105 protein-coding genes (1 of these 105 only partly in view) are annotated in these 115343 nt (G+C 56.0%); 55 read left to right on the forward strand and 50 right to left on the reverse strand.

All coding sequences use genetic code 11. The features are described from left to right. The 4 genes from B3X29_RS13660 to uxaC form a co-directional block, all read right to left on the reverse strand. On the reverse strand, positions 1–436 hold the beginning of the coding sequence (locus B3X29_RS13660) for an FAD binding domain-containing protein (RefSeq protein ID WP_156653962.1). 521 nt of this gene lie to the left of the window's left edge; 436 of the gene's 957 nt are visible here — the first part of the coding sequence; the start codon lies at positions 434–436; its stop codon lies off the left edge, out of view. Next, a complete protein-coding gene (gene paoA / locus B3X29_RS13665; protein WP_159339683.1) occupies positions 433–1122 on the reverse strand; it encodes an aldehyde dehydrogenase iron-sulfur subunit PaoA in 690 nt (229 codons plus the stop codon). Before paoA ends, B3X29_RS13660 begins: the two co-directional genes overlap by 4 nt. 180 nt (positions 1123–1302) lie before the next feature. Next, a complete protein-coding gene (locus B3X29_RS13670) occupies positions 1303–2850 on the reverse strand; it encodes an MFS transporter (RefSeq protein ID WP_159339684.1) in 1548 nt (515 codons plus the stop codon). A 14-nt stretch (positions 2851–2864) separates the two neighbouring features. Beyond that, positions 2865–4280 carry a glucuronate isomerase gene (uxaC, locus tag B3X29_RS13675; protein ID WP_159339685.1) on the reverse strand — a complete coding sequence of 472 codons (1416 nt, stop codon included), beginning with the start codon at positions 4278–4280 and terminating at the stop codon, positions 2865–2867. A 464-nt stretch (positions 4281–4744) separates the two neighbouring features. Between uxaC and uxuA the strand changes: the two genes are divergently transcribed. Further along, the gene (uxuA, locus tag B3X29_RS13680) at positions 4745–5818 is read left to right on the forward strand and encodes a mannonate dehydratase (protein ID WP_159339686.1); all 1074 of its coding nucleotides are present in this window, start codon (positions 4745–4747) and stop codon (positions 5816–5818) included. 110 nt (positions 5819–5928) lie between these two features. Here uxuA and B3X29_RS13685 read toward each other — a convergent pair whose 3' ends face one another. Both B3X29_RS13685 and B3X29_RS13690 read right to left on the reverse strand, forming a co-directional pair. Next, positions 5929–7752: a glycoside hydrolase family 15 protein gene (locus tag B3X29_RS13685; RefSeq protein WP_409454953.1), complete on the reverse strand. Its 1824-nt coding sequence runs from the start codon at positions 7750–7752 to the stop codon at positions 5929–5931. Positions 7753–7902: 150 nt separating this feature from the next. Further along, positions 7903–8241, reverse strand: a complete 339-nt coding sequence (locus tag B3X29_RS13690; protein WP_290554714.1) for a DUF1294 domain-containing protein — start codon at positions 8239–8241, stop codon at positions 7903–7905. 446 nt (positions 8242–8687) lie between these two features. On the opposite strand from B3X29_RS13690, the gene B3X29_RS13695 reads away from it, so the two are divergent. Further along, the gene (locus tag B3X29_RS13695) at positions 8688–8960 is read left to right on the forward strand and encodes a hypothetical protein (protein ID WP_103181033.1); all 273 of its coding nucleotides are present in this window, start codon (positions 8688–8690) and stop codon (positions 8958–8960) included. A gap of 110 nt (positions 8961–9070) precedes the next feature. Here the strand turns inward: B3X29_RS13695 and B3X29_RS13700 are convergent, their stop codons facing one another. From B3X29_RS13700 to B3X29_RS13710, 3 genes are all read right to left on the reverse strand, one after another. Beyond that, positions 9071–10756, reverse strand: coding sequence for a DUF262 domain-containing protein (locus B3X29_RS13700; RefSeq protein WP_156653967.1), 1686 nt, complete (start codon positions 10754–10756; stop codon positions 9071–9073). Between the two features lie 171 nt (positions 10757–10927). Then, positions 10928–12712, reverse strand: coding sequence for a diguanylate cyclase (locus B3X29_RS13705; protein WP_159339688.1), 1785 nt, complete (start codon positions 12710–12712; stop codon positions 10928–10930). 14 nt (positions 12713–12726) lie between these two features. After that, the gene (locus tag B3X29_RS13710) at positions 12727–13836 is read right to left on the reverse strand and encodes an AI-2E family transporter (RefSeq protein ID WP_103178409.1); all 1110 of its coding nucleotides are present in this window, start codon (positions 13834–13836) and stop codon (positions 12727–12729) included. 476 nt (positions 13837–14312) lie between these two features. Here B3X29_RS13710 and mmuP point away from each other — a divergent pair, with 476 nt between their 5' ends. Beyond that, the gene (mmuP, locus tag B3X29_RS13715; RefSeq protein WP_159339689.1) at positions 14313–15710 is read left to right on the forward strand and encodes an S-methylmethionine permease; all 1398 of its coding nucleotides are present in this window, start codon (positions 14313–14315) and stop codon (positions 15708–15710) included. Continuing rightward, a complete protein-coding gene (gene mmuM, locus B3X29_RS13720; RefSeq protein WP_290554719.1) occupies positions 15697–16629 on the forward strand; it encodes a homocysteine S-methyltransferase in 933 nt (310 codons plus the stop codon). Before mmuP ends, mmuM begins: the two co-directional genes overlap by 14 nt. A 274-nt stretch (positions 16630–16903) precedes the next feature. On the opposite strand, the gene B3X29_RS13725 is transcribed toward mmuM, so the two are convergent. The 10 genes from B3X29_RS13725 to B3X29_RS13770 all read right to left on the reverse strand — a co-directional run bounded on the left by B3X29_RS13725 (position 16904) and on the right by B3X29_RS13770 (position 26587). Then, positions 16904–17404: an Hcp family type VI secretion system effector gene (locus B3X29_RS13725; RefSeq protein ID WP_103178412.1), complete on the reverse strand. Its 501-nt coding sequence runs from the start codon at positions 17402–17404 to the stop codon at positions 16904–16906. 2 nt (positions 17405–17406) lie between these two features. Further along, positions 17407–17739, reverse strand: a complete 333-nt coding sequence (locus B3X29_RS13730) for a putative T6SS immunity periplasmic lipoprotein (RefSeq protein ID WP_159339691.1) — start codon at positions 17737–17739, stop codon at positions 17407–17409. Then, positions 17736–18299, reverse strand: a complete 564-nt coding sequence (locus B3X29_RS13735) for a type IV secretion protein Rhs (RefSeq protein ID WP_103178413.1) — start codon at positions 18297–18299, stop codon at positions 17736–17738. The genes B3X29_RS13730 and B3X29_RS13735 overlap by 4 nt, the downstream gene beginning before the upstream one ends. A gap of 166 nt (positions 18300–18465) precedes the next feature. Next, a complete protein-coding gene (locus B3X29_RS13740; protein WP_139156320.1) occupies positions 18466–18780 on the reverse strand; it encodes a hypothetical protein in 315 nt (104 codons plus the stop codon). 11 nt (positions 18781–18791) lie between these two features. Beyond that, positions 18792–19838 carry a ferric ABC transporter ATP-binding protein gene (gene fbpC, locus B3X29_RS13745; protein WP_159339692.1) on the reverse strand — a complete coding sequence of 349 codons (1047 nt, stop codon included), beginning with the start codon at positions 19836–19838 and terminating at the stop codon, positions 18792–18794. A 4-nt stretch (positions 19839–19842) separates the two neighbouring features. Beyond that, complete coding sequence (locus tag B3X29_RS13750) at positions 19843–21921, reverse strand: ABC transporter permease (protein ID WP_159339693.1); 2079 nt, start codon at positions 21919–21921, stop codon at positions 19843–19845. A gap of 63 nt (positions 21922–21984) precedes the next feature. Continuing rightward, the gene (locus B3X29_RS13755) at positions 21985–23016 is read right to left on the reverse strand and encodes an ABC transporter substrate-binding protein (protein ID WP_032616757.1); all 1032 of its coding nucleotides are present in this window, start codon (positions 23014–23016) and stop codon (positions 21985–21987) included. A 13-nt stretch (positions 23017–23029) separates the two neighbouring features. Next, complete coding sequence (gene uhpC / locus B3X29_RS13760) at positions 23030–24331, reverse strand: MFS transporter family glucose-6-phosphate receptor UhpC (RefSeq protein ID WP_156653971.1); 1302 nt, start codon at positions 24329–24331, stop codon at positions 23030–23032. Positions 24332–24416: 85 nt separating this feature from the next. Continuing rightward, positions 24417–25958 (reverse strand): MASE1 domain-containing sensor histidine kinase, encoded by a 1542-nt coding sequence (locus B3X29_RS13765; protein WP_159339694.1) that lies wholly within the window; start codon positions 25956–25958, stop codon positions 24417–24419. Continuing rightward, positions 25958–26587 (reverse strand): response regulator transcription factor, encoded by a 630-nt coding sequence (locus B3X29_RS13770; RefSeq protein ID WP_156653973.1) that lies wholly within the window; start codon positions 26585–26587, stop codon positions 25958–25960. Before B3X29_RS13770 ends, B3X29_RS13765 begins: the two co-directional genes overlap by 1 nt. Positions 26588–26984: 397 nt before the next feature. On the opposite strand from B3X29_RS13770, the gene tauA reads away from it, so the two are divergent. From tauA to tauD, 4 genes are read left to right on the forward strand one after another with little or no spacing between them, the layout of a single operon-like run. Then, complete coding sequence (gene tauA, locus B3X29_RS13775) at positions 26985–27947, forward strand: taurine ABC transporter substrate-binding protein (protein ID WP_159339695.1); 963 nt, start codon at positions 26985–26987, stop codon at positions 27945–27947. 10 nt (positions 27948–27957) lie between these two features. Next, positions 27958–28725 (forward strand): taurine ABC transporter ATP-binding subunit, encoded by a 768-nt coding sequence (gene tauB, locus B3X29_RS13780; RefSeq protein ID WP_159339696.1) that lies wholly within the window; start codon positions 27958–27960, stop codon positions 28723–28725. Then, positions 28722–29549 carry a taurine ABC transporter permease TauC gene (gene tauC / locus B3X29_RS13785; RefSeq protein ID WP_156653976.1) on the forward strand — a complete coding sequence of 276 codons (828 nt, stop codon included), beginning with the start codon at positions 28722–28724 and terminating at the stop codon, positions 29547–29549. Before tauB ends, tauC begins: the two co-directional genes overlap by 4 nt. Then, positions 29546–30397 (forward strand): taurine dioxygenase, encoded by an 852-nt coding sequence (gene tauD / locus B3X29_RS13790; protein ID WP_159339697.1) that lies wholly within the window; start codon positions 29546–29548, stop codon positions 30395–30397. The genes tauC and tauD overlap by 4 nt, the downstream gene beginning before the upstream one ends. A 44-nt stretch (positions 30398–30441) precedes the next feature. Here tauD and B3X29_RS13795 read toward each other — a convergent pair whose 3' ends face one another. Beyond that, a complete protein-coding gene (locus tag B3X29_RS13795) occupies positions 30442–32130 on the reverse strand; it encodes a lysophospholipid acyltransferase family protein (protein ID WP_159339698.1) in 1689 nt (562 codons plus the stop codon). Positions 32131–32257: 127 nt separating this feature from the next. Next, positions 32258–33232, reverse strand: a complete 975-nt coding sequence (hemB, locus tag B3X29_RS13800) for a porphobilinogen synthase (protein ID WP_103178425.1) — start codon at positions 33230–33232, stop codon at positions 32258–32260. 525 nt (positions 33233–33757) lie between these two features. Between hemB and B3X29_RS13805 the strand changes: the two genes are divergently transcribed. Continuing rightward, the gene (locus B3X29_RS13805) at positions 33758–36532 is read left to right on the forward strand and encodes an autotransporter outer membrane beta-barrel domain-containing protein (protein WP_290554732.1); all 2775 of its coding nucleotides are present in this window, start codon (positions 33758–33760) and stop codon (positions 36530–36532) included. 67 nt (positions 36533–36599) lie between these two features. Then, complete coding sequence (locus B3X29_RS13810; RefSeq protein WP_156653979.1) at positions 36600–37226, forward strand: helix-turn-helix domain-containing protein; 627 nt, start codon at positions 36600–36602, stop codon at positions 37224–37226. Between the two features lie 2 nt (positions 37227–37228). Here B3X29_RS13810 and ampH read toward each other — a convergent pair whose 3' ends face one another. Then, positions 37229–38386 (reverse strand): D-alanyl-D-alanine-carboxypeptidase/endopeptidase AmpH, encoded by a 1158-nt coding sequence (gene ampH / locus B3X29_RS13815; protein ID WP_103178428.1) that lies wholly within the window; start codon positions 38384–38386, stop codon positions 37229–37231. A 286-nt stretch (positions 38387–38672) separates the two neighbouring features. Here ampH and sbmA point away from each other — a divergent pair, with 286 nt between their 5' ends. Beyond that, positions 38673–39893 (forward strand): peptide antibiotic transporter SbmA, encoded by a 1221-nt coding sequence (gene sbmA / locus B3X29_RS13820; protein WP_159339700.1) that lies wholly within the window; start codon positions 38673–38675, stop codon positions 39891–39893. A 14-nt stretch (positions 39894–39907) separates the two neighbouring features. After that, complete coding sequence (locus tag B3X29_RS13825) at positions 39908–41008, forward strand: DUF1615 domain-containing protein (RefSeq protein ID WP_103178430.1); 1101 nt, start codon at positions 39908–39910, stop codon at positions 41006–41008. On the opposite strand, the gene B3X29_RS13830 is transcribed toward B3X29_RS13825, so the two are convergent. Beyond that, entirely contained in the window at positions 41005–41307 is a 303-nt protein-coding gene (locus tag B3X29_RS13830; protein ID WP_103178431.1) for a DUF2755 family protein, read from the reverse strand. The two genes, B3X29_RS13825 and B3X29_RS13830, sit on opposite strands and share 4 nt — an antisense overlap. Positions 41308–41553: 246 nt before the next feature. Here B3X29_RS13830 and B3X29_RS13835 point away from each other — a divergent pair, with 246 nt between their 5' ends. Continuing rightward, positions 41554–41772 carry a DUF2754 domain-containing protein gene (locus B3X29_RS13835; protein WP_039031465.1) on the forward strand — a complete coding sequence of 73 codons (219 nt, stop codon included), beginning with the start codon at positions 41554–41556 and terminating at the stop codon, positions 41770–41772. On the opposite strand, the gene ddlA is transcribed toward B3X29_RS13835, so the two are convergent. After that, positions 41769–42869, reverse strand: a complete 1101-nt coding sequence (gene ddlA, locus B3X29_RS13840; RefSeq protein ID WP_156655435.1) for a D-alanine--D-alanine ligase — start codon at positions 42867–42869, stop codon at positions 41769–41771. The two genes, B3X29_RS13835 and ddlA, sit on opposite strands and share 4 nt — an antisense overlap. Before the next feature lie 106 nt (positions 42870–42975). Here ddlA and B3X29_RS13845 point away from each other — a divergent pair, with 106 nt between their 5' ends. The 5 genes from B3X29_RS13845 (at position 42976) to adrA (ending at position 47415) form a co-directional block, all read left to right on the forward strand. Beyond that, positions 42976–43695 carry an extensin family protein gene (locus tag B3X29_RS13845; RefSeq protein ID WP_159339701.1) on the forward strand — a complete coding sequence of 240 codons (720 nt, stop codon included), beginning with the start codon at positions 42976–42978 and terminating at the stop codon, positions 43693–43695. A gap of 133 nt (positions 43696–43828) precedes the next feature. Beyond that, a complete protein-coding gene (locus B3X29_RS13850; RefSeq protein ID WP_103178434.1) occupies positions 43829–45037 on the forward strand; it encodes a multidrug efflux MFS transporter in 1209 nt (402 codons plus the stop codon). A gap of 243 nt (positions 45038–45280) precedes the next feature. Next, positions 45281–45541 carry an anti-adapter protein IraP gene (gene iraP, locus B3X29_RS13855; RefSeq protein ID WP_103178435.1) on the forward strand — a complete coding sequence of 87 codons (261 nt, stop codon included), beginning with the start codon at positions 45281–45283 and terminating at the stop codon, positions 45539–45541. Between the two features lie 347 nt (positions 45542–45888). Beyond that, positions 45889–46209 (forward strand): phosphate starvation-inducible protein PsiF, encoded by a 321-nt coding sequence (gene psiF, locus B3X29_RS13865; protein WP_103178436.1) that lies wholly within the window; start codon positions 45889–45891, stop codon positions 46207–46209. Positions 46210–46299: 90 nt separating this feature from the next. After that, on the forward strand, positions 46300–47415 hold the full coding sequence (gene adrA, locus B3X29_RS13870) for a diguanylate cyclase AdrA (RefSeq protein WP_290554741.1): 1116 nt from the start codon (positions 46300–46302) through the stop codon (positions 47413–47415). 14 nt (positions 47416–47429) lie between these two features. On the opposite strand, the gene proC is transcribed toward adrA, so the two are convergent. Beyond that, positions 47430–48239 (reverse strand): pyrroline-5-carboxylate reductase, encoded by an 810-nt coding sequence (gene proC / locus B3X29_RS13875; protein ID WP_159339702.1) that lies wholly within the window; start codon positions 48237–48239, stop codon positions 47430–47432. Between the two features lie 86 nt (positions 48240–48325). On the opposite strand from proC, the gene B3X29_RS13880 reads away from it, so the two are divergent. The 5 genes from B3X29_RS13880 to ppnP all read left to right on the forward strand — a co-directional run bounded on the left by B3X29_RS13880 (position 48326) and on the right by ppnP (position 51098). Continuing rightward, positions 48326–48784 carry a YaiI/YqxD family protein gene (locus B3X29_RS13880; protein ID WP_103178438.1) on the forward strand — a complete coding sequence of 153 codons (459 nt, stop codon included), beginning with the start codon at positions 48326–48328 and terminating at the stop codon, positions 48782–48784. Between the two features lie 273 nt (positions 48785–49057). After that, positions 49058–49582, forward strand: coding sequence for a shikimate kinase AroL (gene aroL / locus B3X29_RS13885; protein ID WP_103178439.1), 525 nt, complete (start codon positions 49058–49060; stop codon positions 49580–49582). A 51-nt stretch (positions 49583–49633) separates the two neighbouring features. After that, positions 49634–49825, forward strand: a complete 192-nt coding sequence (gene yaiA / locus B3X29_RS13890; RefSeq protein ID WP_103178440.1) for a protein YaiA — start codon at positions 49634–49636, stop codon at positions 49823–49825. 238 nt (positions 49826–50063) lie between these two features. Next, positions 50064–50741: an AroM family protein gene (locus tag B3X29_RS13895; protein ID WP_103178441.1), complete on the forward strand. Its 678-nt coding sequence runs from the start codon at positions 50064–50066 to the stop codon at positions 50739–50741. A gap of 72 nt (positions 50742–50813) precedes the next feature. Continuing rightward, a complete protein-coding gene (ppnP, locus tag B3X29_RS13900; protein WP_103178442.1) occupies positions 50814–51098 on the forward strand; it encodes a pyrimidine/purine nucleoside phosphorylase in 285 nt (94 codons plus the stop codon). A gap of 45 nt (positions 51099–51143) precedes the next feature. Here the strand turns inward: ppnP and rdgC are convergent, their stop codons facing one another. Continuing rightward, a complete protein-coding gene (gene rdgC, locus B3X29_RS13905) occupies positions 51144–52055 on the reverse strand; it encodes a recombination-associated protein RdgC (RefSeq protein ID WP_039031486.1) in 912 nt (303 codons plus the stop codon). Positions 52056–52179: 124 nt separating this feature from the next. Between rdgC and mak the strand changes: the two genes are divergently transcribed. Continuing rightward, positions 52180–53085, forward strand: coding sequence for a fructokinase (gene mak / locus B3X29_RS13910; protein ID WP_201304741.1), 906 nt, complete (start codon positions 52180–52182; stop codon positions 53083–53085). 36 nt (positions 53086–53121) lie between these two features. Here the strand turns inward: mak and sbcC are convergent, their stop codons facing one another. Then, entirely contained in the window at positions 53122–56253 is a 3132-nt protein-coding gene (gene sbcC / locus B3X29_RS13915; RefSeq protein WP_159339704.1) for an exonuclease subunit SbcC, read from the reverse strand. Further along, on the reverse strand, positions 56250–57455 hold the full coding sequence (gene sbcD / locus B3X29_RS13920; protein WP_159339705.1) for an exonuclease subunit SbcD: 1206 nt from the start codon (positions 57453–57455) through the stop codon (positions 56250–56252). Before sbcD ends, sbcC begins: the two co-directional genes overlap by 4 nt. 194 nt (positions 57456–57649) lie before the next feature. On the opposite strand from sbcD, the gene phoB reads away from it, so the two are divergent. The 7 genes from phoB to B3X29_RS13955 all read left to right on the forward strand — a co-directional run bounded on the left by phoB (position 57650) and on the right by B3X29_RS13955 (position 68881). Beyond that, positions 57650–58339: a phosphate response regulator transcription factor PhoB gene (phoB, locus tag B3X29_RS13925; RefSeq protein WP_039031479.1), complete on the forward strand. Its 690-nt coding sequence runs from the start codon at positions 57650–57652 to the stop codon at positions 58337–58339. Positions 58340–58360: 21 nt separating this feature from the next. Then, positions 58361–59656 carry a phosphate regulon sensor histidine kinase PhoR gene (phoR, locus tag B3X29_RS13930; protein WP_159339706.1) on the forward strand — a complete coding sequence of 432 codons (1296 nt, stop codon included), beginning with the start codon at positions 58361–58363 and terminating at the stop codon, positions 59654–59656. Positions 59657–60065: 409 nt separating this feature from the next. Further along, the gene (gene brnQ, locus B3X29_RS13935; protein WP_103178447.1) at positions 60066–61385 is read left to right on the forward strand and encodes a branched-chain amino acid transporter carrier protein BrnQ; all 1320 of its coding nucleotides are present in this window, start codon (positions 60066–60068) and stop codon (positions 61383–61385) included. A 78-nt stretch (positions 61386–61463) separates the two neighbouring features. Continuing rightward, the gene (gene proY / locus B3X29_RS13940) at positions 61464–62837 is read left to right on the forward strand and encodes a proline-specific permease ProY (RefSeq protein ID WP_103178448.1); all 1374 of its coding nucleotides are present in this window, start codon (positions 61464–61466) and stop codon (positions 62835–62837) included. Between the two features lie 131 nt (positions 62838–62968). Further along, the gene (malZ, locus tag B3X29_RS13945) at positions 62969–64786 is read left to right on the forward strand and encodes a maltodextrin glucosidase (RefSeq protein WP_103178449.1); all 1818 of its coding nucleotides are present in this window, start codon (positions 62969–62971) and stop codon (positions 64784–64786) included. Between the two features lie 91 nt (positions 64787–64877). Continuing rightward, complete coding sequence (locus B3X29_RS13950) at positions 64878–67499, forward strand: DUF2339 domain-containing protein (protein WP_159339707.1); 2622 nt, start codon at positions 64878–64880, stop codon at positions 67497–67499. After that, positions 67496–68881: a DUF3999 domain-containing protein gene (locus tag B3X29_RS13955; protein ID WP_263951283.1), complete on the forward strand. Its 1386-nt coding sequence runs from the start codon at positions 67496–67498 to the stop codon at positions 68879–68881. Before B3X29_RS13950 ends, B3X29_RS13955 begins: the two co-directional genes overlap by 4 nt. A 43-nt stretch (positions 68882–68924) precedes the next feature. On the opposite strand, the gene B3X29_RS13960 is transcribed toward B3X29_RS13955, so the two are convergent. Together B3X29_RS13960 and acpH are read right to left on the reverse strand one after the other, a co-directional pair. Beyond that, a complete protein-coding gene (locus B3X29_RS13960) occupies positions 68925–69527 on the reverse strand; it encodes a peroxiredoxin (RefSeq protein WP_040076949.1) in 603 nt (200 codons plus the stop codon). Between the two features lie 127 nt (positions 69528–69654). Beyond that, positions 69655–70236, reverse strand: a complete 582-nt coding sequence (gene acpH, locus B3X29_RS13965; RefSeq protein WP_103178453.1) for an ACP phosphodiesterase — start codon at positions 70234–70236, stop codon at positions 69655–69657. Positions 70237–70328: 92 nt separating this feature from the next. Between acpH and queA the strand changes: the two genes are divergently transcribed. From queA to B3X29_RS14000, 7 genes are all read left to right on the forward strand, one after another. Further along, entirely contained in the window at positions 70329–71399 is a 1071-nt protein-coding gene (gene queA, locus B3X29_RS13970; protein WP_156653987.1) for a tRNA preQ1(34) S-adenosylmethionine ribosyltransferase-isomerase QueA, read from the forward strand. Positions 71400–71452: 53 nt separating this feature from the next. Beyond that, on the forward strand, positions 71453–72580 hold the full coding sequence (tgt, locus tag B3X29_RS13975) for a tRNA guanosine(34) transglycosylase Tgt (protein ID WP_103178455.1): 1128 nt from the start codon (positions 71453–71455) through the stop codon (positions 72578–72580). A 22-nt stretch (positions 72581–72602) separates the two neighbouring features. Then, positions 72603–72935 (forward strand): preprotein translocase subunit YajC, encoded by a 333-nt coding sequence (gene yajC / locus B3X29_RS13980; RefSeq protein WP_032616800.1) that lies wholly within the window; start codon positions 72603–72605, stop codon positions 72933–72935. Between the two features lie 25 nt (positions 72936–72960). After that, positions 72961–74808 (forward strand): protein translocase subunit SecD, encoded by a 1848-nt coding sequence (gene secD, locus B3X29_RS13985; protein WP_103178456.1) that lies wholly within the window; start codon positions 72961–72963, stop codon positions 74806–74808. 10 nt (positions 74809–74818) lie between these two features. Beyond that, positions 74819–75790, forward strand: coding sequence for a protein translocase subunit SecF (gene secF / locus B3X29_RS13990; protein ID WP_156653988.1), 972 nt, complete (start codon positions 74819–74821; stop codon positions 75788–75790). Between the two features lie 142 nt (positions 75791–75932). Beyond that, positions 75933–76298 (forward strand): VOC family protein, encoded by a 366-nt coding sequence (locus B3X29_RS13995; protein WP_156653989.1) that lies wholly within the window; start codon positions 75933–75935, stop codon positions 76296–76298. 14 nt (positions 76299–76312) lie between these two features. Continuing rightward, complete coding sequence (locus B3X29_RS14000; RefSeq protein ID WP_156653990.1) at positions 76313–76993, forward strand: helix-turn-helix transcriptional regulator; 681 nt, start codon at positions 76313–76315, stop codon at positions 76991–76993. Between the two features lie 123 nt (positions 76994–77116). Here B3X29_RS14000 and B3X29_RS14005 read toward each other — a convergent pair whose 3' ends face one another. Both B3X29_RS14005 and B3X29_RS14010 read right to left on the reverse strand, forming a co-directional pair. Then, complete coding sequence (locus B3X29_RS14005) at positions 77117–78001, reverse strand: nucleoside-specific channel-forming protein Tsx (RefSeq protein WP_103178460.1); 885 nt, start codon at positions 77999–78001, stop codon at positions 77117–77119. A gap of 261 nt (positions 78002–78262) precedes the next feature. Continuing rightward, complete coding sequence (locus B3X29_RS14010; RefSeq protein ID WP_103178461.1) at positions 78263–78802, reverse strand: DUF3251 domain-containing protein; 540 nt, start codon at positions 78800–78802, stop codon at positions 78263–78265. 153 nt (positions 78803–78955) lie between these two features. Here B3X29_RS14010 and nrdR point away from each other — a divergent pair, with 153 nt between their 5' ends. From nrdR to thiL, 5 genes are all read left to right on the forward strand, one after another. Further along, on the forward strand, positions 78956–79405 hold the full coding sequence (gene nrdR, locus B3X29_RS14015; protein ID WP_103178462.1) for a transcriptional regulator NrdR: 450 nt from the start codon (positions 78956–78958) through the stop codon (positions 79403–79405). A gap of 4 nt (positions 79406–79409) precedes the next feature. Beyond that, complete coding sequence (ribD, locus tag B3X29_RS14020) at positions 79410–80513, forward strand: bifunctional diaminohydroxyphosphoribosylaminopyrimidine deaminase/5-amino-6-(5-phosphoribosylamino)uracil reductase RibD (RefSeq protein WP_159339709.1); 1104 nt, start codon at positions 79410–79412, stop codon at positions 80511–80513. 90 nt (positions 80514–80603) lie between these two features. Beyond that, the gene (gene ribE / locus B3X29_RS14025) at positions 80604–81074 is read left to right on the forward strand and encodes a 6,7-dimethyl-8-ribityllumazine synthase (protein WP_039032362.1); all 471 of its coding nucleotides are present in this window, start codon (positions 80604–80606) and stop codon (positions 81072–81074) included. A gap of 21 nt (positions 81075–81095) precedes the next feature. Continuing rightward, positions 81096–81515: a transcription antitermination factor NusB gene (gene nusB, locus B3X29_RS14030; RefSeq protein ID WP_032616814.1), complete on the forward strand. Its 420-nt coding sequence runs from the start codon at positions 81096–81098 to the stop codon at positions 81513–81515. 78 nt (positions 81516–81593) lie between these two features. After that, positions 81594–82565, forward strand: a complete 972-nt coding sequence (gene thiL / locus B3X29_RS14035; RefSeq protein ID WP_103178464.1) for a thiamine-phosphate kinase — start codon at positions 81594–81596, stop codon at positions 82563–82565. A 62-nt stretch (positions 82566–82627) separates the two neighbouring features. On the opposite strand, the gene B3X29_RS14040 is transcribed toward thiL, so the two are convergent. From B3X29_RS14040 to xseB, 4 genes are all read right to left on the reverse strand, one after another. After that, positions 82628–83602 (reverse strand): aldo/keto reductase, encoded by a 975-nt coding sequence (locus B3X29_RS14040; RefSeq protein WP_156653993.1) that lies wholly within the window; start codon positions 83600–83602, stop codon positions 82628–82630. Positions 83603–83667: 65 nt separating this feature from the next. Further along, complete coding sequence (gene dxs / locus B3X29_RS14045; protein WP_156653994.1) at positions 83668–85530, reverse strand: 1-deoxy-D-xylulose-5-phosphate synthase; 1863 nt, start codon at positions 85528–85530, stop codon at positions 83668–83670. Between the two features lie 24 nt (positions 85531–85554). Next, positions 85555–86454 carry a (2E,6E)-farnesyl diphosphate synthase gene (gene ispA / locus B3X29_RS14050; RefSeq protein WP_103178467.1) on the reverse strand — a complete coding sequence of 300 codons (900 nt, stop codon included), beginning with the start codon at positions 86452–86454 and terminating at the stop codon, positions 85555–85557. Next, the gene (gene xseB / locus B3X29_RS14055; protein WP_032616819.1) at positions 86455–86697 is read right to left on the reverse strand and encodes an exodeoxyribonuclease VII small subunit; all 243 of its coding nucleotides are present in this window, start codon (positions 86695–86697) and stop codon (positions 86455–86457) included. Positions 86698–86890: 193 nt separating this feature from the next. Here xseB and thiI point away from each other — a divergent pair, with 193 nt between their 5' ends. Beyond that, on the forward strand, positions 86891–88339 hold the full coding sequence (gene thiI, locus B3X29_RS14060) for a tRNA uracil 4-sulfurtransferase ThiI (protein ID WP_159339710.1): 1449 nt from the start codon (positions 86891–86893) through the stop codon (positions 88337–88339). An 83-nt stretch (positions 88340–88422) separates the two neighbouring features. On the opposite strand, the gene yajL is transcribed toward thiI, so the two are convergent. After that, positions 88423–89016, reverse strand: a complete 594-nt coding sequence (gene yajL / locus B3X29_RS14065) for a protein deglycase YajL (protein ID WP_103178469.1) — start codon at positions 89014–89016, stop codon at positions 88423–88425. Then, positions 88979–89890: a 2-dehydropantoate 2-reductase gene (gene panE / locus B3X29_RS14070; protein WP_103178470.1), complete on the reverse strand. Its 912-nt coding sequence runs from the start codon at positions 89888–89890 to the stop codon at positions 88979–88981. Before panE ends, yajL begins: the two co-directional genes overlap by 38 nt. 129 nt (positions 89891–90019) lie before the next feature. Between panE and B3X29_RS14075 the strand changes: the two genes are divergently transcribed. Next, on the forward strand, positions 90020–90511 hold the full coding sequence (locus B3X29_RS14075; protein ID WP_103178471.1) for a YajQ family cyclic di-GMP-binding protein: 492 nt from the start codon (positions 90020–90022) through the stop codon (positions 90509–90511). Between the two features lie 29 nt (positions 90512–90540). Here the strand turns inward: B3X29_RS14075 and B3X29_RS14080 are convergent, their stop codons facing one another. From B3X29_RS14080 to B3X29_RS14120, 9 genes are all read right to left on the reverse strand, one after another. Continuing rightward, a complete protein-coding gene (locus tag B3X29_RS14080) occupies positions 90541–91902 on the reverse strand; it encodes an MFS transporter (RefSeq protein WP_103178472.1) in 1362 nt (453 codons plus the stop codon). A 226-nt stretch (positions 91903–92128) separates the two neighbouring features. Next, positions 92129–92461: a hypothetical protein gene (locus tag B3X29_RS14085; RefSeq protein ID WP_156653997.1), complete on the reverse strand. Its 333-nt coding sequence runs from the start codon at positions 92459–92461 to the stop codon at positions 92129–92131. A 241-nt stretch (positions 92462–92702) separates the two neighbouring features. Further along, complete coding sequence (cyoE, locus tag B3X29_RS14090) at positions 92703–93590, reverse strand: heme o synthase (protein ID WP_103178474.1); 888 nt, start codon at positions 93588–93590, stop codon at positions 92703–92705. Positions 93591–93601: 11 nt separating this feature from the next. Then, positions 93602–93928, reverse strand: coding sequence for a cytochrome o ubiquinol oxidase subunit IV (locus B3X29_RS14095; RefSeq protein ID WP_103178475.1), 327 nt, complete (start codon positions 93926–93928; stop codon positions 93602–93604). Further along, positions 93928–94542 (reverse strand): cytochrome o ubiquinol oxidase subunit III, encoded by a 615-nt coding sequence (locus B3X29_RS14100; protein WP_103178476.1) that lies wholly within the window; start codon positions 94540–94542, stop codon positions 93928–93930. The genes B3X29_RS14095 and B3X29_RS14100 overlap by 1 nt, the downstream gene beginning before the upstream one ends. Further along, positions 94532–96523: a cytochrome o ubiquinol oxidase subunit I gene (cyoB, locus tag B3X29_RS14105; RefSeq protein ID WP_156653998.1), complete on the reverse strand. Its 1992-nt coding sequence runs from the start codon at positions 96521–96523 to the stop codon at positions 94532–94534. Before cyoB ends, B3X29_RS14100 begins: the two co-directional genes overlap by 11 nt. A 16-nt stretch (positions 96524–96539) precedes the next feature. Continuing rightward, positions 96540–97487, reverse strand: a complete 948-nt coding sequence (gene cyoA, locus B3X29_RS14110) for a cytochrome o ubiquinol oxidase subunit II (RefSeq protein WP_103178478.1) — start codon at positions 97485–97487, stop codon at positions 96540–96542. Between the two features lie 477 nt (positions 97488–97964). Beyond that, a complete protein-coding gene (gene ampG, locus B3X29_RS14115; protein WP_159339711.1) occupies positions 97965–99440 on the reverse strand; it encodes a muropeptide MFS transporter AmpG in 1476 nt (491 codons plus the stop codon). 43 nt (positions 99441–99483) lie between these two features. Then, a complete protein-coding gene (locus B3X29_RS14120; protein ID WP_103178480.1) occupies positions 99484–100062 on the reverse strand; it encodes a lipoprotein in 579 nt (192 codons plus the stop codon). Between the two features lie 304 nt (positions 100063–100366). On the opposite strand from B3X29_RS14120, the gene bolA reads away from it, so the two are divergent. From bolA to fadM, 9 genes are all read left to right on the forward strand, one after another. Beyond that, positions 100367–100684 (forward strand): transcriptional regulator BolA, encoded by a 318-nt coding sequence (bolA, locus tag B3X29_RS14125; protein ID WP_039032378.1) that lies wholly within the window; start codon positions 100367–100369, stop codon positions 100682–100684. A gap of 331 nt (positions 100685–101015) precedes the next feature. Continuing rightward, positions 101016–102314: a trigger factor gene (gene tig / locus B3X29_RS14130; protein WP_103178481.1), complete on the forward strand. Its 1299-nt coding sequence runs from the start codon at positions 101016–101018 to the stop codon at positions 102312–102314. 260 nt (positions 102315–102574) lie between these two features. Then, on the forward strand, positions 102575–103198 hold the full coding sequence (clpP, locus tag B3X29_RS14135) for an ATP-dependent Clp endopeptidase proteolytic subunit ClpP (RefSeq protein ID WP_032616835.1): 624 nt from the start codon (positions 102575–102577) through the stop codon (positions 103196–103198). A gap of 127 nt (positions 103199–103325) precedes the next feature. Continuing rightward, on the forward strand, positions 103326–104600 hold the full coding sequence (clpX, locus tag B3X29_RS14140; RefSeq protein ID WP_103178482.1) for an ATP-dependent protease ATP-binding subunit ClpX: 1275 nt from the start codon (positions 103326–103328) through the stop codon (positions 104598–104600). 184 nt (positions 104601–104784) lie between these two features. After that, positions 104785–107139 carry an endopeptidase La gene (gene lon / locus B3X29_RS14145; protein ID WP_103178483.1) on the forward strand — a complete coding sequence of 785 codons (2355 nt, stop codon included), beginning with the start codon at positions 104785–104787 and terminating at the stop codon, positions 107137–107139. A gap of 210 nt (positions 107140–107349) precedes the next feature. Continuing rightward, positions 107350–107622: a nucleoid-associated protein HU-beta gene (gene hupB / locus B3X29_RS14150; protein ID WP_002444653.1), complete on the forward strand. Its 273-nt coding sequence runs from the start codon at positions 107350–107352 to the stop codon at positions 107620–107622. Positions 107623–107832: 210 nt separating this feature from the next. After that, on the forward strand, positions 107833–109704 hold the full coding sequence (gene ppiD, locus B3X29_RS14155) for a peptidylprolyl isomerase (protein WP_159339712.1): 1872 nt from the start codon (positions 107833–107835) through the stop codon (positions 109702–109704). Positions 109705–109852: 148 nt separating this feature from the next. Then, positions 109853–110239, forward strand: a complete 387-nt coding sequence (locus B3X29_RS14160; RefSeq protein WP_103178485.1) for a helix-hairpin-helix domain-containing protein — start codon at positions 109853–109855, stop codon at positions 110237–110239. A gap of 96 nt (positions 110240–110335) precedes the next feature. Continuing rightward, positions 110336–110734, forward strand: a complete 399-nt coding sequence (gene fadM, locus B3X29_RS14165; protein WP_103178486.1) for a long-chain acyl-CoA thioesterase FadM — start codon at positions 110336–110338, stop codon at positions 110732–110734. A 52-nt stretch (positions 110735–110786) separates the two neighbouring features. Here the strand turns inward: fadM and queC are convergent, their stop codons facing one another. Both queC and B3X29_RS14175 read right to left on the reverse strand, forming a co-directional pair. After that, complete coding sequence (gene queC / locus B3X29_RS14170; RefSeq protein WP_103178487.1) at positions 110787–111482, reverse strand: 7-cyano-7-deazaguanine synthase QueC; 696 nt, start codon at positions 111480–111482, stop codon at positions 110787–110789. Between the two features lie 66 nt (positions 111483–111548). Continuing rightward, positions 111549–113249, reverse strand: a complete 1701-nt coding sequence (locus tag B3X29_RS14175) for an SgrR family transcriptional regulator (RefSeq protein ID WP_159339713.1) — start codon at positions 113247–113249, stop codon at positions 111549–111551. A 100-nt stretch (positions 113250–113349) separates the two neighbouring features. On the opposite strand from B3X29_RS14175, the gene cof reads away from it, so the two are divergent. Continuing rightward, entirely contained in the window at positions 113350–114168 is an 819-nt protein-coding gene (gene cof / locus B3X29_RS14180) for an HMP-PP phosphatase (RefSeq protein ID WP_159339714.1), read from the forward strand. A gap of 40 nt (positions 114169–114208) precedes the next feature. Here cof and B3X29_RS14185 read toward each other — a convergent pair whose 3' ends face one another. Then, complete coding sequence (locus B3X29_RS14185) at positions 114209–115255, reverse strand: PLP-dependent cysteine synthase family protein (RefSeq protein WP_114387777.1); 1047 nt, start codon at positions 115253–115255, stop codon at positions 114209–114211. Positions 115256–115343: the final 88 nt, after the last annotated feature.

The following is a 115343-nucleotide window of genomic DNA, read 5'->3' on the forward strand; positions in this document are numbered from 1 at the left end:
GACTAAAACCTTCCAGCGCCGCGCAACCGCTGCCGGGAAGGCGTTTATTGCAGGGTTGGTTCGTATCGTAAAAGTAGGGGCATCGCGTGCGCTGCAGAAGATTGCCCGCCGTGGTGGCCTGGTTGCGCAACTGACCAGATGCCCCGGCCAGCAGCGCTCTGGAGAGCACGGCATAGTCGCGGCGCACGCGCTCATCTGCAGCCAGATCGGTGTTACGCACCAGGGCGCCGATGCGCAGCCCCCCCTCGTCAGTGGCATCAATCTTATCCAGCCCCAGGCCGTTTACGTCGATCAGATGCCCAGGGGTCTCGATTTCCAGCTTCATCAGATCCAGCAGATTGGTGCCGCCCGCGATAAATTTGGCGCCAGGTGTGCGCTGGGCGCTGGCGGCGGCTTCAGCTGGGGTTTTTACCCGCTCATAGGTGAAGGCTTTCATGATTTTTCCCCTCCGGCGACATCCTCAATGGCAGCGAGTATGTTGGCGTATGCGCCGCAGCGGCAGATGTTGCCGCTCATGCGCTCGCGGATCTCCTGGGCATTCATTTCGGGAGGAGAGACCAGATCGAGGGTCACATGGCTGGGGATGCCCTCTTCAATCTCTTTCAGCACCGCCACCGAAGAGCAAATTTGCCCCGGCGTACAGTAGCCGCACTGATAGCTATCGTGTTTAACAAACGCCGCCTGCATAGGGTGCAGATTGTCAGGAGTGCCCAGCCCCTCGATGGTAGTGATATCGGCGTTCTGGTGCATCACGGCCAGGGTGAGGCAGGAATTGATCCTGCGCCCGTCAACGATGACGGTGCAGGCGCCGCACTGTCCGTGATCGCAGCCTTTTTTGGTGCCGGTCAGGTGCAGGTTCTCGCGCAGGGCATCCAGCAGGGTGGTGCGGGTATCCACCTCCAGCTGCTGCGCCTCGCCATTGACGCGAAACGTTACCGGCATTTTCTCCGGTGCGGGTGTGACGGCGGGTTCGCCCTCGGCCAGGGCGGAACAGGGATAGACCGCCGCGGTCGCCGCTGCTGCGGCGCTGGCTTTTAAAAGGTCCCGTCGGGACAGGCTAAAATCGTGTTGTTCGTGCTTCCCGAACTCACCATCTTCGGGGTATTCGCCTTGGTTGCTCATGCCAGGCCTCCGGTATGCAAAGGGGAAATAACGGTCAAAGAGGGCGCGACGTTGTCGTCTTTTTTTAAACGTTAAGCATAGACGGCGATGTTGGTGGGATTATTCTTAAATCCAGCAGGGGGTTAAACAGGGCAGGAAAGGGTCGGCAGCGGGCGGGGCAAAGCCTGCTGCCGACGGGGGTTAGCCGTTCAGCGCGGAACCGGGCGTCGCAGGGGCTACATACTCTGCGGACACGGGATTCCACAGCTCGTCATAGGAATAGCCCGTGAGGTCTTCCACGACATGGCGAGCCTCGGGCGTGACATCCTGTTTGCGGCCATGTGCCTTCAGGCGTTCAATTTCATCTACAAAGATCTTGTGCGTGCGCTTGTTCAGATGGAAGGTGAGCGCCTGCCACAGGGCAATAATCAGCAGACCGGCGGTACCCACAAACAGCAGCAGGGCGATGGTATTGATGGCTTCCTGTGGCTGAACCTGGCTCCCTTTCACGAAGCCGCCGCTCTGCAGGAACAGACCCACCGCAAAGGTCGCAATGGCGACCGTAGTCTTACGGGAGAAGGTCATTACCGCCGCAAACAGCCCTTCACGACGCTGACGCGTGATCATTTCGTCGATATCCGGAATAAACGGGAAGACGTTCCACGGGGTAAATTCCAGCACGCAGCGGCCCACCTGATAAACCCCGGCGAGGATCACCAGCAGCATCACTTTGTGGTCTGTCGGGAACTGATAGACCAGAAAGAACCCGCCGAGACAGAGCAGCATGACAGAGTAAGCAAAGACATAAAGACGTGACGGGCCATATTTGATGATTGCCACGCCTGCCGCCAGCGTAACCGGCAACCCGACGATGCTCATGGAGAGCAGGGAGCCCGCCAGCGAGGAGGAAACGCTCAGACAGTATACGCAGAAGAAGACGAAAACCGTGTTGTAAACATCCTTGGCGGTAAAGGAGAAAAGATAGATGGCGAGGTGTTTACGGAACGCGCGAACCTTCAGCGTTGAAGCGTACTCCTTAAACAGGTTGCCTACGGCGGCGAGTTGCTCAGCGGCTGTTTTTGCCTGTGGCGCTTTTTCCATTTCTGCCAGCATTTCTGGGGTTAATTCTCGTTCCCATGTAACTTTCCAGGAGATAAACACGCAGACGGTGAACAGCACGGCAAACACCACGCCGTTGATCAGATAAGCATCGGCATTGTGATCGCCCAGCCAGCCAATCAGCAGGCCTGGAATAAAGGTCGCGAGGAACGTTCCGGAGGCTGACAGGAACATACGGCAGGTGGAAAGTTTGGTACGGTCGTTGAAGTCTTTAGTCATTTCCGACGGCAGCGTTTCCCATGGGATCAGCACCATTGCAGCAATGATTTCAAAGGCCAGATAGACGGCGAGATAGAACCAGAAATTCATCCCGTTCAGCCAGAGCAGAATATAAACCAGCATCAGCGGCGCACCGATCAGCAGAAAGAACCGCCGGCGACCAAATTTTTTGCCCAGGTAATTTTTATAAAAATGATCCGTAAAACTGCCCATAAACAGGCTGACGATCGCGTCGACAATACGGGCGATAGCGACGATAGAGGCTGCTTCAATCGGCGACAGACCGACAAAGGTGGTATAGAAGAAAAGCAGCCAGGCACCAATAACGGTAAAAGCCCCGCCACCCATGATATCTGTCAGACCATAGCCGATACTGACAGGAATAGTGACTTTTCTCTTCTTAAGCGACATAGGTTATTCCTGCCTCAGGCTTGAGCAAAACAAAAATAGCGGCGTGCGTTTTCAACACAGATGCCGCGAATCATGGAAGCAAGGATCGCTTCATCTTTCGGGACTTCCCCTCTCTCTACCCAGCCGCCAATCAGATTGCAGAGGATCCGGCGGAAGTAATCGTGACGGGTATAGGAGACGAAGCTGCGGGAGTCGGTGAGCATGCCGATAAAATTGGCCAGTAAACCCTGATCGGCCAGGGTGTTAAGCTGGCTAACCATGCCGCGGCGCGTATCGTTAAACCACCAGCCGGAACCAAATTGCAGCGGGGACTTCACGCCCTCTTCACCGCTCTGGAAATTGGCGAGGGTGGAGGCGACCACGTCGTTGTAGCTGGCGTTAAGGTTATAGAGGATCGTTTTTGGCAGACCGTCGTTTTCAGCCATGGCATTGAGCAGGGCGTTCAGGCTCCCGGCGAGATGGGGCTGATCGCCAATTGAATCAAAACCGCTGTTAATGCCGACTTTGCGGAACATCGGCATGTTGTTGTTACGGATCGCACCGAAGTGAATCTGCATCGCCCAGCCGCGCTGTTTGTACATTCTGGCAAGCGCGACAAAAATGAGGCTATCCCACGCCTGGCGTTCATTTTCCGTCAGCGTTTCACCCGCCAGTCGGCGTTGGAACAGCGCGGCTTGCGCGGTTTCATCGAGACAGCAATAGTGCACTGCCAGCGGCCCGTGATCGGAAATTCGGCAGCCCACGGAGTGGAAGAAATCAATGCGTGACGCCAGTGCAGCCAGGAAGTGTTCGAGTGACGCGATCGATATGTCTGTTTTCTGCGCCAGCCGTTCGACAAAGGTCAGGAAGCGATCCGGGTCCGTATCGAACAGTTCATCCGGGCGGAAGGTAGGCAGGACGAGAGTGGCAAAATCGCTCTGCGCTGCCAGTTGCTGATGGTAGTGCAGATCGTCAAGCGGGCCATCGGTAGTGCACAGCGCTTCAACGTTAGAGCGGCGAATTAATGCCTGGGGTAAAAAATCACTGCCACGTAACTGTTCATTACAGCGGCGCATAATTTCACGCCAGTTTTTGCTGTTGAGGGTGTCGTCGATATTAAAATAGTGCTTCAGTTCGAGATGGGGCCAGTGGTAAAGCGGATTGCCAAAACTGGCTTCAACGGTTTGCGCCCAGGCTTCGAATTTTTCTTCCGCACTGGCATTACCGGTAATTTTCCGTTCAGGGATCCCATTCGCGCGCATGGCACGCCATTTGTAATGATCGCCCTCCAGCCATAGCTGAGTCATATCGGTAAAGGGTTTATTTTCCCATATCGCTTTTGCATCAAGATGACAATGATAATCAATAATGGGTAGCGATTTTGCCAGTTCAGAATATAGCTTCTGCCCTGTGATGTTTTTGATCATAAAGCTATTATTAATCAGTGACATAAAGTCTCCGTGAGCGCAGTTTTTTATAACCTAAACACCGCCCCTTTTTGGCCGAAGCAGGCCAACGGCGCATGTTTTATGCCATAAACATTAAACCTCTCACGGATTACAAGTCTACTACCATACAAGTATAAATAAAAAAGTGTGACTCATATCATAGTCATCAAATGTTATTTATTTGTTCTTTTTGGAGAGGGTTGTGTTTATTTGTGCATTTCTGAATGTAAATGGCAGAATATATATTACATAATGCTTTTCTTATTAAAATCTTTCACAAAATAACAACCTTTCCTGAAAGGGTTATTTCTTCTAACGGGGGAGGCAGGCTTCCACCGCGTTGCAGGGTAAAAGAGACGTTATTTTTCCGGCGAGGCTTGATCTCATAAAAATTACTGAATATGCTTTTTAATACTAGTATGGTACTTATTCAAACGCGAAAACGTAACGACAAAGGTGGAAGCAAAATGCAGATGACAATGCGCTGGTTTGGGCCTCAGGAGGATAAAATTCCCCTTGAGTATATTCGACAGGTGCCCGGGGTTGAGGGTGTCGTGGGGGCATTGTATGACGTTGCGCCCGGAGAGATCTGGCCGGTGGAAAAAATTAAGGCTCTGGTAGAGCAGGCTCATGCCGCAGGGTTAACGATGGAGGTGATCGAAAGCGTCAACATCCACGATGACATCAAAATCGGCACCCCCGAGCGCGACCGTTACATTGAGAACTACAAACAAACCATCAGTAATCTGGCGGGTTTTGGCGTAAAGGTTATCTGTTATAACTTCATGCCGGTCTTTGACTGGATGAAAACAGACATGAACTACCGCCTTCCGGATGGCTCCCTGACCATGGCATTCGAAAAACAGGGGATAGATAAGACCCTGGAGGAGGTGGTGAAGGAGGTTCTGGATAATTCGAATGGTTTCGCGTTGCCAGGATGGGAACCGGAGCGTCTGGCAAAAGTGCAGGAATTATTTGCTCGCTATAACGGCGTGGATGACGACAAGCTGCGTGAAAACCTGTTTTACTTTCTGCGTGAAATTATTCCTGTTTGTGAAGAAGTTGGCGTGAAAATGGCGATCCATCCCGATGATCCTCCGTACTCTATTTTCGGACTGCCGCGAGTGGTGAAAAATTACACCGATCTGGCAATGATTTGCGATGCGGTTGACTCCCCCTCTAATGGGATAACGCTGTGTACCGGCTCTATTGCTGAAGATCCGGACAATGACGTGTACGAAATTCTGGCCGAATTCACCCGCCGTAAGCGTCTCCATTTTGCCCATGTGCGTAATATTAAGTTAATTAAGGATAAAGACTTCTACGAGTCTGCTCATCCTTCCCGGTATGGTTCACTGGATATGTATCGCGTTATGCAGGCTCTGCATGATAACGGTTTCGATGGCTATATCCGTCCGGATCATGGCCGCTTTATCTGGGGTGAAGAGGGCCGCCCGGGCTACGGTCTGTACGATCGTGCATTGGGTGTCACTTACCTGATGGGGCTGTGGGAAGCGCTGGAAAAGAAAAACAAAAATTAACTGAAAAGCGTGCTCACCTGGTGACGGCATTTCATGCTTGTCTGTTTTTGAACAGACAAGCATGATGACAGACTGTTATCCAGCGCGCTGGCGTACCACTTCCGCTCTCGCTATTTATCCTTCCGGTGATCGCTGATGGCCTGCGCCGCGCAGATCAGCGCCAGATGGCTTAACCCCTGGGGCATGTTGCCAACCCATTCGCCGGTGCGGGTATCGAACATCTCATTAAAGGTTTCGACATTGCCGCGATGGCACAGGGTATTGAGAATTTCATCCATGTTCGCTTCCGCCAGCGCCGGTTCACCCATGGAGGCCCAGGCTTCAGCCAGCCAGAAGGCGCAGGCGATAAAGGTGCTCTCCTCCTGCTCAACGCCGCTGTAGCGGTAGATCATTGCGCTGTTATGGCCCAGTTCGCGATAGATCGCCTCATAGGTGAGCTTCATGCGCTTCGGGTTGACCTTCACACCGTAGCGTGACACCAGGGTGAGTGACGCATCAAGCAGCCCACCATCGCCGCTGTAAAAGCAGTAAGACTGATGGGTTTCGGACCAGCAGTGCTCTTCAATCCAGTCGCGGATCCTGTCCCGCTCCCGCGCCCAGCGCGCTTTCCATGTGGGTTCGATATGGCTGCCCTCCGCCAGTACCACGGCGCAGTCCAGCGCCAGCCAGCAGGACATTTTTGAGTGGGTATAGTGCCGCTCTTCCGGCAGTTCCCAGATCCCCGAATCCTTCATGCGCCAGCGATCGGCGCACTGATTGGCAAGATGCCCTAAAAAGCGCGACGTGCCCGTATCCAGAATATGGCCCGCCTCGACGAACAGTTTTGCCACCCCCAGCATATCGCCATACATGCTCAGCTGGCGCTGGGTTCGGGCATTATTGCCCAGGCGTACCGGCTGCGAATCCCGGTAGCCCTGGAGCTCCGCGTACTTCTCTTCCGGCACCAGCTCGCCGTCGAGGGTGTAGCAGGCCCGCATCTCCGGGCCGTGTTTGATGATGGTTTTCGACAGCCAGGAGAAGGCCGCCTTACACTCTTCAAGGGTGCCAAGATAGGTAAAGGCTTTGATGATCAGGCAGGCATCGCGCACCCAGGCAAAACGGTAATCATAGTTTTTACTGCCGCCGGGCCCCTCCGGCAGAGAGGTGGTGGCCGCCGCCGCCAGCGCGCCGGTAGGAGAGTACCAGAGGAACTTCAGCGCCAGCGCGGAGCGGATAACGTGATCTTTGTACAGGCCATCATATTTCAGCCCCTTCACCCAGTCCTGCCACGCGGTGTGGCTGGTCTCAATGCGGTTATCAATCGCCTCGATATCGGGCACCGCCAGCGGCTCACTCTGCGTCACCAGCAGTGCGACCAGCTCCCGGCTCCCTTTTTTCAGAACGATCTCCGCCTCGACCTCTTCATCATCGGCATGGGTAATGACTACGTTTTTGCTGGTGTGCAGCATCGCCATCAGGTCGCCAATATGATAAACGCTGCCCTTGAAGGTATCGGAGCGCCAGGGCGAGCGGGTTTCGATCATCGTTCCGAACCGCAGATGAAGCCTGAACGTCACGGTGCCGCGGAGGCCTTCCAGACGGCGCGCCAGCTCACTCCAGGGCAGGCGGCCCGCCAGAGTACTGTTAATGGATTCGGTTAACAGAACCGTGCCGCCTTTCGTCTCATAGCGGGTTTCCAGAATGTTGCTGTCATCGCGATAGGCGCGCGAGACGGTGTATTCATCCGCAGGTGTCAGGCTGAAAAAACCACCGATGTTGGGATCCAGTAACCGGTCGAAGAGGGGCGGGGAATCGAGATTGGGCGCGCCCCACCAGTCGATCGAGCCATCCGGGGCGATGAGCGCTACCGAGCGTCCTTCGCCGATAGCAGCATAGTCCCCGAGGCCAACGAACCCGTTATCACGTTGGGGCATGTCGTATTTCGCATTTTTCAAATGAGCGATCCCTTTTCTTTGATGAACATAAAGCCTGGCATAATGCGATGAAAATCGCGCTTTCACCGATGCAGTATGTCCCTCTTCGCGTACACCTCTTTCACCAAGGCACTCCGCCATGATCTCAGGCCGTTAGCATTCATCGTCCTCTCAATAATAGTGGAGTCGCCATGCCGCCAGGACCAGCACCACGAGGTTGAGGATCACGCTTAACATAAACCAGGTTTTGAAAGGCTGCTTTTGGGTTTTATGGCGAAACAGCTGCTGGCCAAAGATCGCTCCCGGCCACCCTCCGACTACCCCGCAGATCAGCAAGGTCGACTCCGGAACCCGGCGCCAGGCTTTGCGGGCCGCGATTTTGTCGGCGCCGTAGATCATAAACGTCAGCGCGCTGGCGAGCAGAAACCACATCGCAAAAGGGTGAGGGGACAAGGCGCTGCCCGCAGCGATCAGGGCCAAAAGGAGATAACAGAGGACATTGAGGTTCATGGGAGGCAGTATCAGTCATCAATCCGAAGGGCGATGATACGCGATCCTGCCGGGAGTGTAACCGGGCTAGCCGGTTAACCGTTTGGCAAAACAGATGGCCTCGTCGCGCCCGATATAGGGGCCAAAGTGGCTTTTCCACTGCTGCCGGTATCGCTGCAAGCTCCGCGGAGAGCTGTTCAATAAGCGTCTGAGAGTCGGTAGAGGCGTACAGGATTTTTCTTTTGTTATCATTTTGCAGTAGCGGCAACAGGCTCGGCGAATAACCGTCAAACTATGTTTGAGCGCAGGTAAATTTAATTTGTGATGAGAATATCTTATTTGCAATAAATTCATTTTATTTATACATAACCTTGTTTTATATCAAACTCTTTGAAATATGCGTGAATTATTTTAGCTAAATACATAATCGCAACTTGAATAATATGAAAAATAAAAAATTACTAATAATGATGTTTACTGCATGTGCTTTTTTTATGGCGGGTAATGCAGTAGCAAAAGGTAATGCGATCTCTGATACTTCGGTTAAAAAAAAGATTATTGCTGAATCAATCGCTTCGTATCCTGGGGTATGTGCCTGTCCTTTTAATCAGGCGAGAAATGGAAGTGCATGCGGCAGACGCAGTGCGTGGAGCAAAGCAGGAGGGTATTCACCGATTTGCTACGAAAAAGAAGTCACTGCCGATATGGTTAAGCGTTGGCGTGAACAAAATCAGATCTAACGTTGCTTCCTGAATTTAAATCACTGTTCTTGATACGCTTAGACATTCGAATGCCTGTTTCCCCTTAAACTGAAATGGCGGCGGCATTATGCCACCGCCTTCCACACTGCTTACTCTTCGTCCTCCAGTAATCCCATTTCGGCGATACGTTCCTGGATCAACTGTTTGCGTTTCTCAATAAAGCGCCGGTAATTTTCCAGCTTCCATAAGGTCCTGGGGCTGCGGGGGATACAGTGCAGATCCAAAAATTCCGGGGATTGATCTTTTAGCCATGTATCGAGGGACTGGGCTCCTTTGTCGCCTGCGCCATTCTGATGGGCAGGTAACAGCATACAGTTCGCCAACTGGTCGATTTCCCAGTTTTCGTAGACACGTACCATACGGCCAGTTTCTTCATTTAAAATCTTCTCTTCTTTTAGCAGGCTACGGGCAAAAATGTGGTCAATCTGCGGTTCATGCTGAAAGCCTGAAGATTTGTATTCTCCGCCATACCACAAGTTAAACAGCAGGTGGATGTGCCCGCTACCGTAGCCGCACCAACCGAAGAGGCGCTCTTCGGTTAAATGCAGGCTACGATTGGCCGAAACGATCGCCGCACGGATCTTTTTCAGATCGAAGCTCTCCTGGTCGTCGATCACTTTTACCAGCTTATCTATAATGCCATCTGGCTGACCAGAAAAAACGCCATTCAGCAGAGCAGGCACCAGATACTGCTTTAATGCTTGCGATCTCGCTAATTTCCCCGGGAAGTGATATTGCAGATATACTAAGGGAATCAGTGCATTATAAGAGGTGAGTGCTTTGCCGGATCGAATATAGGTTTTACTGACAATCTCATCTTTCACAAACATAAGCGCTTTGGCGATAGCTGGCCAGTTTTCACTGATCTGGTTACGCACATTATCATCACGCAGTTTATCCACATCATATTTGGCACCAAAGCCCAGCAGCGTGGTGCTAAGTTTAATCAGAAAATCGCGGGAGAAGTTGAAGCGGCCGTTATCATTAATCTTCTCCAGAAAGTCTTCAAAGATAACGTCAGCGTCAGACCACTCGGTGGAGAGCAGCGTAAACATTAGATCTGATTTGCTTAACCTTGTACCGCCTGAGTTCGCCCGAATAAAGACCTCAACCACATCGTCAAAATCAAGTTCGCTGTCGTCTTCGCTGCTGTCAATCACGTGATAAAGCAACTTACCTTCATTACTAAACTCTTTACCTGCACGACTAATATTGATTGTCGCCTGTTCTCGCTCTTTCGCGCTTAGTTCCAGCTTTTCTTCTTCAATGCGCTGGCTGAGAATCTGTTCGGGTAATTTTTTGGTGTAGACAATGTCTGACATGACCATCCATGGCCAGGAGCTTGTGGCGGCATCCTGAAACTCAAACTGATAGCGAATTTCTTCATTGCTTGTCGATGTACCACTCAGCACATTGAAATGGAGTACTTTACCGTCAATGCTACCTTTCAACGCCAGATAAAAACTTTGTAAGCGCTGCTGGCCGTCCAGAACCAGCCATTTCGACTTCGTTTTGCCGTGATGATAGTGATCTTTTAAATCGACCTTGCCGTCGTTGAAATTCTCTATAAATTTACGGTGCTTAATTTCTTCGCGGGTTTTCCAGAACAGCAGGGAGGAGAGGGGATATTGCCGCATGACAGAGTCGAACAGGCGGGCTATTTGATCGGTATTCCAGACAAACTGTCGCTGAATATTTGGCAACCAAAGCCCGCCACCATCGGCTTCGTTATTATTAATTTCCTGAATCATCGCCTTGATTGATTTACTGGGCATTGCACTCTTCCTTGTCGTTGCGCACACGAATGCGGCATTGAATTTGGCTTAAGGGTATCAAGGGGCATTATCGGCAACGGGAAGATAATATTTAGCGTGAAGGCAGAAAAACGTTCTCAGTGTCAGAGGGCAAGCAATAATTTATCTGCATCTTTTACTTTGAGCAAACCGTTAACTCCCCTCCAGCATCCCAAAGCTGACGATCCTTGAACGCCCCAGCTCTTTCGCCCGGTAGAGCGCCACGTCGGCGGCACGCAGCAGGTTATCGCCCTGAGCGTGCTGCGGATAGCTGGCAATACCGATCGATACATCAACCGGGCCGATCTCCGAGAGCTCATAACGCAGCGTCAGGTTATGCACAGCGGTATGAATTTCACTGGCGCAGGTAAACGCCGTCTCTTCATCCGCGCCCGGCAGCAGGGCCAGAAACTCCTCGCCGCCATAGCGGAACGCCATGCCTTTGTCGCTTACTGCACGCTGGACAATGGTCGCCACGCTTTTAATCACCAGGTCTCCCGCGTCGTGGCCCAGTCTGTCGTTGATGGCTTTAAAGTAATCGATATCGATCATCAGGCAGCTTAATGGCGTACCGCTGTGCATCGCCTGGTTTATCTGGGTGCGCAGAGCATCTTCCAGATGGTGGCGGTTACGCAAGCCAGTCAGCGGGTCGAACAACGCTTTCTCCAGCAGGGCATCACGCAGGCGCTGGTTGGCCAGCGCCAGACCGAGCGCCTCGGCCATCAGCTCCAGATAGGCGCGGGATGGAGCCATCGCCGGGGTCACGTTCTGGAACGAGAGCAGGCCGATGGTTTCGCCCTGGGCAATCAGGGGAACGCAGAGCGCATGGCTGGCACAGGCGTCGGGGAGGTGGTAACAGGTAATATCCGGCTCGCCGGTCACTGGCGGATGACTCTGCCCGCGGCGCACGGCCCAGCACTGGTCCGGATGGAAGGGATCGGACTCACCCTGCGGGTCGAGCCATTCGGCGGCACAGTGCATCTGCCACGGCTCCCTTTCGAGAAGCCAGAGCTGTCCGGGAATGCCCGGCGCTATGCCGGGCGCGAACAGTTGCGCCACGTTCAGGACATCCTCGACGGACTCGCACCCTTGCAGCCGCTGCGTCATTCGCGCCAGCAGCTCGCGGATCGCCCAGTCGGCATCACGCTCTTTTTCCAGCCGCTGCCGTACCAGACCGTTTTCACGAAAGATACGGATCGCCTGGGCCATATCGCCAATCTCGTCGATCTGCCGGTAATCCGGGGCTTCGACCCCATAATCCTGAGACGCCAGTCGGTTGACCACATCACTCAGGCGCACCACCGGGCGCAGCACCCGGCGTTTGAGGATAAAACCGAGCACAAACAAAAACATTAGTGCGGTCAGGCCGACCATCACCTCGGAGAGGGTACGCAGCGCGCGGGATTTTGCCGTGGCATCCTCAATTGCCACATTGGTGCGGCGGTCCAGCATCTGACGAAAATGATCGAGCTGATTCTGGACCTGCTCCAGCTCGCTCTCGTAACGCTCGTTATAAAGCAGTTCAATGGCCTGAGGCTGCTGCCCGCGCCCGACGCTGGCGATAGCACTCTGTTGCTCATCCTGCAGCGCATCGGCCATCTGCAAACCTTCGTGCAGCAGCGCCAGCTCTTCATCACTGGCACCCGCATCTTTCAGCTTTTGCAGGCGATGCTCAATTCTGACCATCGTTTCCGCTTTCTGGCGGTACTCCTCTGCCACCGCGGGATCCTGTTTAATGACGTACAACCGCGCCAGGTCGGAGAGCGCCCAGGCGTCAACTTCCACCTCTTCGGTGAGCTGATCGAAGACGTAGCGCTGTTCAACGGCCTGCCGCTCAACGCTTTCGGCGCTGGAGGCCATCAACATAGCCACGCCGGAAGCGATAGTCAGACAAACCGTGGCACCGTATGCCCAGTTAGTGATAGTGGCGATACGCACGTCTTATTCCTTCTTCATAAATCAGGCGAATTTTTCCCTTCCTCGATAATCGCATCGTCAATCTCTTCGGCATTACCGGCATGATCGCGACCCGAAAGCAGGTTCCAGCAGGCGATAAACAGGGCGGCGATTAACGGACCAATCACAAAACCGTTGATGCCATAAATCTCCATCCCGCCGAGGGTAGTGATGAGGATAAGATAATCGGGCATTTTGGTGTCTTTTCCCACCAGCAGCGGGCGCAGCAGGTTATCCACCAGCCCCACCACCAGCACAAAGAAGCCGACGATAAACAGGCCCTGCCATAGCTGATGGGTGGCGAAGAGGAAAATAGCTGCCGGTACCCAGACGATGGCCGAGCCGACCGCCGGGATCAGCGACAGGAACGCAATCAGCGCCCCCCACAAGATACTGCCATTAATACCGACTATCCAGAAGGCGATACCGCCCAGCACACCCTGGACCAGGGCCACCACGGCCGTGCCTTTTACCGTCGCTCGGGCAACCCCAGCAAATTTGGCAAACAGATGGTGTTTGGCGAAATTCGACAGCGGCAGGCTGTCGAGGATCTGGCGCACCAGCCACGGGCCATCTTTCAACAAGAAAAAGAGCAGATAGACCATCACGCCAAAGCTGATGGCGAAGCCAAAGGTGCCTTTACCAATCAGGAAGGCGCTGCCGGCAAGATATTGCCCGCCGCGTAGCGCCGCTTCAGAGAGCTTTTGCTGGATCTGCGCGGCAGTGTCGAGATCATGCTCGATCATCAGCGCGCGCAGCCAGTCTGGCAGGTGAGAGAAGAGACCAGCGAACACCCCGGAAAATTGGGTGTCGTTCTGCTGCAGGCGCGTGTAAACAATATTGAGTTCAAAGGCTAATGAGGAAAAGATCACCATCAGCGGAATAAAGACGATGAGGCAGATAAGCAGCACGCTCAGCAGCGCCGCCAGCCCGTTGCGATCCCCCAGTTTGATACGCAGGGTGTTTTTGACCGGGTAGAAAATCACCGCCAGGATAGCAGCCCACAGAATGGCCGAGAAGTAGGGCGACAGCACATCAAAAAACGCCCATGAGACCATCAGCAGTATCAGTATGAAGAAACCTTTGGTCAGTCCGTTAAATCGCATCAGCTCATCCTTTTTTAATGAAACACTACGACTATAGAGTGTTTTACGTAATTTAACATATTGCGATCTTCTGCCGGGTGGCGGCTGCGCCTTACCCGGCCTACGTGAATGAGTAGGCCCGCGCAAGCGCAGCGCCGCCGGGCAAGGCCCGCACCACCCGCCAGTCCGTAGGCCCGTGCAAGCGCAGCGCCGCCGGGCGACAGGCCGCACCACTCGCCAGTTTAGCGGCTAATAACCAGATACCACTTTCGCCTGACCGACGTGGGGCCCGGTGCGGTACATGCTGTAAGTAGCGATTTGCAGGAGGTGTCCTATGGCATGGCGACCCTATCTCTACGTGATTTATACGGTGCGGCCCCGTTTAAGCGCCCGTCGCGCGCGTCTTCGTCTGGTGCATGGCTAGCAATTTGTTAACAATCGCGGTATAAACACACCTTCTTTTGGATGTTTAGATGTCCATACGTATAGAAGGTGATATGCAAACAGAACAAAACGGACAGCTACAGCGCACCATGAAGACCCGCCACCTGATCATGCTCTCCCTCGGCGGCGTGATCGGCACCGGGCTCTTTTTTAATACGGGTTACATTATTTCCACCACCGGAGCGGCGGGCACGCTGCTGGCCTATCTGATTGGCGCGCTGGTGGTCTGGCTGGTGATGCAGTGCCTCGGCGAACTCTCCGTGGCGATGCCGGAGACCGGCGCCTTTCACGTCTATGCTGCGCGCTATCTCGGCCCGGCAACCGGCTACACCGTGGCGTGGCTCTACTGGCTCACCTGGACGGTAGCGCTGGGATCGAGCTTTACCGCCGCCGGATTCTGCATGCAGTACTGGTTCCCGCAGGTGCCGGTCTGGGTGTGGTGCGTACTCTTCTGCGCGGTCATTTTTGCCCTCAACGTCATCTCGACCCGCTTCTTTGCCGAAGGGGAGTTCTGGTTCTCGCTGGTCAAAGTGATCACCATCATCGCCTTTATTGTTCTGGGCGGCGCGGCCATCTTTGGCTTTATCCCGATGCAGGACGGTTCTCCCGCGCCGGGGCTCAGCAACCTTACCGCCGAAGGCTGGTTCCCGCACGGCGGCCTGCCGATCCTGATGACCATGGTGGCGGTTAACTTTGCCTTCTCCGGCACCGAGCTGATCGGCATTGCGGCGGGTGAAACCGAAAAGCCGCACAAGGTGATTCCTGTCGCCATTCGTACCACCATTGCCCGCCTGATCATCTTCTTTATCGGCACCGTCTTCGTGCTGGCGGCGCTGATCCCGATGCAGCAGGCCGGGGTGGAAAAAAGCCCGTTCGTGCTGGTGTTTGAGAAGGTGGGCATTCCGTATGCCGCAGATATTGTTAACTTTGTCATCCTGACGGCGATCCTCTCGGCGGCCAACTCTGGCCTGTATGCTTCCGGGCGGATGCTGTGGTCCCTGTCGAATGAAAATACCCTGCCGCGCTGCTTTGCCCGGGTGAATAAAAATGGCGTGCCGCTGACGGCGCTGTCGGTGTCGATGCTCGGCGGCGTGCTGGCACTCTTCTCAAGCGTGGTGGCCCCGGATACGGTATTTGTCGCGCTGTCGGCGATTTCCGGTTTTGCGGTCGTGGCGGTGTGGATCAGCATCTGCGCCTCGCACTTTGTCTTCCGCCGCCGTCATCTGCAGGCCGGTAAACCGCTCGACGATCTGCACTACCGCGCCCCGTGGTATCCGCTGGTGCCGGTGCTGGGCTTTATCCTCTGCCTGGTGGCCTGCGTTGGCCTGGCCTTTGACCCGAGCCAGCGCATTGCCCTTTACTGTGGTTTGCCGTTTGTGGCGCTCTGCTATGGCGCATACTACCTTACTCAAAATCTGAAAACCCAGGAGCCTGAACATGTCGCAGAATAATCCGCTTACCGCCCTCCTTGAAAGCCAGCCCTTTGTGGTGCTGGACGGTGCGATGGCAACGGAGCTGGAAGCGCGCGGCTGTAACCTGGCCGACAGCCTGTGGTCGGCGAAGGTATTAATGGAGGACCCGGAGCTGATCCGCGACGTACACCTCGACTACTTCCGTGCCGGGGCGCAGGTGGCGATCACCGCCAGCTATCAGGCCACGCCGGAGGGGTTTGCCGCCCGCGGGCTGGACGAGGCGCACTCCCGGGCGCTGATTAGCAAAAGCGTTGAGCTGGCGCGCAAGGCGCGGGAAGCGTATCTGGCGGAAAACCCGCAGGCCGGCACGCGGCTGGTGGCCGGTTCGGTCGGGCCCTATGGCGCATTCCTGGCGGACGGGTCGGAATACCGCGGCGATTATGTACGCAGCGCAGAGGTCTTTACCGCCTTTCATCGTCCGCGGGTAGAGGCGTTGCTGGATGCCGGGGCGGATCTGCTGGCCTGCGAAACCCTGCCATCGTTTGCTGAAATTAAGGCTCTGGCGGATCTGCTGACGGCCTACCCGCGCGCCCGGGCGTGGTTCTCGTTTACGCTGCGCGACAGCGAGCACCTGAGCGACGGCACGCCGCTGCGCGAGGTGGTGTCGGTGCTGGCGACTTATCCGCAGGTGATTGCGCTGGGGATTAACTGTATCGCGCTGGAGAAGACCACCGCCGCGCTGCAACACCTGCAAAGCCTGACCGCGTTACCGCTGGTGGTCTATCCGAACTCGGGCGAGCATTACGATGCGGTGAGCAAAACCTGGTATCATCACGGGGAAGCGTGCGAGACGCTGGCGGGGTATTTGCCGCAGTGGTTAGCGGCAGGGGCGAAGCTGATTGGGGGGTGTTGCAGGACGACGCCGAAGGATATTGCTGAGATTACTGCCCGGCGCTGAGAATAGCGCTGCACTATCGGTTTCGGTTGAAGAACTTTCGTTAAAAATTCATTGCTCGGGCGGCTCTCTCTTCATTGATGGAGAGGGCTGGAGTGATGAGGGAACGTTCGACTGAAGAGGGGGCCTTTCACCATACGTTGCTTGCTTTAAGGACCTAAGAAATATTGTGGAGCCTTTGTCCCTATGGGAGAGGCAGCAAATACGAAAACGGCAACCAAATTTGTAATGCCAGTCATTTAAGCCACTGACTGGCTCTACGATTGCCCCATTTACTTTATTTTTGCGTCTCATTCGGTTTTGCTGGCTTCATCCATGCATCATCATATTTAATATTTCCTCTTACATAATTCCATTCAATACCTCGGAATCTAAGTCCCACTACTTCATGCATGTTCGGGGTAGTACTACCAGGATAATAAACATGAGTGAAATCTACAGAAGAAACGACAACACCCTCTAGCTTAATATTATAAATCTCCGTCTCTATTCCTGCTTCTACGATTTCATAATATTTAAGCACCGCTTTTTGAAATCTCTTTTGCTCACACACAGCGATAGCAAAGAAAGGGCTGGTTTTATCAAGTTGTTTATGAATTACTACAGGACTATGTTGTCTACATCCTGTCATGTTTCCTGTATTGCTGTCTACTGGCTGCCTTACGCCGTAACTACTATTCATAACTTCTATTGCACCCTCACGGCCTAAAGCCATGCAATCTCCTGGAATTTGCATTCCATTTTCATCATACAGAAATAAATAAGCTGGTAGTGACATAATTATCTGTTCCCATCGTTGTCGATAAAGAATGAATCAGAATAACTGACTCCATTTAAATTATATGCAATATTGTAGTTATATCCCTTTGGCAATTTAACGTTTACACATGTGTCAGGATAGGATAAAGATATATTATCTTTTGCTTCTATAACTGTGTATTTTTTATTTGGCCAATAGTAAATGCTATAACGTTTTAGAATATCACTCTTGTTTATAGTAAAGCAGATGGTGTTATCTTGCATATACACGCTACGATGTATTGATGCTGGTTTTCCTCCACCAGGGCAACCCGTAAGGATAACAATAAAAGGTAATGTGAGTAATCTCTTCATCCCGGAAATCCTTTCAGGACTGATTTGTATTTTCTAATGAGTTCATAAGTGGATACATTCGGATGATAATCTCTATATTCTGTTAAATATAACGTATCACTATTAAATCCATAGGTAAGAAGTAGCCAATAATCGCTGGCAATTGATGCTTGTTGTTCTAGCCCATAATGGAGGAAATCAGCTTTGTCTAAACTGTAACTATAATCAGCCAGGCGAGAGAATAACCCTCTGGTTCTCACAAACATTCCCTTTTGTGCTTGCCATGCATGAACCATTTCATGCATAAATCTGTGTTTCTTCTGCAGGTCTCTTTCTAAAGAAAAATCCGGTGAATAGGTTCCCTCTCTAAACCATAATTCGCCGTCAGGAGCCATTGCAACATCTACAGGTTGCAGGTTGAATGGTAAATACCCTTCACGATGTACCCAAATGCGGCTATAGATCAGACTTCCACCAAATAAAGTCCTGGCTAATGCAATTTCACCTATCGTTAGTTGTCTGACGCCACCAGGTACAATCGGTGTTCCTGATGTGGGTTTTATACTTTCATCAACTGGCATTTAGTATCCCTCTAATTGCTGTTGGTTTTGTATGTTAATCGTACAGTATGCGACAGGCGAGAGGAAGCGTGGTTTACAGAAAAGTGCTTAAAATTAAAAGGCTTTAAGTGAAACAGGTAATGGCAACCGTAGGCCCGGCAAGCGCAGCGCCGCCGGGCATTAATCATTACGCCAGGAGTTCAATTACCCCCTCATCGGTTCTGAGCCAGCGCGGCATCTTGAGCGTATCGGCGTAGAAACTGACCCGTTCTCCGGGCAGATTCTGGATGACTCTTTCCACGTCCGTGGTGAGCGAGCCACTGATCAACTGCTGGGTCAGTACCTGGCAGTAGCGCCCGAGGTGATCGGCCTCGGGCTCAAACACAGGGAGACGGGTCGGGAAATCCTTTACCGTCAGGCTTTCTTTTAACGCCTCCGGAACCACCACCGGAGCCGCACGCTCCCCCTCACCCCAGCCCTCTCCCACAGGAAGAGGGAACAAAACGGTGCCGTTTACGCCGCATCTGCCAGCACAAACATCCCATACGGATGGATCTCCAGGAAATATTCTTCCCCCACGTCCGGCTGCAGCCTTGTCGCGTTCACCTGCAACAAAATCTCCTGCCCGTGCCACTCCACAATCACCTCATACTGCGGCCCCATATAGGCGACGTGGCGGATCACGCAGCGCTGACTCGTCTCGCCGTGCTGGCTCAGGGTGATCGCCTCCGGGCGTACCCCAACGGTGCCAGCCCCCTGGGCGGCAAAGTGGAGCGGGCGCGGCAGGCGATAGCCGTGGATCGCCACGTAATCCTGGGTGAAGGTGGCCGGGAACAGGTTGGCATCGCCCATAAAGCTCGCCATAAAGCGCGACGCGGGCTGGCGATAGAGATCCTGCGGGGAGCCAATCTGCATGATGTTGCCCTTGTTCATCACCAGCACGGTGTCCGAGACCGCAAAGGCCTCGCTCTGGTCGTGGGTCACATACAGCGAGGTGATGTTGAACTGCTTTTGCAGCTCGCGGATCTTATCCCGCATGCTGCGCCGCAGGTTGGCGTCGAGGTTACTCAGCGGCTCATCAAACAGCAGCACTTTCGGTTTGAGGATCAGGGCGCGGGCGAGCGCCACGCGCTGCTGCTGGCCGCCGGAGATCTGATCCACATAGCGGTCTTCGAAGCCCTCCAGATCCACCATCGCCAGCGCCTCTTTGACGCGGGATTTGATCTCCGCGCGCGACACGCCGAGCATCTTCAGGCCGTAGCCGACGTTCTCCCCCAGCGACATGTGCGGGAAGAGGGCGTAAGACTGGAATACCATGCAGATATCACGCTGCTGAATGGAGCGGTGGGTCACGTCTTCGCCGTCGATGAGGATCTGCCCGTCGGTGGGTTTTTCCAGCCCCGCCACCAGACGCAGCACCGTGGTTTTGCCGCAGCCGGAGGGGCCGAGCAGGGTCACCATCTGCCCCTGGGGGATCGCCAGGTTGATGTTTTCAATCACCGTGTTGGCGCCAAAGCGCTTGGTCACGTTACGCAGTTCAACGAAATGTTTCTGAGTCATAGTGTTACGCCTGGTTTTTGGCTTTTGAACGGGAGATACGCGCCTCACCGATGAGCCAGTCAAAGAGGAAAATGATCGCCAGCATGACCACAATCAGGATCGAGCCGTAGGCAATCGCCACGCCGTATTCGCCGTCTTCCACGCGGTTCAGAATGTAGGCCGTTGCCACCCGGGTATCCGGCGTGACGAGGAACACAATGGCGCTGACGGTGGTAATGGCGCGCACAAAGCTGTAGATCAGCGCCGACAGAATGGCCGGGCGCAGCAGCGGCAGCAGAATGTGCGTAATGGTGCGCAGGCTCCCGGCGCGCAGGCTCAGCGAGGCTTCGTCCAGCGATTTATCGATCTGGCCCAAACCCGCGATCCCGGCGCGAATGCCCACCGGCACGTTACGCATCACCATGGAGATAATGACGATGGCGGCGGTGCCGGTCAGGTAGACCGGGGCGCTGTTAAAGGCGAGGATGTATGACACCCCCGCCACGGTACCCGGTACCGCAAAGCAGAGCATGGTAGTGAACTCGATGGTCTTTTTACCCCTGAACTGCTGGCGCACCACCACCCAGGCGATCAGCAGACCGAAGGCGGCGGTGATCGGTGCCGCAATCCCGGCGTAGAGCAGGGTATCGAGCAGTGAAGGCCATGCCCCGTCGCTCATCCCCTGGCCGAAGAGCTTGATAAAGTTATCCAGCGTCAGGGTGTAATCCACCCCCCAGTTGACGGTAAAGCTGCCGTAGAAAATGCTGCCGTAAAGCAGGGCGTTAAAGGCGATCCACACCGCCAGCAGGGCAACCACGCTCCACACCAGGGTGACCGGCAGGGGCTGGACGTCGCCGCGGTAGGACTTGCCGGAGACGGTGACGTAGGAGCGCTTGCCGATCCACATATACTGAATGCAGAACACCAGCAGGGAGAAGAGCAGCAGAAAGGCGCCGAGGGTGCTGGCGGCCTGATAGTCGAGCTGAGAGCCGGTGATGTAGAAGTAGATCTGCGTCGCCAGCACGTCGAAGTTACCCCCCAGCACCAGCGGGTTACTGAAGTCGGCCAGCGACTGGACGATGACAATCAAAAAGGCGTTGGCCAGCGCGGGCTTGAGCAGCGGGACAAAGACGCCGTTAAAGGTCTGCCAGCGGCTGGCGCGCAGGGTGTACGACGCCTCCTCCAGCGACGGATGAATGGTCTTGATCGCCCCGTCGAGGATCATAAAGGCCATCGGCGTAAAGGCCAGCACTTGCGCCAGCCAGATACCGGTGAAGCCATACAGCCAGTTGGTATTGGTCAGCCCAAACCAGTCCACCATCAGCTCCGTAATATAGCCGGAGCGACCCATCATCAGCGTCACGCCGAGACCTACCACGAACGGCGGGGTAACAATCGGCAGGATGGAGAAAATACGGCCAATAATGGCGCTGCGTCTGGCGATGCGGGTGGTGTAGATCGCCAGCACCAGGCCGAAGAAGGTGCAGCCGATGCCGACGGCGATCGAGAGCAGGATCGAGTTGATGATCACCTGGATGATATGCGCCTGGGAGAGCACATTCATAAACGCCAGCGGCGCGAACTCCCCGGCGTCGTTGGTGAACATCGGAATAAAGATGGCGATGCTCGGCCAGACGATAAAGATGCCGATCAGGGCGACGATGGTAATCAGCGAGCCGATGACAAAGCGGTCGCCGCCCAGCCACTCGAGGCGGGTCAGGGCCAGGGTCATGATCGCCCCCAGCGCTACAAACAGCACGATGATGGCGTAGCCCAGGCCGCGTCCTTCGAGGGTGGCGCTGATGACCACAAAGGCCATGCACAGCAGCGCCCAGCCGGCGTCGAGGTAGTGGCGGCTACGCTGCTCGCGCTTCGCCTCGGTGAACGGGCGCACCAGCAGCAGGGTGGGGAGCAGATACCACAGCCAGCTGATGTTGAAGTGAGACCAACTGTAGGCGTCGAGGATCTCGTCGCCGGTGGACTCCAGCAGGCCGTAATCCAGGCTCCAGCTCGGCAGAAGGGCAAACGCCAGCCAGCTAACAAAAACCCAAAGGAAGACCGCATCCCGTTTTTTTACGGGATGGAGAGCGAGTGTCTGTGACATAGGTATTCCGGTGTTGTAGGCCGGGTAAGCGTAGCGCCACCCGGCAAAGGAGCAATAGCGGGCTTATTTACCCATCTTCACGTCGCTGACCCACTTGTTGATCAACGCTTTACGCACGTCCGTCGATCCGTACTTATCCATGTCGTAGCTGATGAGCTTCAGGTCATCGAGCTTCAGCGAGTTCGGCGAGGTCTCTGCGGTGGTGTTGGTCAGGATCTGATAGGACTTGCCCTGCTTCCACGCCAGCTCCTGGGCCTCTTTCGACAGCACCCAATCCACGAAGAGCTTCGCGTTCTCTTCGTTGCGCGCCCCTTTCAGGATGCTGACGCCGCCAATCTCATACCCGGTGCCTTCGCACGGGGAGATCAGCTCCAGCGGTGCGCCCTGCTCTTTTTCCAGCGAGTAGTCGTGCAGGAAGCCGATGCCGATGGCCGTTTCACCGCGGGCGGCGTTACGCGCCGGGGCGATGCCCGATTTGGTGTACTGGGAGACGTTGCCGTTCAGCTGTTTGAGGTAGTCGAAAGCCTGGTCTTCCCCCCACAGCTGGACGAAGGTCGCCAGCGCGGTATAGGCGGTGCCGGAGCTTTGCGGATCGGCAATCTGGATCTCGCCCTTGTACTCCGGTTTGGTCAGATCTTTCCAGCACTGCGGTACCGGCAGGTTTTTCTCTTTCAGGCGCTGGGTGTTGACGCCAAAGCCCAGAATGCCCACGTACACCGCAGAGGAGAGGTTGCCTTTCACCTTGGCCGGATCGCGGAATTTCTCCATGATCTGCTCCAGGTTTTTCGATTTGTACGGCTGCAGCAGCCCCATCTCACCGGCCTGAGACTGCGGGTCCAGGGTGCCGCCGTACCAGACGTCAGCCTGCGGGTTTTTCTTCTCGGCATCCACTTTCGCCAGCGTACTGCCGGAGCCGTTGCGGATAAACGAGGTTTTGACGTCGTACTTGTCGCCAAACGCTTTGGTTTCGGCCTCGCACATTTCGTTGGTGGCGCTGCAGTAGACCACCAGGCGGCCTTTGGCCTGTGCGGCACCGGTTAAGGTTGCCAGCGCGATCCCGGAAGCAATGAGGGTAGAGAGAAGCGTTGTTTTCATTATTCAGCCCTTTTTATGACGTTATGTGACTGCGAGAAGCGGTGATGCCCGCCATCAGCAGCGGCATCAGGAGTAAACCCATCAGTACGGCGGCGATGGAGAGCAAACTGAACATTCCCGACCAGCCGTAGCGTTCGATAACCTGCGACAGCGGCCACCCGGCCAGCGCCGCCCCCAGATAGGCAAACACGCCAAGAAAACCGGTAATCGAGCCTGCTGCCTGCTTGTGCCCGCACTCCACGGCGGCAAGGCCGATGAGCATCTGCGGACCAAAGACAAAAAATCCCACCGTAAAAAAGCACATCGCCAGCAGGGCGTAGTGGTGAACCGGGGCCAGCCACAGGGCGGCGACCGACACCATCAGCCCCAGCGTAAACAGTAAAATCATCGGCGCCCGCTGGCCGCTGAACAGCAGATCCGACCCCCATCCGGCGAAGAGTGCCCCCAGCAGGCCGCCCACCTCGAACAGCATCACCGTGGCGTTGGCGCTCAGCAGGTTCACCCCGTGGCTCTCCGCCAGCCAGATGTTGCCCCAGTCGTTGAGGGCAATGCGGATCAGATAGACCAGCACATAGGAGGCCCCGAGCAGCCAGATCATCGGGTTTTGCAGCATGGTGGTGCGTAACATCTGCCACAGCCCCATCGGCGGGCTCTGCTGCTCCTGGCGCAACTCCAGCGGATCGTTGCGCCACTCCCCGACCGTGGGCAGACCCTCTTCCTGCGGTGTGCCCCGCAGTTGTGTGGTCAGCCACAGGCCGAGCACGATACTGATGATCCCCGGTGTCAGCATCGCCGCCTGCCAGCCCCAGCGATGGGCGGCGAAGGCGCAGATCAGCGGAATAATCGCCCCGCCGATGTTGATGGAGGTGTTCCAGCACCCCCACCAGAAGCCGCGCTCGTTGCGCGAATACCAGTGGGTGAGCAACCTGGCGCAGGGCGGCCATCCCCATCCCTGAAAGAAGCCGTTCAGCGTCCAGATAAACAGCAGCAGGGGCAGGGAGTCGCCGAAGGCGAACAGCACGTTCAGTACCCCGGTCGCCATCAGGCCGATGCCCATAAACGCCCGCTGGCCCTTGCTGTCGTGCCACAGTCCGGCGGCAAATTTCGACAGGCCGTAGCTGAGGTAGAACAGCGATCCGATCAGGCCGATATCGCTCTTGCTTAACCCCAGATCCAACTGCAATGCGGGCAGCACGTAGTTGAGGCTTTTACGCGTCAGGTAAAACGCGGCGTAGCCAGTGACCATGCAGAGCAGCAGTCGCGGGCGCAGCCGGCGGTAGCGTTGTGTAACCTGTTCAGCTGACAGTGCGGGCATGGCGTTCTCCATTTGCAATGACTGTATGAAAGCGCGACGAAAAAGGGATGAGAGAAAGTCTGGCGTGACTAAGACTTTTTCCTGGTTAGCGGTGTGTTTGTTGCAAAACTGTGGGCAGGTTAACAATTACGCGTGTGCCGCCCTGGGACTCCAGGGTGAACTCGCCGCCCAGGGCATGCACCCGCTCGCGCATCCCCTGGATGCCGAAGCCGGGGATCGGCTGCATGCTGATACCGTTGCCGTTATCCTTAACCTCCAGCCGCAGCTGGTTATCCTGCTCACAGAGCAGGACGCTGACCTCGCTGGCATCGGCATGTTTGCTGACGTTATTCAGCAGCTCCTGGAGTAAGCGATAGAGGGTGAAGACCAGGGTTTCACTCTGCGGCGGAGCGGTGAGCCGGTAGTCAAACCGACACTGAATGCCGCGCTCGGCAAAGGCGAACTCGTTCACCAGGTGGTGCAGCGCCTCGTTCAGGGAGAGCTCGTCCAGCACCGGGGGGCGAAGCTGGCGCAGCAGCTGGCGGGTGGAGTGGTGAATGCGGCGGGCCAGCTCGTTGATCTGCCCGGCGGCCTCTAACGCCTGCGGATTATCCCCCGCCCGTTTTACCAGCTGGGACTGGATCTGAATGGCGGTGATGTTCTGCCCAATCTCGTCGTGCAGCTCCCGGGCCAGGTGCTTGCGGGTATCTTCTTCGGTATGGATCAGCTTTTCGGTCAGCTCGCGTCGGGCCTGCAATTCTGCCTCCAGCCGACGACGATAGTGATCGAGGTTCATCGCCAGATGTTGCTGGCGGCTGATAGCGATCCCCAGCCCAATCCCCAGCAGCGACTGGGTGGCGAGAAAAATTTCCAGCTCCAGCAGATCGCTGAACCCTACGCCGACCTGACGGGCAATGGTGATCATCATGCTGCCCAGCAGCCCGGAGAGCACGCCTCCCTGCCAGCCGAACTTCCACGCCATCACCACGTTGGGCAGAAACACCACAATCAGCAGCAGTCGCTCCAGGGAGGGTGAGAGCACCATCTGGGTGCCGATACCGATGATAAAAAAGAGGCTACACCAGATGATAAGCGAGGTGCGCAGCGGCGGGTTGCTGGTATCGAGCCCCAGCAGATGGTAGCGATGCTGCTGGCGCAAAAACTCAAACACGAGGTAGACGAACGGCGTCAGCAGCACCCCGCCGGTAAAGGAGGCCAGCACCAGCAGGGTGGCCGGGCTTTCAAGGAATGGCGCCAGGATCAGGGTCTGGAGCAGGGCATTGAGGGTCACTGCCGCGATCAGCAGCGACAGACGCTGCCAGTAGAGGGGATAGCGGTGCCAGTAGTGCTGCGCCAGCCACGCGCAGACGGTGCCCATCAGCGGCACCACCAGCATCAGGTGATGAGTCAGCAGCTGTTCGCCGTGCAGCCAGAACATCGCCGCCAGCGGAGGGAGGATCAGCGCCGGCCAGAAGCGGCGCGAAAGCACAATCAGCAGCGCCAGATAGACGCCCTGAGGCAAAAACAGCGCCGCCTGCTGCCCGTTGCGGGTGAGGTAAAAGCTCAGCGTCCACAGCATCAGCCAGCCGGTGCCCCAGGCCAGCATAATAAACAGCGAGAGGATGATGTGCCGCAGGGAGCGCCGCATTAGTGGCCCGTCAGCAGTTGGTGATCGAGGGCAAAGTGCACCAGCTCAATGGTGCTGCTGCACTGCAGTTTGCCCAGCACGTTGGCGCGATGAACATGGACAGTTTTGTGGCTGAGCTCAAGCTGGAAGGCAATCTCCTTCACGCTTTTGCCCTGGACCAGCAGCTCGAACACCTCTTTCTCGCGCGGGGTCAGTACCGCCAGCGCCTGTGATACCGGCTCACCGCCGCGCAGGGCTTTAACCGCATCGGCACACAGATAATGGCCGCCCATGCCGACGGATCGGACAGCCTGGACCAGCTCCTCCGGGCCGCAGCGCTTGGTGAGATAGCCGCTGGCCCCGGCGTCCAGCGCGCTCTGCACAAAGGCGGGGGTGTCGTAGATGCTGAGGATAATGGCGCGAAATCCCGGGCGCTGCTGGCGCAGGCGTTTGAGCAGGCTCAGGCCGTTCTCATCGGGCATGGCGACGTCGAGCACCGCCACATCGATGGCCTCGCGGCTAAGGGCGGCCCAGGCCTCTGCGGCGCTGCTGTACTGGCCTTCCACCACCAGATCGTCTTCCAGATTTAACAGCTGGGCGAACCCGGAACGCACCACCACATGGTCGTCCACCAGCACCACTTTGATCATCTCAGATACCTTTACGAAGTCATTCGCCTATGATGCCTGTCAATGGTTGGCTGGCAATTGTGCAGCTGCGGTTATGTAACGGATGTAACAAAATTGCAATAAAGGTTTGGGTAGTAAAGTAGACCGGGTAAGGCGTAGCCGCCACCCCCCTGGCACGTTCACCGGTTCTGGTATACCAGAGCAGCACGGACCGTGAAGTGAACGGAACTACCTCTACCGTTACATATTTCTTTGCCCACACGAGTCAAATAGCCCTCACCCCAATCCCTAAAATCCAACTATCTATTGCCGCTTTTTTTCTAAAAACGATTCGGCATTAACGATGCTTTTTAATTCCTTTATCAAAATTCTCGCCGCGGAAATACTGCCTCCATAACAACAGAGGGGAGCAGACACCATGGCAATTTCATCGCGTATCACCTTACTCGGCGCCCTGGCGCTGTGGGTATTCCAGGCGCAGGCGGTAGATGTCACCGTTGCGTATCAAACTTCCGCTGAGCCCGCGAAAGTGGCCCAGGCGGATAAAACCTTTGAGAAAACGAGCGGCGCCAACGTGGACTGGCGTAAGTTCGACAGCGGCGCGGCCATCGTGCGGGCGCTGGCCTCCGGCGACGTGCAGATTGGCAATCTCGGCTCCAGCCCGCTGGCGGTGGCCGCCAGTCAGCAGGTGCCGATTGAAGTTTTCCTGCTGGCCTCGCAGCTCGGTAATTCCGAAGCGCTGGTGGTGAAGAAAAACATCATGAAGCCAGACGATCTGATCGGCAAACGCATCGCGGTGCCCTTTATCTCCACCACCCACTACAGCCTCCTCGCCGCCCTGAAACACTGGGGGATCAAACCGGGCCAGGTGGAGATCATCAACCTGCAACCTCCGGCGATCATCGCCGCCTGGCAGCGTGGCGATATCGACGGGGCTTATGTCTGGTCCCCGGCGGTAAACGAACTGCAAAAGGACGGCAGCGTGCTGACCGACTCCGCCCAGGTGGGCCAGTGGGGATCGCCAACCCTCGACGTGTGGGTGGTGCGTAAAGACTTTGCCGAGAAACACCCGGAGGTGGTGAAAGCCTTCGCCAGAAGCGCCATCGACGCTCAGCAGCCCTACATTGCCAACCCGGATGAATGGCTGAAACAGCCCGCCAATATCGAAAAACTGGCCCGCCTGAGCGGGGTGCCGGAAGCCGACGTGCCGGGTCTGGTGAAAGGCAATACCTACCTGACGCCTGCCCAGCAGTTGCAGCAGCTGTCAGGCCCGGTGAATAAAGCGATTGTTGATACCGCAGGCTTCCTGAAAGAGCAGGGCAAAGTGCCCGCGGTGGCGGCGGACTACAGCCAGTACGTCACCGATCGCTTTGTGAAGTAAGGAGGGCCGGATGCTGAATATTACAAATCTCTACGCCGATTACGCTGGCAAGCCTGCGCTGGAGGATATCAACCTGACGCTGGACAGCGGCGAGCTGCTGGTGGTGCTCGGTCCGTCCGGCTGCGGGAAGACCACGCTGCTGAATCTGATCGCCGGGTTTGTACCTTATCAGCATGGCGCTATCCAGCTGGCAGGGAAAAAGGTAGTGGGACCCGGTGCCGAGCGCGGTGTGGTCTTTCAGAACGAAGGGTTGCTGCCCTGGCGTAACGTGCAGGAGAACGTCGCCTTCGGGCTACAACTGGCGGGCACGTCGCGTGATGAGCGGCTGGCAACCGCACGGGAGATGCTGAAAAAAGTCGGGCTGGAGGGGGCGGAAAAACGCTTTATCTGGCAGCTCTCCGGCGGCCAGCGTCAGCGCGTCGGCATCGCCCGGGCGCTGGCGGCCAATCCGCAACTGTTGCTGCTGGATGAACCTTTCGGTGCGCTGGACGCCTTTACCCGCGAGCAGATGCAAACTCTGCTGCTACGCCTGTGGCATGAGACCGGCAAGCAGGTGCTACTCATCACTCACGACATCGAAGAAGCGGTGTTTATGGCCACCGAGCTGGTGCTGCTCTCGCCGGGGCCGGGGCGGGTGCTGGAGCGTCTGCCGCTCAACTTTGCCCGCCGCTTCGTGGCGGGCGAGCCGGTGCGCAGCATCAAGTCCGACCCCGATTTTATTGCCCGGCGCGAATATGTGCTGAGCCGCGTGTTTGAACAGCGGGAGGCCTTCTCATGAGCATTGTGGTCAATGACAAAACGGCGCGCAAACGGCTGACCCTGCGCTGGCCCTTTTCCCGCTCGTTGACGCTCAGCGTCACCACCCTGTTGGTGCTGCTTGCGGTGTGGTGGGCAGTGGCGGCGGCGCAGTGGATAAGCCCGCTCTTCCTGCCGCCGCCGGGCCAGGTGCTGGGGAAACTCTTTACCATCGCCGGTCCGCAAGGGTTTATGGATGCCACTCTGTGGCAGCATCTGGCGGCCAGTCTGGAGCGCATTCTGGTGGCGCTGCTGGCGGCGACGATCGTCGGGATCCCGGTGGGCATTGCGATGGGCTTGAGCCCGACGGTGCGGGGCATTCTCGATCCGCTGATCGAACTTTATCGTCCGGTACCGCCGCTGGCGTATCTGCCCCTGATGGTGATCTGGTTTGGCATCGGCGAGACCTCGAAGATCCTGCTGATCTACCTGGCGATTTTCGCCCCGGTGGCAATGTCTGCGCTGGCGGGGGTCAAAAGCGCCCAGCAGGTGCGGATCCGCGCGGCGCAGTCGCTGGGCGCCAGCCGTGCGCAGGTGCTGTGGTTTGTGATTTTGCCCGGCGCGCTGCCGGAGATCCTGACCGGGCTGCGCATCGGCCTCGGCGTCGGCTGGTCAACGCTGGTGGCGGCTGAGCTCATCGCCGCCACGCGCGGATTAGGCTTTATGGTCCAGTCGGCGGGGGAGTTCCTGGCGACGGACGTGGTACTGGCAGGGATCGCGGCGATCGCCGTGATCGCCTTCGGATTAGAACTGGGGCTGCGCGCGCTACAGCGCCGCCTGACGCCCTGGCATGGAGAGATACAATGAGTGAACGTCTGACCATTACCCCGCTGGGGCCGTATATCGGCGCGCAAATTTCCGGGCTGGATGTGACCCGCCCATTAAGCGATAACCAGTTTGAGCAGCTCTATCACGCGGTGTTGCGCCATCAGGTGGTATTCCTGCGCGAGCAGGCGGTGACGCCCCAGCAGCAGCGCGCCCTGGCGCTGCGGTTCGGCGATCTGCATATCCACCCGGTCTATCCCCATGCCGAGGGGGTGGAGGAGATCATCGTGCTGGATACCCATAACGATAATCCACCGGATAACGACAACTGGCATACCGATGTCACCTTTATCGAGACCCCGCCCGCCGGGGCGATCCTCGCGGCGAAACAGCTGCCGCAGAGCGGGGGAGATACGCTGTGGGCCAGTGGAATTGCCGCCTTTGAGGCGTTATCCACCCCGTTCCAGCAGCTGCTGAGCGGCCTGCGGGCGGAGCACGATTTCAAAAAATCGTTCCCGGAGTATAAGTACCGTAAAACGGAAGAGGAGCACCAGCGCTGGCGGGAGGCGGTGGCAAAGCATCTGCCGCTGCTGCACCCGGTGGTGCGCACCCATCCGGTGAGCGGCAAGCAGGCGCTGTTCGTCAACGAAGGCTTCACCACGCGAATTGTTGACCTGAGCGAGAAAGAGAGCGAGGCGCTGTTAGGTTTCCTCTTCGCCCATATCACCAAACCGGAGTTTCAGGTGCGCTGGCGCTGGCAGGAGAACGATCTGGCGATCTGGGATAACCGGGTGACGCAGCATTACGCCAATGCCGATTACCTGCCGCAGCGGCGGATAATGCAGCGGGCAACGATTTTAGGGGATAAGCCATTTTATCGTGCCCCATGACAGAGGCACCCGTAGGCCCGGTAAGGCGAAGCCGCCACCGGGCGCTACAAATGGGCTTCGATATACCGCTGATAACGGCTGGCTTTCAGATAACACAAATCCACCAGCACCAGCCCGTCCACGCAGTTGTTGAACGCCGGGTCGCTGCCAAAATCGATAAACTGCACGCCGCCGGGCTCGCACAGCTCGGAATACTGCTTGTACAGCGGCGGGATGCCGCATCCCAGATTGCCAAGCAGTGATTTCAGCCGGGTCAGATCCTCCACATAATCTTCGCCCCCAAACTGCGCCAGCACGTCGGGCAATGAGGCGGGGTACGGGCGGCGCGAGGTCGCCAGCGGATGAGTGGCCGGGAACCAGAGCCGGTAAAAGGCCACCAGCAGATCCCGCGCCGCGAGCGGTAATCCCCCGGAGATGGAGACCGGTCCGAACAGGTAACGATAGTGCGGGTAACGCGCCAGATAAGCACCAATGCCGGACCACAGGTAGTCGAGCCCGCGGCGTCCCCAGTAGCGCGGCTGAATAAAGCTGCGCCCCAGTTCAATCCCGTGCTCCAGGATCTCATCCATGTCGTCGCCGTAGTGAAACAGGCTGTGGCTGTAGAGGGCATCCCGTCCCTGGAAGGCGGTCGGCATAAAGCGGTAGGCGCCTACAATCTCCAGATCGTCGTCATCCCATAAAATCAGGTGCAGATAGTCATCGTCATAGCGATCGGTATCGCGCCGTTTACCGCTGCCTTCGCCCACGGCGCGAAAAGCAATCTCCCGCAGTCGGCCCAGCTCGCGCAGGATCGGCACCTCTTCCTGGCCGTTGCGCTGCCACAGATAGATGCTTTTGCCATCGGCGGTAATGCCCAGACGCTCCGCCTGCGCCAGGGCGCGCTTCAGGGTGGCACGGTCTTCCGGGCGGGCAATGGCGGACTCGGTTTTGAACACACCCGGCAGTCCCTTGCCGAGGCGCAGCACGTGCTGGCGGCACTGCTCGGCCAGCTCCCGGGCGGAGAGCGTGGGGCTGTACCAGTGGTGCCAGCCGATCTGCTGGCCGATTTTCACCGGCAGGCGGCTGTGGCGACGGCGAAACATCTGCTGCATCAGCAGCAGCATCGACAGCTGCGGCGAGAGCAGGGTGGTGGCATAAAACAGCAGGCTGTTGCGGGCGGGGATATTAATCGGCAGCAGCGGGGCGCGGAATTTGCCCGCCAGTTTGATAAAGCCGGGGTGCCACTTTTTATCGTGGATCCCGGTGCGCGTGGGGCGGGAGACCTCCCCCGCCGGGAAGAAGATCAGCACCCCACCATTTTGCAGCTGCTGCTCCATCAGGGCGAACGACGATTTCCCTGTCCGTCCGCCCATGTTATCCACCGGAATAAACAGCGCACTCAACGGTGCCAGATGCGTCAGCATGCGGTTGGTCACCACTTTCACGTCCCGGCGCACGCGGGAGAGGGCATACAGCAGCGCCAGTCCGTCCAGCGTACCGGTGGGGTGATTCGCGATAACAATCAGCGGGCCGTGGGCGGGGATCTGTTCGAGGTCGTGAGCCGGAAGGGTACAGAGGATATCAAGATGCTCCAGAATCTGTTCCACCATATCGAGCCCTTTCAGGTGACGGTGGTCGGCGGCAAATTGCTGAAATTCCGCTTCGTATAAGAGCTTCTTTAACACGCTTTTTTGCCAGGGTGCAGGTTTTGCCTGCGGCCAAAGGTCATCGAGAACGCTGTCGAGACTAAACATGGTGGCTCCTCCTCCTGTTCTGCTGAGACAGTAGAAGCGCCAGATGTCGATTGTATTGCAGGGGGGTGAAGCTTGTGTTCCAGGTCCGTAGGCCGGGTAAGGCGAAGCCGCCACCCGGCAATAGGGATTAACGCAGAATTTTCTTCTCGGCCAGATCCAGCGCGAAGTAGCTGAAGATCAGATCCGCACCGGCGCGCTTGATCGCCCCCAGGCTTTCGAGGATCACTTTCTCTTCGTCGATCGCCCCCGCCTGGGCGGCGAATTTGATCATCGCGTACTCGCCGCTCACCTGATAGGCGCCCAGCGGCAGTTCGGTGCGCTCGCGGATGTCGCGCAGGATATCCAGATAGGCGCCCGCCGGTTTCACCATCAGGCAGTCAGCGCCCTGCGCTTCGTCGAGCAGCGACTCACGGATCGCTTCGCGGCGGTTGAGCGGGTTCATCTGGTAGGTTTTGCGATCGCCCTTCAGGGCGGTACCGGCCGCTTCACGGAACGGACCGTAGAAGGAGGAGGCGAACTTGGTGGAGTAGGACATGATCGCAGTATCAGTGAAGCCAGCGGCATCCAGCGCCTGGCGAATGGCCTGCACCTGGCCATCCATAGCAGCAGACGGAGCGATAAAGTCCGCGCCTGCGGCGGCAGCCACCACCGCCTGTTTGCCCAGGTTCTCCAGAGTGGCATCGTTATCCACGCCGTGATCGCACAGCACGCCGCAGTGGCCGTGGGAGGTATATTCGCAGAAGCAGGTGTCGGACATGACGACCATCTCTGGCACCGTCTGTTTGGCGATGCGCGACATACGCGCCACCAGACCATCCTCTTTCCAGGCATCGCTGCCGGTGGCGTCGGTATGGTGGGAGATGCCGAAGGTCATGATTGAGCGGATGCCTGCGTTGGCAATGCGTTCAATTTCGCGCGCCAGATGCTTCTCAGGAATGCGCATCACGCCCGGCATGGCGTCGATGGCTTTGTAGTCGTCGATCTCTTCTTCAACAAAAATCGGCAACACCAGATCGTTCAGGGACAGGGTTGTCTCTTCAAATAATGCGCGCAACGCCGGGGTTTTGCGCAGGCGACGGGGACGAGCAATTAAATCGGTCATGATATGCCTGAGGTAGTGAATCGAAGAGGGACAGTGTACCTGAAATGCAGCCGGACTGTTTTACTAAAGTTGTCGTTTAGGTTGAGAATGCAGGGCGGTGGGAGCGGTATTATTTATGGTTTTATATTTTACTTCCTGAAATAAGTTTACATTATAATATCGCGCGAAAATTATCTGAATCTGGATATAGCTAGCCCTGGTAATATCCTAATCCTTCTCATTGTTTTTTTAAAATTGCTATTATTATTTATATGTTATATTTCTCATTCGCTTTTATTTAATAATTTCTGATGATCTTTCGCCTTGTGTTTCTTTTGTTTCGATTGAATGCAACTCTTTGTTATTTGTGCTTTTTATTATTATTTTTTATATTTTAAAAAGTGCCTGTATTATATTGTCTGTTTTCGGACATAATTACTACATTCATTGAACTATTTTCTTTAGCGACTGCATAATTCTCCTCGCAATATATTTGCACTGTATTTACGGACAAACTTGCTTACGTCCCTGAGGAGGGATGACCCAATGCAAACATGGAAAAAGAAATTTGTTGTATCTCAACTTGCATTAGCCTGTACGCTGGCTATCGCTTCTCAGGCCAATGCAAAAGATATTTCTGGTAGCACTTATAACACTTTTGGATATGATAATACGTCTACCTCTGCCTGGTATAACGGCTACTCCGACTGGAATTACTCCAGCGCGACCCACGACAACGATATCTATCCTGTCATTAACAAGTCGACGGTAAACGGCGTTATCTCAACGTATTACCTTGATGATGGCGCGGGCGGGCATGCCAATTCGCTGTCAATCTCCAACAGCACCGTCAAAGGTATGATCACCTCCGGTTGCATGACCACCGAATGCGCTGGCGGTTTGAATGCGGATGGTACAACGCATAACCAGTACGATCGTTTTAGCCTGAATGTCGACAATTCCACCATCAACGATACCTACGAGCACTACGCTTATGACGTCGTTGACGGCACCAGCACGACCACCCGTTACTGGGATACTTACGCGCTGGGCAATGCCATTACCCTCGACGTAGAATCGGACATCGTTATTCAAAACAACTCCCACGTGGCCGGTATCACTCTGACTCAGGGCTATCAGCAGCTGGATAACACGCCGTATGATGCTGTGACCGGCATTGAAGACAACAGCCATGTCTTTACCAACACCCTGCAGGTTAACGATTCGGTTGTCACCTCCGGCGCCTACAGCGATCTGGGCACCAACGGTTTTTACGGTCAGTCGGCGAAACCGAGCGATTACGGCGAGAGCAACGCCACGGCTGCGGATGATGCAGCGCTGATCGTCAGTGCCAGCAGCGCGGATAACGCCATGCAGACCACGGCTAACTTCGATCACTCCACGCTGAGCGGCGATGTACTGTTCACCAGCACCTTCGACAACAACTTCTATCCAAATGGCGATCCGGCTACCGATACCACCGCTGACGGCGTCTACAACCCGACCACCAACGGCTGGGATGGCACTGACAAACTGGATCTGACCCTTACCAACGGCAGTAAGTGGGTCGGCGCAGCCGTCTCCAGCGTCGAGGCGATTGGGCCTTCTCAGATGTATGGTCTGGGCTACAGCAGCGTCGACTGGCGTAGCCTGGAGCCAAACAGCATCTGGCCTGAATCCACCTTCAACAGCAATGGTCATCTGGTGGGCAACCAGGTTTATCAGAGCGGTCTGTTCAACGTCGCGCTGGATAACGGTTCCGAATGGGATACCCGTAAGCAATCCAACATTGACAAGCTGACCGTCAATAACCGTTCGCAGGTCAACGTAGAAAGCTCTGGCTTACTGGCGGACAGCATCACTCTGACCAACGCGTCGACCATGAACATTGGCGATTCCGGTGATGTGGCAACCGACAGCCTCTATCTCGACAGCGCAAGCCGGACCACCCTGACTCAGGAAACGGCGGCGCTGTATGCCAACACCATTACCGTGGATAACCATGCTGAACTGGCGCTGGGTCTGGGCCAGGTCGATACCCACAAAATGGTGCTGACCGATGGCGGCGTGCTGAATGTTGCCAGCCGTGATTATGTGTTCAATTCCGATCTGAACAATGCTCGCTATATCACCAATGATATCCACCAGGCCGATTACGATTACGGGGTGATCGCCCTGAACTCTGACGGTCATCTGGCGGTGAACGGTGAAGTGTCCGGTAACTATAAAGTGCGTCTGGATGACGCAACCGGCGCGGGTTCTGTCGCTGACTACAAGAATAAGGAAATTATTCGCGTTTACGACAATAACGCCGATACGCAGGCCAGCTTCACCGCAGCCAATAAAGCGGATCTCGGTGCTTACACCTATCAGGCACAGCAGCAGGGCGATACCGTGGTGCTGCGTCAGGAGCGTCTGACCGATTACGCCAATATGGCGCTGAGCATTCCTTCTGCCAACACCAACATCTGGCATCTGCAGCAGGATGCGCTCGCTAATCGTCTGACCAACAGCCGTCATGGCCTGGCAGACAACGTTGGCGCATGGGTGAACATCTTCGGCGGTAATTTTGACGGCGATAATGGCACTATCCATTACGATCAGGACGTTAGCGGCATCATGGTGGGCCTCGATACCCATATTGATGGTAATAACGCTGACTGGATCGTCGGTGCGGCAGCAGGCTTTGCGAAAGGCGATATGAATGACCGCAGCGGCCAGGTGGATCAGGACAGCCAGACCGCAATGCTCTATTCCGCGGCGCGCTTTGCTAACGATCTCTTCATCGATAGCTCCCTGAGCTATTCGCGCTTCAATAACGATCTCTCAGCGAACATGAGCAATGGTGAATATGTCGATGGCAATACCACGACTGACGCCTGGGGCTTTGGGTTGAAACTGGGTTACGACTGGAAACCGAACACTGCCGGTTACCTGACCCCCTATGCAGCCATTTCCGGTCTGTTCCAGTCCGGGGACGACTACCGCCTGAGCAACGACCTGCGTGTGGGAAGCCAGTCTTACGACAGCATGCGTTATGAAGCCGGTATCGATGCAGGTTATACCTTCGGTTATGGCGACGACCAGGCGCTGACGCCGTTCTTCAAACTGGCCTACGTTTATGACGATGCCGGTGAAGATGCCAAAATTAACGGCGACAACATCGATAACGGTGTGAAAGGCTCTGCGGTGCGCGTAGGCTCGGGGACCCAGTTCAGCTTCACCAAAAACTTCAGTGCGTACACTGATGCCACCTATTTGGGTGGGGGGGATGTCGATCAAAACTGGGGCGCTAATCTGGGTGTGAAATACACCTGGTAATATGTCTGATGCGGGGAGGCCTGCCTCCCCGTTGTTATAGCGTCAGTTAAGGATGACCTGAGATCTCATGAACCGTTATGCAAAACCCATTTCTGAGTTCTCCCGACTTGAACAGTGCCTGGCGGCGCACAGCACACCATTTACGCTTCCTGCAATGCATCCTGTCTTCGGGGATTGCGATAAAGAAAATGAAAACGCAGTAGTGCTGCAGTCGGGCACGCTCAGTATCCACCGTCAGCAGGACGATCTGCTGATAGAGATTGTCACCGCACCTTATATCTTCGGGCTGAATGCCGGCATGATGGGCTGCAGCACCGAATACCTGCTGGTGACGCAATCCCCCTGTACCGGTTTCTGGCTGCCTGCATCCGGGGCCCGCCAGCTGATCCAGCAGGCCGGTTTATGGTCCGATGCCTTCTGCTGGCTCTCCTGGCACCACCGGGTAATGGAGATCCGCGACAAACAGCTGGTGGGCAACAATTCGTACAGTCAAATCCGTTCCACGTTGCTGGATATGGCCCAGTGGGATGAGACGCTGCGTATGCGGGTGGGGGTCATGAACTACATTCAGCGCCGCACACGTATTTCGCGTTCCGTGGTGGCAGAAGTGCTGGCGGCGCTACGCCAGGGGAACTACATCACTATGGACAGGGGCAAGCTGGTCAGAATCAACCACTTGCCCGCTGAATATTAGCGTCAGGATGCCGGGATAACCCGCGGTTTGTTCTCGCTCAGCTCCACCACCAGCTGGTTAACGCCGTCGCTCATGTTGACGAAACGCGTGAGCGGCGAGCGCGTTACCACCACAAATACGCCCACGTTAGATTGCGGGATCATCGCCATATAGGTGATGAATCCGCCGCCACCGCCGGTTTTCTGAATAATGCCAGGCCGTCCATTTTTAGGTGCCATATAGACCCAGCCAAGGCCCAGCGCGTCCGCACGGCCTGGTACATCCATCCCGATCACCCGGCTTAACTGGCTGCGTTGATAGATCAGAGTCTGCATTCTGTCGGCCTGGTTGCTGCGCGCGTAGAAATCAGAGGAGAGGAACTGCTGCATCCAGCGCATCATGTCGCCAGGAGTGGAGTAAACCCCGCCGCTACCGACCGCCGCCAGGGTGTTATTACACGGGCTGGCCCCTTTCTCTGCCACCATCAGGCGTTTGCACTGATCGGGTGACGGAGTAAAGGTAGTATCTTTCATCCCCAGCGGACGGGTGATCTGCTCTTCGAACAGCTGGGCGTAGGGCTTGCCCGCGGCGTTGCCCAGCGCATCGGCCAGCAGATCGAACGCCAGGTTCGAATAGGCGGCCTGGGAGCCCGGGGATGATTTCAGGGTGGCTGTCGACAGCCAGTTCCAGCGCTGATCGCGGGTTGGCCAGACGAAGACCGGACGGTGGGCCGCGCCGCCTGGCTGTTCGCGCGGCAGGGCGCTGGTGTGGGTAGCCAGGTTAACGAGCGTAATCGGCGCGCCCTGATATGTCGGCACCCGGGCGCCCGGTGGCGCATATTTACTTAACGGATCGTTGAGCTTAACCACGCCCTGATCGAGCAGTTTCACCAGCATCTCACTGGTCATTAACTTGGTCAGGGAGGCGATGCGCACTACAGAATCAAGCTGCGGATGGATATTATTGCCCGGGCGCGTTTCGCCAAAGCTGCGGAATACGCGCTGGTTGCCGTCAATCGCCACCAGAGCCATCCCCGTTGCGCCACTGCCGTAAAAAATATGATTCGCGTAGCGATCAACCACATCGGAGGCAAAAGCCGGGTCGGTAATCGGCTCGACAGCCTGCGCGCTGGTGAGGCTGGCCGCATACAGCGCGGCGGAGAGGAACAGACAACGTTTCAACGAAAGTATCCATGAAGTGAATGAAAAAGTATGCGTATTTATACTACTAAAGACCATAATGCAAAGGCCTGAACAGCATAACGATAGCGTGAAAAACGTAACCGCGGGTAAATACGAACAATTTCGTTATTACCGATCTCATGTTTTGTGACATTGCGCTTATGATACCTGCCTGGTTCATTGGCTTTTCCGCTCGGGTGGCGGTTGACGGCGAACTAATACAGGGCCCACAGGTCTGATAATCCGTCGTCCACAGCAGTAGCGATAACTACAAGAAGGAAGCGTTATGTTTAAGTCGTTTTTCCCAAAACCGGGACCCTTTTTTCTCTCGGCCTTTATTTGGGCTCTGATCGCGGTCATTTTCTGGCAGGCGGGTGGCGGGGCCTGGTTTGAGCGTCTGGTTGGCGCTACGGGTGATGTGCCGATCAGCGCGGCACGTTTCTGGTCACGCAGCTATCTGATCTTCTACGCCTATTATGCGTTCTGCGTTGGGGTGTTTGCCCTGTTCTGGTTTGTCTGGTCGCCGCACCGCTGGCAGTACTGGTCGATTCTCGGCACCGCGCTGATTATTTTCGTCACCTGGTTTCTGGTGGAGGTGGGCGTGGCGGTCAACGCCTGGTATGCCCCGTTCTATGACCTGATCCAGACCGCCCTCAGCGCGCCGCACAAAGTCTCTATCAATCAGTTTTATCATGAAGTGGGCGTGTTCCTCGGTATCGCGCTCATCGCCGTTGTTATTGGCGTAATGAATAACTTCTTCGTCAGCCACTACGTCTTCCGCTGGCGTACCGCGATGAACGAACACTATATGGCCCACTGGCAGCAGCTGCGCCATATTGAAGGTGCCGCCCAGCGTGTGCAGGAAGACACCATGCGCTTTGCCTCCACGCTTGAGGATATGGGGGTCAGCTTTATCAACGCTATTATGACTCTGATCGCCTTCCTGCCGGTGCTGGTCACGCTGTCGGCGCACGTACCGGACCTGCCGATTGTCGGTCATCTGCCCTATGGCCTGGTGATCGCCGCGATTGTCTGGTCGCTGATGGGCACCGGCCTGCTGGCGGTGGTAGGGATCAAACTGCCGGGGCTGGAGTTCAAAAACCAGCGCGTTGAGGCCGCCTACCGTAAAGAGCTGGTCTACGGCGAAGACGATGCCAGCCGCGCCTCGCCGCCAACGGTGCGTGAGCTGTTTGGCGCGGTGCGCCGGAACTACTTCCGCCTCTATTTCCACTACATGTATTTCAACATTGCCCGCATTCTCTATCTGCAGGTGGATAACGTTTTCGGTTTGTTCCTGCTGTTCCCGTCGATTGTAGCCGGTACGATTACGCTGGGTCTGATGACGCAAATTACCAACGTCTTCGGTCAGGTACGCGGGTCGTTCCAGTATCTGATCAGTTCATGGACCACGCTGGTGGAGCTGATGTCCATCTATAAACGTTTGCGCAGTTTTGAACGTGAGCTGGATGGTCAGGATCTTCAGGAAGTTACCCATACGTTGAGTTGATACAGGGAGCTGTTATGTCTTTTACCGTACCGCGCGCGTTACCCTTATCCCTGCTTGCCGCCCTGGTGTTGGCCGGGTGTGCTGAGCAAGGGGCTGCGCCGCTGAAAAAGGGCGAAAAGCCCGTCGACGTGGCAAGCGTGGTGCGGCAAAAAATGCCCGCCACGGTAAAAGACCGGGACCAGTGGGCCTCGGCGCTGGCGAAAACCTTTGAGAGCCAGAAGATTGCCCCTACCGAGGAGAATATCTGCTCGGTGCTGGCGGTGGCACAGCAGGAGTCGCTGTATCAGTCCGATCCGGCGGTGCCGGGGCTGAATAAAATCGCCTGGAAGGAGATTGACCGTCGCGCCGAAAAACTCCACATCCCGGTGTTTCTGGTCCACACGGCACTGAAAATCAAATCGCCAAACGGCAAGAGCTACAGCGAGCGGCTGGATACGGTGAAAACCGAGAAGCAGCTCAGCGCCATCTTCGATGACTTTATCAATATGGTGCCGATGGGACAGACGCTGTTTGGCTCTCTCAATCCGGTACATACCGGTGGTCCAATGCAGGTCAGTATCGCCTTTGCCGAAAAGCATACCGACGGCTATCCGTGGAAAATCGAGAACACGGTTCGCCAGGAGGTCTTCTCCCTGCGCGGCGGACTCTGGTTCGGCACTTACCATCTGCTGAACTACCCCGCCAGCTATACGGTGCCGCTCTACCGCTTTGCTGACTTTAACGCGGGCTGGTATGCGAGCCGCAATGCGGCGTTCCAGAATGCCGTCAGCCGCGCCAGTGGGGTGAAGCTGGCCCTGGATGGCGATCTGATCGCCTATGGCAGCAGTAACGCAGGGAAGACGGAGCTGGCGGTGCGCAAGCTTTCAGGCAAGCTGGACATGAGCGACAGTGAGATCCGTCGGCAGCTGGAGAAGGGTGACAGCTTTGCGTTTGAGAAAACCGAGCTCTATCAGCAGGTCTTTAAACTGGCGGAGCAGAAGAGTGGCAAGGCGTTACCGAGAGCGATGCTGCCGGGGATCCAGCTTGAGAGCCCGAAAATCACCCGCAATCTGACGACAGCCTGGTTTGCCCAGCGCGTTGACGATCGCCGGGCGAAGTGCATGGCGCTCAACTAGCGATAACGGCGCCAGCGCACGTAGAGGGCAACGGCGCCCAACACCACCAGCCCGACAAGGAAGGGGATCAACCCGAAGACGGTGCTGACACCGAGCCCAATCTCAACGCGCGGACGGCCGCTCTCTTCGACCTGCATCAGGTGCTCATAGACGCCGGGAGCATGCACCAGAATATTGAGCAGCTGTGAGCCAGCCCAGAAGCAGAAAAGCACAAACAGCGCGTATGCAATATTTCCTGCCGTGGAGGTTTTTGGTTGCCTGGTGTTGTAGATGGGCTTTGACATCGTAAAATCTGCCATACATACCTCCGAGTGTTCTGACTGGCTATGTGCCTGTTGTACACGTCAAGTTTGACAGCTCATGGCTGTTGTCAATATCGGAATGTTGGTAAATTGGCCTGGAGAATTCTCCTGGTTTGTCGAATTTTGCCGCACATCACAGATTTTTTACTTAAGTGAAATCCCCGCACATTTCAGATTTTCCGCACAGGCCGCAGACCTGAAGACAAATCTGTGCGAGGATAGATTTTTTCTTCTGGAGCGACCATGAAACTGCCTGCCAAAATTCGCCGTGACTGGCATTTCTACGCCTTTGCTATTGGGCTTATCTTTATTCTGAATGGGGTGGTGGGGCTGCTGGGCTTCGAAGCGAAAGGCTGGCAGACCTATGCGGTAGGGCTGGTGACCTGGGTTGTCAGCTTCTGGCTGGCGGGGTTTATTATTCGCCGTCGCCCGGAAGAGACGACGGCGAACGACGCGGATTAACCGTTTACTGAAATCTGCAGGGCGCTGTCAGCGGCATGTCGCTCCAGCGCCAGCTCAATCAGGCGGGTGATCAGATCCGGGTAGCTGAGACCGCTGGCCTGCCACAGTTTCGGGTACATGCTGATGTTGGTGAAGCCGGGCAGGGTGTTGATCTCATTGATCACCACGCGGTTGTCCGCCGTTAAGAAGACGTCGACGCGCGCCATACCGCGACAGCCCAGCGCCTGATAGGCTTCGATGGCAATTCCACGGATCGCGTCGTTAACGTCAGCCTCCAGCGCCGCGGGTACCACCACCTGCGCGCCCTTGTCATCAATGTATTTGGTGTCGTAGGAATAGAAGTCGCTGTTCAGCACCACTTCGCCACAGGTACTGGCCTGCGGGAAATCATTGCCCAGCACCGCGCATTCAATCTCACGCCCTTTAATTCCCTGCTCAACCACCACTTTATGATCGAAGGTGAACGCCAGACGTACCGCTTCGCTGAACTGCGCTTCGCTGTTCACTTTGCTGACGCCCACGGAGGAGCCCTGGTTAGCCGGTTTGACGAACAGCGGCAGGCCGAAGCGGGCGCTGAGATCGGCAAAGGTGTGTTGCTCGCGGTTGGCGCGGGTCAGGGTAACAAAGGGCGCCACGTTCAGGCCAGCGTCACGCAGCAGGCGTTTAGTGACATCTTTATCCATGCAGGCGGCAGAACCGAGGACATCGGAGCCGACGAACGGCAGGTTCGCCATGCGCAGCATCCCCTGCAGGGAGCCATCTTCACCCAGCGTGCCGTGGACAATCGGGAAAATGACGTCGAGCTGTGAAAGCGTCTGTCCGGTACCGGCATCGATAAGCTGGCCCTGCGTCACGCCCGGCACGGTAGCAACGCTGACCTCAGACGGATTCAGCGCAATATGCGCCGGATCGTCGGCGTTAAGCAGATAGCCCTGCTCGTCGTTAATGTGCCATTGACCCTGTTTATCAATGCCCAGCAGCACGACCTCAAAGCGGCTCTTATCAATCGCGTTAACGATATTTTTGGCCGATTGCAGCGACACTTCGTGCTCTGCTGATTTTCCCCCAAAGACAATACCTACCCGCAACTTCGCCATCACGTACACTCATCCACTCAGACTCAAAACCCCTACCATATCACGATGCCCGGCGGGATTCGCCGCCTTCTGCCATAATGTTTTGACACATTGCGAAGGGGGGTGAGTGAAAGGAAAAAGCCTGATTATCTGTCTAATCCTCATTGCTGCGGCTATTGCGGGCTACCGCTGGCTGCCGTCTTATTACAATCCGTTTGCACCGCTCACGCTTGACGATCCCCCCGGTACCCTGACCCAGTTTAAGCTCCGTCGCCTGACGCCTGAGCATTGTGATGTGCTGCTGGCGCAGGCTAATGCGCGTCAGCTGATCCGCACCCAGGCGGTGGCCGACAGCACGGGAGAGTGTCCGCTGAGTGATGTGGTGCGCGTGCGTAGTTTTGGCTCCGTCAGTCTTAGCAGCAGTTTTCTTGCCAGCTGCCCGCTGGCGCTCAGCTCGGCGTTGTTCGTCAACCAGCAGGCCCGGCCCATCACCGAAACCATGATGGGCAGCGGTCTGTCGCGCATTGACCATTTCGGCAGCTTTGCCTGCCGCAATATCTATCACCGCGCCAACGCCCGACGCAGCGAGCATGCCACCGCCGAGGCGCTGGATATCAGCGGCTTTACCCTGGAAAACGGTCAGCGAATTTCGGTTCTGCGCGGCTGGAAGAGTGCCTCCACCGAACCCTGGCTGCGTGCGCTACTCAGTGCCAGCTGCGGCTATTTCGGTAACGCGCTGGGCCCGGACTATAACGCCGCCCACGCCAACCATTTTCACCTTGGGATGCGGGGGGTTGGCTACTGCCCGCAAAGCATAAATCACCAGCAAAAAGGGGAAAATATGTGACATATTTCACAAATATGATGACTGGGAAGATAAAACCCCAAAGAGACGCCGGGCGCATCTCTGACAACGTCCGGTGAAAGGTAACTTGCTAATCTGATAACGAATTTACGTAATATGAAGACAGTGCTCGCCTATGGAATCGTGGAAGGTTAACCTTATTTCGGTCTGGTTTGGTTGTTTTTTCACCGGCCTTGCCATCAGCCAGATTTTGCCGTTTTTGCCGCTGTATGTCTCCCAGCTTGGCGTCTCGTCGCACGAAGCGTTGTCGATGTGGTCAGGGCTCACCTTCAGCGTCACGTTTCTGGTTTCGGCCATCGTCTCGCCCATGTGGGGCAGCCTTGCGGACCGTAAAGGGCGCAAGCTGATGCTGCTGCGCGCCTCGCTCGGCATGGCGATTGCGATCCTGCTCCAGGCCTTTGCCACCAACGTCTGGCAGCTTTTTCTGCTGCGCGCGCTGATGGGGCTGACCTCCGGTTATATTCCTAACGCGATGGCGCTGGTGGCGTCGCAGGTTCCCCGGGAGCGCAGCGGCTGGGCCATCAGTACTCTGTCGACGGCGCAAATCAGCGGCGTGATCGGCGGCCCGCTGATGGGCGGCTTTCTGGCAGACCATGTGGGTCTGCGCGCGGTATTTCTGATCACAGCGATCCTGCTGGTGGTAAGTTTTCTGGTAACGCTGTTTCTGATCAAAGAGGGGGTTCGCCCCACCGTCAGCAAGGCGGAGCGGCTGAGCGGCAGGGCGGTCTTTGCCTCGCTCCCTTATCCGGGCCTGATGATCAGCCTGTTCATCACCACCATGGTTATCCAGCTTTGCAACGGCTCGGTGGGGCCGATCCTCGCGCTGTTTATTCAGTCGATGGCACCCGAGAGCAATAATATCGCCTTCCTCAGCGGGATGATTGCCGCGGTGCCGGGGATCTCCGCGTTGATGTCCGCCCCACGTCTGGGCAAGCTCGGGGACCGCATCGGCACCGGGCGTATTTTGATGGCGACGCTTATTGTGGCGGTGGTGCTCTTTTTCGCCATGTCCTTTGTCACCACCCCTTTGCAGTTGGGCGTGCTGCGCTTTCTACTCGGCTTTGCGGATGGCGCCATGCTGCCCGCCGTACAGACCCTGCTGATTAAGTACTCCAGCGATCGGGTCACCGGACGGATCTTCGGTTATAACCAGTCGTTTATGTATCTTGGGAATGTTGCCGGTCCGTTGATGGGTGCCGCGGTCTCGGCGATGGCCGGTTTCCGCTGGGTATTTGCCGCCACCGCTGTGGTGGTGCTGGTAAACATTCTGCAACTGGCGTGGGCGATGCGCCAGCGCCGCCTGCAGGAAGTCCGCCGTTCTTAATGTAGCTATATAATATATTGATATCTGGCCGCCATTATCATTCCTGTGAAATGGCGGTTCTTGTTTTTAATTCAGGTTACGCAGAAAAAAAGAAAAATTTAATTTAAGTCGCATTTTTACCAGCCGTACAGAAACGCATTTATGCGCCATGTGGGATTTCCTTAAAAATAGTACTTTTACCCACTTTGCAAGTCTCAATCATAATGATAACGTCGCAAAAAAACGTGATAAGGAAATAGCGCTGTGAAAAATCTAATTGCAGAGTTGTTAGTTAAGCTGGCAGAAAAGGAAGAAGAGTCAAAAGAGCTTGTGGTTCAGGTTGAAGCGCTGGAAATAGTGGTCACCGCCCTGCTACGACAGATGGCGCAAAGCGATCAACAGGCGCTGATCGAAAGCGTGGAAGGCGCGCTGGATGAGGCCAGGCCAGATGCACAGGTTCCGGCCCAGGACAGCGAAATGCTGCAGCAATACGTAAAAAAGCTGCTACGGCACCCGCGCAGCTGACCCGTTATTTGACCTGAGTTGTTGTCAAAAACCGTCACCCCGGTTGCCTGTCGTCGCTCTGTTTTATTTTTATCTTTCCTCAATGGGAAAAATAAGTGAAACAGAGCGCACGTTATATTCCATAGCTTACCTCGCGACATTATCCCCACAATTTATGCTGTAAATGTTCTCTCTATCCTGGTACCGGGTATATCACGCTGCCGCCGGCCCAACATATTATTCTGCTTATTAGCGACGGCATGAGCCACGCCGAAATAACCGCTGTGCGAAATTATCCCGATGGCGCGGGTGGTTTTTTTAGCAGTACGAACCAGACTTAAGGAGATCATTCACAGAAGGAAAGTGCTATGAAAATCACACTACTGGCGACCCTGCTCCTTGGCCTGTTCTCTCTTACTCCCGCGGGGGCGCAAGATCAGCCGCTCACACCGCAACAGCAACGTATGACCACCTGCAATCAGCAGGCGACCGCCCAGGACCTGAAGGGCGACTCCCGTAAGAGCTACATGAGCGATTGCCTGAAAAACGCCTCCTCTAAACCCAACGAAAAAAGCCTGACGCCGCAACAACAAAGGATGCGTGAATGTAACTCCCAGGCGACCCAACAATCCCTTAAAGGGGACGACCGGAGTAAGTTCATGAGCGCCTGCCTGAAGAAAACTGGCTAGTTCAAAAGGGTGAGCGTTCCGTTTGGCTCACCCGAAATATCATACTTAGCGCCAGATAAGCCTTTCTATAATTTGGGAAAATGCTTTTGAGTGTTCCCAATGACCATGAATGATGAAAACATTTACAGCAAAGTCTATGCCCGGGAAGGGATAAATCTGGCGCTTTCGGCGGATGAGCATCATCGCTCAGGAATTCGTCTGGCCCGTCGTTTACGGCTCCCGCGTGCGGCGGGCCTGGCTTTTCTGTTTTTCCCTGTTGCCAGCGTGCTGACCGCGCAATCGGTTAACGGCGTCTGGTGGCTTTTGCTGGTTGGCTGGGCCTTTGTCTGGCCCCATCTGGCCTGGCAACTGGCGATGCGCTCTGCCAATCCCCATCACAATGAGATGTTTAACCTCAAAGTCGATGCCATTATGGCCGGGGTATGGATTGGACTGATGGGCGTTAACGCCATGCCTACCGCGGCGCTGGTCATGATGATGAGCATGAACCTGATGGGCGTGGGGGGGATTAGGCTGTGTGGTACAGGATCATTGATGACCGCGCTGGCGGCGCTGGTTACCCAGCAGCTGATGCACATTCCGGCAGGCTTTATCAGTACCCCGCTTGAGGTCTGGCTCGCCCTGCCGGGGATTGTTGGTTATCCGATGCTGTTTGCCTGGGTAAGCTTCCGTACAACCAGCCGTCTGGTGGAACATAAGCGCCGTCTTGAGTTGATGAGTACTCTGGATGGGATGACAGGGGTATACAACCGTCGTCACTGGGAAGTGTTGCTGCGTACAGAATTTGAAAACTGCCGTCGCTATCACCGGAGCGCCACGATCCTGCTGATCGATATCGATCACTTCAAAGGCATTAATGATACCTGGGGCCATGACGTAGGCGATCAGGCGATTCTCGCCGTGACCCGTCAGCTACAACTGACGTTACGCGCCAGCGATATGATTGGTCGCTTTGGCGGCGATGAGTTCGCGGTAATCATGAGCGGAACGCCAGCGGAAAACGCTATTGCGGCAATGTCGCGGGTCCATGAACGGCTGGCGGAACTGCGCCTGCCGGGCGCTCCGCAGGTAAAGCTCTGCATCAGCGTCGGTGTTGCGCCGCTCACGACGTCGATGGTGCATTATCAGGAATGGTTAAAAGCGGCGGATATTGCACTTTATAAGGCGAAAAATGCCGGACGTAACCGTACCGAAGTGGCCGCCTGACGTCCGGCTGTCGGTCAGGATTTGCTTAGCAGCTCTGACTTTTCCATGCACTTGTTCATGGCTTCAATGACCGCTGCCCGGAAACCGCGCTCCTCCAGCACCCGCACCGCTTCAATGGTTGTGCCGCCCGGAGAGCAGACCATATCTTTCAGTTCGCCCGGATGTTTGCCGGTTTCCAGCACCATTTTGGCGGAGCCCATTACCGCCTGCGCCGCAAATTTATAGGCCTGCGCGCGCGGCATCCCGCCCAGCACCGCGGCATCTGCCATCGCTTCGATAAACATAAACACGTAGGCGGGCGCTGAACCGCTGACGCCCACCACCGGGTGGATCATCGCCTCGGCAATCACTTCGGCCTCTCCGAAGCAGCGGAAAATATTGACGACATCGGCAACCTCTTCGGGGGTCACCAGCGCGTTAGGGGTGATAGAGGTCATGCCCGCTTTTACCAGCGACGGCGTGTTGGGCATGGCGCGGACGATTTTACGGTCGTGGCCCAGCGCGCGCGCCAGCTGATCGAGGGTGATGCCTGCCGCGATAGAGACCACCAGCGTCTCTTTATTGAGGCTGGAGGTGATATCGCTCAGGACTTTCACCATCATGTTCGGCTTCACCGCGCCGAAGACGATATCGGCCACCTGGGCCACTTCCTGGGCGCTTTGCGCGGCGTTAATCCCGTACCGATCGTGCAGGGCGGCGACCTTGTCCGGTGATGGGATGTAGACCCAAATCTGGCCAGGCTGCACCTGACCGCTGGCAATCAGACCGCCGAGAATGGCTTTGCCCATATTACCGCAGCCGATAAAACCGATTTTCTTCTCCATCACGTCTCCCTCTTAAACTTTGTTATGATTGTGGCACTTTAGCCTATCAGGTTTTGTTACGCAGCATTATATGCCGGAGAGAGAAGATGGCGATTTGGGTGGATGCCGATGCGTGTCCCAATGTGATTAAAGAGATCCTGTTTCGTGCTGCCGAGCGCGTACAGATGCCGCTGACGCTGGTGGCGAACCAGAACCTGCGCGTGCCGCCGTCCCGTTTTATCCGTTCCTTGCGCGTACCGGCCGGCTTTGATGTGGCCGATAACGAAATTGTACGCCTGTGCAGCGCGGACGATCTGGTGATCACCGCCGATATTCCACTGGCGGCGGAGGTGCTGGAGAAAGGGGCCGCAGCGCTCAATCCGCGCGGCGAGCGTTATTCGCCAGCTACTATCCGTGAAAAGCTGACGATGCGTGATTTTATGGACACGATGCGCGCCAGCGGCGTGCAGACCGGCGGGCCGGACAGCCTCTCCCAGCGCGACAGGCAGCAGTTCGCCGCCGAGCTGGACAAATGGCTGCTGGAAGTGAAGCGCCGCCAGGGGTAATCATCGCTGCGTGAGCGGTTTTGGTCATTATTACCACAATCCGGGGTTGTCAACGGCGGGTGGGTTCAGGTAAGGTGAGCGCACCGTTTAGTGCAATTTTTTCTTTACAGGATAACCCTCGCTATCTCTTGGGTTGACTTAACTGTCAGTTTAATATCACGCCTGATGTAATAATTATTTTACGGTTAACGTGTGTACTAGCTTAATGGTATCATTGCGCTCTTTTCGACTTCACGCACCGCATGCGCGCGGCATCAAAGGGAACACCTGGTCATGACCCAGCCTATTTTTTTAATTGGCCCCCGCGGCTGTGGCAAAACCACCGTCGGTCTTGAACTGGCTCGTCTGTGTCAGAGTGAATTTGTCGATACCGATCACTGGCTACAGACCCATGCCGGGCAAAGCATCGCTGAGATTGTTGAGCAGGAAGGGTGGGAGAGTTTTCGCGCCCGCGAAACGGCGACCCTCGAGGCGGTGACTGCAGGCTCCGGCATTATTGCCACCGGCGGCGGCATTATTTTGTCCGCTTACAACCGTCAGTTTATGCGTGAAAAGGGCCGGGTGATCTATCTTTGTGCCCCGGTGCCGGTGCTGGTCGGGCGTCTCGAAGCCTCGCCAGAAGAGGGACAGCGCCCAACCCTGACCGGCAAACCTATCAGCGAAGAGGTGAGTGCAGTGCTGGCGGAGCGTGATGCGCTCTATCGCGAAGCCGCTCACCACGTGGTGGACGCCTCCCTTCCTCCTGCGCAAGTGGTGCAAAATATCGTCGCTGCGCTTCATCTGGCATGCGCCAGCTAACTGATGTCTATACTGATAGTTCAGCCAACCTAATAAAATAAAGGATGAACTATGCCAACCAGACCTCCCTATCCGCGTGAAGCCCGTATTGTTGCCGTTGAGAAAGGCGCAACGGGCAAGACTGTCACCTGGTATCAGCTGCGTGCTGACCACCCGAAACCGGATTCACTGATCAGTGAACATGAAACGGAGCAGGAAGCGAAGGATGCGAAAGTGCGCTACGAAGATCCCGATAAAGCCTGAATTAAATCTGAATACGGTCAAAACCGTACCGTAATCACACTATTCAAAAAGCGTAAACATTAAACGGAGGGTAATGTTCAGGTTTAACAGACACATTCTGTCAGGCACGTGGATCTTTACATTCCAGCGGTTGAATCTGCTGCTACGCTTTTCAGCACTTTTTCCTGAACAGCGAACTGTGCAGCGAAGTGTGCCTGTATCTGTGTCACGGTAGTGGTTGTATAGAAAGGCGAGAACGATGAAGGCAACATTGGCGATCCTCACGATTGGGGTAGTCCCGGTAAGCGAAGTACTACCGCTCTTAACGGAGCATATTTCTGCGCAACAAATTACGCATCACAGTTTGCTCGGTACGCTGAGCCGGGAAGAGGTCATGGAAGACTACGCCCCTGAACCGGGCGAGGCGCAGCTGCCTACCCTGCTCAGCGACGGCGAGCTGGGAAACGTCTCGTTGCCGAAGATCGCGTGCGCCCTGCAAGGCGTGATCGAAGTACTCGATAACCAGGGCTATGAGGTGATCCTGCTGATGAGCACCGCGCCCATCACTGGCCTCGTCGCCCGCAATGCGATTTTGCTTGAGCCGACGCGGATCATCCCGCCGCTGGTCGGATCGATTGTCGATGGCCATCAGGTGGGGGTGATCGTGCCGATCCCTGAGCTGATGGAGAACCAGTCCCGCAAATGGCAGTGCCTGGTTAAGGCGCCGCTGCTTGCTGTAGCCAATCCTTTCTGGGACAGCGAAGAGAAACTGATCGACGCCGGGCGCGATCTGCTGGCCCGCGGCGCAGATGTCCTGATGCTCGATTGTCTTGGTTTTCATCAACATCACCGTGATTTACTGCAAAAACACCTGGACGTGCCGGTGCTGTTATCAAACGTGCTGGTGGCCCGGCTGGCCTCGGAATTGCTGGTCTGATGATTTTGCGTGACAGGTACGGAGTGTCACCCCTATATTGGGTTGACAACCAACGACAATAAGGACCAGTCCATGCTTCAGACTAATGAATACTTTTCCGGTAAAGTGAAGTCCATCGGTTTTACCAGCAGCATTACTGGCCGCGCCAGTGTTGGCGTAATGGAAGAGGGGGAGTACGCCTTCGGTACCGCGCAGCCAGAAGAGATGACCGTGGTGAGCGGCTCGCTCAAAGTGTTACTGCCGGGGGAAACGGAGTGGAAAGTCTATAACCCGGGCGATGTTTTCAACGTGCCAGGCCACAGCGAATTCCATCTGCAGGTTGCGGAACCTGCCTCTTATCTGTGTCGTTATCTGTAAAAAAAAGAGCCGGGTTAACCCGGCTCCGATCTCTGGTATGAAGCATTAACGCTGTGCTTCGCCGCCCAATCCTTCTACTACGCTCTTAATCAACGCCGCCAGTTCACCCGTCATCAGAATGAAGTCAGCATCAAAACGCTGGGCATAGTCGTCCCGGTCGATATCGTCGTTCTGATCGCGCAGCTCGTCGGAAAACTTCAGACGCTTGATCGAGCCATCGTCACACATCATGAACTGAATGCGCTGCTGCCAGTCGAGGGCCAGCTTGGTCACCAGTTTGCCAGCTTCGATATGCACGGCGATCTCATCGCTGACCAGCTCCTGCTTCTTGGCGCGGATCACGCCCCCATCTTCCAGGATCGCTTTCAGCTCGGCTTCGTCCAGCAGTTGGAAGCCCTGCGGGACATTGTTGCCCCGTACCCACTCGGTGAGGGTCAGCTCGATCGGGTTTTCCATCGTCAGCGGCACCACCGGCAGCGAACCGAGGCTTTTACGCAGTAACGCCAGAGTATCTTCTGCTTTTTTGGCGCTGGCGCAGTCGACCATAATCAGGCCGTTAACCGTGTCGATCCACATCATTGTCTGGCTGAAGCGGCTAAAGGCGCGCGGCAGCAGGGAGTGCAGCACTTCGTCTTTCAGCGAATCTTTCTCAGTTTTTTTCAGCTTACGGCCCTGTTCGGCTTCCAGCTTAAAAATTTTGGCTTCCAGCGCCTGCTTCACCACTGGCGTCGGCAGGATCTTCTCTTCCTTACGCGCGCAGATGATGATTTGACCATTGGTAGTGTGGGTCAGCGCATCGCTCTGTGATCCCATAGGCGGAACCCATCCGGTTTTGGCCATATCCTGGCTGCCACACGGGGTAAATGCGTAAAGGTCTAACTGTTTTTCCATCTCGTCTGCACGCAGTTCGATATCGCGGCTGAGACGGTAAACCATCAAATTTTTGAACCACAGCATGATAATTTCCACGGTCTTGTCGTTTAATTCAGCGGGCATGATAGCGAATTGTCGCATCGCTTGCATTGCTAATCGGGTAGCAGGCTTCTACTCTGTTGATAATCAAAATAATGAGGAACGTTCTGTGCGAATTGGTATTGATCTCGGCGGCACGAAAACAGAAGTCATTGCCCTTGGCGAGCAGGGGGAGCAGCTGTTCCGCCATCGCCTCCCTACCCCGCGTGACGACTACCGGCAGACCATTGAAACCATCGCTACTCTGGTGGAGATGGCCGAAAAGGCCACCGGCCAGACCGGCACGGTCGGTATGGGGATCCCGGGGTCGATTTCGCCCTATACCGGGGTGGTGAAAAACGCCAACTCGACCTGGCTTAACGGCCAGCCTTTTGACCGCGATTTAAGCCAGCGCCTGAACCGTGAAGTCCGGCTGGCCAACGACGCCAACTGCCTGGCGGTGTCAGAGGCCATCGACGGCGCCGCGGCGGGGGCACAGACCGTATTTGCGGTGATCATCGGTACCGGCTGCGGCGCAGGCGTGGCCTTTGGCGGGCGCGCCCATATTGGCGGCAACGGCACGGCTGGCGAGTGGGGACACAATCCGCTGCCGTGGATGGATGAAGACGAACTGAAGTACCGCGCTGAAGTGCCGTGCTACTGCGGCAAACAGGGCTGTATCGAGACCTTTATCTCCGGCACCGGCTTCGCCACCGATTACCGTCGTCTGAGCGGGCATCCGCTAAAAGGCAACGAGATCATGCGTCTGGTGGAAGAGCAGGACGCCGTCGCGGAGCTGGCGCTCAGCCGCTATGAAATGCGGCTGGCGAAGTCGCTGGCGCACGTGGTGAACATTCTCGACCCGGATGTGATCGTCCTGGGCGGCGGCATGAGCAACGTTGACCGTCTCTATAGCACCGTTTCCCAGCTGGTGAAGCAGTGGGTGTTTGGCGGCGAATGCGAAACCCCGATCCGTAAAGCGGTGCACGGCGACTCCAGCGGCGTACGCGGCGCAGCCTGGCTGTGGCCAAACTGACAGGGCAAAAGCCGGGTGACGCGTAGCGCTCCCGGCTTACAAAACAGCAAACTCCTTATCCAGCCTGCTGTACCCCAGCCCGTTAATCTTCTTCACTTTGATCTGCACCGGGATGCGCTCCTTCATCGCCTCGACGTGGCTGATCACCCCAATGGTTTTGCCGCTGGCATTCAGCGCATCCAGCGCGTCCAGGGCGGTATCCAGCGTTTCGCTGTCCAGGGTGCCGAAGCCCTCGTCGAGGAACAGCGAATCAATTTGCGTTTTGTGGCTCACCAGGTCGGAAAGCGCCAGCGCCAGCGCCAGGCTTACCAGAAAACTTTCGCCACCGGAGAGGGTGCGGGTATCGCGCACGGCATCCGCCTGCCAGGTATCCATCACCTCCAGCTCCAGCGCGTCGCTGGCCTTGCGTTGCAGCAGGTAGCGGCCATGCAGACGCATCAGCTGCTGGTTGGCGAGCCATACCAGGTTGTCGAGAGTTAAGCCCTGGGCAAACTTACGGAAGCGATCCCCCTCTTTGGAACCGATCAGCGCATTAAGATAACCCCAGTCATCCGCCAGGCGGGCCGCCTCCTCAATTTGTTGCATCAGTGCCTGCTGGTGCTGGCGATTGTCGCTGTCCTGTTTAAGCTGCTGGCGGATCTCCCCCTGGCGGGTGGTGTTTTCCCGCAGTTTCAGGCCGAGCTGCTGAAGCTGTTCCTGCAGGGCCGGCGCGTCCGTCGTCAGGCCCGCCGGACGTTGTTCCAGATGTTCGTTCAGTCGTTGACCGGCCTGCTGAAGCAGGGCCGTGGTCTGCTGGATCTGATTCTCCAGAGTCTGTTTCAACTGCTCCAGACGCCGAACCGTATCGCCATCCAGCAGGGCCGCCAGAAATGTCTCCCGATCGCTAAAGATGCTGGCAGCCAGCGCGGCGGCAAACTGCGCCTGCGATTGTTGTAAACGTTCGCTTTCCAGCGTGTACTGCTGCTGCAGCGTGGCGAGCTGGCTTTGCAGGGAGACGCACTCGGTATGGATTTCGCGCCAGTTATCCGGGATCGCACTTTCCACCTGCTTGGAATCCGTTGCCGGAAGGGTCTCCAGCAGCGGTGCCAGGGCGGTGATGCGCTCCCGCAGGGCGCTGTGCTGAGTCTGCCGCTCCTGCCAGGCCAGCGACTCTTTTTCCCGTTCCGCAAGCCAGGCCGACTCGGTACCGTCCTCCGGTGCCGCCAGCGACAGGGCATGAAGCGTTTGCGCCATAGCCGTGCGCGTCGCCAGAAGCTGCTGCTGGTAAAGCTGAAGCTGGGCTTCCTCTTCACTCAGCTGGCTTTGCAGGGTCAGGCGTTGGCTCAGCTGGTAAAGCTGCTGTTCGTACTGCTCCTGTTTAGCCAGCCATGGGGCGATGTCGTCCTGAATGTTCAACTGCACAGAGAGGGTTTCACACACCGCATTCCACTCTTTAGTGAGCGCTTGCTCATCCTGAAAGAGCGTCTGCGCTTCGCTTGTTTCGCGCTGAAGCTGGCTGTTTAGCGCATTTACCTGCCCCAGAACCAGCAGGCCTTCCTCTTTGAGTGCGGCGACCTCCTTTTCCATCGCATCCCGGCGGCGCTGGTTTCCGGTGAGCGCCAGGGCCTGGTATTGGGCAATGGCCGGATGTTCGGTAGAGCCGCAGAGCAGGCAGGGCTTTCCGGCCTCCAGTTCCGCCCGGTAGCTCTCCAGCTTCTTAATCTTCTCTTCCTGCTCACATAAGGTTTTGAGATCGAGATAGTGCTGGTTTTTCTCTTTGTACTGCTGGCGGCGTAGCGTCAGGGTTTCGTTCAGTTTTGCCAGCTCGGCCTGGGCCTTTTGCACGCTTTCGCGAGTCTGCCGCGATCGCTGTTGCAGAGGCTGATAGCGGGCATGCAGGGTAGTCAGGCGCTGGCGTGCCGCGCGGGACTGCGTCTGGAGTGCCATCTCGCTGGCGGTCTGTTCTGCGGTAAGCGTCAGAGCGCTCTCCGGTAATCCCGCCAGCTTCTGGCGTAACGCCGTGATACGCCCGGTCAGCGTCGCGATCTGGGTTTTATCGCGATTAAGCTGGGTGAAGTGGGCGCGCCAGCCTGCAATCTCCTGGCCCCACTGGCGGAAGCGGTCGTGGTTGGTAAGCCACTGGGTGAGTGCAGCCAGCTCGGTTTGCAGCCTGTCGTGCGTGCGCAGCGCCCCGTTACGAATGCCTGAACGCAGCGCCGTACTGGACTGTAAGCGAGTATTCACATCCAGCATCTGCTGTTCCGTCTGCGAAAGCTGGGCAAGCTGCTCCTGCTGCCGCTCCCAGTGCGGGCGCAGCAGGGCCGCAGGCTGGGCGAGATGCAGTTTTTCCAGCTCCGGCGTGGCGTCCGTCAGGGCCTGCTGCGCCTGTTGCTGCGCGGCCTTCGATCGCTGTTGCTCCCGCACCAGCTCATCGTGGCGGGTAAGCCACTGATAATCCTTCTGGAGTCCCTGCTGCTGCGCCAGCAGTTGCGCTTCTTCGTCAGTAAGTACCTGCAAACCTTGCTGAAGCTGCTGTAGCTGATCTTCGCTGAGCAACACCACGCCGGCCGCCTGGGCCTGGCGCTTCTCCAGCTCGCTGCGTGCCGCCTTATGTTTTTCAAACACCATGGCGGAGATCTGGCCGTAGATTTCCGTGCCGGTCAGCTCCTCGAGCAGCTCGGCGCGCTCTTTCGGTTTGGCGTTCAGAAAGGCGGCGAATTGCCCCTGGGATAAGAGCATCGAGCGGGTAAAGCGGTCATAGTCCAGCCCGGTCAGAGAGGCAACCAGCTCCAGCTTGTCCTTCACTTTATCTGCGAGGATCTTACCGTCCTTGCACTGGGCGAGCTCCACGCGGGGCACCTGCAGGTTGCCGTCCGGCTGGTTGCGCGCCCGGTTCTGGCTCCAGAATGCACGATAAGCTACCCCTTTGACTTCAAACTCGACCTCGGCGAGGCACTCGGCGGTGTCGCGGGTCATCAGATCGTTTTGCGATTGCGAGACCGTATTCAGGCGCGGCGTCTCGTGGTAAAGCGCCAGGCAGATGGCATCCAGCAGGGTGGTTTTCCCGGCGCCGGTTGGGCCGGTGATGGCAAACAGGCCATTGCTGAGGAAGGGTTCGGCGGTAAAGTCGATTTTCCATTCGCCCTTGAGCGAGTTAAGGTTTTTCAGGCGCAGGCTGAGAATTTTCATGCCTCATCCTCTTCATTTCTGAGGGCGTGGATCGTGTGGCTGAACAGCTCGTTTAGCCGGGCCCGCTGGGTATCATCCAGGGTTTCCTGGGCGAGTCGGCGCTCAAAAACCTCCTCAACCCGCAGCTCGCTGAGGGTTTCACGCAGGTTGCTGGCAAGGCTTCTCTCGCGCTGCTCGCGACTGCGCCGCACCAGCAGGACCTCTACCGGCAGATCGTCCGTCAGCTGCTGGATCTTACGCTGCATATCGTGCAGGTACTCCTCGGTGGTGAGTTCGATATCCAGCCAGACGGGAGGCGTCTGCTCCACGCCGCGCCACTGCTCAAGCTGGGCGGTGATCGCCGCCAGATCGCCCTTCAGCACCGCCAGCAGCTGGGTAATGGGCACCTCAAGCGATTCGACGCTGCTGAGCTTGCCCTGGTCGAAACTCACCAGATGAACGCATTTGCTTTTGCCGGTTTCATCAAAGCTGAGGGGGATAGGGGAGCCGCAGTAGCGGATATGTTCGCAACCGCCAATCATCTGCGCCCGGTGGATATGGCCCAGCGCTATATAGTCAGCGGCCGGGAAGTGCTGCGCGGGAAACGCATCCAGCGTACCGATATAGATGTCACGTACCGCGTCACTTTTACTGGCGCCGACGGTGGTGAGATGCCCGGTGGCGATAATCGGCAGTACGCTGTCGCCGCGAAGCGCGCAAGCCTGGGTATATTGCTCGGCATAATAGTGGGTAATGGCCTGCAACAGCTGCTGCTGTTTCTCAAGCCCGGAGAGGCCCGCCTGGCTTCGCACCACGTCCCGGGGGCGTAAAAACGGGATCGGGCAGAGTACCGCGCCGGGGGTGCCGTCGCGTCGGGTCAGAATTTGCGGCCCATGTCCGGCGCTGGCGACCACGGTGGTGTTGAGAAACGCCAGAATCTCACGGGATTCGTTCAGCGTGGCGACGGAATCATGGTTGCCGGCCACAATCACCAGATGGCAGCCGGTTTTTTGCAGATTGACCACGAAACGGTTATAGAGCTCGCGCGCGTAGCTGGGCGGCGAGCCGGTATCAAAAATATCCCCGGCCACGAGGATGGCATCCACGTCATGCGATTGCGCCATCTCAAGCAGCCAGTTGAGAAACGCTTCATGTTCGGTGGCGCGGCTTTTACTGTAAAAATTTTGTCCCAGGTGCCAGTCCGAGGTGTGAAGTATGCGCATAACAGATCCGTGGCAAAAAATGGTTAGCGGGATTATAAACTTTCAGGGGGAGGAAGATAACCGCTACAATCGGGGCTGCCATAAAACAACGGCTTGCCTTTATGAGCGGGCGCGTTTTTCATAAATCTGTCATAAATCTGACGCATAATGACGCCGTATTACAAACATGTAACCTTAATAAGACAGGGCTAAGTATGGCGAGACGTATTCTGGTCGTAGAAGATGAAGCACCCATTCGCGAAATGGTCTGTTTCGTGCTCGAACAAAATGGCTTTCAACCGATAGAGGCCGAAGATTACGACAGCGCGGTGAACCAGCTCAACGAACCCTGGCCCGATCTGATCCTGCTCGACTGGATGCTGCCTGGCGGCTCTGGCCTGCAATTCATCAAACATATTAAACGTGAAGCCTTAACCCGCGATATTCCGGTGATGATGTTAACGGCCCGCGGCGAAGAGGAAGATCGCGTTCGCGGTCTGGAGACCGGCGCGGATGACTACATTACCAAACCGTTTTCCCCGAAAGAGCTGGTGGCGCGCATTAAAGCCGTAATGCGCCGTATTTCACCGATGGCGGTGGAAGAGGTGATTGAGATGCAGGGGCTGAGTCTGGACCCTACCTCGCACCGCGTGATGACCGGTGAAAATCCCCTCGATATGGGACCAACGGAATTCAAACTGTTGCACTTTTTCATGACCCACCCGGAACGCGTCTATAGCCGCGAGCAGTTGCTCAACAATGTCTGGGGCACTAACGTCTATGTGGAAGATCGCACGGTTGATGTTCATATCCGCCGTTTGCGCAAGGCACTTGAAACCAGCGGTCACGATCGCATGGTGCAGACCGTCCGCGGCACGGGTTATCGTTTCTCAACCCGTTTCTGAACAATGACAGGAGTGTGACGCGTGCTGGAACGGCTGTCATGGAAAAGGCTCTGTTTTGAACTGATACTCTGCTGTATTCCGGCCCTGATCCTCGGGGCCGTAATCGGTTATTTACCCTGGTTTTTGCTGGCGGCAGTCACGGGATTGCTGATCTGGCACTTCTGGAATTTGCTCCGCCTCTCATGGTGGCTATGGGTTGACAGAAGTATGACCCCGCCGCCAGGAAGCGGCAGCTGGGAACCCCTCCTGTATGGCCTGCACCAGATGCAGATGCGTAATAAAAAACGCCGACGCGAGCTGGGCAGCCTGATCAAACGCTTTCGCAGCGGCGCCGAATCGCTGCCGGATGCGGTGGTATTGACCACCGAAGAGGGGGCGATGTTCTGGTGTAACGGACTGGCGCAGCAGTTGCTGGGCCTGCGCTGGCCGGATGATAACGGGCAGAATATCCTCAACCTCCTGCGTTATCCGGAGTTCGCCCAGTATCTGAAAAAACGCGATTTTACCCGCCCGCACAATCTGGTCATGAACAACGGTCGCCATATGGAGATCCGCGTGATGCCCTACAGCGACCAGCAGTGGCTGATGGTGGCGCGGGATGTGACGCAAATGCACCAGCTTGAAGGGGCGCGGCGCAATTTCTTCGCCAACGTCAGCCACGAGCTGCGCACCCCGCTGACGGTATTGCAGGGCTATCTGGAGATGATGCAGGAGCAGACGCTGGAAGGCGCGCCGCGGGAAAAAGCGCTGCACACCATGCGCGAGCAGACGCAGCGCATGGAAGGGCTGGTGAAGCAGCTGCTGACCCTCTCCCGCATTGAAGCGGCGCCAACCCTGGCGCTGAATGAAACCATCGATGTGCCGATGATGCTGCGGATGCTGGAGCGCGAAGCGCAGACCTTAAGCCAGCAGCAGCACCAGCTTACCTTCGAGGTGGATAACAGCCTCAAAGTACGCGGCAGTACCGACGAGCTGCGCAGCGCCATCTCTAACCTGGTCTATAACGCGGTGAATCATACCCCGCCCGGCACCCACATCACCGTGCGCTGGCAGCATGCGCCAACGGGAGCGGAGTTCAGCGTGGAAGACGATGGTCCCGGTATCGGCCCGGAGCATATTCCGCGTCTTACCGAGCGTTTTTACCGGGTGGATAAGGCGCGCTCCCGGCAGACGGGGGGCAGTGGCCTGGGGCTGGCGATTGTTAAACACGCCATTAATCACCACGACAGCCGTCTGGATATCGTCAGTACGCCGGGGAAAAGTACGCGTTTTAGCTTTGTGATCCCGGAACGTTTGATTGCCAGTAACAGCGCCTGACGGCGTCACTGTAATCAGAAATTGCCACAGGCCAGCCAATGCTGGCCTGTTTGCTTTGCAGTTCAGCGAAGCGCGAATAAATATTATACGCCTGTTGCTTTTTTGTTCGCATGATTAGCCATGAGTTTTTCTTATAAATGGTTTATTATCCCACTTCTAACTTTCGAGTTGGCATATTGTTCTGGTTTTGAGATCCCATATTGCCTTTAAACGTTATAAGCGTTTAAATTGCCACCCTGATATCGTCGGACAGACTGTATTTGCGTGGTAAATCGAAAAACTATTCTTCTCCACGCCGGTAGGGAAGCATTTCCCGCTGAGGTTGCACATTTTTTCCGCTGTTTTGTTCCGCAACGGATAGCGAAAAATTCAACGTTTTCAACACCACATCCACAGGCAGTAAGGTTTTATGACCCATCAATTGAAATCGCGCGACATCATCGCGCTGGGCTTTATGACATTTGCGCTGTTCGTTGGCGCGGGTAACATCATCTTTCCTCCAATGGTTGGCTTACAGGCGGGTGAACACGTCTGGACGGCGGCTATTGGTTTCCTGATTACTGCCGTGGGTCTACCGGTGTTGACCGTGGTTGCGCTGGCGAAAGTCGGCGGCGGTGTCGATAGCCTGAGCACCCCTATCGGGAAAGTCGCAGGTATTCTGCTGGCAACCGTCTGCTATCTGGCCGTCGGCCCGCTGTTTGCCACCCCGCGTACCGCGACCGTCTCCTTTGAAGTGGGTATCGCTCCGCTGACCGGCGACGGCGCTATGCCGCTGTTGATCTATAGCCTCATCTACTTTGCTCTGGTGATTCTGGTCTCCCTCTATCCGGGCAAGCTGCTGGATACCGTGGGTAACTTCCTCGCGCCGCTGAAAATCGTGGCCCTGATTGTGCTGGCCGTGGCTGCCGTTATCTGGCCTGCCGGCCCGATCAGCGATGCAATGGACGCCTACAAAAATGCCGCGTTCTCTAACGGCTTTGTGAACGGCTACCTGACCATGGATACCCTGGGCGCGATGGTGTTTGGTATCGTCATTGTGAACGCCGCCCGTTCCCGCGGCGTGACCGAAGCGCGTCTGCTGACCCGCTACACCATCTGGGCGGGTCTGATTGCGGGCGTAGGCCTGACATTGCTCTATCTGGCGTTGTTCCGTCTGGGTTCTGACAGCGCGGCCCTGGTAGACCAGAGCGCAAACGGCGCGGCTATCCTGCATGCCTATGTTCAGAACACCTTCGGCGGTTCGGGGAGCTTCCTGCTGGCGATCCTGATCTTCCTGGCCTGTCTGGTGACGGCGGTGGGCCTGACCTGCGCCTGCGCCGAGTTCTTTGCCCAGTATCTGCCGCTCTCTTATCGTACGCTGGTGTTCATCCTCGGTATCTTCTCCATGGCGGTCTCTAACCTCGGTCTGAGCCACCTGATCCAGGTCTCCATTCCGGTACTGACGGCCATCTACCCGCCGTGTATCGTGCTGGTGGTGCTGAGCTTCACCCGTGGTTGGTGGAATAATTCTTCCCGAATTATTGCCCCGGCCATGTTTATTAGCCTGCTTTTTGGTATCCTTGACGGCATCAAAGCATCGGCTATTGGCGATACGCTCCCTGCCTGGACACAGCGTCTGCCGCTGTCCGAACAGGGCCTGGCGTGGTTGATGCCTACCGTTGTTGCACTGGTTCTGGCCGTAATCTGGGATCGTGCTGCGGGGCGTCGGGTAACGTCGAACGCGCACTAATCCACGGATAAATGTTCAACCACGGGGCTTATGGCCCCGTGGTTTTTTGTTTTTTTTGTGTTGAATGGCAAGACGTAAATGGAAAGCTCTAACAAACTGAAGCGGGGCCTTACCGCCCGCCACATCCGCTTTATGGCGCTGGGTTCTGCGATCGGTACTGGTCTTTTTTATGGCTCGGCAGATGCCATCAAAATGGCCGGTCCCAGCGTTTTGCTGGCGTATCTTATCGGCGGTGTTGCCGCCTACATCATCATGCGCGCGCTGGGGGAGATGTCCGTTCATAACCCCTCAGCCAGCTCCTTCTCCCGCTATGCGCAAGACAACTTAGGCCCACTGGCGGGCTATATCACCGGCTGGACCTACTGTTTCGAAATCCTGATTGTCGCCATTGCCGACGTAACGGCCTTCGGCATCTATATGGGCGTCTGGTTCCCGGCGGTCCCGCACTGGATCTGGGTGCTCAGCGTGGTGCTGATCATCTGCGCCATCAACCTGATGAGCGTGAAGGTGTTTGGCGAACTGGAGTTCTGGTTCTCCTTCTTTAAAGTGGCCACCATCATCATCATGATTGCCGCCGGTATTGGCATCATTATCTGGGGTATCGGCAACGGCGGCGAACCAACCGGCATCCATAACCTGTGGAGTAACGGCGGCTTCTTCAGTAACGGCTGGATAGGCATGGTGATGTCGCTGCAGATGGTGATGTTTGCCTACGGCGGGATCGAAATTATCGGTATCACCGCCGGGGAAGCGAAAGATCCGGAGAAGTCTATTCCGCGCGCCATTAATTCGGTACCGATGCGTATCCTGGTCTTCTACGTGGGCACGCTGTTTGTGATCATGTCCATCTATCCGTGGAACCAGGTGGGCACGAACGGTAGCCCGTTTGTGCTGACCTTCCAGCATCTGGGGATCACCTTCGCCGCCAGTATTCTGAACTTCGTGGTGCTCACCGCATCGCTCTCCGCTATCAATGCCGACGTGTTCGGCGTGGGGCGTATGCTGCATGGTATGGCCGAGCAGGGCAGTGCGCCGAAGGCCTTCGCCAAAACCTCCAGCCGCGGCACGCCGTGGGTGACGGTGCTGGTGATGACCGTGGCGCTGCTGCTGTCGGTCTATCTCAACTACATCATGCCGGAGAATGTCTTCCTGGTGATCGCGTCGCTGGCGACCTTTGCCACCGTCTGGGTCTGGATGATGATTCTGATGTCGCAGATTGGCTTCCGTCGCCGTCTGTCGCCTGAAGAGGTAAAAGCGCTGAAGTTTAAAGTGCCGGGCGGCGTGGCAACTACCGTTGCTGGCCTGATCTTCCTGGTCTTTATTATCGGCCTGATTGGTTACCACCCGGAAACCCGCATCTCGTTGTATGTCGGCTTTGCGTGGATTGCGCTGTTGCTGGTGGGGTGGGTCTTTAAACGCCGCCGCGAGCGTCAGTTAGCAGAAGCTCAGTAACCGAAATGCCCGGCAAACGCCGGGCATTTTTCTCCTCCCCCTTTCTCCTCCCCCAATAAATCTCTCCATGAGGAGGGAACATCAACTACCCTGTGGCAAGGTGGCCTCATTTCTGGGAAAGGGGATAAAAGATGTTGAATGCATGGCACCTGCCGGTTGCCCCATTTGTTAAACAAAACAACGACAAACTTGTCATTACCCTGTGGCTGACAGGGGAAAACCTGCCTGAGCGGGTGACGCTACGCGCTGAATTCGATAACGAAGAGACCTCGCTGCCGATGCATAAGCAGCGCAGCCAGCCGCAGCCCGGCGTGACGGCCTGGCGGGCGACCATTGACACGACGAAAGGGCAGCCGCGGCACCGCTACAGCTTCAAAATGCTCTGGCATAACCGCCAGCTGTGGTTCACCCCGCAGGGCTTTAGCCGCTTTCCTCCCGCCCGGCTGGAGCAGTTCGCCATTGATTACCCGGATGCCGGGCCGCAGTGGGTGGTGGAGCAGGTCTTCTATCAGATCTTCCCGGACCGCTTTGCCCGCAGCCAGCGGCGCAACCCAGAGCTGGACAAAACGTATTATCACCATGCCGCAGGCCATGAGACGATTTTCCGCGCGTGGGACGAACCGGTCACCGCCCAGGCGGGGGGCTCCACCTTTTACGGCGGGGATCTCGACGGCATCAGCGAAAAGCTGCCCTGGCTGAAAAAACTCGGCGTCACGGCACTCTATCTCAATCCGGTGTTTGTCGCCCCCAGCGTGCATAAATACGACACCGAAGATTACCGCCACGTGGATGAGCGGTTTGGCGGCGACGAGGCGCTGTTACGCCTGCGGGAAAATACCCAACGGGAGGGGATGCGCCTGATTCTGGACGGGGTGTTTAACCACAGCGGGGACTCCCACGCCTGGTTTGATCGCCACAACCGCGGAACCGGCGGCGCCTGCCATAACCCGGACTCGCCCCACCGCGACTGGTACAGCTTTGACGACGAGGGCCGCGCCCTCGACTGGCTGGGCTATGCCAGCCTGCCGAAGCTCGATTATCAGTCGTCAGGGGTGGTGAACGAGATCTACGGCGGCGAGGAGAGTATTGTTCGTCACTGGCTGAAAGCGCCGTGGAGTATGGACGGCTGGCGGCTGGATGTGGTGCATATGCTCGGAGAAGAGGGTGGGGCGCGCCATAATCTACAGCATGTCACCGGGATCACCCGTTCGGCGAAGCTGGCCAATCCGGAGGCCTTCGTCTTTGGCGAGCATTTTGGCGACGCTCGCCAGTGGTTGCAGGCCGACGCGGAAGATTCGGCGATGAACTACCGCGGCTTCACCTTCCCGCTGTGGGGCTTCCTTGCCAACACCGATATCTCCTACGATCCGCAGCACATCGACGCTGAAACCTGCGTGAAATGGATGGATAACTACCGCGCCAGCCTGTCCCATCAGCAGCAGCTACGCATGTTTAACCAGCTCGACAGCCATGACACCGCCCGCTTTAAGTCGCTGCTCGGTAAGGATGTCGCCCGCCTGCCGCTGGCGGTCACCTGGCTGTTTACCTGGCCTGGGGTGCCCTGTATCTATTACGGCGATGAGGTGGGGCTCGACGGCAACAATGACCCCTTCTGCCGTAAGACCTTCCCATGGGAGGCTGAAAAGCAGGACCAGACGCTACTGGCGCTCTATCAGCGGCTGATTAAGCTGCGCAAGCAGAGCCAGGCCCTGCGCTACGGCGGCTGTCAGGTGGTCTACGCCCACGACAACGTGGTGGTGTTTATGCGCGTCTACAACCAGCAGCGGGTGCTGGTGGCGATTAACCGGGGCGATGCCTGCGAAGTGGTGATAGATGACTCGCCGCTGCTCAACGTCAAACAGTGGCAGCTGAAAGAGGGGAAAGGGGTGGCGCAGGAGGGCGTACTGTCGCTACCGGCGATCTCCGCCTCGGTCTGGTTCGGCAGTTAATATCGGGCGGGACGGTTTCCACCTTTTAAGATGGCGTAAATGCAACGATTTGTGTCAATCTTAACGGATCGTTAACGGTGAAGGTGGAAACATGGACGAGCTTTACATCTTTGGCTGTATATTCCTGATTTTTGCGCTGGTGGTTGCGCCCGTGCTTGCGGTTATCGGCTTTAATCGAAGCACGGCGGCGAAACAGGAGATCGCCAGGCTTCGCCAGCGCATTGAGGCACTTGAGCAGCGCGGCGTGGCGGAGAAAGCGCCGGAGCCTGAACAGGCCGCTGCGCCGGTGGTCGTGGCTGAGCCGGTGGTTGATGACGCGCCCGCGCCTGTCGACCCCTGGCGCCCGGATATTCCCGCTGCCGCGGCAGAACCCGCAACCGCTCCGGCTCCTGCGCCCGCGGCAAAACAGCCTTCTGCCTTTGGCGGCATACTGACGTCGCTGGTGCGCTGGTTTATGCAGGGGAACCCGCTGGCGAAGCTTGGCATCCTGCTGCTCTTTCTCGGTCTTTCATTCCTCCTGCGCTATACCGTCGAGCACTCCCTGTTCCCGCTTGAGCTTCGCCTGGCCGCGACGGCGCTGTTTGCCATGGTTCTGCTGGCTCTCGGGTGGCGACTGCGGCACAGACAGCGCGTCTATTCGCTGATCCTCCAGGGAGGGGCGGCAGGCATCCTCTATCTGACCGTCTTTGGCGCCTTCCGGCTCTGGCAGATGTTACCGATGACGCTGGCCTTTGCGCTGCTGGTGGTCATTTGCGCGGCGAGCGTCGGGCTGGCGGTGCTGCAGAGGGCGCTGAGCCTCGCTATGCTGGCGAGTCTCGGTGGATATCTTGCGCCGCTGCTGTTGTCTACCGGAGGCGGCAGCTTTGTGGCGCTCTTCTCTTTCTACCTCCTGCTTTCCATCGGCATTCTCGCTATCAGCATCTGGCAGCACTGGCGCGAGCTGAATCTGCTCGGGCTGCTGTTTACATTCGGCGTGGGCGGCCTTTGGGGACTGAACGACTACCGGCCTGAAGACTATGGGGTCTGCCAGCTGTTCCTGATTGCCAATACGCTGATATTCGGCGTGCTGAGCGTGGCGCTGTCGCTGCGGGCGCAGGAGAAAGGGAAGCAAATTATTGACGGCGTGCTGCTGTTTGCTCCGCCGCTGGTTGGTTTTGGAATGCAGTACGGCATGACTCAGCACTGGACCTACGGCCCGGCGCTCAGCGCGCTGGGGTACGGTGCCTTTTACCTCTCGCTGGCGTTCCTCGCCCTGCGGCGCTATCCCTCCCTCGGACGGCCGCTGGTCATGGCGGCGCTGGCGATCGGCGGCGGGTTTGCCACGCTCGCTATTCCGCTGGCGCTGTCGGCGCGCTGGACGGCGATGGCCTGGGCGCTGGAGGGGCTGGGCATCCTCTGGCTGGGCGTGCAACAGCAGCAGCGACGTATGAGCTATAGTGGGACGGCGCTGCTGGTGCTGGCGCTGGGTAGCGCGCTGTGGGCGCAAACGAACGGTGTGACATCGCTGAGCCTGCTGCTTATCTTCGCCGTCCTCAGCCTTTGCTGGCTGGCTGCGGCCTGGCTGTGGCGGGAAATCGTTCTGCCCGTCAGTTGGGTACTGCTGGCAGGCGGGCTGCTGTTCTGGATAGTGGCGCTGCTGGGGGCGTCACAGCTGATGCTGAAGCAGGAATTATCTGTTCTGGCAGGCGTGCTGGCGCTCTCGGCCGTCTCGGTCTGGGGCTGGCGGCAGGCTGCCGCTCATCTGGCGTGGCCAGAGCTGGATGCCAGCAAATGGCTGCTGTGGCCGCTGATGATGCTGATGGTGGGGTATCAGCTCTGGCATCAGCAGGTCTTTGCCGCCGGCTGGTCAAACCTGGCCTGGTGCGTTGCGCTTCCTGCCGCGCTGATGCTGCTGCGGCGTGACGGTGAAAGGCTCCTGCCGCGCATCGCGATGGGGCTGCATTTGTCGCTGTTCTGGATGATTTTACTGGCGCTGGCCGCCGAGCTTTACTGGTTTGCCCGGTCGCTGCCGTGGGGAATGGCGGCCTGGGGCAGTGGACTGGCGATGGCAGCAGGTGGCGGTTTGATTATGGCGCTCTCTGCGGCGGTACGGCGTCGCGGGTGGCCGTTCCGGGAATGGCCTGCGCTTTACACCTGCCTGGCGCCGATCCCTGTTGTCGTGGCGCTGCTGGTGTTGTTGGTCGTGACCAATTTCCAGGACGGCGTGGTCTATCGCCAGACCTGGCTACCGCTGGTGAACCCGCTTGAGGAAGGTGCCGCGTTCGCGTTGCTGGGGCTGGTGGTCTTTTATCGCGCGGTGGATCGCTACTACCCCGCGCTGCTTTCGCAGGCCCGCCCGTGGCCTGCCGTCGCGCTTATGGCGTTTGGCTTCTGGTGGCTTAACGGTGCGCTAATGCGCGCGCTGGCCTGGTATGGCGACGTGGCCTGGAATATGGCATCGCTGTGGGATTCCCGGCTTGTCCAGACCTGTTTTGCCCTGTTCTGGATGCTGAGCGCGCTGGTGGTCATGATCCATGCTACCCGTCGGGCTTCCCGGCAGGAGTGGCTCTGCGGCGCTGCGCTGCTGGGTGTCGTGATGGTTAAACTGATGCTGGTAGACAGCGCGGGCGGAGGCGGGCTGTCGCGCGCGGTGGCGTTTATCGGCGTGGCGATCCTGGTACTGATCGTGGGTTATTTCTCACCGCTGCCGCCCAAAACAGGAGATGAAAAATGAAATGGATGAAAGCGGTAGCGTGTAGCGCGCTGCTGGCGCTTTCCGGCCCGGCGTTTTGCGACGGGGTACAAACGGAATCGCCCCGGGACTATGCCTTTGGTCGTTCACTGGATACCTCCGTCCCTTCCCAGTGGTATCGGGTGATGCTGCCGCTTGCCGTCTATGAGCAGAGCACGTCACCCGATCTGCATGATGTCCGCGTCTTTAATCAGTCGGGTGAGCCGGTTCCCTTCAGCCTGGTCACCGCGACGCCTCCCAAGGCGTCAGTGCAATCCACACCACTTCGCTTCTTTCATCTGGACGCCTCGCCGCTTGCACCTGCGCGAGGGGATGAGGATAGCGATAAAATCCTGCTCCGCTCCCGAAACGGCGTAGAGATTGTGCTCGAGGGGCAAAAAGCCGCCGCAGCCGGGCAACATTATCTGCTGACCTTGCCGGAGCAGGCTACGGGCGAGATAAGCCTGTCCCAGTTGCAGCTGCTCTGGAATACCCCCCAGACGTCCTGGCAGGGAACGGCGTCGGTTTATTACAGCGAGGATCTTAAGCAGTGGTATACCCTGCGCGAAGATATGCCCTTGCTGGACGTGGTCAGCGGCCAGGATCGCCTTAAGCTCGACCGGATCGATACCGATATGGTTTTATCTCCCGATGCGAATCGCTATCTCATGGTGGTGCTGAATACGCAGAGCCAGGAGATAACCCTGACCGGCGTAAACGCAATTCGCGCGCCTGCGCAGGCGGCCCCGGAAGAGATCGGCCTGGAGGGGGAAGGGGAGCAGTTATCGACAAGTGAAGTCCAGTGGCACTGGTCGCGACCGCAGCCGCTGAGTGCTGTCACTATCTCACTGAATGGCGACGGCGTCCTACCCGTAGAGATAGCGTGGCGGAGTACGGAGAAGGACAAATGGCACCCGCTGAAAAAAGAGATCCTTTACCGTCTGGAAGGGAAAATGTCTCCACCGGTTTCGCTTAACGGGGGCCTGGTGCAGGCGGTAAAAATCACGACGCTGAATGCGCGTTTGCCAGAATACCTGCCGAGCGTCATGGGGCATCGCGACCGCTATGACCTGGTGTTCAACGCACAGGGGAAAGCGCCGTATGTGCTCGCCTGGGGCAACGGAGCGGCAAAGCCTGCCAGCGTGGAGCCCGACATGCTGATCCCTGCTGACCTGCGTAAAACCTATGATATGGCAAACCTGCCGCAGGCTGACATTCAGGATAATGTCGCGTTAGGCGGCGAGGAGCGTCTGACCGCTACCTCCGCGGCCGAGCGGGAGAGCAGGATGAACACGCTGCTGGTGTGGGGCGTGCTGATTGCGGGCGTGATTTTGCTGGCAGGTATGGCCTGGCGCATCTGGCGGGAGACACAGCGTAAGGCATAAAAAAAGGCCCGCATAAGCGGGCCTTTTTCGTAAACCGTGCCAATTACAGGCTGGATACGTTCTCAGACAGGTATTTAGCAACGCCGTCTGGAGACGCGTTCATACCTTCTTTACCTTTTTCCCACTGAGCCGGGCACACTTCACCGTGCTCTTCGTGGAACTGCAGCGCATCAACCATACGCAGCATTTCGTCGATGTTACGACCCAGCGGCAGATCGTTCACGACCTGGTGACGCACGATGCCGTTCGCGTCGATCAGGAAGGAGCCACGCAGGGCAACGCCCGCGTCCGGATGTTCGATACCGTAAGCCTGCTGAATCTCACGTTTGATGTCCGCAACCATCGCGTATTTCACTGGACCGATGCCGCCGTTGTCGACAGGGGTATTACGCCATGCGTTGTGTACAAACTCAGAGTCGAAGGAGACGCCAACCACTTCTACGCCACGCTTCTGGAACTCTTCGTAACGCTTGTCGAACGCGATCAGCTCAGACGGGCAAACGAAGGTGAAGTCCATTGGCCAGAAGAACAGAACGGTGGCTTTACCGTTGGTATGCTGTTTGAAGTTGAAGTTCTCAACGATTTCACCGTTGCCCAGAACTGCTGCAGCTGTAAAATCCGGAGCCGGACGAGTTACCAGAACCATATGATTCTCCTGTAGATACTAAGGTTATTTAGAACGCAACGCGGGCCAGTATAGAGAGTGTTTGTCCTAAAAACAAAGAGGCGTTGACAATCGTTAACCCAGCTTTTACCTATCAATCACATTTATATTAAAGCTGCTTATGTTTCGCCTGTTCCATCATGCGGGGATAGAACTGCCAGAAGCGCTGCTCCAGGGCCTCATAATGGGCATCCAGATCCTGCCAGGAGTCGCGCAGGGCATCGAGACGCGGACGTCGGCTGGCCATGCCGTTGAGCACCCGCTGGATGAAGTCCATCTCGCTATAGCGCTCGAGCCAGCGCTCTGACCACAGGTAATCATTCAGATTAACAAAGCGCGGCGGGGCGTCCGGCAGAATGATCGTCACCTGGGCGTGGGCATAGCGCACGAACGCTGGCAGCGGCATCTCGGGTGAGAGCTGTTCCCAGTGGCGGGAGACAAAGTGATCCCACATCACATCCAGCGTAATGGGCGCCACGCGGCGGGTCTCCGGGCGGAACCACTCCTTTGCCTCTTTGACCTCGGGCAGGTTGTCAGTGAGGACATCAATCCGGCGGTGCATGAAGATGCCTTCCACCACGTCGGCGGGATACGCCTCGGCGGGGTTACCGCGGACGAAGTCGGCCAGCAAGTTGCCGGAAAGGGAGCTGTCAGCGAGATGAGCGAGGTGCAGGTGAGCGAGAAAATTCATGCGATTCGTTATCCGAAGCGAGGCTAGTTGTTGCAGCAAAGAGGTGTGAGCACTAGACTAAGCCGCCTGTTTTTAAGTCACGAGTATATGCCATGCGCGTCGCCGATTTCTCTTTTGATTTACCCGAGTCCCTGATTGCCCACTATCCTGTGCCGGAGCGCAGTAGCTGCCGCTTATTGTCGCTGGATGGGCCGACGGGTGCGCTGACGCACGGAACCTTCACCGATCTGCTCGACAAGCTCAACCCGGGCGACCTGCTGGTGTTCAACAACACCCGCGTGATCCCGGCCCGTCTGTTTGGCCGTAAAGCCAGCGGCGGCAAAATTGAAGTGCTGGTCGAAAGAATGCTCGATGATAAACGTATTCTGGCACATATTCGCGCTTCCAAGGCACCGAAGCCGGGTACGGAGCTGCTGCTGGGGGATGACGAGAGCATCAATGCCACCATGGTGGCGCGCCACGATGCGCTCTTTGAAGTGCAGTTCAACGATGAGCGTCCGGTACTGGATATCCTCAACAGCATCGGCCACATGCCGCTGCCGCCGTACATTGAGCGGCCGGACGAAGAGGCCGACCGCGAGCTCTATCAGACCGTCTATAGCCAGAAGCCTGGCGCAGTCGCGGCACCGACCGCGGGCCTGCACTTTGATGAACCGCTGCTGGAAAAACTGCGCGCAAAAGGCATTGAGATGGCGTTTGTCACGCTGCACGTCGGCGCGGGTACTTTCCAGCCGGTGCGCGTGGACAGTATCGAAGATCACATCATGCACTCCGAATATGCCGAGGTGCCGCAGGAGGTTGTGGACGCGGTGATGGCGGCCAAAGCGCGCGGTAACCGCGTCGTAGCTGTGGGCACCACCTCGGTTCGCTCGCTGGAAAGCGCAGCCCAGGCCGCGAAAGATGCGCTGATCGCCCCTTTCTTCGACGATACCCAAATCTTCATCTATCCGGGTTATCAATATCAGGTGATCGACGCGCTGGTGACCAACTTCCATCTGCCGGAGTCGACCCTGATCATGCTGGTTTCAGCCTTTGCGGGTTATCAAAACACCATGAACGCCTACAAGGCTGCGGTAGAACAAAAATATCGCTTTTTTAGTTACGGTGACGCGATGTTTATCACGTACAATCCGCAGGCTTTGAATGAACGTGTCGGGGAATAAGTCCGCGGCACTGGTTTAACGCGCCGGACTGTTTTTCTGGTGCAGGAGAAAAAATGAAATTTGAACTCGATACCACCGACGGTCGCGCTCGCCGTGGCCGCCTGGTGTTTGATCGCGGCGTAGTAGAAACGCCCGCTTTTATGCCTGTGGGCACTTACGGCACCGTAAAAGGGATGACGCCGGAAGAAGTCGAAGCCACTGGCGCGCAAATTATCCTCGGTAACACCTTCCACCTGTGGCTGCGTCCTGGTCAGGAGATCATGAAGCTGCACGGGGATCTGCATGACTTTATGCAGTGGAAAGGACCGATCCTGACCGACTCCGGCGGTTTCCAGGTCTTCAGCCTGGGTGATATCCGCAAGATCACCGAAGAGGGTGTGCATTTCCGCAACCCGATTAACGGCGACCCGATTTTCCTCGATCCTGAAAAATCAATGGAGATTCAGTACGATCTCGGCTCCGATATCGTGATGATCTTCGACGAATGTACGCCATACCCGGCGGACTGGGACTACGCCAAGCGCTCGATGGAGATGTCGCTGCGTTGGGCGAAGCGCAGCCGCGACCGTTTTGATAGCCTGGGCAATAAAAATGCGCTGTTTGGCATTATTCAGGGCAGCGTTTACGAAGATTTACGCGATATCTCTGTTAAAGGTCTGGTAGAGATAGGTTTTGATGGCTACGCTGTCGGCGGTCTGGCTGTAGGGGAGCCGAAGGAAGATATGCACCGTATTCTGGAGCATGTTTGCCCGCAAATTCCAACAGATAAACCTCGATACCTGATGGGCGTCGGTAAACCAGAAGATCTGGTTGAAGGCGTACGTCGCGGCATTGATATGTTCGACTGCGTTATGCCGACCCGCAACGCCCGTAATGGTCACCTGTTTGTGACCGATGGCGTGGTAAAAATCCGTAATGCGAAGCATAAAAGCGACACCAGCCCACTCGATGCCGAGTGCGATTGCTATACCTGTCGCAATTATTCTCGTGCCTATTTGCATCATCTTGATCGTTGTAATGAAATATTAGGCGCGCGTCTCAACACGATTCATAACCTTCGCTATTACCAGCGCTTAATGGCTGGTTTACGCAAGGCTATTGAAGAGGGTAAATTAGAGAGCTTCGTGACCGATTTTTACCAACGACAGGGTCGGGATGTTCCACCTTTGAACGTTGATTAATTTATTTAATGAGGGAAATTTAATGAGCTTTTTTATTTCTGATGCGGTAGCGGCAACAGGTGCACCGGCGCAGGGCAGCCCGATGTCTCTGATTCTGATGCTGGTGGTGTTCGGTCTGATCTTCTATTTCATGATCCTGCGTCCACAGCAGAAGCGCACCAAAGAGCACAAAAAGCTGATGGACTCCATCGCGAAAGGCGATGAAGTTCTGACTAACGGTGGTCTGGTAGGTCGCGTAAGCAAAGTCGCTGATAACGGCTATATCGTTATCGCACTGAACGATACCACTGAAGTGGTTATCAAACGTGACTTCGTTGCTGCCGTTCTGCCGAAAGGCACCATGAAGGCGCTGTAATTAACTTTTCCCAAAGGGAACTGCCGTGTTAAACCGTTATCCTTTGTGGAAGTACGTCATGCTGGTCGTCGTCATTGTCGTCGGCCTGCTGTATGCGCTTCCCAACCTGTATGGTGAGGATCCGGCTGTTCAAATCACTGGCGCGCGCGGTGTCGCCGCCAGTGAGCAAACGCTGATCCAGGTCCAGAAAACTTTACAAGAAGAAAAAATTACCGCTAAGTCTGTGGCACTGGAAGAGGGCGCAATTCTTGCTCGCTTCGACTCCACCGACACGCAGCTCCGCGCTCGTGAAGCGCTGATGGGCGTGATGGGTGATAAATATGTCGTGGCGTTGAACCTTGCTCCTGCAACTCCGCGTTGGTTAGCTGCTATCAACGCTGAGCCGATGAAACTCGGTCTCGACCTACGTGGCGGCGTTCACTTCCTGATGGAAGTGGATATGGAAACCGCACTCGGAAAACTTCAGGAACAAAACATTGATAGCCTGCGTAGCGATCTGCGTGATAAAGGCATCCCTTACACCACCGTGCGTAAGGAAGATAAATACGGGATGAGCATCACGTTTCGTGACAGCAACGCCCGCGACCAGGCGATGGATTATCTGACCCAGCGTCACCGCGATCTGGTGCTCTCTTCTCAGGGCAGCAACCAGTTGCGTGCGGTCATGACCGATGAACGTCTGAAAGAAGCGCGTGAATACGCGGTGCAGCAGAACATCAACATCCTGCGTAACCGTGTAAACCAGCTCGGCGTGGCTGAACCGCTGGTACAGCGTCAGGGTGCTGACCGTATCGTGGTTGAACTGCCGGGTATCCAGGATACCGCCCGTGCCAAAGAGATTCTCGGCGCAACCGCGACCCTGGAATTCCGTCTGGTGAACACCAACGTCGATCAGTCTGCTGTCGCATCTGGCCGCGTTCCGGGCGACTCTGAAGTGAAACAGACCCGTGAAGGTCAGCCGGTTGTGATGTACAAGCGTGTGATCCTGACCGGTGACCACATCACTGACTCCACCTCCAGCCAGGATGAGTACAACCAGCCGCAGGTTAACATCTCGCTTGATAGCGCAGGTGGTAACATCATGTCTAACTTCACTAAGGACAATATCGGTAAACCGATGGCGACCCTGTTCGTGGAGTACAAAGACAGCGGTAAAAAAGATGCCAACGGTCGTGCGGTTCTGGTGAAAGAGGAAGAGGTGATTAACATCGCCAATATCCAGTCTCGCCTGGGTAACAGCTTCCGTATCACCGGTATCAACAACCCGAACGAAGCCCGTCAGCTGTCGCTGCTGCTGCGTGCCGGTGCGCTGATTGCGCCAATTCAGATTGTTGAAGAGCGTACCATCGGTCCAACGCTGGGTATGCAGAACATCCAGCAGGGTCTGGAAGCGTGTCTGGCGGGTCTGGCGATCTCCATTATCTTCATGGTCTTCTTCTACAAGAAGTTTGGTCTGATTGCGACCTCTGCGCTGATTGCAAACCTGGTGCTGATTGTCGGCATTATGTCCCTGCTGCCGGGGGCAACGCTGACCATGCCAGGGATTGCAGGTATCGTCTTAACCCTTGCGGTGGCGGTTGACGCCAACGTACTGATAAATGAACGTATCAAAGAAGAGCTAAGCAACGGTCGCTCCATCCAACAGGCGATCGACGAAGGCTACCGGGGCGCGTTCAGCTCCATCTTCGATGCGAACGTAACAACACTGATTAAGGTTCTTATCCTGTATGCAGTGGGTACCGGCGCGATCAAGGGCTTTGCTATCACCACCGGTATTGGTGTGGCGACGTCAATGTTTACCGCTATTGTCGGCACCCGTGCCATCGTGAACCTGCTGTACGGCGGCAAGCGCGTTAAAAAGCTGTCTATCTGAGGAGTGCGTTGTGGCACAGGAATATACTGTTGAACAATTGAACTACGGCCGTAAAGTCTGGGACTTTATGCGCTGGGACTACTGGGCCTTTGGCATTTCGGGTCTGCTGTTGGTTCTGTCCATCGCCATCATGGGCGTAAAAGGCTTTAACTGGGGGCTCGATTTCACCGGCGGTACGGTGATTGAAATCACCCTGGAAAAACCGGTCGATATGGATCAGATGCGCGAGTCGCTGCAGAAGGCGGGCTTTGAAGAGCCGCTGCTGCAGAACTTCGGCAGCAGCCGTGACATCATGGTGCGCATGCCGCCAGTGAAGGATGCCAACGGCAGCCAGGAGCTGGGCAGCAAAGTCGTACAGGTGATTAACGAATCGACCAGCCAGAATGCGACGGTAAAACGTATTGAATTCGTTGGCCCAAGCGTGGGTGCAGATCTGGCCCAGACAGGTGCGATGGCACTGCTGGTGGCGCTGCTCTGTATCCTGACGTATGTCGGTTTCCGCTTCGAATGGCGTCTGGCTGCCGGGGTGGTTATCGCCCTGGCGCACGACGTGGTGATCACCATGGGCGTTCTGTCGCTGTTCCATATCGAGATTGACCTGACCATTGTGGCCTCGTTGATGTCGGTTATTGGCTACTCGCTGAACGACAGTATCGTGGTATCGGACCGTATCCGTGAAAACTTCCGTAAGATCCGTCGCGGTACGCCGTACGAAATCTTTAACGTGTCGTTGACCCAGACGCTGCATCGTACCTTGATCACCTCCGGGACCACCCTGATGGTGATCCTGATGCTCTATCTCTTCGGCGGTCCGATTCTGGAAGGCTTCTCGCTGACCATGCTGATCGGTGTCTCCATTGGTACAGCATCTTCTATCTATGTAGCGTCCGCGCTGGCGCTGAAGCTGGGCATGAAGCGCGAGCACCTGCTCCAGCAGAAAGTCGAGAAAGAAGGGGCGGATCAGCCGTCTATTCTGCCGTAAGGCCACGTTTATCGTGTTATCAAAATCCCGGTCTGTTGACCGGGATTTTTTTTGCCTGTTCCTGACAAACACTCCTGACAGTATGCTGTCAGGAGGCCTGTCGTAGACTCCTTCTGAACCCAAACAAGAGTCAGGAGGATGTATGAAAAGTGTGATTAACTGGTTTGAAATTCCGGTCGCAGATATGGATCGCGCCATCAAATTTTATGAGCCGGTAATGCAGGTTTCACTGAGGCGCGAGAAAATGGACTGCGCCGAGCTGGCGGTATTTCCGCATGAGGACCCGGCTACTGGCGGCGCGCTGGCAAAATTTGAGGGGATTATTCCCTCGGTGCAGGGAGCCATTATCTATCTGCATACTGACAATCTGACGGCCACGCTTGACCGCGTTGCCTCTGCCGGTGGCGAGTGCGTATTTGGCCCGCTGACGTTGCCGCGCGGTATTGGTACTATCGCTTTATTTACCGACAGCGAAGGTAATCGCGTCGGCCTTCATCAACCTGCCTGAGAGCCTAAGAAAAAATGACCCGACGCGCTGACCGTTTGTTTCAGATTGTGCAGATCCTGCGGGGAAGACGTCTGACAACGGCAGCGCATCTGGCGGAAAGAGTGGGCGTCTCTGAACGCACGGTCTACCGCGATATCCGCGATCTGTCGCTTTCCGGCGTGCCGGTGGAAGGCGAAGCGGGGAGCGGTTACCGGCTGATGTCGGGTTTTGACCTGCCACCGCTGATGCTCACCAACAAGGAGTCGGAGGCGCTGATGGTGGCGATCCGCCTGCTCAAAACCTGGGGCGGGGAGTCGCTGTCGCGCGAACTGGAGTCGGCCCAGGAGAAAGTGCTGGCGATCCTGCCGGAAGAGAGCCGTCGCAAGGCAGAGCAGACGCGGATCTACGCCCCGGATATTGCCATGCAGCACCACTCCCGCAGCGGGTTTGATCTTATTCATCAGGCGATATCCAGCCAGCGGGTGCTGGCGCTGCATTATCGTGATGAAGCCGGGCAGCTCTCTTCTCGCGAAGTGCAGCCGCTGGGGTTGTTCTTCTGGGGAGAGCACTGGTTGCTGGCGGCGTGGTGCGAGCGACGTGATGACTATCGTTGCTTCCGGCTCGACAGGTGTCTGAATATCACCATGACGGAGAGACGCTTTAGCGAAAGCGCGAACAGGTCGCTGGCCGATTTTTTACGGAAGGTGAAGCAATAAAAAAGCCAGCTTTTAAGCAGGCTTTTTTGCCGGGTGGCGGCTGCGCCTTACCCGGCCTACGGTTTGTGCCGTTAACATGTTTTGTAGGCCGGGTAAGCGAAGCGCCACCCGGCACAAATCATCTTAGAAATTGTAACCCACAACCAGGTAACCACCCCAGCCGGTAGAACGAACGCTGAAGTCACCGTCGCCGAAGTTCAGGCTTGCGTCGTCGTTCCACTGACCACCGTTGTGCCAGTAACGGGCAACAACAGAGTAGTGCCAGTGATCGTAGTTCAGCGCCAGGATGTGGCTGGAGGCGATAGAGTCGTTGGTGCGCGCCTTCTTCCCGTTCAGGTCACGGAAATCGTTGTCGCCCAGATCAGAACCCCAGTCAAAGTTGGTGAAGCCGATATAGCTCAGGTTACCGCCCCACAGCTGGGTGATTGGCACGAAGTATTTCACTTTGAAACGGTAGCCATCCCACTCGTTTTCGTTCGCTGCGCCGTAGTTCTGCCACTGATATTTGGCATAGACGTTCATGGAGAGGCTCATCGGCAGACCGGTGTCGATGTCAGTACCCAGACCCATGTACCAGGTGCTCTGACGGCCAGACTTGTTGCGACCCATGTCGTAGATGTAGTTGTTCGCGAAGTACCACTCTTTGAACGGACCAAACGCCAGGCTGGTGCCGGTCAGCTTGTCGATGGAGAAGCGCGGTTCGATCTCCATGAACAGTGGGGAACCGTGGTTCCAGATACCTTTTGCATCCGTGTTACCACCGAAGAATACCGGCGCATCCATGTAACCATAGAAATCAAACCACTCTTTCTTGGCAAACGCTTCGTATTCCAGGTAAGTATCGTTGCGGATCTGCGGTCCAAAACGGGTGTGATAGCTGCCGACGACGTTAACGCTCTGGTGCCACCAGTCGGAGACGTACTCTGGTTTATCGTTTTCCGCTGCCTGCACAGAGAACGTAGAAGAGAGCGCCAGGAGTGCACCGGCTGCGAGTAATGTTTTTTTCATAATAATGCCACTGATTTGAAATCCCTTGCGGGCGTGAAAAAGGCGCGAATTGCGTTTCTAAATATTTCGTGTTTCTGGGGGCCTATTATAGGAATCCTTGCTCACAAAAATATGTGTTGTTTCACAGATCTCTCACATACGTAATCGATTGCGTTCACGTTTGCGTATTTTTAACGGAGCGGATTGTAATAGCAAACATTTCTGTTGCCAATGTTTGTAACCAAAGAAGGGAGCGGAACGTGAACACGTTCCGCAGGGGGATTATTGCGCGACGGGCTGAATATCGTGGATGCGGATAAAGCCGAGCTGATCGGGCGTCATGCCGTTTAGCTGCAGCGGGATGTCAACATCGCTGGGTGCCAGCACACTGGCCGGAGCATTAATGAGCTGGGTCTGAACGTTCAGCTCCTGGAAGCTGTCGGTCGTGCCCTGAATCTGGCCCCACTCTACGGTGGCGCTAAATGCCGGCAGCGGATCGTTGGATTCGCCCTGGATGCGCAGCGTGGCCCGGGTGCCATCGGCATTAGGCGCAACATTCATCAGCGACATACGCAGCGTGCCGATCTGGCTGTTCAGCCGGGCAGGGGTGTTTGACCCTGGCAGCAGATAGACGCCGCTGGTCGATTTGGCGTTCAGCGCATTCTGCTGGGTGATTTTGACGGTTTCCTGGTTCAGCTTGTTCATGGTTGTGTTCAGCGAACTGATGCTCTGGTTCATCTGACGAACTTCGCTTTGCTGCGCGCAGGCGCTAAGGCTAAAGAGGCTTCCCACCAGCAGGATCCTCAGGTAACGTCTTGTCATGGCACTTATTTCCCTGAAATATCGGATTCTGCTAAGGGTAGTCAACGATGCAGGCGTTCGTATAGATCCTTTATCTCAAAAACGCTCCTTCTTTGTTGTGGAGCCAGTTCGGGGTAAAATAGAGTTCAGTTAACCCGATAGTCAGGACACCGTATGCATTGCCCATTCTGTCTCGCCGTGGATACCAAAGTAATCGACTCCCGACTCGTGGGAGAGGGCTCGTCCGTACGCCGCCGTCGGCAGTGCCTGGTGTGTAACGAACGTTTCACGACTTTTGAAGTGGCTGAGCTGGTGATGCCGCGTGTGGTGAAAAGTAACGACATCCGCGAACCGTTCAACGAAGAAAAACTGCGCAGCGGGATGCTCAAGGCACTGGAAAAACGGCCAGTGAGCGCAGACGACGTTGAAATGGCGCTTAATCACATCAAAACCCAGCTGCGCGCCACCGGCGAACGCGAAGTGCCAAGTAAAATGATCGGTAACCTGGTGATGGAGCAGCTCAAAAAGCTCGATAAAGTTGCCTATATCCGCTTTGCTTCCGTGTATCGCAGTTTCGAAGATATCAAAGAGTTCGGCGAAGAGATCGCCCGCCTACAGGATTAAGCCCATGCTGGATGAGATTTACATGGCGCGAGCGCTCAAGCTGGCGCAACGCGGGCGTTTTACCACCCATCCCAATCCAAATGTCGGCTGCGTCATTGTGAAGGATGGCGAGATCGTCGGGGAGGGTTTTCACTACCGTGCCGGGGAGCCCCATGCCGAAGTGCATGCCCTGCGCATGGCCGGCGAGAAGGCGCGGGGCGCAACCGCCTACGTCACGCTGGAGCCTTGTAGCCATCATGGCCGAACCCCGCCCTGCTGCGATGCCCTGATTACCGCTGGCGTTTCACGGGTTGTGGCGGCGATGCAGGACCCTAATCCGCAGGTAGCCGGGCGCGGTCTGTACCGCCTTCAGGAGGCTGGGATTGAGGTCAGTCACGGCCTGATGATGAGTGAAGCCGAACGCCTGAATAAAGGTTTTCTCAAGCGGATGCGGACCGGTTTCCCTTACGTGCAGTTGAAACTTGGCGCGTCGCTGGATGGCCGCACGGCAATGGCCAGCGGTGAAAGCCAGTGGATCACCTCCCCACAGGCAAGGCGCGATGTGCAACGTCTGCGCGCGCAAAGCCATGCTATTCTCACCACGCATGCCACCGTGCTGGCCGACGATCCTGCGCTGACCGTGCGCTGGGATGAGTTAAACGCGGATACTCAGGCACTCTACCCGCAAGAGAATTTACGCCAGCCGCTGCGGATTGTGGTCGACCGGCAGAATCTTGTTACCCCTGAGCACCGCATTGTGCAGCAGCCAGGCGAGACCTGGTTTGCCCGCACCCAGGAAGATGACCGCAGCTGGCCGGAAGGCGTGCGCACCATTCTGGTGCCGGAGCATAAAGGACATCTCGATTTAGTGGTGCTGATGATGCTGTTGGGCAAACAGCAGATCAACAGCATCTGGGTCGAAGCTGGCCCGACGCTCGCCGGGGCGCTGTTGCAGGCGGGGCTGGTGGATGAGCTGATCGTCTATCTTGCGCCTAAACTGTTAGGCAACGACGCGCGCGGCCTGTGCGCCTTGCCAGGGCTGGAAAAACTGGCGGATGCACCGGCATTTAGCTTCAGCGAAATACGTCCGGTAGGGCCGGATGTCTGTCTTCACCTGACCACCGCGTAAGGCTTGCCTAAATAGGGAAGCAGTGCGCAAAATATTATGATAAAATCCGCCCCCCTGCGGGGCCACCAAATGAACCCGTTAAGGAAGAGTATGAACATTATTGAAGCAGCCGTTGCTACCCCGGACGCTCGCGTCGCCATCACCATTGCGCGTTTCAACAACTTCATCAATGACAGCCTGCTGGATGGCGCGATTGACGCCCTGAAACGTATCGGCCAGGTGAAAGACGAAAACATTACCGTTGTCTGGGTTCCGGGTGCTTACGAACTGCCACTGGCAGCGGGCGCACTGGCGAAAACCGGCAAATACGATGCGGTAATCGCACTGGGTACGGTGATTCGTGGCGGTACCGCGCACTTTGAATATGTTGCGGGTGGCGCAAGCAACGGTCTGGCGCACGTGGCGCAGGATGCAGAAATTCCTGTCGCGTTCGGCGTACTCACCACTGAAAGTATTGAACAAGCCATCGAACGTGCTGGCACCAAAGCCGGTAACAAAGGTGCAGAAGCTGCACTGACCGCGCTTGAAATGATCAATGTATTGAAAGCCATCAAGGCCTGATTTTTTTGTAAGGGGAATTCCGTGAAACCTGCTGCTCGTCGCCGCGCCCGTGAATGTGCCGTTCAGGCACTTTACTCCTGGCAGTTGTCCCAGAACGACATCGCTGATGTTGAATACCAGTTCCTGGCGGAACAAGACGTCAAAGACGTTGACGTCGTGTACTTCCGTGAACTGCTGTCGGGAGTGGCGACTAATAGCGCGTATCTCGACGGTCTGATGAAGCCGTACCTCTCCCGTCTGCTCGAAGAGCTGGGTCAGGTTGAAAAAGCGGTGCTGCGTATCGCACTGTTTGAGTTGTCTAAACGTGACGATGTGCCTTACAAAGTGGCCATCAACGAAGCGATCGAACTGGCGAAAACCTTCGGTGCTGAAGACAGCCACAAATTTGTGAATGGCGTGCTGGACAAAGCTGCACCTGCGATCCGTCCCCGTAAAAAGTGATCCGCAAGCCGGAGTGTCGTACTGCCTTTGGGTGGTGCGGGCTCCGGTTTTTTTATTTTCTTTGCTGAGGCATAACGTATGGCATGCGGCGAATTTTCCCTGATTGCCCGTTATTTTGACCGAGTCAGAAGCTCGCGTCGCGATGTGGAAACCGGCATCGGCGACGACTGTGCACTTCTCAATATTCCCGAAAAACAGACGCTGGCGATCAGCACCGACACCCTGGTGTGCGGTAACCATTTCCTGCCGGATATTGATCCTGCCGATCTGGCGTACAAAGCGCTGGCGGTAAACGTGAGCGATCTGGCGGCAATGGGGGCCGATCCCGCGTGGTTAACCCTGGCGCTGACCCTGCCAGAGGTCGATGAAAGCTGGCTCGAGGCCTTCAGCGATGCGCTGTTTGAGCAGCTTAACTACTACGATATGCAGCTGATCGGCGGCGACACGACTGCCGGGCCGCTGTCGATGACTCTGGCGATCCACGGTTACGTACCAGCAGGCCGCGCGCTGAAACGCGCTGGCGCGAAGCCGGGCGACTGGATTTATGTCACCGGTACGCCGGGTGACAGCGCGGCCGGGCTGGCGATTTTGCAGAAGCGCCTGATGGTGGAAAACGCCGATGACGCGGCCTATTTCGTGCAGCGCCATCTGCGCCCGACGCCGCGTATTCTGCACGGTCAGGCGCTGCGCGATCGCGCCAGTTCAGCTATCGATCTCTCCGATGGCCTGATCTCCGATCTCGGCCACATTCTGAAAGCCAGCGGCGTGGGCGCGCGGATCGACCTCGATCACTTCCCGCTCTCTGAGGCGATGCGCAGGCATGTGGAGCCAGAGCAGGCGCTGCGTTGGGCGCTCTCCGGCGGGGAAGATTACGAGCTGTGCTTTACCGTACCCGAGCTGAACCGCGGCACGCTGGATGTGGCGTTAGCCAATCTGGGGGCAGGGTTTACCTGTATCGGCCAGATTATGCCGGAGAGCGAAGGGCTGCAATTTGTGCAGAACGGCGAGCCGGTGACGCTCGACTGGAAAGGTTACGACCACTTCGCATAGTTCTGTGCGGCTTGTATTGCCGGGTGGCGCTGCGCTTACCCGGCCTACAAATGCGTTCACATCTATTTAAACCCCACCACCGGATGCTCCTTGTACGGCGTCTCCAGCTCGGCAATCTGCTCCGGCGTCAGAGTGATGTCCACGGCGTTGATCAGCTCATCCAGCTGCTCTTCCCGCGAGGCACCGATAATCGGTGCGGCTACGCCCCGTTTGCTCAGCACCCATGCCAGCGCCACCTGAGCGCGCGTCACGCCAAGATCCTCGGCAACGCCCGTTAAGCGCTCGGCGATTTGCGCGTTGTTGGCCTCGGTTTCGTCATACAGCGTTTTGCCAAACTCGTCGGACACCGAGCGGGCAGTGGTTTCGCCCCACGGACGGGTTAAACGCCCGCGCGCCAGCGGACTCCACGGGATCACCGCCACGCCATGCTGGTAGCAGAGGGGCAGCATCTCCCGCTCCTCTTCGCGGTAGATAAGATTGTAGTGATCCTGCATGGTGACGAACGGTGCCCAGCCGTGCTGTTCCTGTAATGCCAGCGCGTCGGCAAACTGCGCGGCATGCATCGACGACGCGCCGATATAGCGCGCCTTACCTGCTCTGACCACGTCATTCAGCGCTTCCAGCGTCTCTTCAATCGGGGTGTTGTAATCCCAGCGGTGGATCTGCAGGAGATCGACATACTCCATATTCAGGCGGCGCAGGCTGTCATCAATGGAGCGCAGGATCTGCGCCCGGGAGAGGCCTTCCGGCAGATCGCCTACCTGATGGTAAACCTTGGTGGCGACCACTACCTCCTCGCGGCGGGCAAAATCGCGCAGCGCCCGGCCAACAATCTCTTCGCTGCTGCCGTCGGAGTAGCTGTTGGCGGTATCAAAGAAGTTAATGCCGCCTTCGAGGGCGTGTTTGATGATCGGACGGCTGCTCTCTTCCGGCAGCGTCCAGGCGTGTTTACCCCGGTCCGGTTCGCCAAAGGTCATGCAGCCCAGGCAAAGACGGGAAACCTTAAGATCCGTTTTTCCTAATGTATTGTATTGCATGGTTCCACTCCTGCTGTTTGCTTAAAACGTACCGTTAAGCATAGCAGGAGCGGAAAGGGGAGGGATTACGCCAGCCAGGCGGCGATGCGCGCTTCGATACCTGCGGCATCCAGGCCGATGTCGGCGCGCGCTTCGTCCTGGGTACCCTGCGGAATAAAGTGATCCGGCAGGCCGAGGTTCAGAACAGGCACAACTTTACGCTTCGCCATCAGCACTTCGTTCACGCCGCTGCCCGCGCCGCCCATAATCGCATTCTCTTCGAGCGTGATCAGCGCTTCGTGCTCAGATGCCATCTCCAGGATCAGCGCCTCATCGAGCGGCTTCACAAAGCGCATATCCACCAGCGTCGCGTTAAGAGATTCCGCCACTTTTGCCGCTTCCGGCATCAGCGTACCGAAATTGAGGATCGCCAGCTTTTCACCGCGACGCTTAACCACGCCTTTACCAATCGGCAGTTTTGCCAGCGGCTCAAGGGTAACGCCAACCGCGTTACCGCGCGGATAACGCACGGCCGTTGGGCCATCCTGATAGTGATAGCCGGTGAACAGCATCTGACGACATTCGTTCTCGTCGCTCGGGGTCATCACCACCATATCCGGGATACAACGCAGATAGGAGAGATCGAACGCCCCCTGGTGCGTCTGGCCGTCGGCACCGACAATACCCGCGCGGTCAATGGCAAACAGCACCGGCAGTTTCTGGATCGCGACGTCGTGGATCACCTGATCGTAGGCGCGCTGCAGGAAGGTAGAGTAGATCGCCACCACCGGTTTGTAGCCGCCAATCGCCAGGCCCGCGGCAAAGGTCACCGCATGCTGCTCAGCGATGGCGACATCAAAATACTGGGTCGGGTATTTGCGGGAGAACTCGACCATCCCGGAGCCTTCGCGCATCGCCGGGGTCACGGCCATCAGCTTGCCGTCTTTGGCGGCGGTTTCACACAGCCAGTCACCGAAGATTTTTGAGTAGCTCGGCATGCCGCCGCTGCTTTTTGGCAGGCAGCCGCTGGTCGGATCGAATTTAGGTACCGCGTGGAAGGTGATGGGATCTTTTTCCGCCGGTTCATAGCCACGACCTTTTTTGGTCATGATATGCAGGAATTGCGGGCCTTTCAGGTCACGCATATTTTTCAGGGTGCTGACCAGGCCCAGAACGTCGTGACCATCCACCGGGCCGATGTAGTTAAAGCCCAGCTCTTCAAACAGCGTGCCGGGAACCACCATCCCTTTGATGTGCTCTTCGGTGCGACGCAGCAGCTCTTTAATGGGCGGCACGCCGGAGAGCACTTTTTTGCCGCCTTCACGCAGGGTGGAGTAGAGCTTGCCGGAGAGTAGATTCGCCAGGTGATTGTTCAGCGCCCCGACATTTTCAGAAATCGACATCTCGTTGTCGTTGAGGACAACCAGCATGTCTGGCTTGATATCACCCGCGTGATTCATCGCTTCAAAGGCCATCCCGGCGGTGATCGCGCCATCGCCAATGACGCAGACGGTGCGGCGCTGTTTGTTCTCTTTAGCCGCCGCGACCGCTACCCCGATCCCGGCAGAAATCGAGGTGGAGGAGTGGCCGACGCTCAACACGTCGTACTCGCTTTCGCCCCGCCACGGGAACGGATGCAGGCCGCCTTTCTGGCGAATGGTGTCAATTTTATCGCGGCGGCCGGTAAGAATTTTGTGCGGATAAGCCTGATGGCCTACATCCCAGATCAGCTGATCGAACGGGGTGTTGTAGACATAATGCAGCGCCACGGTGAGTTCCACCGTGCCAAGCCCGGAGGCGAAATGGCCGCTGGAGCGGCTTACGCTGTCGAGCAGATAGCGACGCAGCTCGTCGCACAGCTTCGGCAGGCTCTCTTTCGGCAACAGACGTAACTCCTGGGTGGAGTCAACCAACGCCAGTGTCGGGTATTTGGCAATATCAAAACTCATCAGAGACTCATCGTGGTGTTTTCGTTATTTATCACGCTGGATTATATAGTCCGCTAGCGCTTCCAGTGCCGAGGTGTCCAGTGACTGCGCAGCCAGTTGATTCAGCGACTGGCGGGCGTCATCAATCAGGTCCCGGGCTTTTTGTCGGGCTTGCTCAAGGCCCAGAAGGGCGGGATAGGTACTTTTGCCAAGCTGCTGATCGGCACCCTGACGTTTACCCAATGTTGCAGTATCGCCCACGACATCCAGAATGTCATCCTGAACCTGGAACGCTAAACCGATACTCTCTGCATAGCGATCCAGAATCGGCAGGGCTTCGCGTCCCCGCTCACCCGCGCTCAGCGCCCCCAGACGAACGGCGGCGCGAATCAATGCCCCGGTCTTGTGACGATGAATGCGCTCCAGCTGTTCCAGATTAACCTGACGGCCTTCTGCCTCCAGATCCAGCGCCTGGCCGCCGCACATACCGGCAACCCCGCTGGCCCTCGCCAGCTCAGAAACCATCGCCAGCCGGTCGCGATCCGCCACTTCCACCATCGGTGCATCGCTCAGGATCGAAAACGCCAGCGTTTGCAGGGCATCGCCAGCCAGAATGGCATTAGCTTCGCCAAACTTAATATGGCAGGTCGGTTGGCCGCGGCGCAGATCGTCGTCGTCCATTGCCGGGAGATCGTCATGGATCAGCGAATAGGCATGAACACATTCGACCGCAGCGGCCGGGGCATCCAGCGTATCCAGGCTGATACCGAACATTCTGCCAGTGGCATAGACCAGAAAAGGACGCAGGCGCTTACCGCCTAACAGTGCGCCATAATGCATGGCCTCAACCAGTGGAGTGTTCTGAAAAGGCTGCGGTTCTATAAAACGGCGCAGTGCGTCGTTAGCACGCTCGACACACGCCTGAAGCTGGTTCGAAAAATCCATCTACTCGGCATCCGGGGTGAAGGGGGTGGTGGCTGCGTCTTCGTTATCGGAGAGCAGGATCTGCACGCGCTGTTCCGCCTGTTGCAGCTTTACCTGGCCCTGGCGCGCCAGCTGCACACCGCGTTCGAATTCATTAAGCGCCTCTTCTAACGGCAGGTCGCCGCTTTCCAGACGGGTAACGATTTGCTCCAGTTCACTCAGCGCAGTTTCGAAACTGGCAGGTGCATCGTTTTTCTTCGGCATAGTGAATGTCTGACTCTCAGTTTTTTATCCCTGATATGGTATCGGACTCAGGGTAATTATCAAATAACGCGCAATGTGCACAGGAGGCGCCTGATGGTGGTATACTTGCGCGCCTGGAAGCAGCCTTCGGTTAAAGGGGCTGCTGTACTTTTCCATTACAAGCTTAAATGCTTGCCAAAGAAACATTGCCGCCATGAAGTTTATCATTAAATTGTTCCCGGAAATCACCATCAAAAGCCAATCTGTGCGTTTGCGCTTTATTAAAATTTTAACCGGGAACATTCGTAACGTTCTGAAGCACTACGACGAGACGCTGGCCGTTGTGCGTCACTGGGATCATGTTGAAGTCCGCGCTAAAGATGAAAACAAGCGCCTGGACATTCGTGATGCCTTAACCCGCATCCCGGGGATCCACCATATTCTGGAAGTGGAAGATGTTCCGTTCACTTCCCTGCACGACATCTTCGAAAAAGCGCTGGCGCAGTATCGCGATCAGATCGAAGGCAAAACTTTCTGCGTGCGCGCCAAGCGTCGCGGTAAACATGAGTTTAGCTCGATTGAAGTAGAACGTTACGTGGGCGGCGGTCTGAATCAGCACGTTGAATCTGCGCGCGTGCGTCTGACCAACCCGGAAGTGACCGTGCATCTGGAAATCGAAAACGACCGTCTGCTGCTGATTAAAGGCCGCTATGAAGGGATTGGCGGTTTCCCTATTGGTACTCAGGAAGATGTGCTGTCGATGATCTCCGGCGGTTTCGACTCCGGTGTCTCCAGCTATATGCTGATGCGTCGCGGCTGCCGCGTACACTACTGCTTCTTTAACCTTGGCGGCGCTGCCCATGAAATTGGCGTGCGTCAGGTTGCGCACTATCTCTGGAACCGCTTCGGCAGCTCCCACCGCGTCCGTTTTGTTGCCATTAACTTTGAACCTGTGGTGGGTGAAATCCTCGAAAAAGTGGACGACGGCCAGATGGGCGTGGTGCTGAAGCGTATGATGGTGCGTGCGGCCTCAAAAGTCGCTGAACGCTATGGCGTACAGGCGCTGGTGACCGGCGAAGCGCTGGGCCAGGTCTCCAGCCAGACTCTGACCAACCTGCGTCTTATCGACAATGTCTCCGACACGCTGATCCTGCGTCCGCTGATCTCTCACGACAAAGAGCACATCATCGATCTGGCGCGTGAGATCGGCACCGAAGACTTTGCCCGCACCATGCCAGAATACTGCGGCGTGATCTCAAAGAGCCCGACGGTCAAAGCGGTGAAGGCGAAGATCGAAGCGGAAGAGGAGAACTTCGACTTCTCCATTCTTGATAAAGTGGTGGAGGAAGCCTCTAACATCGATATCCGCGAAATCGCCCAGCAGACCGAGCAGGACGTCGTCGAAGTGGAGACCGTTAACGGTTTCGGCCCGGATGACATACTGCTGGATATCCGCTCCGTTGATGAGCAGGATGCGAAGCCGTTTGAGCCGGAGGGAGTAGAAGTGGCCTCACTGCCGTTCTACAAGCTGAGCACCAAATTTGGCGATCTCGATAAGAGCAAAACCTATCTGCTGTGGTGCGAGCGCGGGGTGATGAGCCGTCTGCAGGCGCTCTATCTGCGCGAGCAGGGCTTTACCAATGTGAAGGTGTATCGCCCGTAGTGGTTGTGCCGGGTGGCGGCTACGCCTTACCCGGCCTGGTCGTGCTTTGTAGGCCCGGCAAGCGTAGCGCCGCCGGGCAATTTCTACGCTTCGTAATAATTATAAATTCCCGCCGCCATCACCAGCGATGAGGCCACTTCATACGCTTTTTCGCGCCCAACCAGCAGCTCAATAATCTTCAACGCAAAATCAATCGAGGTTCCTGGCCCCTGGCTGGTGAGCAGGTTGACGCGCGGATCCCAGACCATACGCTTATCCACCCATTGCTCTTCGGGGATCTTATCCTTCAGCGTCGGGAAACCGGTCATGTTGCCGATCGGGAAGATATTGTGCGGAACCAGCACCGTGGCCGCCGCCGCGCAAATAGCCGCGACGATCCGCCCGGAATGGTGGAACTGCCTGACCGTCTCGACCAGCAGCGGGCTGTCGCGGAAGCACTCGGCGCCTTTCAGGCCACCCGGCAGGACGATAACGTCGTAATCACCGTCGGCGACTTCCACCAGCGGTGCATCTGCCACGATTTTCACCCCACGGGAGCAGGTGATGACCAGGTTGCCATCGCTGGCGACACTTGCCGTTGTGACGCTAATCCCGGCGCGAACCAGCAGATCGATGGTGGTGACCGCTTCGGTCTCTTCGCTACCAGGGGCGAGGCATACCAGTGCCGACGCGCTCATACTCACTCTCCTTACGTTTAACCTGTTCATACAGCCGGACATTTTCTGGCACGCTGATACCGTGTGCCCGGGCGCGTTTTAGCAGGTAACCGGTAATATAGTCAATTTCAGTATGGCGCAGAGCGCGGATATCCTGCAGCATCGAGGAGATATTCTGCGCCGTACTCTCAATGACCTCTTCGACGTAATAGCGAATATCATCCACTGAGGTGTGAATGCCTTCCCGCTCCACCACGGCAGCCACCTCAGCGCACAGGGTTGCCACCTCCTCAGGGTGATGTTTAAGCTCGCCGTTCGGGCAATCCAGCAGGGCAGTCAGCGGATTGATCACGCAGTTTACCGCCAGCTTGTGCCACATCTGTGGACGAATGTTATCGTGCCAGGCGACATCCGGCAGCACCTGCTGAAAGCGATCCGCCAGATAGCTGTAGTCACCCTCCTGGTCACGTGCTGGGCCGATATGGGTCATGCCGCTGGCGACATGAACAATTACATTGCCATCCCGGCGGGCGGCATGGGTGGTGATTGCCATCAGCAGTGGCTGGTGGACGTGTCTGAGCTCTTCAATGGTGCCCATGCCGTTGTGTAGCAACATGATTGGGGAGGCGCGGGGGAGGGGGGTTGCCAGCGCCCGGACGGCATCGGAAACCTGCCAGGCTTTCAGGGTGACCAGTAGCAGATCGCTTTGCGCCAGAAAGTCAGGGTCGTTAGCGATCAGCGATTCGTTAAAGATACTTCCGTCTTCTTCAATTACGTTTACACTGCAATAGGGCTGTGGCACGCGCAGCCAGCCCTGTACTTCATGCCCATGTTTGCAAAGTGCGGTGAGCCAAAGTTGTCCCAATGCTCCGCATCCGAGCACGGTAATTTTCATCGTTCCTCCTCACCTGCAACTGCACCAGGTGTTTCAACATTTAGTATAGCGTCGACAACTAAGCTTCTGTTGAGTTATGCCCCGTAGCGGGTATTATGCAACGCAACAAAAGTGAAGGGAGAAGAAAAGATGCCATCTTTCGATATTGTTTCCGAAGTTGATATCCAGGAAGTACGTAACGGCGTAGACAACGCCAGCCGCGAGGTTGAGTCTCGCTTCGATTTTCGTGGCGTTGAGGCTTCATTTGAGCTGAATGACGCGAATAAGACAATTAAGGTGTTGAGCGAGTCTGACTTTCAGGTGAATCAGCTGCTCGATATTCTGCGCGCAAAACTGCTGAAGCGCGGCATCGAGGGGACATCCCTGGATGTGCCAGAAGATTTTGTTCACAGCGGTAAAACCTGGTTTGTTGAGGCCAAACTGAAGCAGGGCATTGAGAGCGCGGTTCAGAAGAAGATCGTTAAGCTCATCAAAGATAGCAAGCTGAAGGTACAGGCGCAGATTCAGGGCGAAGAGATTCGTGTAACCGGGAAATCCCGCGACGATCTGCAGAGCGTGATGGCGCTGGTACGCGGCGGCGATCTCGGCCAGCCGTTCCAGTTCAAGAACTTCCGCGATTAAGAAAATGCCCGGCTAAGCCGGGCATTTTTTCAGGCTTTCAGGGCCTGTTCAACTTCAAAGCGGTTTGTCACTTTACTGTCGATTTTGACATACAAACTGCGCTCCTCAGGTACCAGTAATACCTCACTGACTCCCTCTTTGGCTTCAAGGCGCTGTTTTAAGGCATCGCTGATATTCACATCAGACGGAATTTCCACCCGCAGGCTACTGACATACTTCGGTTCTTTCATGGTGCTGGCGACCAGTAGCCAGAGGGTTGCCAGCAGCGCACCCGCGAGGAAAACGGTTTGCGAATCAAACAGGCCATCAACCCAGCCGCCCAATGACCCGCCGATTGCCACGCCGATAAACTGGCTGGTGGAGTAGATCCCCATTGCCGTGCCTTTATAGCCTGCCGGCGACTCTTTACTGATCAAGGACGGCAGCAGGGCTTCCATCAGGTTGAACGCAAGGAAGAACAGCTGCACCCCGGCAACCAGCTCCCAGAAGTGCGGGCCTGAGCCCCACAACACAATTTCCGCAATCAACAACAGAGCGACGCAGGTGATGAAGACGCGCTTCATCCGGCGCTTCACTTCGGCATAAATAATAAATGGCACCACGGAGACAAACGAGATGAGCATGGTCACCAGGTAGATTTTCCAGTGCTCGGCCGCAGGAAAACCCGCTGCGGCAAGCTGGCCGGGCAGGGCGACGAAGGTAGACATCAACAAAATGTGCAGGCACATAATGCCAAAGTTGAGCTTCAGCAGGCGCGGCTCAACCAGTACTTTGCTGAAGCAGCCTTTCACCATTCCAGACTCGCGGTTCAGCACATGATTTTTGCTGTCCGGCACTACCCATATCGTCAGGGCGATACCCAGCGTCGCCAGCACGGCAATCATCCAGAACAAGGCGTGTAACCCAAGTGCATGCGTGATAATCGGACCCAGTACCATGGCGATGGCGAAGGTCACGCCGAAGCTGACGCCAATAAAGGCCATCGCTTTGGTGCGGTTCTGTTCACGGGTCAGATCGGAAAGCAGCGCCATCACGGCGGCGGCAATGGCACCGGAGCCCTGCAACGCGCGACCGAGAATAATGCCCCAGATAGAGTGGGAGAGGGCGGCAATCACGCTACCGGCGACAAACACCAGCAGCCCGCCGACGATTAACGGTTTACGGCCGACGCGATCGGAAAGCAGGCCAAAGGGGATCTGAAATATGGCCTGCGCCAGGCCATAAATGCCGATGGCAAGGCCAATCAGCGCCTCACTTGCGCCCTGTAACGCCATACCGTATGTCGTCAGGACCGGCAGGACCATGAACATGCCGAGCATGCGCAGTGAAAAAACTGTCCCCAACCCCCAGGTCGCGCGTAGCTCGCCTGGCGTCATTTTATAATCGTTCATTACCACCTCTGTCTAAAAAGCGCGTCCAGTGTAGTGCGAGCGAGCGTGCGGGTAAACAGAGCGATGGTGAGCAAATATAAATTACATGAATGATCTGTGCTATTAAGTAGAAAACAGGGTAAACGAAAGGGGAGGGGATAGGGTGTTTGCTGGATTCGGCGACTTACGTTAATTAATGATGAACCAGAAACAGGTTGAATAACCTGTTTCTGCAGCGTTACCTATTTTACGCGTTGGCTTTTGCGAGGAAATTATTCCAGTCGCTGGCCGCGTTATTAACGAAGGTTGACCAGCTATTTCCTGCTGTTGAGACAAAACCGTTCCAGTTATTTGAACCGGTATCAACAAAAGTTTGCCAGTTAGAATTTCCCAGTACGAATGAGCCAAAAGCGATAGCGCTGTCTACCACGAAGTCAGCAAAGGCGGCACCTGCGGTGCCAACGAAAGAGCCAAAGCCGACCCCGGAGTTACAGACAAACTGGGTGAAGCCGGTCGCAGCACCGAACAGATTAAAACCACCTGAGACATAGTGCATTTCATTCAGTGATAATTCTTTCACTTTTATTTCCTTATTAAATGAAAAAGAAGGTGAGCTAAATACTCACGGCGAGAGAGTACCATCAGATAATAACAATGCGACAGTCAAAATGTAGCGAAAGGAGTTATATGTTCTTTTTTTAGCTTGATTAATATATTAAGGTGATCTGTCGTGCTGAAATAATTAATTTTTGATATGACATTAAAAAAACAGCCCGCGACCATTACGGTGGCGGGCTGTTGAGTGACGCTGTCAGGCAAGCTTACCAGACGTAAGTCAGCAGGCTATGTGAGTCCGGGACCATAAAATCTACAGACATCATGACGCTCAGCGCGGTAATAGCGATGATCGAGAAGCCGAACAGCTTACGCGCCCAGACTTTATCATCTTCAACTTTATAACCGCGCAGCGCCATGCCGAGCCACCAGACGCTGACCGCTGCAGCCACCACCAGATATTTATATCCGGCGTAACCGCCCAGTGAAAGCATCAGCGTAGCCACCGCAAAAGCGATGATGTAGAGGGTGATATGGTTCTTGGCGACAGAGATGCCTTTCACCACCGGCAGGACCGGGATGTTCGCTGCCTGATAATCCTTAAAGCGGAAAATCGCAATGGCGTAGGAGTGCGGCATCTGCCACAGGCTAAAGATAGCCAGCAGGATGAGCGCACCGCTGTCGAACTCGTTGGTGACTGCGCAGTAGCCAATCACCGGCGGCGCAGCGCCGGAGAGAGAACCAATCAACGTACCGTAGACGGAGTGACGCTTCATATACAGGCTGTAGACGCCCACATAAACCACGAAACCCATTACCCCCAGCCAGCAGGCCAGAGGGTTGGCACCGAACCACAGCAGCATAAAGCCAGCAATACCCAGCAAGGTGGCGTACACCAGCGAGACGGCAGGAGACATCAGGCCTTTTACCAGCACCCGATTTTTCGTCCTTTCCATCTTCCTGTCGATATCCATGTCGATGTAGTTGTTAAATACACAACCGGACGCAACCACCAGTGACACCCCAATCAGCGTGGAGATAAAGAGGGCGTAATCGATGCTGCCTTTAGAAGCCAGCAGGAACCCTCCGATCACCGAGATCAGGTTGCCAAAGATGATGCCTGGTTTTGTTACTTGCAGGTATTGCTTAAACATACTCGCCGCTCTTAGTGAACCATCATGTTGTAGTTGAGGTTCCACATAATCCAGATGGATCCGACTACCAGGATTGCGATGATAATCACGGTAAAGATGAATGCTGTCATATTCCAGCCTTCATCAGACTTGGTGTTCATGTGCAGGAAGCAAACCAGATGCACCAGAATCTGCACTACCGCGGTAACCAGGATGGTACCCAGAATTGCCGCGTGAGAAGCAGTACCGCTCATCACCATCCAGAACGGAATGACCGTCAGGATGATCGACAGGATAAACCCTGTCATGTAGGTCTTTACGCTGCCGTGGGAAGCGCCATGATCGTTAGAATGACTCATTACATCGCCCCCATCAGATAGACTACAGAGAACACACAGATCCAAACCACATCCAGGAAGTGCCAGAACAGGCTCAGGCACATAATACGGGTGCGGTTAGTGCTGGTCAGGCCGCGACGGGAAATCTGGAACATCAGCACTGCCATCCAGATCAGACCGGAAGTCACGTGCAGACCGTGGGTACCGACCAGCGCGAAGAACGCTGACAGGAAGCCACTGCGATCCGGGCCGAAGCCTTCCATGATCAGGTGATGGAATTCATAGATTTCCATCCCGATAAATCCAGCACCAAACAACCAGGTCAACGCCAGCCAGGAGACAACCTGGCTCTTGTTGTTTTTGTACATGGCGATAGCCGCCATGCCGTAGGTGATGGAGCTGAACAGCAGCAGGGCAGTTTCAACCAGAACGAACGGCAGCTCAAAAATGTCCTTACCGGTCGGGCCGCCCGCTGTGCCGTTCACCAGAACGGCATAGGTCGCGAACAGACAGCAGAACAGAATGCAGTCGCTCATCAGGTAGATCCAGAAGCCGAAAACTTTCGTCGGCCCTGTATCGTGGTGCGCGTGGTCATGCGCGTGGGCAGTTGAGTGCGTCAAAGTATCAGTTGCCATTTTTCAGCCCCGCTTTAGAAATCTCATCGAAATGCTGGTTTTCCAGTTTTTCGACTTCACGGACTGGTACGTAGTAGTCCACGTCCTCGTCAAAGCTCTTCACAATCCAGCTAATTACGACGCCGGCAAAGCCAACAATCGCCAACCACCAGATGTGCCAGATCATTGCGAAACCAAATACCGTAGTGAATGCGGCGATGACAATGCCCGCACCGCTGTTTTTCGGCATGTGGATCTCTTCGTAATGCGTAGGTTGCTTGTACGCTTCGCCTTTTTCTTTCATTTCCCAGAATGCGTCACGCTCATGAATGTGCGGCACAACGGCAAAGTTATAGAACGGCGGTGGAGAAGAGGTCGCCCACTCCAGCGTACGGCCACCCCATGGGTCACCGGTCAGGTCGCGGTTCAGGTTACGGTCACGGATAGAGACGTAGTACTGAATCAGCTGACATGCGATACCGCAGGCAATCAGCGCCGCGCCGCCCGCTGCAATCAGCAGCATTGGGTGGAACTGCGGATCGATCTGCTGGCTCAGACGACGGGTCATACCCATGAAGCCCAGCACGTACAGCGGCATAAACGCCACGAAGAAGCCGATAATCCAGAACCAGAACGCGCGTTTACCCCAGGTTTCGTTCAGCGTGAAGCCGAACGCTTTTGGCCACCAGTAGGTTACGCCAGCGAAGCAGCCGAAGACGACGCCGCCGATGATAACGTTGTGGAAGTGCGCGATCAGGAACAGGCTGTTGTGCAGAACGAAGTCAGCACCTGGAACAGCCAGCAGTACACCGGTCATCCCACCGACGGAGAAGGTCACGATGAAGCCGATGGTCCACAGCATTGCTGAGTGGAACTGGATACGGCCCTGGTACATGGTGAACAGCCAGTTGAAGATCTTAACCCCGGTAGGGATTGCGATAATCATGGTCGTAATACCGAAGAAGGCGTTTACGTTCGCGCCCGCACCCATGGTGAAGAAGTGGTGCAGCCAGACGATGAACGACAGAACGGTAATACATACGGTTGCCCACACCAGCGAGGTGTAACCAAACAGACGTTTACGCGAGAAGGTCGCCGCGATTTCGGAGAAGACACCGAACACCGGCAGAACCAGGATGTACACTTCCGGGTGACCCCAGGCCCAAATCAGGTTGATGTACATCATCATGTTGCCACCCATATCGTTGGTAAAGAAATGGGTACCCAGATAGCGATCCAGGGTCAGCAGCGCGATGGTGACGGTCAGAATTGGGAAAGAGGCGATAATCAGGACGTTGGCGCACAGAGATGCCCAGGTAAATACCGGCATCTTGAACATCGTCATGCCTGGGGCACGCATCTTCAGGATGGTCACGAAGAAGTTAATACCGGTCAGGGTAGTACCGATACCGGAGAGCTGCAGCGCCCAAATCCAGTAGTCAACACCTACGCCAGGACTGTATTCAATTCCCGATAGCGGCGGATAGGCCAGCCAACCGGTCTGCGCGAACTCACCCACGCCCAGAGAGAGGTTAACCAGAATCACACCGACAACCGTGAACCAGAAGCTCAGGTTGTTCAGGAACGGGAACGCAACGTCGCGCGCACCGATCTGCAGCGGCACAACTACGTTCATCAGACCGATAACCAGCGGCATCGCCACGAAGAAGATCATGATAACGCCGTGGGCGGTAAAGATCTGATCGTAGTGGTGCGGTGGCAGGAAGCCTGCTTCACCCGCCGAGGCGAGCGCCTGCTGGCTACGCATCATGATCGCATCCGCAAAGCCACGAATTAACATGACGATACCGACGATGCAGTACATGATGCCGAGTTTTTTGTGGTCAACCGAAGTCAGCCACTCATTCCACAGGTAGCTCCACTTACCGAAGTAAGTGATCAGGCCAACTAAGGCCGCGCCACCAATGATAATTGCAGCAATCGTAACCATGATAATGGGTTCATGGTACGGCACTGCATCCAGTGTCAATTTTCCGAACATTTTCTTCCTCGGCCCCTTAGTGAGCGGTTTCCGCGTGGCTCATGTCCATGCCTTCCATACCTTCGTGCGAGGTGTGCTCGCCTTCAGGCTGGGTCACGTCCATGCTCTTGCCATGTCCCATAAATTTGCCAATGACATCTTTGAACAAATTCGGTTTCACGTTAGAGAAGTACTCCACTTTGTTGTATTCGCTAGGCGTTGCCACTTTTTCGAACGCAGCCATGTCAGACATGGTGTTCGGGGACTGTTTCGCTTTAGCGACCCACTGGTCGAAAGCGGCACGGTCAGGTGTGGCAATGGCTTTGAACTTCATACCAGAGAAGCCCGGACCACTGTAGCTGGCGGAGATACCGTCATAGGTGCCTGCTTCGTTGGCAATCAGGTGCAGGTTAGTCTGCATACCGGCCATCGCGTAAATCTGGCTGCCCAGACGCGGAATAAAGAAGGAGTTCATCACGGAGTTAGAGGTCACTTTGAACTCTACCGGAGTGTTCGCCGGGAAGGCGATTTCATTCACGGTAGCAATGCCCTGTTCCGGGTAGATGAAGAACCATTTCCAGTCCATGGAGACCACTTCAATGGTGATAGGTTTCTCATCGTGAACCAGCGGTTTGCTCGGCTCGAGCGAGTGAGTGGTTTTCCAGGTCAGCACGGCAAGGAACAGGATGATCAGGATAGGCACCGTCCAGACCACAGCTTCCACTTTATTGGAGTGTGACCAGTTAGGGCTATACTTCGCATCTTTGTTGCTCGCACGATACTTCCAGGCAAAACCAATAGCCATCAAAATGGCAGGAATAACGACGATCATCATCAGGCCGAAAGCCGTCAGAATCAGGGAACGTTGTTCCAGTCCAATCTGTCCTTTGGGGTCCAGAAGCGCAGAATCACAGCCACTGAGTAATACAGTGCCTGCAATTAACGACAACCAGCCCAAACCTTTATTGTATTTCCTAAGTGTCATTTAACGACCTCAATTCCACGGGGACCTTGGTGGCGTTTAAAGTGTGGGGGCATTTTACGGGAAGGTTACATTACTGTAAACATGATTAGGACTGTGTCAGTAACGTGTTACCGGGTTCTGCCAGATAAGTCACACATGTTGCAAAGTATAGCCAATCCTGGACAGGAGTCCCGCCATTCGCGGCTTATAACGAATCCAGTCCTGTCGGGAGGGGAAAGGGGGTAATTGGTATAACCATTGCGAAAAAGACACAAATAATTAACAAATAATTTTCAATAAAAAGACAATTAAAAAACGGAAAATTAATCTTTCGGTTGCTGAATCGGTTAAAGGAAAATAGGGTTTATTACCGCTTCCAATAATTTCCGGAATTCTAAGAAGCACGAAACAACAAATATTATTTTGACCGGGACAGATTTATTCGCCGTTATAATTTCACAAGGTGATTACAACGGCAAATAACCGTTTTTTATCATTTTACGCCGTTTGGGTTTTACGCATGGCCAGATAATCGAGAAGCGCACCGGTTACGATCCCGACCATCGCCAGTAGCGCACCCACATCAAGCAGCAGCAGGGTAAACGGCAGATCGAGCGTGGTTGTGGCATTCACGATCGCCGCGACAAGCCACAGCGCCAGCATCAGAGATCCCGCAAGTAAGATTCTTAAGGCGAAGCGATAGGCGGACGAGTAGAGCGTTCTTTCCATAAAGTGTTCGGTTTGCTGGGTATATTCCAGCGAACGGCGGCATAGTAATAACAGGAGCAGCCCAGGAATGGCTGCAAACACAGAGAACAGATAGAACTCCGCCCAGCCGTGCGTTTCAACAAACCAGCCCGCGATAGGGCCAACATAGACCCGACCCACCGCAGAGAGGGCCGAGAGCAGGGCGAACTGCGTGGCGGAGAACGATTTATTGCACAAGGTCATCAGCAGCGCGACAAACGCGGCTGTCCCCATCCCACCACACAGATTCTCGAAGAACACCGCCGTCGCCATGCTGAGCATATGCTTATCGGTGATGGAGAGCAGCCAGTACCCGGCGTTTGAAACCCCCTGCAGAATGCCGAAAATCAGCAGGGCACGGAACAGGCTTAAGCGCTGCATCAGCACGCCGCCGTAGAGCGCGCCGATAATGGTGGCAATCAGCCCCAGCGTTTTGTTAACGACCCCCACTTCACCAGCATCGAAGCCCACACCACGTATCAGGAAGGTGGTGGTCAGGCTCATCGCAAACGCATCGCCAAGTTTGTACAACACAATCAACAGCAGAATGAGCCAGGCGTTGTTACGGCCAAAAAAGTCGCGCAACGGTTCAGCCACAGCCTGCTCAAGGGAGCGGGGGACCGGAATCACATCGCTCGGTTCCGGAGCAAGAATTGTGGCGATCATGCAGGGAATAAGCAGGATGGCCATCAGCCAGTACATTCCCTGCCAGCCGAGGTATCTGTCCGCCAGCCACAGGGCCAGCCCGCCTGAGACCAGCATGCCCAGACGGTAACCCAGCACGCTGATGGCGGCCCCGGCGCCGCGCTCTTCGGCTGAAAGCACGTCCGTTTTCCAGGCATCAAAAACGATATCCTGCGACGCAGAGCAAAACGCGATCACTACTGCCAGCGCAGCCATCCAGCGCAGCTGTGACGCAGGCTCAAGAAAGCCCATGGCGGCAATCGCCAGCAGCAGCATCGCCTGGGTCATCAGCAACCAGCCACGACGTCTGCCGAGGAAAGGCGGCGTGTAGCGGTCCATCATGGGTGACCATAAAAACTTAAAGACATAGGCCTGACCGACCAGCGAGAAGAAGCCGATGGTTTTAAGATCGATATTTTCGACGGTCATCCACGCCTGTAGCGTGCCGGATGTCAGGGCAAGGGGTAAACCGGAGGCAAAACCGAGGATCAGCAAGATAGCTGATTTAGGCTGCCGGAAAATGCGTAAGTAGTGACTGGACATGAGGTAAAACTGACCCGACCGGAGGCCGGGTCAGCAGGCAGACTTAACGTGCGTTCTGCTTGATGAATTCGTGAATGCTGGTGTCCTGCGCCATATCGGCGATGGTGTCGGTCAGCACGCTGTTAACCGCGTTAGCAATATTCTGGTTAGAGGCCTGGAACGCACCTTCAACAGAGTAGCTTGCACGGTAGTTTTTGTTCATCTTGTTGCCGTTCTTCGCGGTAGCGATGATGGCGATATCGGCTTTGGTGGCGATGTTATAGCGCACGTTGCCCTGAGAGACGTCGGCGTACAGGTTGTTCACGATGATCTGCAGATCCACCGCACCGCTTGGGCCGACCATATAACCGCGAGCGGTCATCTGCTTCTCAAGCACTTCCTGCAGCAGGAAACGCAGATCGCGGGAGGCGGTCAGGGTTACGACCTGGTTGTCACGGGTAACTTTCGCCAGCGCCTGGTCGCGACGCTGGTCTGCGCCGTTAATGCTTACGGTCACGCCCATCAGGCTTGGATCCTGTTGTGGCAGGGTGATCTTTGGCGAAACATCAATGGTGGTTGGCGGGGTCGCGCAGCCAGCCAGCATAAACAGGGCGACTAAAGGGAAAAAGAGTTTTTTTAACATGTTCAGGCTCTCAACGAATCGTAAGCATATAGAGATAAAAATTGCCGCCATCATAACATCGCCAACGGCAAGGGGAAGTGGTCAACGCATGTAAATTCATCGCCTTGTCTGAAAACTAACCACCTGAAACGCTTTTCCGTTATTCGAACGACAAAACGACGCTTCCCTTATAGGACTTCATACGGTTGAATGAGAAAATCAGACGAAAGCTAAATTTTTGTTGTCTTGTTGTTATGCAAGCGGTAAAAGCGGCTAACATTTAAAGGGATGGGTGACATCTCAGCGTTGTCGGAGGAGTAATTTCATGATGATACGTGAACAGATTGAAGATAAGTTAAGGGCGGCGTTTGAACCTGTGTTCCTTGAAGTCGTCGACGAAAGCTATCGTCATAACGTACCGGCAGGCTCTGAGAGCCACTTTAAGGTGGTGCTGGTCAGTGACCGTTTCGCTGGCGAACGTTTTCTCAACCGTCACCGTATGATCTACGGAACCTTGACGGAAGAGCTCTCGACCACGGTCCATGCGCTGGCGCTCCACACTTATACAATCAAAGAGTGGAAAGGGTTACAGGATACGATTTTCGCATCGCCACCGTGCCGGGGAGCCGGGACGATCGCCTAATAAATCCTGTTTGCAACAGCAGGAGCTTTTCCAGTATGTTGCATAAAGATTACGTCAAAGCGGCCTGCGGGCCGTTTTGTTTTGTCCGGGTTTTGAGCCGGTGGCGCGATTTTAAGGCTAAAAATAGCCTTAATTTGTGAAAAAAGCCGCAGCAACATACGCCAACCGTTCTCGACTCACTAAAGTGATGCCGCTATAATGCCGCGTCTTAATGAATGTCTTCGGGATGATTCTGGCGACAGGGAATGTGAATCTGCTACAAGAGAGCATCCCGGTATTGCGAGGCAAATTCAGAGTTGACCGAGCACTGTGATTTTTTTGAGGTAACAAGATGCAAGTTTCAGTTGAAACCACTCAAGGCCTTGGCCGCCGTGTAACGATTACAATCGCTGCTGACAGCATCGAAAACGCTGTAAAAAGCGAGCTGGTCAACGTAGCGAAGAAAGTCCGTATTGACGGCTTCCGTAAGGGCAAAGTACCGATGAATGTCGTTGCTCAGCGTTATGGCGCTTCTGTTCGCCAGGACGTGCTGGGTGACCTGATGAGCCGCAACTTTGTTGACGCGATCATCAAAGAAAAAATCAACCCAGCCGGTTCCCCGACCTATGTTCCGGGTGAATACAAACTGGGCGAAGACTTCACCTACGCAGTAGAGTTCGAAGTCTATCCTGAAGTTGAGCTGAAAGGCCTGGAAACGATTGAAGTTGAAAAACCTGTCGTTGAAGTGACTGAAGCTGACGTTGACGGCATGCTGGACACCCTGCGTAAGCAGCAGGCGACCTGGAAAGACAAAGACGGCGCTGCTGATGCAGAAGACCGTGTCACCATCGACTTCACCGGCTCTGTAGACGGCGAAGAGTTCGAAGGCGGTAAAGCGTCTGACTTCGTACTGGCGATGGGCCAGGGTCGTATGATCCCAGGCTTCGAAGACGGTATCAAAGGCCACAGCGCTGGCGAAGAGTTCACCATCGACGTGACCTTCCCGGAAGAGTACCACGCTGAAAACCTGAAAGGTAAAGCGGCTAAGTTTGCCATTACCCTGAAGAAAGTCGAAGACCGCGAGCTGCCAGAACTGACTGAAGATTTCATCAAACGTTTCGGCGTTGAAGATGGTTCTGTTGAAGGTCTGCGTGCAGAAGTGCGTAAAAACATGGAGCGCGAGCTGAAAGGCGCCGTGCGTAACCGCGTGAAGTCTCAGGCTATCGAAGGTCTGGTTAAAGCTAACGAGATCGAGATCCCGTCTGCCCTGATCGACAGCGAAATCGACGTTCTGCGCCGTCAGGCTGCACAGCGTTTCGGTGGCAACGAGAAGCAAGCGCTGGAGCTGCCACGCGAGCTGTTCGAAGAGCAGGCTAAACGCCGCGTTGTCGTTGGTCTGCTGCTGGGCGAAGTGATTCGTACCCACGAGCTGAAAGCTGACGAAGAGCGTGTTAAAGGTCTGATCGAAGAGATGGCTTCTGCCTACGAAGATCCGTCAGAAGTTGTTGCTTTCTACGGCAGCAACAAAGAGCTGATGGAAAACATGCGCAATGTCGCCCTGGAAGAGCAGGCTGTTGAAGCGGTTCTGGCCAAAGCGAAAGTGTCCGAAAAAGCCACTTCTTTCAACGAACTGATGAACCAGCAGGCATAATTCTGCCCGCTTTGTTTAAAGTTTGAGCAAAAAACCCGTTGCCTTTCGGCGGCGGGTTTTTTTTATCACAGTTATAAATCACGAAGCGTGATAAAACGCCTTTTCAGTGTTAGCGTTACAACAAAAGATTGTTATGCTTGAAATAGGGCTGAGCCATCCCCATTAGTGGGGAAGCAGTATCAAAGAGACTGGCTGATAATCCGTCCGCAAGGTTACAATCAGTACAGCAGGTATTTTCATTTTTTATCCAGGAGACGGAAATGTCATACAGTGGCGAACGAGATAACTTTGCACCCCATATGGCGCTGGTGCCAATGGTTATTGAACAGACCTCTCGCGGTGAACGTTCTTTTGATATCTACTCCCGTCTGCTTAAAGAGCGCGTTATCTTCATGACCGGCCAGGTGGAAGACCACATGGCGAACCTGATCGTGGCGCAGATGCTGTTTCTGGAAGCGGAAAACCCGGAAAAAGACATTTACCTGTACATTAACTCCCCGGGTGGCGTTATCACCGCCGGGATGTCCATTTACGATACCATGCAGTTCATCAAGCCTGATGTGAGCACCATTTGTATGGGCCAGGCGGCATCGATGGGCGCATTCCTGCTGACCGCAGGGGCGAAAGGCAAGCGCTTCTGCCTGCCGAATTCGCGCGTTATGATCCACCAGCCGCTGGGCGGATACCAGGGCCAGGCGACAGACATTGAGATTCACGCCCGTGAAATTCTGAAAGTTAAAGGGCGTATGAATGAACTTATGGCTCACCACACGGGTCAATCACTTGAGCAGATCGAGCGTGATACCGAGCGCGATCGCTTCCTGTCCGCACCAGAGGCAGTTGAGTACGGATTAGTCGACTCCATTTTGACCCATCGTAATTGATGCCCACGACGCGGGTGTGCCGCTATACTATGGTAGGGCGGCACTTTGCTTACGAGCAGCTTGCGTCTGAGAATGGCATTTGCGTCGTCATGTGCGGCACAAAGAACTTAAAAAGAGGTTTTGACTCATGACAGATAAACGCAAAGATGGATCGGGCAAACTGCTTTACTGCTCTTTTTGCGGCAAAAGCCAGCATGAAGTGCGCAAACTGATTGCCGGGCCATCCGTGTATATCTGCGACGAATGTGTCGACTTATGTAACGACATCATCCGCGAAGAGATTAAAGAAGTCGCACCACACCGCGAGCGCAGCGCGTTACCGACCCCGCATGAGATTCGTCATCATCTTGACGACTATGTCATCGGCCAGGAACAGGCGAAAAAAGTGCTGGCAGTGGCGGTGTACAACCACTACAAACGTCTGCGTAACGGGGATAACAGCAACGGCGTTGAGCTGGGCAAAAGTAACATTTTGCTGATCGGCCCAACCGGTTCCGGTAAAACCCTGCTGGCAGAAACGCTGGCACGTCTGCTGGATGTTCCATTCACCATGGCCGATGCCACCACCCTGACCGAAGCCGGTTATGTGGGTGAAGATGTGGAAAATATCATTCAGAAACTGCTGCAGAAATGTGATTACGATGTGCAGAAAGCACAGCGCGGTATCGTTTATATCGATGAGATCGATAAAATCTCGCGTAAATCCGATAACCCATCGATCACCCGTGACGTTTCCGGTGAAGGTGTGCAGCAGGCATTGCTGAAACTGATCGAAGGGACGGTTGCCGCGGTTCCACCGCAGGGCGGTCGTAAGCATCCTCAGCAGGAGTTCCTGCAGGTTGATACCTCCAAGATCCTCTTTATCTGTGGCGGTGCGTTTGCCGGTCTGGATAAAGTCATCGCTAACCGTGTTGAAACCGGCTCGGGTATTGGCTTTGGCGCCACCGTAAAAGCGAAGTCTGAAAAAGCGAAAGAGGGCGAACTGCTGATGCAGGTTGAGCCAGAAGATCTGATCAAGTTTGGTCTGATCCCTGAGTTCATCGGTCGTCTGCCGGTTGTCGCCACGCTGACAGAACTGAGCGAAGATGCGCTTATTCAAATTCTGAAAGAGCCGAAAAATGCCCTGACCAAGCAGTATCAGGCGTTGTTCAATCTGGAAGGTGTTGAGCTGGAATTCCGCGACGAAGCGCTTGATGCGATTGCTAAAAAAGCGATGGCACGTAAAACCGGTGCCCGTGGCCTGCGTTCCATCGTTGAAGCAGCCCTGCTTGATACCATGTACGACCTGCCTTCCCTGGAAGAGGTCGAGAAAGTGGTCATCGACGAGTCCGTGATTGCCGGTCAAAGCAAGCCGCTGCTGATTTACGGTACGCCGGAAGCGCAGCAGGCATCTGGCGAATAATTCACCAGAGCATACAAGCAGTTAATCAAAAAGGGGGGATTTAATCCCCCCTTTTATTTTTCCGTAAACATGACGTTGAATGTGTGGGAAACATCCCCATATACTGGATTACATGTTAATGGTTATGTGAAGCACAGTCTCATGACCAGCTTACCTGGCGGACACTAAACTAAGAGAGAGCTCTATGAATCCTGAGCGTTCTGAACGCATTGAAATCCCCGTATTGCCGTTGCGCGATGTGGTGGTTTATCCGCACATGGTCATACCCTTATTTGTAGGGCGGGAAAAATCTATCCGTTGCCTTGAAGCCGCCATGGATCATGATAAAAAAATCATGCTGGTTGCGCAGAAAGAAGCATCAACGGATGAGCCGGGTGTAAACGATCTTTTCACCGTCGGGACCGTGGCCTCTATTTTACAAATGCTGAAGCTGCCTGACGGCACCGTAAAGGTGCTGGTTGAGGGGCTACAGCGTGCGCGTATTACCACGCTATCTGACGATGGCGAACACTTTGCGGCAAAAGCGGAATACCTCGACTCGCCTCAGCTGGACGAGCGTGAGCAGGAGGTGCTGGTTCGCACCGCGATCAGTCAGTTTGAAGGCTACATCAAGCTGAACAAAAAAATCCCACCAGAAGTGCTGACGTCGCTCAACAGTATCGACGATCCTGCACGTCTGGCAGACACTATCGCTGCACACATGCCGCTGAAGCTGGCGGACAAACAGTCCGTGCTGGAGATGTCCGACGTTAACGAGCGTCTGGAATATCTGATGGCGATGATGGAGTCTGAAATCGATCTGCTGCAGGTTGAGAAACGCATTCGCAACCGCGTGAAGAAGCAGATGGAGAAATCTCAGCGCGAGTACTATCTGAACGAGCAGATGAAGGCTATTCAGAAAGAGCTCGGCGAGATGGATGACGCGCCGGACGAAAACGAAGCGCTGAAGCGTAAGATCGACGCGGCGAAAATGCCGAAAGAGGCCAAAGAGAAAGCGGAAGCAGAACTGCAGAAGCTGAAAATGATGTCTCCGATGTCGGCTGAAGCGACCGTTGTACGCGGCTATATCGAGTGGATGGTTCAGGTTCCGTGGAACGCCCGCAGCAAGGTCAAAAAAGACCTGCGCCAGGCCCAGGAGATCCTGGATACCGACCACTACGGTCTTGAGCGTGTCAAAGACCGCATCCTTGAGTACCTTGCGGTTCAGAGCCGTGTGAATAAGCTCAAGGGGCCAATTCTCTGCCTGGTCGGGCCGCCGGGGGTGGGTAAAACCTCTCTGGGGCAGTCCATCGCCAAAGCCACCGGTCGTAAATATATCCGTATGGCGCTGGGCGGGGTGCGTGACGAGGCGGAAATCCGCGGTCACCGCCGGACCTATATCGGCTCAATGCCGGGCAAACTGATCCAGAAGATGGCGAAAGTGGGCGTTAAAAACCCGCTGTTCCTGTTAGATGAGATCGACAAAATGTCGTCCGATATGCGCGGCGATCCGGCGTCTGCCCTGCTTGAAGTGCTGGATCCAGAGCAGAACGTGGCATTTAGCGATCACTACCTGGAAGTGGACTACGATCTGAGCGATGTGATGTTCGTGGCAACCTCTAACTCCATGAACATCCCGGCACCGCTGCTGGATCGTATGGAAGTGATCCGTCTTTCTGGCTACACCGAAGACGAAAAGCTGAACATTGCCCGTCGTCACCTGCTGTCGAAGCAGATTGAACGTAACGCTCTGAAAGAGAGCGAACTGACCGTCGATGATAGCGCGATTATCGGCATCATTCGTTACTACACCCGTGAAGCGGGCGTGCGTAGCCTGGAGCGTGAAATTTCCAAGCTGTGTCGTAAAGCGGTTAAACAGTTGCTGCTCGATAAGTCGTTGAAGCACATTGAAATCACTGGCGACAACCTGCACGAATACCTCGGTGTTCAGCGCTACGACTATGGCCGCGCGGACAGCGAAAACCGCGTCGGACAGGTTACGGGTCTGGCATGGACTGAAGTAGGCGGCGATCTGCTGACCATTGAAACCGCCTGCGTACCGGGTAAAGGTAAGCTGACCTACACCGGATCGCTGGGTGAAGTGATGCAGGAGTCCATTCAGGCTGCGCTGACCGTGGTGCGCGCCCGCGCGGAAAAACTGGGTATTAATCCGGACTTCTACGAAAAACGCGACATTCACGTTCACGTGCCGGAAGGGGCAACGCCGAAAGATGGCCCAAGCGCCGGTATCGCCATGTGTACCGCGCTGGTTTCTTGCCTGACCGGTAACCCGGTTCGTGCCGATGTGGCAATGACCGGCGAAATCACCCTGCGTGGCCAGGTATTGCCGATTGGCGGTTTGAAAGAGAAACTGCTGGCGGCACACCGCGGTGGCATTAAAACGGTTCTCATTCCGTACGAGAATAAGCGCGATCTGGAAGAGATTCCGGATAACGTTATCGCCGATCTGGATATCCATCCGGTGAAACGTATTGAGGAAGTTCTGACACTTGCGCTGCAGAATGAGCCTTCAGGAATGCAGGTTGTGACCGCAAAATAGTGACCTCGCGCAAAGAGCGTCAATAAAAAAAAGGTTGGTAAGCTATTTCGGGCTTGCCAGCCTTTTTTTGTATAGCTAATTTAGATTGCTGATTGGGCCAGCCATCAACAACGGGTGTTGTAAGGTCATGGCAGGCCTGATATAACTGCTGCGCGGTCGCGTTGTGAAGGATTCAGACGCGATATAAATTATAAAGAGAGGAAGAGAAGAGTGAATAAATCTCAACTGATTGACAAAATTGCTGCGGGTGCTGACATCTCCAAAGCTGCGGCTGGACGTGCGTTAGATGCTTTGATTGCTTCTGTTACCGAATCTCTGCAGGCTGGGGACGACGTAGCGCTGGTAGGTTTTGGTACTTTTGCTGTTAAAGAGCGTGCTGCCCGTACTGGCCGCAACCCTCAGACCGGTAAAGAGATCACCATCGCTGCTGCTAAAGTTCCGGGCTTCCGTGCCGGCAAAGCGCTGAAAGACGCGGTAAACTGATCGCTTTCTTACTTCAGGGAAGTTGAAAAGTACAAGGGCGCATCATTTGATGTGCCTTTTTTGTTTGTCCAGGCCTGATTTATGTGAGTTTATGCGAGTTGTGGGCTGACAATAGCCCCGGTTTCTTGTCACAATACGTCTTTACGCGCTGCGGTCAGGATTCCGCCAGCGTCAGGTCACCAGTCACCTACAGCGGAGTGTGGTTACACCATGATGGACAGCTTACGCACGGCTGCTAACAGTCTCGTGCTCAAGATTATTTTCGGTATCATTATCGTGTCGTTCATATTGACCGGCGTGAGCGGATACCTGATTGGCGGTAGTGCAAACTACGCCGCAAAAGTGAACGACCAGGAAATCAGCCGTGGGCAGTTTGAGAATGCATTTGCCGGTGAACGTAACCGCATGCAGCAACAGTTAGGCGATCGGTTCTCTGAACTGGCGGCGAACGAAGGGTACATGAAGAACCTGCGTCAGCAGACGCTGAACCGTCTTATCGACGAAGCGCTGCTGGATCAGTATGCCCGTGAGCTGGGTCTGAGCATCAGCGATGATCAGGTGAAGAATGCGATTTTCGCTACCCCTGCTTTCCAGAATAACGGCAAATTTGATAACACCCGTTATACCGCCATCGTTAATCAGATGGGGATGACGCCGGATCAATACGCTCAGGCACTGCGCAATCAGCTCACCACTCAGCAGCTTATTAACGCTGTTGTAGGCACCGACTTCATGCTTAAGGGCGAAGCGGACGAGCTGGCGACGCTGGTTGCTCAGCAGCGCGTCGTGCGCGAAGCCACTTTCGACGTTAACGCCCTGGCGGCTAAACAGCAGGCGAGCGACGAAGAGGTGAAAAGCTACTACGAGCAGAACAAAAACAACTTCACCGCCCCGGAACAGTTCCGCGTGAGCTACATCAAGCTGGATGCGGCTGCGATGCAGGAGAACGCCACCGATGCGGAGATCCAGTCTTACTACGATCAGCATCAGGATCAGTTCATTCAGCCACAGCGTAACCGTTACAGCGTGATTCAGACCAAAACGGAAGCCGACGCTAAAGCGGCGCTGGATGAGCTGAACAAAGGCACCGACTTTGCAACGGTCGCAAAAGAGAAGTCCACCGATATCATCTCTGCGAAAAACGGCGGTGACATGGGTTGGCTGGAAGAGGCCACCACCCCGGACGAGCTGAAAAATGCCGGCCTGAAAGAGAAAGGTCAACTTTCTGGCGTGATTAAATCTTCCGTCGGTTTCCTGGTGGCACGTCTGGATGATATTACCCCTGCGACAACCAAACCGCTGGCGGACGTCCATGATGAGATTGCGGCGAAAGTGAAGCAGGAGAAAGCGCTGGATGGCTTCTATGCGTTGCAGCAGAAAGTGAGCGATGCGGCCAGCAACGACAACGAATCCCTGGCGGGCGCTGAGCAGGCTGCGGGCGCGAAAGCTGTCACCACCGGTTGGTTTGATCGTGACAACCTGCCGGAGGAGCTGAACTTCAAGCCAGTGGCGGATGCTATCTTTAGCGGTGGTCTGGTGGGCGAAAACGGCACCCCGGGCAGCAACTCCGACATCATCACCGTGGACGGCGACCGCGCCTTTGTCCTGCGTGTGAGTGAACACAAGCCGGAGGCTGTTAAGCCGCTGGACGAGGTGAAAGATCAGATCGCTGCGCTGGTGAAACATAACAAAGCCGTGCAGCAGGCGAAGCTGGATGCTGAAAAGCTGCTGGCTGAGCTGAAAGCCGGTAAAGGTGATGAGGCGCTGAAAGCGGCTGGCCTGAGCTTTGGCGAGGCGAAGACCCTGAGCCGTACCGGTCAGGATCCGATCAGCCAGGCGGCATTTACCCTGAGCCAGCCTGCGAAAGACAAACCGAGCTTTGGTATCGCCAACGATATGCAGGGCAACGTAGTGATTGTGGCGCTGGATGAAGTCAAAGCGGGCACCATGCCGGAAGCGCAGAAGAAAGCGATGGTTCAGGGTATCACCCAGAACAACGCCCAAATCGCTTTCGAAGCGTTGATGAGTAATCTGCGTAAAGAAGCCAAAATTAAGCTGGGCGATATCATTACTCAGCAGTAATTACGGCGCTGGTCGCAAACTTAAGCAACATACTGCAATACCAAAAGGCCGCTTTCGCGGCCTTTTCCATTTCTGCAATCTGCTGTTTGTGCCTGAAAAGCGGCCCGAATAAGGTAAGGGGGCTGTCAACAAACAAGGAGAAAACAGCATGAAACATGGAATCAAAGCCCTTTTCATCACGCTTGCCATCGTAACGGCGGGGTTGAGCCACAGCGCGCTGGCGGCACCCTCGGTCGCGAAAACGCCGGTCACGCAAAGCAAATCTGAGCCGTCGGTCTCCGTCACATCATCACCGCAGTCGAAAGCCGCCGCGAGCAGCAAAAACGGCGAAGAGGAAGGGGTGCGGGTCAGCATTAATTCTGCATCGGCAGAGGAGCTGGCAAAGGTGATGAATGGCGTGGGGATAAAAAAAGCCCAGGCGATCGTCAGTTACCGCGAAGAGTACGGTCCGTTTAAAACTCTGGACGATCTCCGGCAGGTTCCGGGTATGGGTGGGGCGCTGGTGGAACGTAATCTTGCGCACCTGATGCTGTAATAACTTGCACAGTGGTAAAAATTTGCCAGGATAAAGAGGTCGTACCAGTTATGACCTCTGAATCTTATAATTAACTACCCTGAAGGCTATTGCGCTATGCAGACCCAAATCAAAGTTCGCGGTTACCACCTTGATGTTTACCAACACGTTAATAACGCCCGTTATCTGGAGTTCCTCGAAGAGGCGCGCTGGGATGGACTGGAAAACAGCGACAGTTTTCAATGGATGACCGCGCACCGTATCGCTTTTGTGGTGGTGAACATCAATATCAACTATCGCCGGCCCGCAGTGCTCAGCGATCTACTCACCGTGACCAGCCAGCTACAGCAGTTGAACGGGAAAAGTGGGGTATTGAGCCAGGTGATCACCCTGGAGCCGGAAGGACAGGTGGTGGCAGATGCATTGATTACCTTTGTCTGCATCGATCTGAAAACGCAGAAAGCGCTGCCGCTGGAGGGGGAGTTACGTGAGAAGCTGGAGCTGTTAATCAAATAACCCCGCTTCTGATGCCGGGCGAAGCATCTTTTCACCCGGCAGACCGCTCCGGTCAGTTAAGACCGGTTTTTTTCTTCAGAGCCGCCATCACCCCGGCTTTATCCGCCAGATAGTGATTCAGGCCATTAGCGCGCAGATTACACGCCGCACACTGGCCGCAGCCATCGCCTTTGATGCCGTTGTAGCAGGTGAGCGTTTCGTTACGCACCAGATCCAGCTTGCCCCAGTAGTCGGCCAGCGCCCAGGTTTCGGCTTTATCGAGCCACATTAGCGGCGTTTCGAAACGGATATCTTTGGCCATGCCGAGGTTCACAGCGTGGTTAAGGGCTTTAACAAACTCATCGCGGCAGTCCGGATAGCCCGAGAAGTCGGTTTCGCACACGCCGGTGATGATTGCCTCGGCTTTTACCTGGTAAGCATAGATGGCCGTCAGGGTCAGGAAGAGGATATTACGCCCCGGTACGAAGGTATTCGGGATCCCCTCGGCATCCGGTTCGTAGTCCGGTACCGGAATGCTGTCCCGAGTGAGGCTGCTCACCGCCAGTTCGTTGAGCAGAGTGACATCCAGCACCTTATGCGCCCGTGCGCCGAGTTTCACCGCCAGTTTTTGCGCGACCTCAATCTCTTCGCTATGGCGCTGGCCATAGTCAAAAGTCACACAATGGACTTCATCATATTGCTGCAGAGCCTGAACCAGACAGGTCGTGGAGTCCTGACCTCCACTGAAGACGACAACGGCACGTTTCATTAATCTTCCCAACTTTGACGGTTAAAGACCTATGGTAGCGTCTGCCCGTGGCGGCGACCAGCTTCTTCACGTTTTCGGCGCTGGCAGCCAGGCCTCGGTAAAGTCAAACCAGCCGCGCGGATTCAGCCGGATACCATTTACCCCCGGCGGGGCGCTGATTTGATATTGATAGTTGAACAGCGGCGTCAGCACGGCACGCTTCATCAGGCGGGAGTAAACCTCTTTCAGCGCCAGATGGCGGGCAGAACCGTCGGGTTGGGTCTGAACGGCATCCAGGGTCGCCATCAGGTGCGCGAACTCCGGTGCGCTGAGCAGATAAGGCCACAGGGCATCACAGCGCAGCCACTGCTCCAGGGTGTATTCTGGCGCCTCGCCAATTAACCTGTCCCCCATCATGATATCCGCCTCCGCCAGGGCGGTGCAGCCGTCCCAGGTTTTGGCGTCATGAAACATCACTCTGAGCTGACACCCTTCCTGCGCCAGATAGCGTTTCAACTGTTCCGCCATGGTATGCAACTCCACCGGCAGGTGATAAAGCAGAGTGAGCGTTTCCGGCAGAACGGTCTCCTGTTCCCGCGTCCACTGCGGGATTGACCAGCCCGGCAGCAACTCCTGGGTCGGCGTGATGAGATTCTCGTCCAGCGGCAGCGTATGCAGCAGCGACGAGTGATGGATGATCTCGATCATCCGTCGGGCCTGCGCTTCGCTTAGGCGATCGCTCTGTTTAAGCGTGAGGTAGCATAAACCGAGGCTGATGCTGTTACTGACCAGCCGCAGGCTGGCAAGCTCCTCCGGCTCACCGATGGCAATCTGCACCGGATGACGACAGCTGGTACCTAAATCCTGGTCAAAAAGTTGAGGCGTGATCCAGTATTCGATCGCTTTCAGCAGCGGATGCCCGAGGTGGTACTGCTCGTGGCTTTCCAGCCGGACCAGGTCAGGATCGAAGATTGCCAGGCGAAACGGCCCGCTCCCGGTCAGGGGCTGTTCAGGATGGGCAAGGTGGCTGCAATAGCTTGCCAGCCGGTGCGCCAGCCAGTAGTCGGGATGGTGTAATACAAAAGTCAGGCACTGAGGATGGGTGACCTCAATTTGCCTCACGCTGTTAAACAGCTTGCGCAGCGCGGGCAGGGTAAGCAGCTTCGCCAGCTGGCTCTGGAGCTGGGTTGCCTCGACTTTATCCCCGTTGTGCCAGTGCAGCGTGGAGCGAATGTAGAAATGCCAGCGCAGCCCGTCGGTCGAGATATCCCAGTGATGCGCCAGATCGCCCACAGGTTCGCTGCGGGTATCGTCGAACCGGGTCAGTCCGGAAAAGATCTGTCCCACGAGATGCTGTTCAGCGCGGCCCGGCAGAAAACCAGGCTGGAGCGGATCGAGTGGACGGTAATAGGGAATGCGCAGCGTCGGCGTATCATTCTGCCACTGCCCGCCCAGAAAAGGATGCAGCAGCGCGCGCAGCGCCTGGGGGGCCAGCTGTGCCAGCGCCAGGGCGTTCTGCTGATGCCCGCTTTTCAGCGCCTCTTCCATCATCGCGTTACGTAACGATTCCGGCGTGACGTAAAAGCGTAGCTCACCGCGCTTTCCGCGTCCGGACTGCGCATGCCAGCTGAGCCAGCCCGCCTCCTGGGCCTGACGCAGCAGGGTGCGGACATGCCGTTCACTGCAAAAACAGCGGCTCGCCAGCTCTGCCACGCTGACCTGCTGTGGCGCACCGGCAGAGGGCTGCCACAGTCGCTGGTACTGATTAAGTCGATTAAGCTGGCGCATCGTAAACCCGGAACAATAATGTCCATCTATTCAGTATTACTTCCGTATATACCAGGCAATACTGTTGCACAAGTTACCTCTTCACATTTTTGGAGTTCTCATGGCGCGGCTGGCGGCATTTGATATGGACGGCACCTTGTTAATGCCGGATCACCGTTTAGGCGATAGGACGCTGAGCGTGCTTAAGCGGCTGCGTGAGCGTGATATCACGCTCACCTTCGCCACGGGTCGTCATGTGCTGGAGATGCGCCACTTAATGGGGGCGCTCTCCCTCGACGCCTTTTTGATTACCGGCAACGGCACGCGCATTCACTCTCTGGAAGGGGATGTGCTTTATCGCCAGGATCTCGCCCCGGATGTGGCAGAACAGGTGCTGCACAGCACATGGGATACGCAGGCCAGCATCCACGTTTTTAACGATACCGGCTGGCTGACAGGCAAGGAAATCCCGGCGCTGCTCGAAGCGCACGTCTATAGCGGCTTCCAGTATCAGGTGACCGATCTGCGTCGTATTCCGGCCCATGCGGTGACGAAAATCTGTTTTTGCGGCGATCATGACGATCTGTGCCGCCTGCGCATTCAGTTCAACGAGGCGCTGGGCGGCCGCGCGCATCTCACCTTCTCGGCCATCGATTGTCTGGAGGTGCTGCCGGTAGGGTGCAACAAAGGCTCCGCGCTGGCGGTGCTGAGCGAACATCTGGGCCTGAGCCTGCAGGAGTGTATGGCGTTTGGCGATGCGATGAACGATCGCGAGATGCTGGGCAGCGTGGGGCGCGGCCTGATTATGGGCAATGCGATGCCGCAGCTGATCGCCGAGCTGGCGCATTTACCGGTTATTGGACACTGCCGCAACGAGGCCGTGTCCCATTTCTTAACCCATTGGCTGGATACACCTGATCTTCCTTATTCCCCCGAATAGTGAGACCCTTCCAGCAAGCCAGACAAACGTCTGGCTTTTTTTATTTTACCAGCCGGGTGATTTCCGCAAGCCACGGCGCCACATCGCCAATATTCGCTTTTACCCATTCGGCGTTGTAATAGGTCTCCAGATAACGCTCACCGCTGTCGCACAGCAGCGTCACGACAGAGCCGGTTTGCCCTGCCTCACGCATCCGCGCGGCCAGCTGTAACGCGCCCCACATATTGGTGCCGGTTGAGGCCCCCACCTTGCGGCCCAGCTGCGTTTCCAGCCAGAGGGCGGTGGCGACGCTCGCGGCATCCGGCACGCGGAGCATCTCGTCCACCACATCCGGAATAAACGATGGTTCGACGCGCGGGCGGCCAATCCCTTCTATTTTGCTCCCGACCGGGCTGCGCAGGGCAGGATCGCGCTGCTGCCAGTAATCCAGGAATACGGAGTTCTGCGGATCCACCACCATAAGACGGGTATCGTATCCCTGGCAGCGAATATAGCGGCCAATGGTGGCCGAGGTGCCGCCGGTGCCGGCGCTCATCACGATATGGGCCGGTACCGGGTGGGGCTCATTCTGCATCTGGCGGAAGATACTGTCGGCAATGTTGTTATTGCCGCGCCAGTCGGTGGCCCGCTCCGCGAAGGTAAACTGATCCATATAGTGGCCGTTCAGCTCCCGGGCCAGCATCTCTGAGGCGGCATAAATTTCACAGGCGCTTTCCACAAAGTGACAGCGACCACCGTAAAATTCGATCTGTTCGATTTTACGTTTCGCCGTACAGGATGGCATAACGGCGATAAACGGCAGGCCGAGCAGGCGGGCAAAATAGGCCTCAGAGACGGCGGTGGAACCGGAGGAGGATTCAATAATGGTGGTGCCTTCATTGATCCAGCCATTACACAGCCCATACAGGAACAGCGAGCGCGCCAGACGGTGCTTCAGGCTGCCGGTGGGGTGGGTACTTTCGTCTTTCAGATAGAGCTGGATACCCGGAAAACCGGGCAGGGCAAGGCGAATAAGGTGTGTATCCGCCGACCGCTGATAATCGGCGTTAATTTCACTGATGGCATTTTTAACCCAGGTGCTATTCATCGAAGTTATCCATTTGTCATTTTGTGCCCAGCATAGCGAAAAGCACAGAAAAAATTGTTGCTATCTGACCTTTAAAATAGAATGTGAA

Origin of the sequence: Leclercia sp. UBA5076, assembly GCF_002416465.1 — a bacterium.
In the GTDB taxonomy this organism is placed as follows: Bacteria; Pseudomonadota; Gammaproteobacteria; order Enterobacterales; family Enterobacteriaceae; genus Enterobacter.

Coding starts and splice junctions, on each gene's coding strand:
- paoA (WP_159339683.1), bottom strand. CDS start 1,122: ATGAGCAACCAAGGCGAATACCCCGAAGATGGTGAGTTCGGGAAGCAC.
- B3X29_RS13670 (WP_159339684.1), bottom strand. CDS start 2,850: ATGTCGCTTAAGAAGAGAAAAGTCACTATTCCTGTCAGTATCGGCTAT.
- uxaC (WP_159339685.1), bottom strand. CDS start 4,280: ATGTCACTGATTAATAATAGCTTTATGATCAAAAACATCACAGGGCAG.
- uxuA (WP_159339686.1), top strand. CDS start 4,745: ATGCAGATGACAATGCGCTGGTTTGGGCCTCAGGAGGATAAAATTCCC.
- B3X29_RS13690 (WP_290554714.1), bottom strand. CDS start 8,241: ATGAACCTCAATGTCCTCTGTTATCTCCTTTTGGCCCTGATCGCTGCG.
- B3X29_RS13695 (WP_103181033.1), top strand. CDS start 8,688: ATGATGTTTACTGCATGTGCTTTTTTTATGGCGGGTAATGCAGTAGCA.
- B3X29_RS13700 (WP_156653967.1), bottom strand. CDS start 10,756: ATGCCCAGTAAATCAATCAAGGCGATGATTCAGGAAATTAATAATAAC.
- B3X29_RS13710 (WP_103178409.1), bottom strand. CDS start 13,836: ATGCGATTTAACGGACTGACCAAAGGTTTCTTCATACTGATACTGCTG.
- mmuP (WP_159339689.1), top strand. CDS start 14,313: ATGCAAACAGAACAAAACGGACAGCTACAGCGCACCATGAAGACCCGC.
- mmuM (WP_290554719.1), top strand. CDS start 15,697: ATGTCGCAGAATAATCCGCTTACCGCCCTCCTTGAAAGCCAGCCCTTT.
- B3X29_RS13725 (WP_103178412.1), bottom strand. CDS start 17,404: ATGTCACTACCAGCTTATTTATTTCTGTATGATGAAAATGGAATGCAA.
- B3X29_RS13730 (WP_159339691.1), bottom strand. CDS start 17,739: ATGAAGAGATTACTCACATTACCTTTTATTGTTATCCTTACGGGTTGC.
- B3X29_RS13735 (WP_103178413.1), bottom strand. CDS start 18,299: ATGCCAGTTGATGAAAGTATAAAACCCACATCAGGAACACCGATTGTA.
- fbpC (WP_159339692.1), bottom strand. CDS start 19,838: ATGACTCAGAAACATTTCGTTGAACTGCGTAACGTGACCAAGCGCTTT.
- B3X29_RS13750 (WP_159339693.1), bottom strand. CDS start 21,921: ATGTCACAGACACTCGCTCTCCATCCCGTAAAAAAACGGGATGCGGTC.
- B3X29_RS13755 (WP_032616757.1), bottom strand. CDS start 23,016: ATGAAAACAACGCTTCTCTCTACCCTCATTGCTTCCGGGATCGCGCTG.
- uhpC (WP_156653971.1), bottom strand. CDS start 24,331: ATGCCCGCACTGTCAGCTGAACAGGTTACACAACGCTACCGCCGGCTG.
- B3X29_RS13765 (WP_159339694.1), bottom strand. CDS start 25,958: ATGCGGCGCTCCCTGCGGCACATCATCCTCTCGCTGTTTATTATGCTG.
- B3X29_RS13770 (WP_156653973.1), bottom strand. CDS start 26,587: ATGATCAAAGTGGTGCTGGTGGACGACCATGTGGTGGTGCGTTCCGGG.
- tauA (WP_159339695.1), top strand. CDS start 26,985: ATGGCAATTTCATCGCGTATCACCTTACTCGGCGCCCTGGCGCTGTGG.
- tauB (WP_159339696.1), top strand. CDS start 27,958: ATGCTGAATATTACAAATCTCTACGCCGATTACGCTGGCAAGCCTGCG.
- tauC (WP_156653976.1), top strand. CDS start 28,722: ATGAGCATTGTGGTCAATGACAAAACGGCGCGCAAACGGCTGACCCTG.
- tauD (WP_159339697.1), top strand. CDS start 29,546: ATGAGTGAACGTCTGACCATTACCCCGCTGGGGCCGTATATCGGCGCG.
- B3X29_RS13795 (WP_159339698.1), bottom strand. CDS start 32,130: ATGTTTAGTCTCGACAGCGTTCTCGATGACCTTTGGCCGCAGGCAAAA.
- hemB (WP_103178425.1), bottom strand. CDS start 33,232: ATGACCGATTTAATTGCTCGTCCCCGTCGCCTGCGCAAAACCCCGGCG.
- B3X29_RS13805 (WP_290554732.1), top strand. CDS start 33,758: ATGCAAACATGGAAAAAGAAATTTGTTGTATCTCAACTTGCATTAGCC.
- B3X29_RS13810 (WP_156653979.1), top strand. CDS start 36,600: ATGAACCGTTATGCAAAACCCATTTCTGAGTTCTCCCGACTTGAACAG.
- sbmA (WP_159339700.1), top strand. CDS start 38,673: ATGTTTAAGTCGTTTTTCCCAAAACCGGGACCCTTTTTTCTCTCGGCC.
- B3X29_RS13825 (WP_103178430.1), top strand. CDS start 39,908: ATGTCTTTTACCGTACCGCGCGCGTTACCCTTATCCCTGCTTGCCGCC.
- B3X29_RS13830 (WP_103178431.1), bottom strand. CDS start 41,307: ATGGCAGATTTTACGATGTCAAAGCCCATCTACAACACCAGGCAACCA.
- B3X29_RS13835 (WP_039031465.1), top strand. CDS start 41,554: ATGAAACTGCCTGCCAAAATTCGCCGTGACTGGCATTTCTACGCCTTT.
- ddlA (WP_156655435.1), bottom strand. CDS start 42,869: ATGGCGAAGTTGCGGGTAGGTATTGTCTTTGGGGGAAAATCAGCAGAG.
- B3X29_RS13850 (WP_103178434.1), top strand. CDS start 43,829: ATGGAATCGTGGAAGGTTAACCTTATTTCGGTCTGGTTTGGTTGTTTT.
- psiF (WP_103178436.1), top strand. CDS start 45,889: ATGAAAATCACACTACTGGCGACCCTGCTCCTTGGCCTGTTCTCTCTT.
- proC (WP_159339702.1), bottom strand. CDS start 48,239: ATGGAGAAGAAAATCGGTTTTATCGGCTGCGGTAATATGGGCAAAGCC.
- B3X29_RS13880 (WP_103178438.1), top strand. CDS start 48,326: ATGGCGATTTGGGTGGATGCCGATGCGTGTCCCAATGTGATTAAAGAG.
- aroL (WP_103178439.1), top strand. CDS start 49,058: ATGACCCAGCCTATTTTTTTAATTGGCCCCCGCGGCTGTGGCAAAACC.
- yaiA (WP_103178440.1), top strand. CDS start 49,634: ATGCCAACCAGACCTCCCTATCCGCGTGAAGCCCGTATTGTTGCCGTT.
- B3X29_RS13895 (WP_103178441.1), top strand. CDS start 50,064: ATGAAGGCAACATTGGCGATCCTCACGATTGGGGTAGTCCCGGTAAGC.
- ppnP (WP_103178442.1), top strand. CDS start 50,814: ATGCTTCAGACTAATGAATACTTTTCCGGTAAAGTGAAGTCCATCGGT.
- rdgC (WP_039031486.1), bottom strand. CDS start 52,055: ATGCTGTGGTTCAAAAATTTGATGGTTTACCGTCTCAGCCGCGATATC.
- sbcC (WP_159339704.1), bottom strand. CDS start 56,253: ATGAAAATTCTCAGCCTGCGCCTGAAAAACCTTAACTCGCTCAAGGGC.
- sbcD (WP_159339705.1), bottom strand. CDS start 57,455: ATGCGCATACTTCACACCTCGGACTGGCACCTGGGACAAAATTTTTAC.
- phoB (WP_039031479.1), top strand. CDS start 57,650: ATGGCGAGACGTATTCTGGTCGTAGAAGATGAAGCACCCATTCGCGAA.
- brnQ (WP_103178447.1), top strand. CDS start 60,066: ATGACCCATCAATTGAAATCGCGCGACATCATCGCGCTGGGCTTTATG.
- proY (WP_103178448.1), top strand. CDS start 61,464: ATGGAAAGCTCTAACAAACTGAAGCGGGGCCTTACCGCCCGCCACATC.
- malZ (WP_103178449.1), top strand. CDS start 62,969: ATGTTGAATGCATGGCACCTGCCGGTTGCCCCATTTGTTAAACAAAAC.
- B3X29_RS13950 (WP_159339707.1), top strand. CDS start 64,878: ATGGACGAGCTTTACATCTTTGGCTGTATATTCCTGATTTTTGCGCTG.
- B3X29_RS13955 (WP_263951283.1), top strand. CDS start 67,496: ATGAAATGGATGAAAGCGGTAGCGTGTAGCGCGCTGCTGGCGCTTTCC.
- B3X29_RS13960 (WP_040076949.1), bottom strand. CDS start 69,527: ATGGTTCTGGTAACTCGTCCGGCTCCGGATTTTACAGCTGCAGCAGTT.
- acpH (WP_103178453.1), bottom strand. CDS start 70,236: ATGAATTTTCTCGCTCACCTGCACCTCGCTCATCTCGCTGACAGCTCC.
- queA (WP_156653987.1), top strand. CDS start 70,329: ATGCGCGTCGCCGATTTCTCTTTTGATTTACCCGAGTCCCTGATTGCC.
- tgt (WP_103178455.1), top strand. CDS start 71,453: ATGAAATTTGAACTCGATACCACCGACGGTCGCGCTCGCCGTGGCCGC.
- yajC (WP_032616800.1), top strand. CDS start 72,603: ATGAGCTTTTTTATTTCTGATGCGGTAGCGGCAACAGGTGCACCGGCG.
- B3X29_RS13995 (WP_156653989.1), top strand. CDS start 75,933: ATGAAAAGTGTGATTAACTGGTTTGAAATTCCGGTCGCAGATATGGAT.
- B3X29_RS14000 (WP_156653990.1), top strand. CDS start 76,313: ATGACCCGACGCGCTGACCGTTTGTTTCAGATTGTGCAGATCCTGCGG.
- B3X29_RS14005 (WP_103178460.1), bottom strand. CDS start 78,001: ATGAAAAAAACATTACTCGCAGCCGGTGCACTCCTGGCGCTCTCTTCT.
- B3X29_RS14010 (WP_103178461.1), bottom strand. CDS start 78,802: ATGACAAGACGTTACCTGAGGATCCTGCTGGTGGGAAGCCTCTTTAGC.
- nrdR (WP_103178462.1), top strand. CDS start 78,956: ATGCATTGCCCATTCTGTCTCGCCGTGGATACCAAAGTAATCGACTCC.
- ribD (WP_159339709.1), top strand. CDS start 79,410: ATGCTGGATGAGATTTACATGGCGCGAGCGCTCAAGCTGGCGCAACGC.
- ribE (WP_039032362.1), top strand. CDS start 80,604: ATGAACATTATTGAAGCAGCCGTTGCTACCCCGGACGCTCGCGTCGCC.
- thiL (WP_103178464.1), top strand. CDS start 81,594: ATGGCATGCGGCGAATTTTCCCTGATTGCCCGTTATTTTGACCGAGTC.
- B3X29_RS14040 (WP_156653993.1), bottom strand. CDS start 83,602: ATGCAATACAATACATTAGGAAAAACGGATCTTAAGGTTTCCCGTCTT.
- dxs (WP_156653994.1), bottom strand. CDS start 85,530: ATGAGTTTTGATATTGCCAAATACCCGACACTGGCGTTGGTTGACTCC.
- ispA (WP_103178467.1), bottom strand. CDS start 86,454: ATGGATTTTTCGAACCAGCTTCAGGCGTGTGTCGAGCGTGCTAACGAC.
- xseB (WP_032616819.1), bottom strand. CDS start 86,697: ATGCCGAAGAAAAACGATGCACCTGCCAGTTTCGAAACTGCGCTGAGT.
- thiI (WP_159339710.1), top strand. CDS start 86,891: ATGAAGTTTATCATTAAATTGTTCCCGGAAATCACCATCAAAAGCCAA.
- yajL (WP_103178469.1), bottom strand. CDS start 89,016: ATGAGCGCGTCGGCACTGGTATGCCTCGCCCCTGGTAGCGAAGAGACC.
- panE (WP_103178470.1), bottom strand. CDS start 89,890: ATGAAAATTACCGTGCTCGGATGCGGAGCATTGGGACAACTTTGGCTC.
- B3X29_RS14075 (WP_103178471.1), top strand. CDS start 90,020: ATGCCATCTTTCGATATTGTTTCCGAAGTTGATATCCAGGAAGTACGT.
- B3X29_RS14080 (WP_103178472.1), bottom strand. CDS start 91,902: ATGAACGATTATAAAATGACGCCAGGCGAGCTACGCGCGACCTGGGGG.
- cyoE (WP_103178474.1), bottom strand. CDS start 93,590: ATGTTTAAGCAATACCTGCAAGTAACAAAACCAGGCATCATCTTTGGC.
- B3X29_RS14095 (WP_103178475.1), bottom strand. CDS start 93,928: ATGAGTCATTCTAACGATCATGGCGCTTCCCACGGCAGCGTAAAGACC.
- B3X29_RS14100 (WP_103178476.1), bottom strand. CDS start 94,542: ATGGCAACTGATACTTTGACGCACTCAACTGCCCACGCGCATGACCAC.
- cyoB (WP_156653998.1), bottom strand. CDS start 96,523: ATGTTCGGAAAATTGACACTGGATGCAGTGCCGTACCATGAACCCATT.
- cyoA (WP_103178478.1), bottom strand. CDS start 97,487: ATGACACTTAGGAAATACAATAAAGGTTTGGGCTGGTTGTCGTTAATT.
- ampG (WP_159339711.1), bottom strand. CDS start 99,440: ATGTCCAGTCACTACTTACGCATTTTCCGGCAGCCTAAATCAGCTATC.
- B3X29_RS14120 (WP_103178480.1), bottom strand. CDS start 100,062: ATGTTAAAAAAACTCTTTTTCCCTTTAGTCGCCCTGTTTATGCTGGCT.
- bolA (WP_039032378.1), top strand. CDS start 100,367: ATGATGATACGTGAACAGATTGAAGATAAGTTAAGGGCGGCGTTTGAA.
- tig (WP_103178481.1), top strand. CDS start 101,016: ATGCAAGTTTCAGTTGAAACCACTCAAGGCCTTGGCCGCCGTGTAACG.
- clpP (WP_032616835.1), top strand. CDS start 102,575: ATGTCATACAGTGGCGAACGAGATAACTTTGCACCCCATATGGCGCTG.
- clpX (WP_103178482.1), top strand. CDS start 103,326: ATGACAGATAAACGCAAAGATGGATCGGGCAAACTGCTTTACTGCTCT.
- lon (WP_103178483.1), top strand. CDS start 104,785: ATGAATCCTGAGCGTTCTGAACGCATTGAAATCCCCGTATTGCCGTTG.
- ppiD (WP_159339712.1), top strand. CDS start 107,833: ATGATGGACAGCTTACGCACGGCTGCTAACAGTCTCGTGCTCAAGATT.
- B3X29_RS14160 (WP_103178485.1), top strand. CDS start 109,853: ATGAAACATGGAATCAAAGCCCTTTTCATCACGCTTGCCATCGTAACG.
- fadM (WP_103178486.1), top strand. CDS start 110,336: ATGCAGACCCAAATCAAAGTTCGCGGTTACCACCTTGATGTTTACCAA.
- queC (WP_103178487.1), bottom strand. CDS start 111,482: ATGAAACGTGCCGTTGTCGTCTTCAGTGGAGGTCAGGACTCCACGACC.
- B3X29_RS14175 (WP_159339713.1), bottom strand. CDS start 113,249: ATGCGCCAGCTTAATCGACTTAATCAGTACCAGCGACTGTGGCAGCCC.
- cof (WP_159339714.1), top strand. CDS start 113,350: ATGGCGCGGCTGGCGGCATTTGATATGGACGGCACCTTGTTAATGCCG.
- B3X29_RS14185 (WP_114387777.1), bottom strand. CDS start 115,255: ATGAATAGCACCTGGGTTAAAAATGCCATCAGTGAAATTAACGCCGAT.